Source organism: Gemmatimonadota bacterium (assembly GCA_016720805.1).
Lineage (GTDB): Bacteria > Gemmatimonadota > Gemmatimonadetes > Gemmatimonadales > GWC2-71-9 > Palsa-1233.
In genome coordinates, this window is sequence record JADKJZ010000002.1 from 1 (window position 1) to 115,343 (window position 115,343).

Consider the following 115,343-nt stretch of genomic DNA (forward strand, 5'->3'; position numbering starts at 1 on the left):
TTTTGTGTTACGCCGTCGTTTTCTTTCCAGTTGATGCCGATCAACGTACCATTTCCATTCTCAAGGCGATCGCTGTTGAACGTATCTGCATTATCAACGGTAAGCCACGTAACGTTGCCTGGTGTTACTTGTCCTTTGAAGACGCCGTTTACTGCAGGTAGACTTTGTACTGCTCCGCTTCCGACGCGGTAGTTGAGTGTTGCAGGCGTTTTAATCGTGCTGTCGCTTCGCATTTCCGCAAGGCGGAATTCGAAGTCGCTCATTGGCGTCGCAGTTGCTTGCGCGTTTGCCGTAGCGTTTCCGATTGCGCACGTCACGTTGACTGGTACGCTTCCAACGCCGTTTGCGTCCGGTGCGAATTTGTGCGTCAGGGTGTTCCCGGCCAGCGTGGGCTGGTAACTCGGGTTGGTGATGGCGCCGAGTGTATACACCGGACTGGTGCAGTTCTGCACTGAGAGCGTGCTCGCCGCCTGGCCATCTTCGGGGAACGTCACCGGCGCGATCGTGAGGGACGGGGCAGCCGGCGTCGTGACGGTGAAGCTCGTGGAATTGCTCCCCGTCCCCCCGCTGCTGGTCGCCTCGCCGCGCACGGTGTAGCTGCCGGGCGCCAAGGTCGTGTCGCTCACCGCGAGCGTCGCGCCACTGGATCCGCTCCGGACCAGGGTGCCATTCAGATAGAGTCGGTGGGTGGTGATGCTGCTCTGGCCGTCGCTTGCCGAGGCGCTGGAAGCTGCCGCGCAGCTCGCCGCCCGTCCCGGTCACGCTCACCACAGGGGGCGACGTGTCACCCGTGGGGCCGGGGGTGGTCGGCGTGCTCCCGCAGGCGGCGGCAAACACCACAATGCTTGCCACTCCTGTACGAACCAGTCGCTGCATGGCCATGGGTCTCCGGGGGCTGCTCGAGCGGGGGCTCTCCTTCCAATCTGTGGCGAGTCTGCCAACACCGCCACCGTTGGCTGGTCGCCTGGCGCGAGGCGGGTCAGCTGGCCCACCTCCCCACCACCTGATCGAACTCGCTCCGGGTCCACAGCACCACGATCAACCGCTTCAGCGACCCGACCGGGTGGTCACGCAGGTACCCGGTCACGCCGTCTCGCAGCGCATCGGCAAAGGCTTCGATCGGCAGCCCAACGCTGCCGGTGCCGACCGCAGGGAACGCCACGGAGGCGAGGCCCTTGTTCGTCGCAGTGGCGCAGGATGGCAGCAGCACTGGAGGTGACGACTCCGGGCGTCCCGCGCGCAATCACCAGGTGGAAGATCGCGCGCGTCTTGGGGAGCCCGAAGCCATCGGTCTGGATCACCGTGCCGTCCTCGAGCGGCCCACCCCGCGCCGAGCCATCCAGATGCGCCTGCAGCCCCGGGTGGGCGGCTGCCCGGATGGCGCCCGAGACGCCGCCGCCGAGCTTGAGCCCGGGGTTCGACGGGTTCACGATCGCGTCGGCGGCGACCGCGACGATGTCGCCGGTGCGGAACTCGATCTCGAGCCGACCCTGCGTGACCACCGCCCTCGGCGCCGCCTCCTCCGGCAGGTACCGGGTGAAGTGGTCCAGCATCTCGGCGCTGTCGACCCAGACCATCATCTCCCGCTCACCCGTCCCGACGGCCCTCGCCGTGGCCATGAGGGAGCGGAATGCCAAGGGAATCGAGACGCCCGGGGCCACGGGGAGTCCCAATACAATAGAGAGCGAGCGCTCCCTCGGCTCACTCCGCAGGAGCCGCTCAAGCGTGCTCGCGGCGTCGAGCAGGGATGGGCAGCGGGAGAGGTCGAAGTCGGGGTCGGCGCTGGGTCTGCCGACCAAGAGCGAGAGGTTCACGGGGCCCGGGTGCAGCGGGGAGGGTGGAGGATGCCTCCGGAGTGGGGCGCGTGGCCGCAACGGCCGTCTATATGCATGGCGAACGGGGAACGGCGAACGGCGATGATCGATGGTCGATCGCTCGGCGGGGCGGGCCCGGCGCTGGGGGGCGCGCGGAGGCGGGGTCGCTGACGCGAGGACCGTCCAGTCGCGTCGCGGGGGACGACCGTTCCGTGACGTCGGGCCCACCGCCCCGCCGGCCTGCGACGTCGGACCGCAGCGTCAGCGAGCCCCGACCCGCGCGCCCTCTGCACGGGTACGGAGGTCAGGCCCGCAGCGGCTTGAGCGACTTCGGGGCCCCGCCGCCCTGCGGGGCAGGGGAACAGCACGGCCCAGTCACGAGCAAGGTCCCTCGCTGCGCTCAGGATGGCAATACCAGGGCATCCTCAGGAGCCACCTCGGGGTGACATGCGCGGCTGTAAAACCGCTTACGTTTCGAGCAGCCCCCGAACGGATCGCTTCCCGTCTGCAGTCGAGGTTGTCATGCGCCGGTCCCTGCTCCTCCCGTTGATCCTCCTCGCCGCATGCGGCGGCGACAAGGCCTCCGGCACCGACGGCGGCATCGTCGAAGCGAAGGTCCGCGATTCGTCCGGCGTCGCCATCAAGGAGTATCCCAAGTCGTCGTGGGATGCCGCGAAGCAGTTCACCCTCTCCGCCAAGCCGTTGATGTCCGTTGGCGGTGAAGAGGGTGACACCACGATCGATCTCTCGGCCGGGATCATGGGGGCGTCGTCGGCGTCCGTCGGCCGTCTGCTGCCGGATGGACGGCTTGTGGTGGTGGCCGGCCAGCCGCCGCAGATGATGGTCATCGACACCAACGGCAAGAAGAGCGGCATCATCGGGCGCGCCGGCGAAGGGCCGGGCGAATACCGCCTGGTCACGGCGTTGCTGCAGCTCGGGAGCGACACGCTGCTCGCGTTCGACATGATGCGACGCAAGGGGATCCTCTTCGGACTCGATGGATCGTCGCGCGGTGAACGCGACTTCCCGACCGTCGGGGCGCTACCGATTGCGCCGACGATCCTCGGCGTGCTGAACGACGGGACGACGATCCATCGGAGCGACGGGCTGGATCCGAGGCCGCCCGCCGGTGGCGACCCGAACAGCTATCAGCTCCCGTTGCCAATCGTTGCGTTGATCGCCGGAGGCGCTCGATACGATACCCTCTTCATGGTCCAGGGCATCGAGATGTATTCCTCGACCTTCAGCGCCGGCGGGCAGACGACGGCGATTCCGCGCCAGATCGGCTTCGGCAAGGTGCCGCTGATCGTGGTCGGCCCCGAGGCGATCTGGTTCACGCCGTCGGACAAGTTCGAGCTCCATCGTCGCAGCACCGGTGGCGCCCTTCTCGACATCATTCGCCTTGACTTGCCGACGCGAGCGGTCACCGAGGCCGACAAGACCGAGTTCAAGCGGGTCCTGAGCGAGGCGCTCACGCGGCTCAAGTCGCTGGCGCCGCCGGCGATCATCGACGCCGAGATCAAGAAGCTGGACGAGACAAAGTTCGCGACGCGCTTTCCGGCGGTGGGTCAGATGCAGGTCGATCCGACCGGCGCCGTCTGGGCCAACCTCGGCGGGTCACCGCTCGACAGCACCACCACCTGGGCGATCTTCGACCCGACGGGTGCACTGCAGGGGCGGGTCACCCTGCCGAAGGGAGGGCTCTTTGCGGTGGGGACGGATCGACTGGTGGTCCGCCGGGAGGATCCGGCGACCGGCCTGGTCCGTCTCGAGGTCTGGGGCTTCACGCGGTAAGAGGGGCGAGTCCGACAACCCGCACGACAGGAGCAATCCGCGATGGCCAGCAACAGCGAAGGAATTTCGTGGGGCGGCATTGGTGTTCGCTTCGTCATGGCATTGGTGCTGGTCTATGCGACATGGAATCCGACGGGAACCTCGTTCACCCACTGGGTCTTCCTGCCGATCTTCGGTGATGGCGCGGCCGGCGCCGCGAGTGCCCAGGCTCCACTGAAGTTCCTCGTCGGGATGGTGCTCGTCGCCGGCTGGGTCCTCTACCTGCAGGCGACGCGGCGCTCCCTCGGCGCCGCCGGCGCCCTCCTCGTCGCGGCGATCGGCGGCGGGGTGGTGTGGCTCCTGGCGTCGTGGAAGGTCCTGTCGATGCAGGGGCAGGCCGTTGCCCACGTCGTGCTGGTCGTGCTGTCGATGATCCTCGCCATGGGGATGAGCTGGTCGCACCTCTCGCGCCGGATGACCGGCCAACTGGACACCGACGCGGTCGAATAGCGTTTCGCCGGAGCAACATTGTCCCGGGTGAATCGGTTCAGGCTGAAACCGCCCCACCCCGCTTTCCGTCTGGAACCGCGTTCCCCTCAATCCGCCGGCTCGTTCGGCAAGGAGTTTCCCCATGCTGTACACCATCATCATCGGCTTCCTCGCAGGCCTCGTCGCCAAGATGCTCTACCCTGGCAAGCAGGGCGGCGGGATCATCGTCACCATCCTGCTCGGTATCGCCGGTTCGTGGGTCGGCTCCTTCCTCTCCGGCATGCTCGGGATGGGTCGCAGCGTCGGCTTCGTCGGCTCGGTGATCGGCGCGATGATCGTCCTCTGGTTGTACAACAAGCTCAACAAGTCCGCCTGACCTGAACCTTCGGAGTCTGTCGACGATGCTTGTCACCACGACTGATGCAGTTGCTGGCCACCCGACCGTGCGCGTGCTGGGGCTCGTCTCGGGTGAGGCGATCATGGGCGCCAATATCTTCAAGGACCTCTTCGCCGGCTTTCGCGACATCGTCGGCGGCCGGGCCGCCGGCTACGAAGAGGAGCTGCGCAAGGCGAAGGAGATCGCCATCCACGAGATGTGCGAGTTCGCCGCGGAACTCGGCGGCAACGCCGTGGTCGGCGCCGACCTCGACTTCGAGAGCATCCAGATGGGTACCGGTGGCGGGATGCTGATGGTCTCGGCGTCGGGGACGGCGGTGGTGATCGAAGAGTGAGTCGTTAGTCATTAGTCGTTAGTCATTAGTCGTTAGAGGTGTGGGGTATCGTGAAGTGATGTCATCCCGAGCGCAGCGAGGGACCTGCGTGGTCGTGAATGAGCAGAACGTTTGTGCATTCGCCACTACGCAGGTCCCTCGCTGCGCTCGGGATGACAGGTCTGCACCCTAACGACTAACGACTAACGACTAATGACTCAGTCCCTCCTCCCCATCCTCCTCGGCCTCGCGCTCGCCGCCGCCTGCGGCTTTCGCGTCTTTGCCCCGCTGTTGATTGCCGGCGCCGCCGCCCACACCGGTCACCTCACCCTCGCCTCCGACTTTGCCTGGCTCGGCACCACGCCGGCGTTGATCGCGCTGGGCACTGCCGCTGTCCTCGAGATCGGCGCCTACTTCGTCCCCTGGCTCGACCATGCACTCGACCTGCTGGCGACACCGACCGCCGTCGTCGCCGGGATCCTGGCCGCCGTGGCGGTGATGGTCGACCTCCCGCCCCCGCTGCGCTGGGGGATCGGCGTCATCGGTGGCGGCACCGTCGCCGGCGTGGTGCAGGGGTCCACGGTGCTGCTCCGGGCCAAGTCGACCGCGCTCACCGGTGGGCTCGGCAACCCGGTTGTCGCGGCAGGCGAAACCGCGGGGGCGATCGGGATCGCGCTGCTGGCGATTCTGGTGCCAGTGGTGGTGGTGGCCGCCGTGGTCGTGGTGGTGGGGTGGAGGATGTTCAGGCGCGGCTGACGGTCCGGGCGTCGCCTGCGTGCTCCTGGCGCGCAGGGGCATGATGGGTGCGGGATCGGGGCGACGCATGCGTCGCCCTTACGCACGGGGAGATCGGCCCAAGGGTAGATTTTGGGCATCCCCTTTTCCGGAGTGCGTCGGTGGCCCGTTTCGGCATGATTGGCGGTACCGTGATGGTGGTGCTCGTGGCACTGCTGGTCTTCTTCACTGGCTGCACCAAGGTCGACCAGACGGACTACTGCATCGAGACGCGCTTCGGCAAGGTGGTGACCGACCACATGAACACCGGGATGGCGATGACCGTCTTCAGCGAGGCGACCTGCTTCCCGCTGACCGACGTCAACTTCCCCTCGCAGGGCAACACCGAGCAGATCGAGGCGCAGACCGCCGACCCCGTCACGGTGACCGGCGATGTGGGCGTCGTGTATGCCTACGACCCGGCCTCCGTGAATGGCGTCTTCATCGCGAAGCGGACGCCGGCTGCCGCCGAAATCGAGATCCTCAACGCGATCCGCGAAGGGTATCGGACGGCGCTGGCCGGCTGGACCGTCGCCGACATCTTCTCGAATCGCCGCTCCGAACTCTCCGATTCCGTGCGCGCGCACATCCAGCGCAAGCTCGGCACCCTGGCGATGATCAAGCGCGCCTACGTGCGTGACATCAAGATTCCGAAGACGATCGAGGACGCACGGATCGGTGCCGTCGCGCAGGCCCAGGTACTCGACTCCACCCTCAAGCGCTTCGCGATCGACTCGGTCGCCGCGCGTGCCACCGTCATTCGCGCGCAGGCGCAGGCCGAGGCCACGCGACTGCAGGCACAGGCGTACGCGAGCAATCCGGCGTTGCTGGAGCTCGAGCGATCGAAGGCGCTGGCCGACGGGATTGCCCGCGCCTGCTCGGGTCCGCAGATCACCACCTGTGTGATCGGCGGCACAGTACTCGACGCCGCGCCGACCCGGCGGCCGTGAGCGACCTGCCGGCACGCGCACCCCATCCTGATCCCTGGGCGGTGGTGGAACACCACGCCCGGGTCGCCGCGGCGCGAGGCACGGAGGCAGTGCTCTCGCCTGGCCAGCGGCTCGCGCTCTATGCGACGACCGCGCCCGAGGTGATCGGCGCGCGTCGCATGGAGCGCGGCGAGTTCGGCGTGCTCGGACGATTCGCGCGGAGCGGCGACTGGTGGACGGCGGCGATTCCCGGCAGCGGTGATCGCCTCGCCTGGAACGAGCAGGGAGACGTCGTCGTCTCGAATCGCACGCACGCCGTCATTCGGCAGGCGGTGATCGGCGGCTTCGCCACGCTGATGGCGTTTACGGTGCTCGGCCGCATCGGTGGTCCGCGGGCGATAATCCCCGCACTGATGGTCGGTGCTGGCGCCGCCATGATTGCCGCCCGCCTCGCCACGCGCTGGACCCTGCTCGGCGATGGCCACAATCACCCGCTGGCCGAGCAGACGCTGCAGCAGTTCCTGCAGCGATACGAGGAGGCGGTGGCCCGGTAGTCATGCTCCGCCACCTCTGGCCCTCCCCGCTCTCGCTGTTCGGCATCCTGGTCGCGGTGGCGTGTCGGGCCCCGCTGCGTCGCCGCGACCACACCCTCGAGGCCTGCGGGGGGCTCCTCCCGCGCTTCCTCCCCCGGATCGGCTTCGGCATGCGCCCCGCCGCCATCACCCTCGGCCACGTCATCCTGGCCGTCGACCACGCCACCCTCGACCAATGGCGCGCCCATGAGCGCGTCCATGTGGCCCAGACCGAACGGTGGGGGCCGCTCTTTCCGCTGGCCTATGCGATGGCGTCGACGGTGGCGTGGGGGAGGGGGAAGGATCCGTATCTCAACAATCGATTCGAGATCGAGGCGTTTTCGGTGAGGGTGAGGGGGGGGCGTTGCCCGATCTTTGTCGAAGCGACAAGAGCAACACCTAAACTGTTTACCGGTATAGCTTTGTGTTAGAGTTGACAATTGGCGGTCCGCTCAATAAGCTTGTCCGCCCTATGCCACCCGTCCTTCCGTTGGCTGCCCCGCGTTGGCAGCGCCGTCCCGCCGACCGCCGCCAGGAGATCCTGGCGGCGGCGTTGGTCGTGTTCGGCGAGGAGGGGTACGCCAAGGCGACGCTGGCCCAGGTGGCCCGGAAGGCCGGGATCTCGGCGGCGACGGTTTCCCACTACTTCGGCTCCAAGGCGGCGCTCTTTGAGGCGATGGTCTCCGAGGAGGCGATGGTCATCAGCGATGATGACCCGCTTCTCCTGGTCGGGCCGACCGGCTTCCGCGGGCTCCTCCACCAGTTGGTCGACGAAAAGCTCGAGCGGCTCAACCGTCCCGAGATGGCACGGCTGACCCTCACGGTCATCCGTGAGATGCACACCTTCCCGGTGTCGGCGCAGCAGCTCTTCCGGCAGCTCTCGCAGCGTCACCGCCGGCGGGTTGAGGCGGTGCTGAACGCCGGCGTGATGGCGGGCGAGTTCGATGTCGCGGATGTGCGCGTGACTGCGCAACTCTTAGGATCGCTCCTCCTCGGGGCGATGATGGACCTGCACTTCGTCGCGGAGTGCACCAATGAATCCGCCTGTCGTGTGGGGGCGGCGAACGCCATCCACGCGGCGGTGGACCGGCTCGTGGGACCGGCAGCTCCTACTTCCGTAGCGTAAACCTCAGAGCAACTCGGGGCACCGATGCAGCAGATGGGATCGGGGCGGCAGCGCCGCATGCAGGCAGGAATCTTGAGTCTTTTGGTCGCACTTGGCGCATGCAGCAAGCCGCCGGTGCAACAAGCGCCGCCACCGCAGGATGTCGGCATCGAGGTCGCCGGGGTCGGCACCGTCGCGGAGCCGTACGAGTTCGTCGGCACGGTGCAGCCGTATCGTCGCGTCGAGGTGCGTTCGTCGGCGTCGGGGATCATCACCGCGCGTCCGTTCACCGAGGGCGCCGAGGTGAGGCCGGGCCAGGTGCTCTACGAGATCGACCGCACGGTCTACGTCGCCGCCGAGCGCGGTGCCGACGCGCGGCTCAAGAATGCGGAGAAGCAGGTCGCGCGGTTGACGCCGCTGGTCGCCGAACGCGCCGTCGCGCGCCGCGATCTCGACAACGCCGAGACCGAGTTGCTCCAGGCCAAGGCCGAGTACGATCGGGCGCGCAAGAACCTCGACGACGCCACCGTGCGCGCCGAGATCGGCGGCCGGGTCGGCAAGGCACTGATCGAGCTGGGTGGTCGGGTGGCCGGTGCCGGCGACCTGCTGACGACGATCGACCAGGTGGTGCCGGTCTACGTCTCGTTCCGTCCGTCGGCACAGCAGGTGATGGCGTGGCGCGGGACGGCGCAGGGCGCGGCATTGCTGAAGCCGGGCTCGAAGCTGAAGATCTCGGTCACGCTGCCCGATGGCTCGGTCCTCGGCCGCACCGGCGTGCTCGACTACATCGATCCGGTGCTGGAACAGAGCACGGGAACGCAGGAATACCGTGCCAAGTTCACCAACGACGATCGGTCGCTGTTGCCGGGGCAGTTCGTCCGGGTACGGCTCGATGGCTTCACGGTGGATAGCGCGCTCACCGTGCCGCAGCGGGCGGTGCAGCAGCAGATGGGTCGGCGGGTGGTCTACGTGGTGGGCGCTGGCGATACCGTCCAGGTGCGCGAAGTGGAAGTCGGTCCTTGGGCCGGCGCTCGCTGGGTGATCACGAAGGGACTGAACGCCGGTGACCGCGTCATTGTCGACGGGCTCCAGAAGACCGGGCCGGGTGCGGTCGTGAAGCCGACGATCATCGGCGCGGCGGACACGACGAAGGCCCCGGCGGGCGCGCCCAAGTGAGTCACGCCACCCCCACGAGCGACGGGGCCGAACCCGAGCTGAAGTACTACTTCGTGCGGCGGCCCGTCATGGCGGCCGTCATCTCGATCGTGATCACGCTGCTCGGGCTCTTTGCCCTGCAGCGGCTGCCGATCAACCGCTATCCGCAGATCACGCCGCCGGCGGTGAGCGTGACGGCCGTCTACCCCGGCGCGACCGCCGAGGACGTGGCCCTGGCCGTCGCAGCGCCGATCGAGCAACAGCTCTCGGGCCTCGACGGGCTGCTCTACTACCAGTCGGCCAATTCGTCCGACGGCGTGATGAACCTGACGGTCTACTTCGACATCTCGCGGCAGCAGGACCTGGCGGCCGTCGACGTGCAGAACGCCGTCAAGCTGGCCGAGCCGCAGTTGCCGGAAGAGGTGCGCCGCAACGGCGTCGTGGTGTCGAAGGCACAGAGCGATCTGCTCTTCGCGACCGCGCTCTATTCGGAGGATGGCAAGTTCGATGCGGCGTATCTGACGAACTACGCCAAGCTCAACATCGAGGACGAGGTCAAGCGGATCCCCGGCGTCGGCAATGCCCGCGTCTTCGGGCAGCTCGAGTTCTCGATGACGATCTCGGTCGATCCGGATCGTCTGGCACAGCTCGGCCTCACCATCGGCGATGTCTCGCGCGCGGTGCGCGAGCAGAGCACCACGAATCCGGCCGGCCGCCTCGGCCGCGAGCCGGCGCCGACCGGCACCCAGTTCACCATCCCCGTGACGGCGCAGGGCCGGCTCACGACGCCGGAGGAATTCGGCGACGTGATCCTCCGGGCCGACCACAACGGCTCCCTGGTCCGCGTCAAGGACGTCGCCACGGTGGCGCTCTCCTCGCGCAACTATGACCAGGTCGCCCGACTCGACGGCAAGCCGACGACGTTCATCCTCGTCAACCTGCGCAACGGCGCCAACGCGCTCGATGTCCGCGAGCTCTTCGAGACGCGGATGAACGAGCTGCAGAAGTCGTTCCCGCCGGGCGTGAAGTGGACGATGCCGTACGACACCACGCCGTTCATCCAGGAGTCGATCGTCGAGGTCGTGAAGACCCTCGCCGAGGCGATGCTGCTGGTGACGCTGGTGGTCTTCCTCTTCCTGCAGAGCTGGCGCGCGACGCTGATCCCGGTGCTGGCGGTGCCAGTCTCCGTGATCGGCACCTTCGTCGGCCTGCTGATGCTGGGCTTCTCGGTCAACGTGCTCACGCTCTTCGGCCTGGTGCTGGCGATCGGCATCGTCGTCGACGACGCGATCGTCGTCATCGAGAACGTCGAACGGATCATGGCCGAGGAGAAGGTCTCGGCCAGGGTGGCGGCCGACAAGGCGATGGGTCAGGTCGGCGGCGCCCTGGTGGCGATCGTCCTGGTGCTCTGCGCCGTCTTCATCCCCGTGGCCTTCCTCGGCGGCATCACCGGCGAGATGTACAAGCAGTTCGCCGTGACGATCGTCCTGTCGGTGGTGCTCTCGGGCATCGTCGCGCTGACGCTGACGCCGGCGCTCTGCGCCATGCTGCTCAAGGAAGCGGTCGGCAGCCATGACGACGAGGGCCCGCGCTTCTTCGCCTGGTTCAATCGCACCTTCTCGAAGGCGACGTCGCGGTACACCAGTGCCGTGAGCGGCATCATCACCCGGCCGCGGACCACGCTGGCGGTCTTCGCGGTCCTGATCGTCCTGATCGGCGTGCTGTATCAGCATGTCCCCAAGGCGTTCATCCCGCCCGAAGACAAGGGCTTCTTCGCGATCGGCGTGCAGCTGCCCGACGGTGCCTCGAAGCAGCGGACCGAGGAAGTGGTGGCCAAGGTCGAGGCGTTCCTGCTCAAGGACCCGGGGGTGCGGCATGCTGCCGCGCTGGTCGGGCTCGACGCACTGTCCTTCGCGGCGCAGACCAACTCGGCGATCATCTTCGTCAACCTGAAGCCGTGGGAAGAGCGACAGACGCCCGACTTGAGCATCGACGCCATCGTCGGCCGCACCAACGGTCAGCTCTGGGCCATTCGCGAGGCGTTGGCATTCGCCTTCAACTTCCCGGAAATCCCGGGCCTTGGCACCACCTCAGGGCTCGAGCTGAACCTGCAGGCGCGGGCGGGGCAGTCGTTCCCGCAGTTCGCCGCGTCGGTCCAGGAGTTCATCGGCGACGCCAACAAGCTGCCGGTCCTCGGCGGCGTGCAGAGTTCGTTCCGCGCCGACGTGCCGCAGTTGCGGGTGACGGTCGACCGCGAGGCGGCGAAGGCGCGCGGCATCGCGCTGACCGACATCTTCCAGACGATGCAGGCGTCCTTGTCGACGCTCTATATCAATGACTTCAACCTCTACGGCCGCACCTACCGCGTGCAGGCCGAGGCACAGGCGCCGTTCCGGCAGCGGCCGGAGGACATCGGCCGCCTGCAGGTGCGCGCCGACGACGGCGACATGGTGCCGCTCTCGTCGCTCATCCGCACCTCGTTCGAGGGCGGGCCAAGCATCCTGCGGCGCTTCAACGGCCTCACGGCTGCGCTGATCACCGCGGTGCCGGCGCCCGGGCGCAGCTCGGGCGAGATGCTCGACGGCGTCGACAAGCTGATCGCCGACAAGTACGCCGCCCAGGGGATCAGTGGCGCCTATGGCGGCCAGTCGTTCCAGGAGCGGTCGTCCAAGGGCGACAGCGGGATGGTCTTCATCCTGGGCCTGGTGCTGGTCTTCCTCGTGCTCGCGGCGCAGTACGAAAGCTGGGCGATTCCGTTCGCCGTCATCCTCGGCATTCCCTTCGGCATCTTCGGCGCCTTCCTCGGCGTCTGGCTGCGTGGCATGCCCAGTGACGTCTACTTCCAGGTCGGGCTTGTGACGGTGGTCGGGTTGGCCGCCAAGAACGCCATCCTGATCGTCGAGTTCGCGACGGCGCTCCGCAACCGCGGGATGTCGATCCGCGAGGCGGCGACCGAAGCGGCGCGCGAGCGGTTCCGCCCGATCCTGATGACCTCGTTCGCCTTCATCCTCGGCGTGCTGCCGCTGGCGATTGCCCATGGTGCCGGTGCGGCATCGCGGCGGTCGCTCGGCACCGGCGTCTTCTTCGGGATGCTCACGGCGACGACGGTCGGTGTCTTCTTCATTCCGCTCTTCTTCGGCCTGATTCGCCGGGTGAGCGAACGCGGCACCAAGTCCGCGCAGGAGGTTGCGTGACCAGGACCATGCTTCGGGTGGCGGCGCTCCTGGCCGTCACCACCGGGGCCGCGTCGGCCCAGCAGCCGGCGACGATGCTGCAGGCCGGCGGTGCCTCGACATCGTCGCGCGCCTTCTTCGATTCGCTCGCCGCCAAGCGTGGCTCGGCCACCGACACGCCGATGTTGCTGCCGACACAGAGCGGTGGCGCCCTGGCGTGGCTCGACCTGCTGCAGGATTCCGCGCTGGTGGCGCTGGTCCGCGAAGCGGTGCGCAACAACCCCGACGTCCAGCTGGCGCAGGCACGCATTCGGGAATTCCGCGCCGAGGCCGGCGTGACGGGTGCGGCGCGCTATCCGCAGCTCTCGGCCAACGGCGTCGCCGCCACCCAGCAGACGGTGTTCGGCAGTTTCGGCACGCAGTCGTTCGACGCCTTCCGTGCCACGGCCGACCTGACCTGGGAGCTCGATTTCTGGGGCCGGCTCCGCAACAACGCGCGCGGCGCCTCGTTCGATGCCGCCGCGAAGGTGGAAGAGGAGCGGGCGACGTTGCTCACCTTGGTGAGTGACGTGGCCACGGCGTACCTCGAATTGCGCGAGATCGATCAGGAGCTTGGCCATCGCCGAGCGGACGCTGACCTCGCGCCGCGCGACGATGGCACTGGCCGAGCGGCGGCTGACCGAGGGCGTCATCTCGGAGTTGGACGTGCGGCAGTTCGAGGCGGAAGTTGCCGCCCCAGCGGCGCGCGTGGCGCAGTTCACCCGCGATCGGGCGCGGAAGGAGCATCTGCTCTCGCTGTTGATCGGCCAGGTGCCTGGGCCGATCGCCCGCGGCCGTCCGCTGAGCGAGGTGGCGCGCGCGGTGACGGTGCCCGACGCGATCTCGTCGGAGTTGATTGCGCAGCGGCCGGACATTCTGCGGGCGCAGCTCGAGGTCAACGCTGCCGAGGCGAAGGCGGGCGCGGCGCGGGCAGCACGGCTGCCACGATTCCTGCTCACGGGCCAGTACGGCACCCAGGGCGCGGAGCCGAACCAGATGTTCAAGAGCTCGAGCGAGATCTACACCGTTCAGGGCGGCATCTCGATTCCCCTCTTCACCGGCGGGCGGGTCACCAACGAGCGTGCCGCGGCCTTGGCGCGGAGTGAGCAGGCGACGATCCGCTTCCAGAAGACGGTGCTCACCGCCCAACGCGAAGTGAGCGATGCCCTGGTCGGCGTACGGACGTCACGGGATCAGGTCCTCGCGCAGGAAGTGCAGGCGCGGGCGCTGCGTCGGGCGCAGGAACTGGCCGAGAAGCGGTACGACGCCGGGATCGCCTCGTACCTCGAGGTGCTCGATGCGCAGCGCGGATTGTTCAATGCGGAACTGGCCCTGAGCGCCGCGGAGCGGGAATACCTGGTGAGTGCGGTGACGTTGTACAAGGCGCTGGGGGGGAGCTGGAAGTAGTTCAGCCGCGGCCGTCAGGCCGCGGAGTCGTAGGTCGTAAGTCATAAGTCATCCCGAGCGCAGCGAGGGATCCGCGTCTTCCGAATGAGCGGGCACTGGCCCGGTCGGCACTACGCAGGTCCCTCGCTGCGCTCGGGATGACAGCCTTGGAGGACCTACGACCTACGACTTACGACCTGCGACTATCATTCAGCATGCTCTCCCTCCTCTTCTCCCTGTTCCTCGCCGCCCCCACCGACACTCTCCGTCCGACGACCATCATCGTCGTGCGTCATGCGGAGAAGTCGGCGGAGCCGGCCAATGATCCTGCCCTCAGCCCCGCCGGCGTGGCGCGTGCGGCCGCGCTCGACAGCGCGCTGGCCGACGCCAAGGTGACGGCGATCATCGTGACGCCCTACCGGCGAAACGCCGAGACGGCCGCGCCGGTGGCGAAGCGCTTCGGCTTGACCCCCTTCGTCATGCCGATCGCCCCGCAGCTCGGCATCAAGGGCCACGCCCTCGCGGTGGCCGCCAAGGCGCGCGAGCTCGGCGGCACCGTCCTGGTGATCGGCCACAGCAATACGGTCGGCGCCGTGGTCGAAGCGCTCGGCGGCCCCAAGGTGGGCGACCTGCCGGAGAGCGAGTACACGCAGATCTGGACGGTGGTGGTTGGGGAGGATGGGGTGAGGGTGGTGAGGAGTCGGTTTGGGGGTAAGGGGATCGAGGGATGATCGATGATCGTCCCCGATCATCCTCCCGCCAACGTAGATTCAATCCATGCGCCACCTCCCCGGCCCCGCCGGCACCCTGGTCATCGAGGAACATGGCCAAGGTCCACTCCCGGTTCTCCTCGTCCATGGCATGGCGGGGGAGGCCGGGTTTTGGTCATCCACCATCCGGGCGCTTGGGCCCACGCATCGGCTGATCGTGCCGGAGCTGCGCGGGCATGGTCGGTCGGCCCAACCGGTCGACGGCGACTACTCGATCGAGGGATGCGCCGGCGATCTGGCGGCGGTGATCGACGGGCTGGAACTGGAGCGGGTGGTCCTGGTCGGGCACTCCTATGGGGCGAGTGTAGCGATGGCCACAGCGGCGCAGATGCCGGGGCGGGTCGCCGGAATGGTCTTGCTCGATCCGGCGGGCGACTTCTCCTACGTGCCACCCGAGGCGCTGGCCGGCTTTCTGGCCGGACTCGACCACGAGGCCCACTACACCGATACGGTGGAGGGGGCCTTCGACGTGGCGCTCGAGGGGGCGTCAGCGGAAACGGAGCGGCGGGTGCGTGCGGCGATCCTGGCCGCGCCACGACCGATGATCCGGACGATGTACCATTCACTACTACGCTTCAAACCACTGGCCGCGCTCGATGGGTATTCTGGGTCACTACTACTAGTCACCGCCCCCGCCAACGCGGCGTCGTTCGCGCTGCACGAGCTGCGACCCCAGGCGCCAAGGAAGGCGATCGCGGCGGTGTCGCATTGGATGATGCTGGACCACCCGAAGGCGGTGGCACAGGTGCTCCACGAATTCCTGCGGGACAGCTATGGTGTTTCACAGTGACACCAAACCCGGCCCATCGCCGTACGGCGCGACACCCCCCCCGCGGAGCAGATCCCATGAGGCCCGAAGCAATCTTCATCCTGTTGATGTTGACCACTGCTGGCTCCTCGTTCATGTGGTACCGTGCCGTGCAGGCGCGGAAGCGGATCGAGGCCAGGCTCTGGGGGTTTGCAGCCGGCCAGGGTTTGCCGATCGCTGCAATGTTTGAGGGAGAGCCAACCGGCTCGATGCCGAGGAGCAGCGGTGCAGAGGCATCGCGGGTCGAACGTCTTGAGCATCAGGTCGACCAGATGGCCCAGCAGATGGAGCGGATCAGTGAGTCGCAGGATTTCATCTCGCGGGTGCTGACCGACCGCATTGAGCAGTTGCCGGACCCCCGGATGCGGACGCCGCATTGAGGGAACCAGGGTCGGCCGGGCGGCGTTGAGGCCGCACGACCCTTTCGTTTGAGCGTACCGATGCGTCACCAGATCGCACTTCTCGCGGCCCTCCTGGCCGCCACCCCGCTCGCGGCCCAGACGCCCGAGCGGACCCCGGCGACCGTCCTCCCCACCATCACGCTCGGCAGCAGGCTGCGCATCGAGGCCGGCAACGCCCTGATGACGGGCAAGCTCGACTCGCTCACCGCCGACAGGTTGGTCCTGAACGGTGCCGACGGCCGCAGCTCGATCCCGATCCACACCATCAACACCGTCTGGGTCCGCCAGGGACGCGGCGCCAAGGGGGCGCTAATCGGCGGGGTCCTCGGCGCCGCCCTCACCACCGCCTTCTTCCATATCATCGTCTCGGGCCTGTGCGACTCGACCGATGGCTGCCACCGCGACCATGTCCGCGCCTGGGGCTACGGCATCGCGATCGGTGGCGCCGGCGGGGCGCTGATCGGGGCGGGGGTGGGGTCGTTGGTGCAGGGGTGGGAGAAGAGAGCTCCTTGAGCCGGGGAGCGACAGGGTATCGATCATCGATGATCGATCATCGATGATCGATCGCTCCTAGCGATTCCCCGAGAATGCACCCAAATTGCTTCATCCCCTAGCACCGGATCCCATCCCATGCTCCGTCGCGACCTTCTCCGCCTCCTCGGCGGAGTCTCTGCGCTCGCCGCGATCCCGGCCGAGGACCTCTTTGCGCTCGGTGAATCGGCCCACGCCGGCCTCCGGGCCGATGGTGCCGGTCTTGGCTTCTTCGACGCCCATCAGATGCAGACGGTGGCCTCGGCGGCGGACCGGATCATCCCGACCACCGAGACGCCGGGTGCGCGCGAGGCCGACTGTCATCGCTTCGCCGAGAAGATCATCGCCGATCATTACGACACGACACGGCAGAAGCGCTTCCTGACCGGGCTGGTCGACCTCGACACCCGAAGCAGCACCCTCGCGCAGAAGCTCTTCGTCGATCTGACGCCCGAGCAACAGGACACGGTGCTGGCCGCGGTGGAGAAGGACACCCTCGCCTCGGCGGCGCCGGCCGCCTCCTTCTGGCGCGACCTCAAGTACCTCACCATCTACGGCTACTACACCTCGCGCATCGGGATCCAGGACGAGCTCGAGGTGAATTTCTATCCGGGCCGCTTCGACGGCTGCGCGCCGCTCGAGGCGAAGTGATGCGCCGCGAGACCTACGACGCCATCGTGATCGGCAGCGGCATCTCCGGTGGCTGGGCGGCGAAGGAGCTGAGCGAGAAGGGTCTCTCGGTGCTGGTGCTCGAGGCCGGCCGCACCCTCGACCCCGCGCGCGACTACCTGATGAACGCCCCCGCGTTCGAGATGGACTACCGCTACCTCGGCGACATCAAGCGGCTCAACGCCCGGCAGTCGATCCAGAAGAAGTGCTACGCCTGCGACGAGGGCGCCGCGCAGTTCTTCGTCGACGACGTCGACAATCCCTACACCACGCCGGAAGGGAAGCCGTTCGACTGGATCCGCGGCCGGCAGCTCGGCGGCAAGTCGATCATGTGGGGCCGCCAGTGCTATCGCTGGAGCGACCTCGATTTCGAGGCGAATCTCAAGGACGGACACGGCACCGACTGGCCGATCCGCTATCGCGATATTGCCTCGTGGTACGACTACGTCGAGGGTTATGCCGGCATCTCCGGCGAGAAGCTCGGCCTGGCGCACCTCCCCGATGGGCCGTTCCTCCCGCCGATGGAGATGACCTGTTCCGAGATGTTCGTGCGGGACGGCATCGCCAAGAAGTACGGCAAGTCGCGCGTGCTCACGGTCGGCCGGGTCGCCAACCTGAGCGCGGCACACAACGGTCGCGCCGCCTGCCACTACTGCGGCGACTGTCACCGCGGCTGCACCACGGCGGCGTACTTCAACTCGGTGCAGACGACGCTGGTCGATGCGCTCGCCACCGGCCGCTGCCGCATCCGGCCGTTCTCGGTGGTGCGGTCGCTGGCCTGGGATGACGCCAAGGGGAAGGTCACCGGCGTCCAGGTGATCGACGGCCAGACGATGCAGGCGCTCGACTTCCAGGCGCGGATCATCTTCGTCTGCGCCTCGGCGCTCGAGTCGACGCGCATCCTGCTCAACTCGAAGAGCCGCGCCCATCCGAACGGCCTCGGCGGCAACAGCGACGTCCTCGGCCGCAACCTGATGGATCACACGATGCAGACCGGTGCGAGCGGCAACGTTGCCGGCTTCGAAGACAAGAAGACCTTCGGCAACCGCCCCAACGGCATCTACCTCCCGCGCTTCCGCAACGTCACCGACCAACATCCCGACTTCCTCCGTGGCTACGCCTACCAGGGCGGCGGCTACCGCGCCTCCGAGGGTTGGGGCCGCGGCGTGACGACCGAAGGCTTCGGCGCAGACTTCAAGCGCGCACTCAAGGTGCCGCAGTACGGCGGCTGGCGGATGAGTCTTGGTGGCTTCGGCGAGTGTCTGCCGAATCCGGACAACCGCGTCACCATCGACCCGCAGGTGGTCGACAAGTGGGGCATTCCGGTGCTCCGGATCGACATGCAGTGGCGCGACAACGAGCGCGCCATCATGAAGGACGCGCAGGTGGCGGCGGCCGAGATGCTCGAGGCGGCCGGCTGCACGAACGTCAAGACGTACGACAACATGACGGCGCCGGGGCTGACCATCCACGAGATGGGGACGGCGCGGATGGGGAAGGACATCAAGAATTCGGTGCTCAACAAGTGGAACCAGGTGTGGGAGGCGAAGAACGTCTTCGTCACCGATGGTGCGTCCATGGCCTCCTCGGCCTGCCAGAATCCCTCGATCACGTACATGGCACTGACGGCCCGCGCGGCCGACTACGCCGTTCGCGCGCTGCAGCGCAAGGAGTTGTGATGGATCGTCGCACGTTTGTCGGTGCCCTGGGTGCTGCGGGTGTCGCCTCGATGTTGCCGTCGCGTGAGCCACTCATGGCCGCCGAGAAGATCGACAAGATCGGTCTGCAGCTCTACACCGTCCGCGGCGAGATGAAGGCATCGGTCGAGCGGACGCTCAAGGCCGTCGCTGACATCGGCTACAAGGAAGTCGAGTTCCACGACTACTTCGGCCGCCCGCCGCGGGCCATCCGGCAGCTGCTCGACCGGAACGGCCTCAAGTCGCCGGCGTGCCACGTCTCGCTCGACTCGATCAAGACCGGCTTCCATCGGACGCTGGCCGACGCGGTCGAGATCGGCCACAAGTGGCTGATCGTCGCCTATCTCGGGACCAACGACCGCAACTCGGTCGATGCGATCAAGCGCACCGCCGAGGCGTTCAACAAGGCGGGCCGCGACGCGAAGGAGTACAAGATGCGCTTCGCCTACCACAACCACGATTTCGAGTTCCAGGAAATCGAGGGGAAGCGGATCTACGATATCCTGCTCGCCGAGTGCGACCCGAAGTACGTCGACTTCGAGATGGACCTCTACTGGGCCACCAAGGCCGGGGCGTCGCCGCTCGACTACTTCGCCAAGCATCCGGGCCGCTTTCCGCTGGTCCACGTGAAGGATGCCGGGCCGCCGCCGGAGCGGAAGATGCTCGAGGTCGGCAAGGGGACGATCGACTGGAAGGCGATCTTCGCGCAGGAGAAGCTCGGCGGGATCAAGCACTTCCTGGTGGAGCACGACAACCCCGCCGATCCGATGCAGAGCATCGCGACGTCGTTTCGCTACCTGAAGGAGCTCCGCTTCTGACCTGGGACGCGATCGTCGTCGGCTCCGGGATGTCCGGCGGCTGGGCGGCGAAGGAGCTCGCCGAGCGCGGCCTCCGCACCCTGGTGCTGGAGGCCGGCCGGATGATCACGCCTGAGCGCGATTACCTGATGGACACGCCGGCATATGAGTTCCCGTACCGTGGTCTCGGCGATCCAAAGGGGACCGCCGAGAAGTTCAAGATCCAGCGGAGGTCGGTCGGCTTCTCCGAGGCGACGAAGCAGTTCTTCGTCGACGATCGCGAGCTGCCGTACAACACCGCGCCCGGCACCGACTTCTCGTGGCTCCGCTCGCGCATGCTCGGTGGTCGGTCGATCCTCTGGGGCCGGATGACGTTTCGGATGAGCGACCTCGACTTCACCGCGAATCTGCGCGACGGCGTCGGCATCGACTGGCCGCTCCGTCACGCCGACCTCGCGCCGTGGTACGAGTACGTGGAACGGTTCGTCGGCGTGTCGGGTGAGGCACTCGGGTTGGACTACCTCCCCGATTCGCATTTCCTCCCGCCGATGCAGCTGACGTGCGCCGAGGAACAGGTCAAGGCAGGACTGACGAAGGCGTATGGCGGCCGCCGCATCATGACGATCGGCCGCACCGCGGTGCTCACGCAACCGATCCATGGACGCGCGGCCTGCCACTACTGCAACAGCTGCGAACGCGGCTGCTCGACCTTCTCGTACTTCAACTCGGTGCACGCCACGCTGCCCGCGGCGATGAAGACGGGGCGCTGCACCATTCGCCCCTTCTCTATTGTGCACTCGCTGGCGTACGACGACCGGACCGGGAAGGCGACCGGTGTCCGGATCATCGACGCCAACACGCACGAGGCGATCGAGTTGAAGGCGAAGGTGATCTTCCTCTGCGCCTCGACGCTGGAGTCGGCGCGGATCCTCCTCAACAGTGCCACCGCAGGGCAGCCGACCGGCCTCGGCAACGCGTCGGACCAGCTCGGCCGCAACCTGATGGACCACATCAAGGGCGCTGGTGCGTCGGGGCGCGTCGAGGGGCTCGACGACAAGACCTCCTTCGGTCGGCGCCCGACCGGTGTCTACATCCCGCGCTTCCGGAATCTCGACGCGCGCAGCCACCAGACCGATTTCATTCGCGGCTACGGCTATCAGGGCGGAGCGGGTGGGCGCGGTCCGCTCTGGTCATCGGCGGCCGGGACGCCGGGCTTCGGCGCCGACTTCAAGCGCGGCCTCAAGCACGCCATCGGTGGCTGGGGCTTCTCCATGAGCGGCTTCGCGGAGTGCCTCCCGAACCCCGAGAATCGGATGCAGATCGATCCGACACTCAAGGACGCCTGGGGCATCCCGACGCTGAAGATCTCGGCGAAGTGGGGCGAGAACGAGCTCCGGCTGCACAAGGACATGGCGGAGCAGGCAGGCGAGATGCTCGAGGCCGCCGGCGTGAAGAACGTCAGCATCAACCGCGGCACGCCGCCGCCGATGGGGCAGACCAACCACGAGATGGGTGCCGCGCGGATGGGCCGGTCGCCGAAGACGTCGGTGCTCAACGCCTGGAACCAGGTGTGGGACGCCAAGAATGTCTTCGTGACCGACGGCGCCGCGATGGTCTCCTCCAGCTGCGTGAACCCGTCGCTCACCTACATGGCGCTGACGGCGCGTGCGGCGGCGTACGCCGTGAGCCGCCTGAAGCGGAACGAGTTGTAGATGGAACGGCGCGACTTCCTCGCGGCCGCCGCGGCGATTCCGGCGTTCCGCCTCCTGCCCGCGACGAACAAGCTCGGCGACATCGGCCTCGCGACGATCACCGTCGCCAAGGGGATGACGGAGCAGCCGGCGAAGACGCTCGATGCCGTCGCCGAAATTGGCTATACCGAGATCGGGCTGAGCCAGCTGTATGGCAGCACGGCGCCGCAGATCGAGGAGATGCTCAAGCAGTCGGGGCTCCACTGTCCGGTGCTGCACCTGCCGTGGGCCGACCTGAGTGACGCCAATTTCCCGGCGGCGCTCGAACGCTGCCACGTTCTTGGCGCGCGCTATCTCTTCTGCCCGTCACTGCCTGCGCCCAAGTGGACGACGCGGGCCGGGATCACGGAGCTGGCCGAGGTCTTCAATCGGCAGGGTGCCAAGGCGCGGGATGAAGGCGTCATCCTCGGCTTCCACAATCATGCCGCCGAGTTCGCGCTGGTCGATGGCGTGCCGGGCCTTGCGCGCTTCCTCGACGAGACCGACCGCGAGCTGATGCAGCTCGAGCTCGATTGTTATTGGGTCACCAAGGCGGGGCAGGATCCGGTGGCGTGGCTGCTCCGCAACCCGGGGCGCGTGCCGGCGCTTCACATCAAGGACATGGCGATGGGTGGCGGCTTTGCGGATGTTGGCGCGGGCACGATCGATTACCGCCGGATCTTCCGCGAGCGGAAGCGTGCCGGGGTGAAGCACTTTCTGGTCGAGCATGATCAGCCCGCGGATGAATTGGCGACGGCGCGGGCGTCGTATGGATATTTGCGCGCGTTGCGATGGTCGTAGGGGCGCGGCCTGCCGCGCCCATTATGGCGATGATCGGCGCGGGCATGCCGGCATCGCGATGATGTTGGCACGGGCGCAGCATGCTGCGCCCCTACAGCGATGATGCTGGCCTGCATCCCCCGATATCCCGGGATGCCGGCCGATGCGATGCGATGCCCCTCCTGTACGGGCGCAGCATGCTGCGCCCCCGATATCCCGAATGCATGGAGCCCCGCCCGATGGCCACTTCCCGCCGCACCTTCCTTGCCGCTTCGGCGGCCACGATCGCCGGCATCTCGCACGCCAATGCCATCCACGCCGCACCGTCGGCGCCGCGGGTGGGCCGCCTGAAACAGTCGGTCACCCGGTGGACGTATGGCGGGATGCCCTACGATGAGTTCTGCCAGATGCTGGTGAAGCTCGGCTTCGGCGGGGTCGATCTCGTGAACCCGGCGGATTGGGCGACGGTCAAGAAGCATGGGCTCAAGATCTCGACCTCGAACTCCACCACCCGCGGCGACTTCATCAGTCGTGGGTTGAATGACCGGGCCAATCATGCGCTGATCCTCGGCGAGCTGGAGACGGTGCTGCCGGCCGCGGCGAAGGAGGGGATCCCGAACGTGATCGCGATGTTCGGCAACGCCGGCAGCATCAGCCGCGAGGACGGGATCGCGGCGTGCGCGGAGGGGCTGGCGAAGATCGCGCCGCTGGCGGAGAAGGTCGGGGTGACGGTGATCCTCGAGATGCTCAATTCGCGGGTCGATCACCGCGGCTTCCAGGGCGACACCTCGGCGTACGGGATTGCCGTCGCCGAGAAGGTCAACTCGCCACGCGTGCGACTGCTGTACGACATTTACCACATGCAGATCAGCGAGGGCGACATCATCCGCTCGATCCGCACCAACGGGAAGTACTTCGCGCACTACCACACGGCGGGGAACCCGGGGCGGAACGAGATCGGCGACACGCAGGAGCTCAACTACCGCACCATTGCACAGGCGATCGCGGACACGGGCTTCCAGGGGTGGCTGGCGCACGAGTTCTCGCCGCGCGGCGACAAGGAAGTGGCGCTAACGGAGGCGCGGGACCGGTGTACGGTGTAGTACAGCCGCGCATGCCTGCCCTGAGCGTAGCGAAGGGTCAGGCCGCTTGAGTGATCGCTCCGGTCAGCAGACTGCAATGGTCTACAGGTTTCCTATGGAAAACCACACCGCCAGCTTCCGATTCCGGGGGGGGGGTCTATTCTCTAATTCCTGACCCTCTCATCGCCTCTCTGGAGCGCCACGACCATGACGAATGACCGTCACACCATTTCCGTTCTGGACGCTGCCGCATTGACTGCCCGCTGGCGGAAGTCGCACCCCGACGCAATGCGGGCCGCGCGCTTTGATCGTATCGCGTTCGACCGGTTGCTGAGCAGGCCGGGTGTCGCAGGGATCCGCATCTACCTCGCGATGCAGTCTGGTGGTGAATGGACGTACGTGATGGTGGCGACAGACGGGAATGGCAAGGACATCCTCGGGGACGTTGGCGACGTGACAGGGACCGCGGGGACCGGGGTCGAGGAGCAGGCCTACCCATGCCCACCCTACTGTGACTGCTCAAGCCCCCTGAACGGGGACTGCCCGCCCGACGAATGACTGTACCAATGTGGTTCACGATGCTGGCGCTCTGCTATCTGGCGATGCAGGTAGCCGGGCTCGTCGTGGGCCTTGTGCGATGGCATCATCTCGGCTTGCCGGAACGCTTTGCGGCACTCTGGTTCGGGGTCGCCGCGATTGCGGGGATTGTCGAACATGTTCTCCGAACGACGCAGCACAACAGTCAACTTGCCGCCCATTTGTGGTTTGCTCCGAGTGGCGTGCTCGCGCTCTGGATTGCGGCCGGGGTCGTCACCGGACGGCGCGCCAGGGCGCTATGGCGAGCGGCCGCGCTCGCCTACCTCGGGGTTATCGCTATGGTCCTGGCAATCACTGAGACCCCGGCGGAGTATTCTCCGTACGCTGGTGCGATTCATGGGATGGTGCTGGTCGGGGTCGGTGCACACTCAATCGTCTATCGCGCTGGGCACGCAGGCGTGTCTCTATGGCGTGACGCCTCCTTCCTGATTGGTGCCGGGCTGCTCCTCATCGGGGGGCCGACAACGTTCCTTGCACTGGTTTCACGGACTCTGGGCAGCACAGACGGGGCGACAGTGCGCGTTCTATACGCAATGCGGTTGTGCCTCGCTGTAGGGGGCCAGGGTTTCATCCTCCGTGGGCTCTTGCCAATGCCTCGACGAGGACGGGAGCACACCCAATGATCTTGGTTGTCACACTCACCCTCGTTGGCACAATTCTGCTTGCGACGATTATTGGAACGGCCGTGGTGCAGCAGTCACGACTGTTGAGGCTTCGGCAGTCCCTATCCGGACGGCTGATTGAGGCACAAGACAGGGAGCGCGCAGCCCTCGCTCGCGAACTGCACGATGACATGGTTGGTCGGCTGGATGCCGTCAGCCGAGGATTACGCGCACTTTCGAACGGAGATGCGAACGACTACGGAGATGAGCTTGCCGAGCTCGCGGATGAACTTCGCGATGTCGCACGGCAGCTTCACCCTTCCCTGGTTGATCTCCGCGGACTTGAGGTTGCGCTGCAGGTGCTGGGTGACGAGATGGCGTCACGTGCCGGCATCGCGATCACCGTGCACGTGCGCGGCGAGTCCCATCTAGTGCCGAAGCAGGCGCAGCTGGGACTGTTCCGTATCGCGCAGGAAGCACTCCGGAATGCGATCAAGCATTCGAAGGCCGGCGAAGTCGAGATCTGCCTCACTTGCACGACTGACCTGGTGGAGCTGGTGATCACCGATGAGGGGGTCGGCTTCGTGGCCGAGGAGGGACGAAAGGGCGCCGGCCTTGGTCTCTTGTCGATGGCGGAGCGGGCTCGTTTGCTTGGGGGGCGGTTCCAGGTTGACTCAACGCCAGATTCAGGCACCAGGGTGGGGGTGCTCATTTCTTTGGCCGGGAAGCCATAATGCTCGATGTGGAGAAGCCACTCCCGGGGAAACCAAAGGTCATCATCGTCGATGATCACGTGGGCGTGGCGGAATCTCTCGCTACCGCGTTGCGGGACCAGACGCGCGAAATCAGTACCGTCTCCAGTCTGCCGGTGCTGCGCGCCGCCCTGCGGCGAGCTGGCGCGAAGGGAGGTCCTGTGGACATCGTCTTTCTCGATCTGGCAGTCGGGTCGGACAATGCGCTCGAGTGGTTGCCGGACCTCGTGGAGGACTATCCGGAGGTCCGTTTCATCGTCCTGACGGGATACTCCGAGTTCGCTTTGATGGAGGCGAGCCTGAGCGCGGGTGCGCGTGGCTTCCTCGTGAAGTCAGCCTCAATTGCCGAGATTCAGACTGCCATGGCAACCGTCGCGTCCGGAAAGACCTACCGCAGTCCAGGTGTGCATCGGATCGCGCCCTCAAGAGCCCCAGCATCTCCCACGCGACTCCCCGGTGCCGACCGGTTGGTCCGTCCCACCAACCGACAGCGAGAGATCCTGCTGCTCCTCCGAGATGGCGCGACCATGGCGGCTGCTGCTGAAGCACTGGACCTGCATGAACGAACTATCGAGTACCACCTCCGGACCCTCCGGCAAAAGCTCGGCGGTGTGACACTGCTCGCCTTGATGCGCTGGTTTGAGGACTATCTGAATGCGGAGGCAGGGTAATTCTCGCCTAGGGAATTCCGTAGTGCGGTTGGCTGGGGAGCGGTCCGAGACTGCATACATCCCGCCAACTCGGAGCATCGCGTGATTCCAAAGTGCCTGATCACCTTGCGCGGACCCCACCTGCTGGCCCTCATCACCGCCCTGCTCCCAGCGACCGCCGCGGCCCAGCAGCGCACCCAGCTTCGCACGCCCGCCTGGGTTGAAGTCACCCCCAAAGGCACCGACACCCTGACCCTGTCGTCTGGCGGTGGCCGCTTGGCCAACTTCACAGTCTCCAGTACCTACCCTGGGACCACGACCTACAGCCTCGAGTGCACCACGTCGGGGATGCTCGATGCGTGCAGCATCGACGAGCCGTCGATCACGTTGAGCCAGTATGAGTCGGGCGTGGTCTCCGTGTCCATCACCGCCTCGGTGGGGAGCGGTATTGGCACGGTGACGCTCACGGCGTCTGGCGTTGCAACCGATTACGGCTGGATTCCAGTGCACGTCCTCCAAGTCACGGCCCCAACGGTCTCCCAACCTCGCCAGGCAGACTCTCTCGCCGACTATGGGCGCTGCCTGACGGCCACGTCAGGAATCGGTGCCTGGTCGTGTGGGCATCAGGTGCTCTCCCTTGGCACGCCAGGTCTGACGACCCTGGAGCGCAGTCGCTCCATGACCTTGGTGTACAACAGCGCGACGGCGAGTCCCAGACCAATCGTCTCGGCCAACGTCGTGGTCGGCGGCGGGAGTCCCAGTTTGGACCGCGTCCGCGCCGTCCTCAAGGTGATGGACACCGTTCGGACCACGGTGACCTATGCCGGATGGACGGGGGCGAGCAAACAAATCAGCCTCGGTTGGTCGAGTGGAAGTCGCCCGACGGGTATCTACCCCTACGAGCTCGCCGTCTGGGCAGTGGCAGGGAGTGACTCCGCGGCGACCACGGTGTCCGGCAACCTCTTCGTCGTCAACCGGGCCAATGGGCCGATGGGGACCGGGTGGGAGTGGCTCGGCGTCGAGCGCCTGGTCTTCAGTCAGCCGGCGGGCACCAATCACCTGATGTGGGTGGGTGGCGACGGGTCGGCGGCCCTCTACCGGCAAGTCACCTCGACCCGGTGGGTGGCCCCGCCGGCGGAGTATCGAGACACGATCGTCTACGCGAGCGGGGAATACACGCGTACGCTCCGTCATGGGATCCAGGTCGTCTATGACGCGACCGGCCGGCACGTGCGCACGATCAACCGCGCCAATCAGGTGACGACCTTCTATTGGGCGAGCGCGACCCGGCTCGACAGCGTCAGAGTCCCGCCGGCCGGGAGCGGCGGCCGCACCATCCGCCTCGCGTGGTCCGGCAGCATCCTCGACAGTGTCATCGTGTCCGCCGGCAAGGGGGTCAATGCCACCATCGACGGGTCGGGAAATCTGATCCACTGGGGATGGCCCGACGGGACCTACCAGCAGTTTGTCTGGGACGGGAGCAACCGCCCCTCAACGACTGAGGACGATCGGGGTGGGATCTCCCGGTACGTGTATGGGTCGCATGGTCTCGTCGAGGAGGCGCGCCTCTACTACACCAAGCAGGGGGGTGGGGCGGACAGTGCGGTGACGAAGTTCACGCCCTGGCAGGCGGCGGGCTACTCCGGTAACGGGGGCAGCGGGATTAGCGCCGGCGACACAGCGCAAGCGGTGACGACGGTCTTCGGGCCGCGGGTCGGGATCGCGGACGACGCCGTCTTTCATGTGACCAAGTGGGGGAGCCCGAGCGAGAGCCGGGATGCCCTCGGCATGGCGACGCGGTACGGCCGAGATGACGGCGTGGTACCAGCTCTCGTCACGAGCATCCAGTATCCGAACAGTCGGCGCGCCATCATGACCTACAATGCGCGCGGGAACCTCCTCACGCTGACCGACAGCACGTGGGGGAGCCGTGCCTTCCCGACGCTCCGGAGTAGCTGGGCGTATGCTGATGGCAACGCGCCCGACTCCCCGTCGAAGATGAAGGGGCCTGCCGGCGATTCGACAATGTACAGCTATACCTCCCTCGGGCTCACCAGCACGATCACTGATCCGCGTGGGCACGTCACGTCCTTTGCTTACGCGGCCACCGATGACTCGGTTCGGGGGCAGGTCCGGACGATCGCCGAGCGCGCGGTCGGGATCTGGAAGGAGTCGATCGCGGGCGAAATCGTCGACTCGCTGACGACAATCCTCGGCTACGACGCCAGCGGCAACATCCGACGGATCGAGTCGCCCAGCGGGGCGATCTCCCGTCAGGCGCGCGACAGCGACGGGCGGATTACGAGCGATACGTCCGCCTTGGGGCAGGTCAGGAGCTTTCTCTGGGATGCCATGGATCGGCAGACGCACCTGATTCGGCCCCATGCCGCCGGGGCGACGGCCTGGACGTGCCATACCGGGGAGTTCATCTGCGCCGACCTCACCGTCGATGCCTTGAATCCGCCGAACAGTGTGGACACCACGATCGCCACCTACACCAATGGGTTGTTGACCAAACTGCGGGACCCTCGGGGTGTCGAGAAGAACTACCGATACGACCTGCGTCGACTGATGGTGGCCGATCTGGACGAAGCGGGTGCGAAGGATTCCGCTCGATACGACCCGGCAGGTCTCGTGGTCGGGCACCGGAACCGGATCGATAGTCTCGTGACGATGGCCTATGACATCCTTGACCGAGATTCCGTCGTGCTGGTCCCGAAGCGGGTCCAGACGCTGAACTCCCTGATCGGAACGGCGCTTGCCGACACCATCCGGACGACCTACGACTCGATCAGCAACATGCTGACCAGCGTCAGTCGGATTGGAACGGTCCAACGCACGTATTTTGAGAATGGGGCCCTCAAGTCCGAGCGCATGATCCCTGGATCGCCGCCTGGGATGTTGGCGGACTCCATGCGCTTTACCTATGACTCGGTCGGCAGGCTCCAGCGCATTGCGTGGCAGAACGGCGACTCGTTGATGTACTGGATGCGACGCACGGGCGACCTCGATTCGATGCGCGTCTGGTGGGTCACCGATGGATCGCAGCGGAGCGAGATCTGGAAGTTCACCTGGGACTCGCTCGGTCGGCGTCGGAGCATCATCTACCCGTACGCCAGCATGACGGCAACGTGGCACTACGACCGGGCCGGGACGGTGCGGCGCGTGCTCTCCGACAACGCGTCGGGGGTCGTCACCAATCGGTTCAAGGCCACCTTTGCGCAGGACAGTGTCGACGTGACCGGGCGGGTCATTGGCCAGTACACCTATTGTGACACCAACTACGATCCTGGTGTCACCGCAGGGATGACCTGTCAGGGGTGGCTCCCGGATCGGAGCTCGAACCGATTCAATCGGCTCGGCGCCATGGTCATCCAGCGCCAGGACGTCACGACAGACACCCTCTGGTACGACCAGTCGGGCAACCGGACCGCGGCAAAGAACAACACCCTGATCCAGCAATACACAATCGGCAGCGCGAGCAACCGGTTGGTGAGCCAGAAGGACTCCCTGCGCGGGGCAATCTACGCCACCAGCCGCGATTACGTCTACGCTGCCGACGGAGGCATGTGGGAACGGCACTCGGTTACGCCCTCCGGGCCCGACGTCCGCCAGCAGTGGCAGTATGACAACCTCGGGCGCCTGGTGGGTCGTGGAGAGATTTCGAATCTCGGGGCGAGGGATACGTCGTGGAACACCTGCCGGTGGGATGGGACCGGGCGCAGCGCGCAGCCGTGCAATGGATTCCAGTCCACCTTCGTGGGACCCAATGTGGTGCGGACGAGCAACGGCTGGTTCTTCGTGCAGGCGCCGGGCATCGACGAACCGCTGTTGCTGATCTTCCGGAACCCGAACACCTGGCAGCTGCAGAAGCGGCTGCAGGCGGTGACCGATGGGGCGGGGCAGCTGATTGCCATCGCCGATTCGGCGGGCGAGATTGACGCAAGCTACGCGGGGTCGGGGTACGGACAGTCCAGTTGGCGCGGGGCTGGTGTGATGACACGGGGACAGACCTTTTCGCCCCGGCGGTGGGAGACGGATGCACAGTGGGGACAGCTGCAGCAATTCCGCAACCGGGCGTATGATCCGGGGACGGGGCGCTGGCTGCAGGAAGATCCGATCGGCGTGGCGGGTGGGATCAACCTGTACGAGTACAATGGCAACAACCCGGCGACGTGGCGGGATCCGTTTGGGCTAGACCCGTGCCTCATGGCTCGTGCTCGAAAGCTCGGATACCTCGCTTGCGCGCTCGTGGAGTTCGCTGGCCAGGCGCTGGAGAACCGAGGTGTACAAGTCCCCTCCGGAATCGCACCTGAGGTCCTCGGGACGAGTAAGGATGCGCTTTCTCCAGTGCTGCGCGGTGCAAAGTGGGTCTCGGGAATTCAGAACACCGGTGGTCCGGCGCCGAAGAGCATTGAGAAGATTGCGGAAATGATTGGCCCATCCGCTGCTGGCACCGGAATAGGTGGGAAAGCGCTTCGATTCGTGGGGCCGGCGGCGATTATCGTGGGAGCCATCGAGTTCCTTGTGCCTCCGACGCAACGAGCCTACAGAGGAATAACCTGCATTGTCGAGTCGTGCGTCAATAGTCCGCTAGCACCGAGAATTCCTGGGCCTACAATAGGGCCTAGACCATAGGCCCTGTACGCCTGCAGATCCTTGACCATATGGAAAAGTATTCGATGCAGAGTGATCCGTGGATCCAGGAGATCAACGTCGAGGCCTTGCCCGGTGACGAGGACGGCGACGTTGTCCTCGACGTCACCTTCACCATCGCAAGTGATGCTGAGGTCGATGCGCCAGAATTAGTGTTCGGAGCGGGGCATTGCCCGCTGCTGCTGGATGCGATTCAATCCTCTGCTGCGAGTATCGGCCGATGGAAGGGGCCGCTCATCGTCTTCTCGCTCCGAGATGGTTCCCGGTGGGATGGCTCGATTGTCCGCCTTGAAATGCGGCTGGGGGCCGCGCGCTTGCCGATCTATGTCCCGGACGATCTTCCGACCCTGGTTGGGAGCGGCCCAAGTCCCCAACGACCGCTCCCGACGATTCGTTGGATCACCGATGAGTTGGTAACGGGCGTCCGGTTTCTGGGGCTCCCTGCGCCCGCCGCACCATCGGCCAGGGTGTGGGGCGCCGTCACCGCCGTCCCTGCACAGACATTGGAGATTGATGGTGTCAACGTTGGCTTTTCCGCCATGGCTGCGGCGTTGTCTCACGATCGGTCCGCGGTGGCTCAGCAGATCGTCACCGTTTTCAGTGCTTTGGAGCGAGAGTATGGCTCACCAGGGGTGACCGAGGTCATGGTCATCTCCGAAGCGGAACGACGTCGGGAGAATCCGTGGACCGGCATGCTCTTGCCGCTGACCGAATCCGGGTTGTTTGGCGCTATGCCGCGCGATCATGGACTATTTCAAGCCGAGGTAGCTCGGATTGTGGCGAGTTGCTGGGTCGGGGGGCTTTGGCGAACCTACGATATTGGGCCCGAATGGTTGTTCTGGGGAATCCATTCAGGAATGAGAGCTGACTTCGTCAAGCGGACCGACCCCGGGTTGTACAGTCGGTTGCTCCCGTTGATGACGAAGCGACTTTCGCCGTCGCCATTGAAGCGGTTCCAGCGGGATGTGCGGTACGACATGCGTGCGGCTGCTGTGGGGCTTCACGTGTTGGCGCTCCTTGAAGTGGAGTTCGATCGGGCCACGTTCAGGCGCATGCTGAAGGAATTCTCCGGCACTTCCGTGGCAGCGGAGGACGTGATGACGTTCCTTGCGCTGCCGCCTGAGTTGCGCGGCGAGGTCCGATAGCAGTGGAAGGTGAACGGTACTAGCCATGGTCGGTGGTGCGATTCTTTGCCGCAATCACCGACACCAGAAGGCCATTTCTCGCCGTCCGGAATCCGAGTATCTCACAGCCGCAGTAGCGGCTGCAGGCGGTGACCGATGGGGCGGGGCAGCTGATTGCCATCGCCGATTCTGCGGGCGAGATTGACGCGAGCTACGCGGGGTCGGGCTACGGCCAGACAAGTTGGCGCGGCGGGGTGAGGGGCCTGCGGTAACGCGCCTACCGGTGGGAGCACTCGATGGGAAATCGGCATGGGGAAGGGAGTCTTGGCACTAACCCAGGTGTCGACGGGAATTGCGAATAGTGACTCGCCGTCGCGCCGTCCCTGTCTCGAAGAAAGCGATCAGAACAGGATTCCTGTGGAAATTCACAGTCCTGTTCCTCTTCCATTGGCTTGACGCACCAGCTTTTTAAGGGCATCACCAGCGGAGCGGCCCAACAGCGGCGCGATGTCGATTCTTTGAGGCGCTTCCCCTAGGGTTTGCCCCAGTGTACGTGCGAGCTGCCGAGCCATATCCTCTTGGTGGGCAGACTGTGGTTGCGCCGTCTCTAGACCTTATGAGCGGCCGGTGCCCGCGGCACTCCCTCCCTGAGGCCACTTCGTGAAAGCATCCGAACGAGCTTCGACCGTACTGATGTGGGCCGCCGTACTCTCGGCCGTGACGAGTACTGCGCTACTGGTCGAACGGAGGTTCAGTACGTCGCGCGGCAGCCAAGCAGATCCGTGGGCGCAACCACTCAAATTGGTGGACGGGTGGGAGACACTCGTGGACTCTGGCCTCAGGATTGGACCAGCCAACGCGCGCATCCAGGTGGTTGAGTTTGGTGATTTTGAGTGTCCGGCCTGCAAGAGCTTCGGAGAGAAGGTCCTCGATCCACTCTTGAGGCGGTATCCAGCGCAGATCGCGTTGACGTTCAAGCACTGGCCACTGGAGTACCATCGCTTCGCGCGCAGAGCCGCAATTGCAGCGGAGTGCTCGGGTAAAGAGGGGCGGTTCCCATCCTTCTATGAGGCAGCGTATGCCCATCAGGATTCGATCGGGTTGATTTCATTCGCCGACATTGCTCGCCGGGCCGGGCTCATCGATACCGTTGCCTTCAATGAATGCCTCGCGAGCGACCGTTTTGACAAGACCCTTCAACGTGACCTGGCGCTGGTCGACCGACTGGACGCCCGGGGGACGCCTGTCATCATTGTGAATGGCTTGCTCTTGCCGACGACTCCGACGAGCGAGCGGTTCGAGCGATTGCTGGATAGCCTCGGACTGCGGCGACAGTAGCACGTCTCGTTGCATGGAGGTGAGCCATGCCATCACGCTTTCTCACCGTGGACACCATTCGCCCCCTTTTCCGGAGTCTACAATAATGTCGCGTACCAATCTCACGTCAGTCCTTGCACTCGTTGCCTCTCTCGTCGCTGGCGGACAGCTGATGGCGGAGGAGGAACCCGAAGGATTGTTCTGCGCTACATTCGACGTGAACCCCGACTGCAGCGACTATGTCTGCACCAACGCCAACTGCCCGGGGTATACGGTCTACGGGACTCAGTGCTCGGGCAATCATGTGACCTGTGAGGGGACCAAGAACTAGGGTCGTGTTTCCGCTGGTCAGTAGGTGCAGATGACGGCTTCCCGCCGGACAACGGTCCGGTGGGAAGTCTGTGCAAACGACGTGGTTTGAAGCCGGACAGTCCGGCGAATTGTTCCGGGCCGGCAATTCGGCTGGACCGCGAGGTCTACGTCCGCAACGTAGCATATTTCCTAGTAGCACACCGGGCGACTCGCGGTGCCGGATTCTGACACCCAAACGCTTGCAGAGGAGCGCCGACGCCGGACATGATTGGTTGCCGGCGTGCTGCTCCAATACCCACGTCCTAGCAGCAGGGTTTTCCATGCCGCGCAACAGTAGTTACACCGTGTTCCTTCGGAGCGCCATCCCGCTGCTCATGCTCGTGTCTTCCGTTGGAAGACTCGACGGGCAACAAATGACGACGAAACGAACCCTCCGAATCGATGCCGCGGCCGAGGGGCTCACGGAAATCGGGAGTCTCGTGGTGGGACGCGATGGCGTGATCATGATCACCCAGCCTCAGGACTTCCGGGTTCTGGTCTTCGACCGGGCAGGGCGTCGGGTCGCTTCGATCGGACGCAAGGGCGGTGGACCGGGGGAGTTCCAAGCCATCCGCGGGGTGGGCCGATTCGGAGATGGTTTCTGGGTGGAGGATCCGGTACTCAGGAGATTCACGATCATCGGGGCGAATTTGGGAGTCTCACGAATCGTCCCCTATCCGATTCTTGCCGTGCCGCAGGACGGGACTCGTGGGTGGGCGCAGACGATGCCAATGGCGCTTCGGCCCGATGGGTCCGTGATCTTCACGGGGAGACTCCAAGGGGAAGGCACCCTCCCATCGTGGCACCCGCAGTTGCCTGTCGAGGGGGCGTACATCTTCCGAGTCTCTGCAACGGGGGCGTTCCTTGAGCTTCTCGCACGGCATGCCACGCCGGTGTGCCATACGCAGATAACAGAGACGCGGAAGGCGACCATTCCCTTCTGTTCCGAACCGCTCACCGCATACTCCCCGGATGGCAGCCTGAGCCTGGTGGTTGACTTCGGAATGCAGGCAGGGCGAGACAAGCGGTACTCGATGCGAATCGTCGGTGCGGGTCGACGGGCGCCGGCGGAGGCATTCATCTCATTTGAGCCGCTGGCAATCCCGCCATCGATCGCGGATAGTGCCTTGCGAGCGCGGGCAGCACTTCTCCGAATCGACCCGGGTGAATTTCTCAGGCGGATGAAGGCGCCCTCCTACTACGCTCCCGTCGTCGCAGCGATCGTGGCCAATGACGGCTCCGCCTGGCTTGAAGAGACCAGGGTCGGACGGGAGCACCGCTGGGTGGCAAGAGATCCACTTGGCAAGGTCACCCGTCGTGTCACCCTTCCCGGCAATGCTCGTTTGGTAGCTGTTGAATCGGGGGTGCTTTGGGCAGTGGAGATGGACGGTGACGGCCTGGAGCATGTGGTCACGTTTCGAGTGGACCGCTAAGAGGCGCCACCAGCGCTCGCACCCGCAGGGTATGGCTATTTCTAGTCTTAGCGTGGGTCTATGAACAACGCCGCGAATACGAAGTCCCGATTCGTGAGGTCGAATCAGTCTATGCCGATTGTGGACATCCGGGTGTGATGACCGGCTTTGTCACCTTTATGCCATCGGGCCCGCCAATTAGCAATGCGGAGGCAGGGGAGACCAGGATGTATTCGGAATGGCGACGATTTCTCCTGGAGGAGGTCGAATGGTTCAACGATGAGGCATGAGACTCGTCTCACGATTTGGACGATCGCCCAACGCGGGTAAGGAATCGTGGCCACCACGAGTCATGCTGAAGTTGCATCATTGCGTCCGTCGCCGGGATTGGGGTGTTTGCAGTCCTGACCGCGAGCTATGCTGGCAGGGAGATTGCCGTTGGAAGGTGGGCAGTTCGCAGTCTAGCCTTGTGCGCCGCTCGGTGTGGTGTCGTCGCGTGCGGCACGCGCGATTTGCTCTATTGCGATCTGGCGCGGTGCGCCGAGGCTTCAAGTTCATTGTGGAAATCCACAGGATTGAGTCGGAGGCTATCTGCTGCCCCGGGATTTCTCTCGCGCATCGGCGCCGCCATTTCGCCGAACAGGCAATCCAGCTTCGGATTGGTTTCCACCTCGGGAGGAATGCATCGCCCCGCCAATCAGCACGGCGCGTTGTGGAATGACCTAGTTGTTACGCCTCGATTCGCGGACGACCTTGGGGTGACGAGCGTGGGTACGCAGGTTGCCGCCTACCTGCTCGGTCAGGATTTCTCGAACACTGGGAGGTGAGTATGACGATTTTGAGGAAACTCGCTACCGCGGGCGCCGCGACGGTCCTGCTTGCACTGAACCTCGTCGCAGCAGGGACCCTGACGGCGGATGAGGGGGAAGAACCATGGCCGCCGAATGGTTCATGTTACCTCAGCATGGTCGGTGGTCAGGCACATTGCTGGTGCGGGTTTCCGGACCCCACTCCAACCTGCCACACGATCTTTGGCGGTTGCATCTCGAATGAGACGACTCCCTGCGCAAATCCCTAGCTGGCCCCCTGAGCTGCCGGGAGACCGACGACTTTGCCGTATCTCCCGGACAGCCCATCGGAGGATTACGTGAACCAACGGATCGCGCGGAAAATCGTGATCGGACTTACCGTGATTCTCCTGTTCCAAGCGAGTTGGATTCTCTTCGACCGGCGCGCGATTGCCGCGCCCACAACAGGTGACCAGCTCATCGATGCCCGAATCATCTCTACGGAAGGCAACCTGACTGCAACGACGCTACGTAACATCGCTACTGCCTCCTGCCAAGTTGTTGTGTTCTATCACTCTACGTGTCCGGTGTGCGACCGCATCGCACCATTCTGGCAACGCACACAGCGAGTGACCACGAACACAGGAAACATCCCGGTGATCTGGGTCAGCGTATCCGCGTCAGACACGGGCGCCCGCGCGTTCCTGTCTCGCCACGAGCTTTCCTCGAACGATGCGCTTGGAGTGGCTTCAATTCGGGAATTGAAACGACTCGGAATCACGGCCTGGCCAAGATTTCTACTCGTGGATAGCGCAGGGCATTACACAGCAGAGGGGCCTCGGAAGCCAGCTGACTATAAGCGAATCTCCGGCTGCCGCCTTCTCGACTCAGTGCCGCAATGACCGTTCAGTCACAACGGACGACGCGGGCGCTAGACAAGAGTCTTTCAGCACTGCTCATTTTAATGCTGGTGGGGTGCAAGGCGGCCGCGGCACCAGATCCCGATATCGAGGAATCGGTGCAATTGTCCCGCCGCTTTCAGATGGAACCTACCGTTGCCGCGGCAGTGATCCCCGCGAACGAGATGTTTCCGGAGTGGCGCCCCGAGTTGCTACGTTATCTAGTCGGCGGCGGCTTTCGGGACGACTCCACGCTCGGCTTTCAGCTCGCACATTCTGCAGTCATCATGAGTGATGGATCAATTTTCCTCGCGTCCTACCGCCCACCCTTTGTACGGTACTCAGCTGCGCGAGGGAACGTCGCTCACCTCGGTGTGACGGGTGAGGGGCCGGGTGAGTACCGCCAGATTCAATGGATCGCCCGCTTCCGCGGCGACTCGCTCCGGATATGGGACGGAATCCTGCGGCGGTTGGCAACGCTCGATCCCGAAGGGCGTGTCGTCGCCGAAGCCAGGCCGTCGCCGAAGCTTCGAGATGCGCTCGAGTTCTGGCCGAGCAGGCTCTTTGACGACGGGCGCCTATTGGCGATCGGTCGACGGGGCGTTCCAGAAGCTGCTGGGAACTTAATAATTCGCGGTGACCTGCTGCTTGTCGACTCATCGAATAGTGTGGTCGAATCGCTCGCCAAAGACGTGCCACTTGGCGAGATGCATTTGAAGGAGGCGCCGAATCAACCCGGCATGGATCGAAGCTACTCGGTCGTCACACCGCCGTTCACTCGCTACGGGTTGACGGCGGCCGGTGGTCAACGGTGGTGCTACACCTGGACTGGTGGCGCGGACCTGTACTGCGGGGGTACCAAAGGGGAACAAGTTGTTTCGGTGCGTGACACACTCGCGCAGAGGGTCGTTGATGATTCGACGATGGTTCGGCACCTTGATGAGCTTGGGGTGCTCGAAGGCGCGGGCGATCAGCGAAAGGCAAGAATCATCGGCTGGAAGCAACACTGGACCCATGACTTCCTGCCGCGATGGTCTCGGATGGTGATGGACGATCAAGAACGGATCTGGTTGCAGCGATATCGCAATCCACTTGATTCACAGGAACAGGTGATCGTGCTTGATCGACATTTTGCACCGGTGGCACGATTCGTATTCGAAGGTGGCTGGCAGCTTCTTGCTGCACGGGGGCAGATCGCCGTGGTTGCGAAGCGCACGGGGAGCGGTGGAGTTGCGAAGGTGCTGTCGCTCTCGAGCGGTGAGCTGTAGCGCGAGCAACTTGCTCATGAATCCTAGGGTCACATTGGGCCTGGTTGGAACCCGCGTGGAGGATTTGCCTGCAGTGATGCTGTACCCCGCTGGGCCAGCATTTCATGTGTGGTCAGGCGGGAGAACATGATTCGACGAGAGGTCGGAGCACCTCTGCGAACCGCCACTCCGGAGACAAGAATGCGGTGGGGTGTTGTCCTTGTGTTAGTGGCGACATGCAGTAAAGAGCATAGAGCGAACCCAGTCCTGCCACGCCAACTCGTTGGCGTGTGGGAGCTCAGTTGACTAACGCTGGACATTCTCCGGCAATCGGGCACGTCGCGCTGTTGCGATTTGAATAGTTTGCAGTGCCCGGGTGACGGCTGTCCCGGATGCGTCGAATCGTGCGGCACCACCGAGCAAAGGGCGTGCATCAACCAGTGCTACGGCACAACCCAGTCAACTGGTTGCGCAATCTCCGTCGTTCCTTGCCGCAACTACCCCAGGCACTTCCGCGCGCCCTTCGTCGCGTAGGTTGTCGGTCGCACGGGAGAGTACTCCTCCATCGCTGCTATCGGCGCGAGGGGAGAGACCTTCTGGGTCTCCGATCCGCTTGCATTTCGCATTTCGTGGATGAAGCCGGATGGCACCCTCCTCGGAACGATGCGCGCTCCAGCCGCGACCACCCTGCGACATGCGAAGCTCCCCTACATTCGACCCACGCCCTTCGGTATTGGCGTCGGAGACACCTTGATTGTTGTGGCGGACCGGGAACCCTCGGCAGGTGTGTCCCCGTCCCTTGGATCCATGGGATTTGGTGGCAAGGCGGCAATCCGACTTGCCTCCGATTCATCGCCCCAACTCCTCGCGCGTACGGGGGCGTCCCCAGCGTGCGCCGTGGTCGCGCAAAACGCAGTTGCGGCAGTGCCCTTCTGTGCCGCGCCACTACTCGCAGTTCGAGGAGATGGTCGTGGTGTCGTTGTGGTACAGTTCGAGGGAGAAACGCTCTCGCCGGTGCGGGTGCACTTCATCAGCAATTCGGGCGACACAGTTTTCACGCACGTCATCAAGTCACGCGGCGTATCGATCCCGCGGGACACAGTGGAGGCCTCCTTACGGCCGCTCCGCAATGACGCGCGCTATCGTTCGCAGGTGATTGCCCCTCGATACTACCCGCCAGTGCGACGTGTGATCGCCGGTGGAGATGGTAGTGTCTGGCTCGAGGAGCATCAACCGACGACCGCACATCAATGGTTGGTGCTCGGTCCAAACGGCCGTCCCCAGGGCAGAGTAACCGTCCCCGCCAATGTCCGCATCATGAGTGCGGTTGCTGACACCTTCTGGGGGGTCGAACTAGATGAGGATGATGTGCCCACGATCGTCCGACATCGGGTCAAGTGAGACCTCCCCGAACGCAGCAAAGAGTTCGAGGGATGTCCTCTGGCGCTGGCAGTATGCCCGGCTAAGGGTCACGGAGCGCTATCTCGAAGGTCGTAGGTCGTAAGTCGAAAGTCGGAGAGGTTCCATCATCCACAGCCGCCTTGCGCCCTCCCTCCCCGTAAGGCAACTTCTGAGAATGCCCAACACCACCCGTTTTCCGATGCTCCTCCTCGCCCTGACCCTCGGCGTGTCCGCTCCCGCCGCTGCGCAGGACCATTCGATGCACGCCATGGGTCACCAGGGGATGCCCGAGCTCAAGCCGATTCCGCCCGGCTCGCTGCACACCGCCGCCGATGTGCAGTTCATGCAGGGGATGATCGCGCACCATGGCCAGGCGATCCACATGTCGAAGCTGGCCGAGACGCGGAGCCGCAACAGCACCCTCATCCGCTTTGCCAAGAAGATCGACCAGTCGCAGGAGTCGGAGATCCGCCTGATGCAGGGGTGGCTCGTCGACCACAAGCAGACCGCCCCCGACACCGCGGCGTATCACACGATCATGATGCCGGGGATGCTGACGGTCGAGGAGTTGAAGGAGTTGGCGACGATCAAGGGGACGATGTTCGATCGTCGCTTCCTTGAGCTGATGATCCAGCACCACGAGGGTGCGCTCTCGATGGTGGACGACCTCTTCAAGACGAAGGGGGCGGCGCAGGATATTGACGTGAACGTCTTCGCGAATGATGTCCACCAGGTCCAGACCGCGGAAATTGCCTTGATGCGCCAGATGCTGACCACCCTGAAGGGAGAGACTCGATGACCGGTTCGTTCCGCCTCTTTGCCGCCGCCGCCGTGCTGTTCGCCACGGCGTCGACCTTGTCGGCCCAGTCGTACCCGAAGGGCGGCGATCCGCGCGACGGGCTCAAGCCCGGCATGCGCGATGCCGCCATCGCGGCGCAGGGGATGCGCCTGGTGAGCACGGTCCCGAAGCCGGCGGTCCTCGACACGGCGCGCGGACTGACCTTCATCAACTCAGATCTCGCCTTCCGCGGCAAGCTGGTCTACCAGGGCAACTTCGCCGGTTTCTCGATCTGGGACGTGAGCAATCCGAGCGCGCCGACGATGGTCTCGGTGGTGCCGTGCATCACCTCGCAGGGCGATCCTTCGATCATCGGCCACCTCCTCTTCATCTCGGCGGAAGGCGGCGGCAACCGGAACGACTGCGCCAAGGGCGGCGTGCAGAAGCCGGAAGATCACATGGCCGGCGTCCGGATCTACGACGTCTCCGATCCGAAGTCGCCGCGTCTCGTGAAGAACGTGCAGACCTGCAAGGGGTCGCATACCCACACGGTGATCCCGGACCCGAAGAACAAGGGAATCATCTACATCTACGTGTCGGGCAGCGGCGGCGTCCGGAAGGAAATGACGGGCTGCGCCGAAGGGACCGACCCGGCGGACGTGAACAACTCGCTCTACCGCCTCGACGTGATCAAGGTGCCGCTCAAGAATCCGGAGGCCGCCGAGGTGGTGACCGGCGCGCGGATCTTCACGGGACTCGACGCCGCGCCGCGCCGTGGCGGCGGTCAGGCCGGTGGTGGACGGCCGGCGACCGGTCCCCGGAATTGCCATGACGTCTCCGCCTACCCGGCGTTCGGCCTGCTGGCCGGCGCGTGCGGCAGCCATGGCCTCCTGGTCGACGTCTCCGATCCGGAGCATCCGGTGCGGCTCGACGCGGTGTCCGACACGAACTTCTCGCTCTGGCACACGGCGGTCTTCTCGAACGACGGCAGCAAGCTGGTCTTCACCGATGAGTGGGGCGGCGGCACCGGGCCGATGTGCCAGGCGACGTCGATGCTCGAGATGGGCGGCAACACGGTGCTCTCGATCGGCAAGGATCGGAAGCTGACGCAGCATGCCTACTTCAAGATCCCGACCGGGCAGACGGCGCAGGAGAACTGCGTCTCGCACAACGGCGCGCTGGTGCCGGTGCCGGGCCGCGACATCATGGTGCAGGGGTGGTATCAGGGTGGCGTGAGCGTGATGGACTTCACCGATTCGGATCATCCGGTCGAGCTGGCGTTCTTCGATCGCGGCGCGATCGATGCCCCGCCGGTGGTGACGGACAGCGTGCCGGCCCGTCGTGGCGGCGGGATCATCGGCGGCTCGTGGGGCGCCTACTACTACAACGGCCTGGTCTACTCGTCCGAACTGGCGCGCGGCCTCGACATCCTCGAACTGCTGCCGAGCGCGCAGTTGAGCGCCAACGAGCTCGCCGCTGCGAAGCTGATCGTGATGGATGAGTTCAATCCGCAGAGCCAGCCGAAGCTGGTCTGGCCGGCGGCCTTCCCGGTGGTGCGCAGCTACCTCGACCAGCTGGTGCGCGGCAACGGCCTCGCGGCAGCCCGCACGACGGCGATCGCCACGGCGCTCGACGCGGCCGAGGCGAAGAGTGGCGCGGCGCGGCGGACGGCGCTGACGACGTTGGCGGCCCAGGTCGACAAGGATGTGGCCGGCGCGACGGACAAGGCGCGGGTGAAGACGATGGCGGCGGAGATGCGGCGGTTGGCGGGGGTGAGCCGTTAGTCGTTGGTCGTTGGTCGTTAGGTGCCTTCGCCGCGGCCGTCAGGCCGCGGTGCGCCGTGCAGATAACCCCCAGCCGCGGCCGTCAGGCCGCGGTTTGGTGTGCGCGCTGATCACGGTGCTGTTCGCCGCGCCGTTGCGGGCACAGTGGTCCGAGCCGGGAATGCGCACCTGTCCGGCCGCCGACAGCGCCATCGGCAAGATGCGCAAGATGAACAAGCCGCGGGTGCGCTTTCTCTACATTCCCGAACGCGATGCCTCGTTGATCGTGACCCACCTGCGCGCGACGTCGTGGCAGGTGGGGCGGAGCCGTGTGGTCGGCATGGAGGGGCGGATCCCGGTGGCGGGCCGAGGGCCGGACTCGAATCCGTCATTCGAGTTCGCGCTGATGGTGCTCGACAGTGTGGAACGGGTCCCGTCCGAGATGCCGCTCGTCATGGTCCTCGACAAGCGGGACACCCTGCGCGCCTACGACCCGCAGGTGCGGCCGGTGCTCAACCAGCCCAAGGTGAAGGGCGTCCCGTTGACGATCCGCTACGGGCTCACCGTCGAGGAGACGCGCCGTCTGGCCAAGGCGAAGGAGGCGACCGGGATGCTGGGGCCGCATCGATTCATGCTGTACGACTGGGAGTTGCACGACCTGGAGGCGGTGTATCGGGTCGCGCGGTGTGGGGGGGCTGATTGGTAGGTCGTAGGTCATAAGTCGTAAGTCGTAGGTCGTAGGTCATCCCGAGCAGCCCGAGGAGCCTGCCCTGAACGCAGTCAAGGGAGCTGCGTGATCGCGAAGGGGCCAGCACCGGCCCACCCTGATTCACGACGACCCCTCGCTTCGCGATCTCCCCCTCTCAACATCGGATCGTCCATGAACCGATTCGCTCTCACGTCCAGGCTGCTCGTCGGACTCTTACCGCTGTTGACCGTCCTGCCGCTGGCGGCTCAGGCGCCGACGCTAACGGCCACCCTCACGCGCACCGTCACCGGCGACTTCACCTACGTCGGCTCGATGGTGATCGGCGCCGACGGCTCGGTGCTGGTGTCGCAGCCGTCCGATGTGCGGCTGCTGCTGGTGACGGCGGCTCCCGAGCCGAAGGTCCTCGGCCGACGCGGGGCGGGACCGAACGAGTTCCAGTTCATCCAGGGGCTCGGTCTCGCCGGGGGAAAGTTCTGGGCCTACGATGCGCAATTGCAACGGATCACGTTCATCGAGCCGACGGGTGCCTTCGGCCCCAGCCAGCCTCTCGAGGGGTTGGCCGGGAAGCCGGCGCTTCGGGGTTTCATGTCACCGTCGCTCGTGGCCGTCGTCACTCCGGACTCGCTGCTCGTTGCGGCGTCGGCCGAGGGGACGGGGATGCTGGGGATGATCGAGCTGGCCGAGCGCCACTTCATGATCACCGGGGCGGGGCAGCTCGCGATGCGCGAGGTGGCGCGTCGCCAGGCCGCGCCGAACTGCGCCGTGATCCAAGGGAATGGCGTCTCGCGGATCGGGCTCTGCACCGTGTCGTCCACGGCCCTCCGCCCTGATGGACGGCAGCTCGTCATCGCAGACGTCGCGTTCGGCGGCAAGCCGGCGATCACCGTCACCAGCACGCCTCGCTCAGGGGTGAAGGCGTACACCGTCACACTTCCGTTCACGCCGCGGCCGATCCCGAGTGCCGCCAGGGACAGGAGTCGTGCCTTGATGCAGAAGTCGGCGCCCGGGGCCGAGCTACCGCCATTCCCGGAGTTCTACGACCCGATTGCCGGGGTGATCGTGAGTGCAAACGGGGAGGCGTGGCTCACGATGTCCGCGCCCCGTGGCCAGCCGCGGACGACCTGGCGCATCGGAACCAATGGCAAGATCCTCGGCAAGCTCGTGATGGCGAACTTCACGCTCGAAGCGGCATCGGGGAGTGTGCTGTGGGGAACCACGAAGGATGCGGATGAGCTGATCTCGTTGGTACAGTACCGGGTAAAATGACGGAGTAGTAATCGATACAACTTCATCATCTCTGCGGTCGGTCCGGTTGGCGGGACACCTAGGTGCTTACCACGCATCCGGCAAAGCGTCCCGGACCTCACACTCCAAGATGACATGCACCCTCGATCGGCGTAATTTCCTCCGTTGCCTCCCGGCAGCGCCTCTGCTTCCCCAACACGCGGTCCTCCATGACTTTCCTTACGCGACGCGTCGTCTACGATGCGGTGATCGTCGGCTCTGGCGCCGGTGGCGGCATGGCCGCCCACGAGCTGACCAAGGCCGGTGCCAAGGTGCTCCTGCTCGAGGCCGGCGGGATGTGGGACAACACCAAGGACTCGAGCATGCTCACCCAGCCGTGGGAGACCCCGCGGCGTGGTGCCAGCACGCCGGATCGTCCCTTCGGTGAACACGACGCCTGCATCGGCGGCTGGAACATCCCGGGCGAGCCGTTCACGACGGCACCGGGGACGCGCTTCAACTGGTGGCGCGGCCGGATGCTCGGCGGCCGGACCAATCACTGGGGCCGCATCTCGCTTCGGTTCGGTCCCGACGACTTCAAGGGGAAGGACAAGGACGGCCTCGGCGACAACTGGCCAATCTCCTACAACGACATCAAGCCGTACTACGATGAAGTCGACGACCTGGTCGGCATCTTCGGCTCGAAGGAAGGGCTGCGAAACCATCCCGACGGCAACTTCCTGCCGGCACCGAAGCCGCGCTGCTGGGAGACGGTCGTCAAGCGCGCGGCCGACAAGCACAAGGTCACCTGCATTCCGTCGCGGCTCTCGATCCTGACCAAGCCGAAGAATGGTCGCCCGGCCTGCCACTACTGCGGCCAGTGCAATCGCGGCTGCGCCACCAACTCGAACTTCACTTCGCCGAACGTGCTCCTCTTCCCGGCGATGCAGAGCGGCCTGCTCACCATCCGCACCGACGCGATGGTGCGCGAGGTGTCGGTCAATCGTGACGGGCTCGCCGATGGCGTGATCTTCATCGACAAGCTCTCGGGGATGGAGGAGAAGGTCGAGGCGAAGGTGGTGGTGCTCGCGGCGTCGGCGTGCGAGACCGCGCGCATCATGCTGAACTCGAAGTCGGCGAAGTTCCCGCAGGGGATCGGCAATTCGAGTGGCATGGTCGGCAAGTATCTCACCGACACCACCGGGACGGACGTCGGCGGCTTCGTGCCGTCGCTGATGGACATGCCGCGCCACAACTGCGACGGCGTCGGCGGCGCGCACCTTTACATGCCATGGTGGCTCGACAACAAGAAGCTCGACTTCCCGCGCGGCTACCACATCGAGATCTGGGGTGGCATGGGGATGCCGGGCTACGGCTTCATGGGCGGCATCCAGAACTACGCCAATGGTGGCGGGTACGGCACGGCACTCAAGGATGAGTATCGCAAGCACTGGGGCGCCTCGATCGGCTTCTCGGGCCGCGGCGAGATGATTCCGAACGAGAAGTCCTTCTGCGAGCTCGACCCGAAGACGGTCGACCAGTGGGGCATTCCCGTGTTGCGCTTCCATTGGGAATGGAGCGACCACGAGCTGCTGCAGGTCAAGCACATGCAGGAGACCTTCCGCACGCTGCTCAAGGAGATGGGCGCCGAGGTGCGCAGCACGATGCCGACGAAGGAGCAGGGGTACGGCATCGCCACGGGCGGCGCGATCATTCACGAGCTCGGCTGCGTGCGGATGGGCGACAACCCGTCGACCTCGGTGGTCAACGCCAACTGTCAGGCGTGGGATTGCAAGAATCTCTTCGTTGCCGACGGCGGGCCGTTCGTCTCGCAGGCCGACAAGAATCCGACGTGGACCATCCTCGCGCTCTCGATGCGCACCTCGCGCTACATCGCGCAGCAGCGGAAGGAGGGGAAGCTGTGAGCCAGGAACTCTCGCGTCGCGACCTGCTCGCGGCCTTCGCGGCGACCGGCGGCGTCTTCCTGCTGCCGACGCCGGCGCAGGCCAGCGACATCACCCGCACCGTCGCCGCGGCCCGCATGGCCCCCGACGGCTTCGCGCCGAAGATCTACACGGTGCATGAGTACGAGACGGTGAAGGTGCTGGTGGACTATCTCTTCCCGAAGGATGCGCGCGGCGGCTCGGCCACCGAGGCCGGCGTGCCCGAGTTCATGGACACCTTCCTCGAGATTGAGGCGGGGATGCGCGTCGCGCATCGCGGCGGCCTGGCGTGGCTCGACCACGAGATGCGTCGCCGCACCGGCAAGGATTTCATCACCGCCAGCGACGCCGAGCGGCGCGCGATGCTCGACGAAATCGCCTATCCGGCGCGCGCCAAGGCGGAGTACAGCCACGGCGTGAACTGGTTCAACTCCTTCCGCGACTTCTCCGCCTCCGGCTACTGGACGTCGGAAATCGGCGTCACGGACCTCGGCTACATGGGGAACACCCCGGTGGCGGAGTGGACGGGGTGCACGGCGGAGGCGTACCGCAGGACAGCGGGATGATGGATGATAGATGATGGATGATGGAGGTGTGCGAATCCATCATCCGTCATCCATGGTCCATCATCCATCATCCATCATCCATTCATTGCAGAGAGCATATGCGTATCCCCAAGCGCCTCGGCGTCGGCTTCATCGGCTCGGGCTTCAACACTCGCTTCCACATCCAGGCCTGGCAGGGCGTCCGTGACGCCGACGTGCGCGGCATCTGGAGCCCGAATCAGAAGAACGCGGCATCGGCGGCGAAGCTGGCGAACGATCTGCATGTCGGGCCGGCGAAGGCCTACAAGAGCATCACCGAGATGGTCGCCGACCCGGAGATCCACGCGATCTGGCTCTGCGGCCCGAATCAGGCGCGGATCGAGAACGTGCAGGAGATCTGCGACGCGGTGATGAGCGGCAAGGGTGAGCTGATCGGCATCGCGTGCGAGAAGCCGCTGGCGCGCGGCGTCGCCGAAGCCAAGCAGGTGCTGGCGATGGTGAAGAAGGCGAAGCTGCAGCATGGCTACCTCGAGAATCAGCTCTTCTCGCCGGGAATCGTCCGCGGCCGCGACCTGATCTGGGCGCGCGGCGCGAGCACGACGGGCCGTCCCTATCTGGCGCGCGCGGCCGAGGAGCATTCGGGGCCGCACAACGCCTGGTTCTGGCAGGGCGAGAAGCAGGGCGGCGGCGTCCTCAACGACATGATGTGCCACTCGGTCGAGGTCGTGCGCTTCCTGCTGACGCAACCGGGGAAGCCGCGTGACACGCTGCGCCCGGTGAGTGTGAACGGGCGGATCGCGTCGCTCAAGTGGAGCCGGCCGACCTATGCCAAGCAACTCAAGGCACGCTTTGGGAAGGACGTCGACTACCTCAAGCGGCCGAGCGAGGACTTCGCGAGCGTCACCATCACGTACGAGACGCCCGAGGGGCTGACCGTGATTGGCGAGGCGAGCACCTCGTGGAGCTTCGTCGGTGCTGGGCTCCGACTCAGCGGCGAACTGCTCGGCCCCGAATACTCGATGAGCTGGAACACGCTCAACAGCGAGCTCAACTGCTTCTTCTCGCGCGAGGTGGTCGGGAAGGCGGGCGAGGACCTGGTCGAGAAGCAGAACGCCGAGATGGGGTTGATGCCGGTGGTGCCGGACGAGGCGGCGGCCTATGGCTACGTCAACGAGAACCGGCACTTCGTCGACGTTTTCCTCGGGCGGGTGGCACCACTGCTGACCTGGGACGACGGTCTCGAGGTGATGCAGATCCTGATGACGGCCTATATGAGTGCGCAGACGGAGAAGACGGTCGCCTTCCCGCCGCGCGGGCTGGATGCGTTCCTGCCGGACGTGGCGAAGGGGACCTGGAAGCCGTAACGGCACCCTCCTTGCTCAATGACATCCCCAACACTGGTAAATGGATGTCAAAGAACAACTTGCGGCTGGATTTCGTGGCATCGCCACAACGGTATGTGGTGTTGGTCCCACAGTTCACGGCAAGGGTGTGGTTCTCCTCAATCACCCCTGGGGTGAGGCGACGATGAAGTTCAATCAATTGGTGATGCGGGTGGCTGCGGTCGCGGTGGTCGGGATGTCCCTGCCGACGTCGGCTCAGGCCCAGCTCTGGTACAACGGCGACTTCAACGGCGTAAACGCCTTGTCGAGCGAGCGGAACACCACGGTCTCGCAGTCGATGGTCTACGACAACTTTGTCGTCACCGGCGCCGGATGGACGATCAACAGCGTCTTCGGGAACTTCCTCGCCAATTTTGCCTGGAGCACCGCCGACTACGAGATTCGCACCGGTGTGAGCGTCGGCAACGGCGGGACGGTTATCTCGTCCGGCACCGGTCTGGCGGCGACGCAGGTGGCAACCGGCAATTCTGGCTTCGGCCTCACCGAATACACGGCGACGATCTCGGGGCTGTCGATCTTCCTGAATCCCGGGACGTATTGGTTCGGCATGTCGGTGGTCGGCACGGGCAACAACGGCAGCGACCGGGCGTTCGTGGCCACCACATCGGGTACGGCCGGAAGCAACGTCACCATCGATGGCATATCGTTCTTCAATTCGACGTTCTTCGGATCCAACTTCGAGGGGACGTTGGCCCAGATGCAGTACGTGCCGAGTGATTTCTCCTACGGCGTCGACGGTGCGGGATCCGGCCAGAGCACGGGCGGTGACGACGTCGTCCCCGAGCCGGCCACCATGACGCTGCTGGCGACCGGCCTCGCCGGGATGGCGGCCGCTCGCCGTCGCAAGGCTGCTCAGGGGTAAGCTCGTTCGTAGGTCGAACACGATGCGCCGGGGTCCCATTCAGGGACCCCGGCGTGTTTCTTTCAGGCTCGTTCTCCCTCAGCCCGAGCCGCCCCATGGATGACCTGACCCAGGCCAGCAGTGTCCCGCACGAAATGACCACCACCGGCTTCGACCTGCCGGGGTATCAGGTCGTCCACTCGCTCGGCGTGGTCCGCGGGGTCGTGGTCCGGAGCCGCTCGGTCATCGGCACGCTGGGTGGCAAGCTTCAGACGATCTTCGGGGGGAACATCTCCGCTTTCACGTCACTCGCCGAGCGGGCCCGGCAGCAGGCGTTCGACACGATGCTGCTGCAGGCACACCTCTCCGGGGGTAATGCGGTGATCGGCATCCGCTACGACGCCAATGAAATTCTCCCGGGCGTGACGGAAGTGCTGTGCTATGGCACTGCCGTCGTGGTGGAAGTGTTCGAGTAGCGTTCACTGTCCGCCGGGGCGCGCGATCACGACGCCGCGCGTCCCCGGCGCTTCGCCAGCCAGAGCATCATCCCACCAAACAGCAGCAACACCACTCCCCACCAGAGATTGACGTTGATCCCCAGCGACTTGGCGTAGATGGCCTGGTCGGAGATCAGGCCGTACGCCACCAGCATGGCGCCGATGGCAGTAAACATCCAGCCGATCGGGAGGCGGAGGTCGAGGTTCATCGGGGCGCTCACCAGAAGAGGATGTTGAGGACGAGCGTGAGCCCGAGGACCACGACGCCGAGCGTCGCCGGGCGCTGGTACCAGGGGAGGTTGCCGTCGGCCTGCTTCGGCGTCAGGGCATAGACGAGGCCGGCGAGTTCCTCGTCGCTCTTGTTGGCGCGCGTCGCGAGCGAGATCACGATGGTGGCCACGAAGCAGGCACTCCAGGCGACAATGGCCGTCCAGAAGTTCTGCGCCATCTCGCTCGGGTAGGTCTGCAACACGGGGCCAAGGAAGCCGCCCTTGAGCCCGGGGGTTCCACCCATCGGCAGCGTGAGCCCGTGGTGGACCGCCGCGGCGAATGTCCCGAGCAACAGGCCGAAGAAGGCACCGTGTCCGGTGGCGCGCCGCCAGAACATCCCGAGGAGGAAGGTCGCGAAGAGCGGGGCGTTCACAAAGGCGAACACCAGTTGCAGCATGTCCATGATGTTGTTGAAGCGCGTCGTCGCGTAGGCCGCGCCCACGCTGAGCAGGATCCCGACGACCGTGGCGGTGTGGCCGACCCGCAGGTAGTGCTTGTCGGACTGCCCCGGGCGGATGTAGGCCTGATAGATGTCGTAGGTCCACACCGCGTTGAACGCGGTGACGTTGCCCGCCATCCCCGACATGAACGACGCCATCAGCGCCGTGAGCCCGAGGCCGAGCAGCCCCGATGGCAGGTAGTGCGCCAGCATCACCGGGATCGCGAGGTTGTAGTTGGGGAGGCCGTCGGCGCCGATCGGGAGGAAGCCGCCGCTGCTGTCGTGCAGCGCAATGGCGATCATCCCCGGCACGATCACCAGCATCGGGAAGATCATCTTGGGCAGTGCGGCGATCAGCGGCGTGCGGCGCGCCGCCGTCATCGACTCGGCGGCCATCGCCCGTTGCACCACGAGGAAGTCGGTGCACCAGTAGCCGAAGGAGAGGACGAAGCCGAGGCCCATCATCATCCCGAACCACTCGACGCCCATCGGATTGTCGCCGGGGGAGCCGAGGTGGCGCCAGGCACTGCTCCATGCACCCGCCTCGTAGCCAGCCTTTGTCGCGACCGGAGCCAGCTTGGCGGTGAGGCCGCTCCAGCCGCCGACATCCTTCAAGCCGAGGAGCACCAGCGGGAGGAAGCCGAGGACGATCAGGAAGAACTGCAGCACCTCGTTGTAGATCGCCGAGGTGAGGCCACCGAGGAAGATGTAGGCGAGGACGATCGCGGCGGAGAGAATCACGCTGGTGTTGAAGTCCCAGCCGAGCACCAGCTCGAGCAGCTTGGCAAGGGCGTACATCGAGATGCCGGAGGAGAAGATCGTCATCGCGGCAAAGGTGAAGGCGTTGAGGCCGCGGGTCTTCTCGTCGAAGCGGAGGCGCAGGTACTCCGGGACGGAGCGCGCCTTCGAGCCGTAGTAGAACGGCATCATGAAGATGCCGACGAAGACCATCGCGGGAATGGCGCCGACCCAGTAGAAGTGCGAGGTCATCATCCCGTACTTGGCGCCCGACGCCGCCATGCCGATCACTTCCTGCGCGCCGAGGTTGGCGCTCAGGAAGGCGAGTCCGGCGATCCAGGTGGGGATCGACCGGCCCGAGATGAAGAAGTCCTCGCTGCTCTTGATCTGTCGCCGGAGCACCCAGCCGATGCCGAGCACGAAGGCGAAGTAGACGAGCAGGATGGCGTAGTCGATGCCGCCAAGCTGGAGCTGGGTCACGAGGCAATTGTCCGTCGAGGGATGCGAACAAGCTCCGTTCCAAATCGCGCAAGCGCAAGGTCGGCTGGCGGAACGGTCTCGATCCTCCTAAGCTCTGCGCATGGATTTCCTCGAGTCGTTGCACGCCCTCGCCCGCCACTTCGGCGTGCAAACCGCCTATCACGACGGACTGGGCCGGCGCGTGGATGTCGGTCCCGAGACGCTGGTGCGGATCTGTGCCGCCCTGGGCGCCGAGCTCACGCGGGCGGAGGACGCCGCGCACGCGTTGCGCATGGCCGAGGCGCGCGCGGCCAGCGCCTTGCTGCCGCCAGTGCTGGTGGCGTGGAATGGCGAGTGGCCCGCGCATCCGGTGCCAGGCGACGCCGTCGTGACACTTGAATCGGGCGTGCCGCACACGCGCCGCGTGATCGATCGGCTCCCGTTCGGCTACCATCGCCTGCAGGTCGAGCGGAATGGCCGGGTCGAGGAATGCACCGTGATCGCCGCACCGGTGGAGGCATATCGGCGCCCGGGCAGCCATCAGAGCTGGGGCGTGGGGATCCAGCTCGCCGCGCTCCGGTCGTCGCGGAGTCGATCGGTGGGCGACCTCCGCGACCTCGAGGCGCTCTGCCGCTGGATTGGCGCGCAGGGTGGCGATGTGGTCACGGTGCTGCCGCTCCTGCCGACCTTCAATCGCGACGACCCCGAGCCGAGTCCCTATTCGGCCGTGAGTCGGCTCTACTGGTCGGAGCTGATGCTCGATCTCGGCGTACGCAATCAGCCCACACCACGTTCGGCGCAGCTCGACGTGACGCGTGCCGACGCCGAGGTGCGTGCGGCACTTGCCGATGAGAAGGTGCCCGAGGCGCTACTCGCGAATGATCCGGAGTTGCTGCGTTACGCCGCCTTCCGCGGCGCCCAGCAGCAGCATGGCCGCAATTGGCGCGACTGGCCCGACGCGGCGCGCTCGGGACAGCTCACGGCGGCCGACATTGACGTCGAGGAGATGCGCTTCCACCTGGTGGCGCAGGCGATGCTTCGTGCGCAACTCGGTGGCCTGCGCGAGCGGCTCGACGCCGCCGATTTCCGACTCGGCCTCGACCTCGCGGTCGGCGTGCACCCCGATGGGTACGATGCGTGGTCGCGCCAGGCGCTGTTCGCCGCCGGCGTGTCGGTGGGCGCTCCCCCCGATCCAGGCTTCCCGAGCGGCCAGGACTGGGGCTTCGCGCCGCTGCATCCCGAGGCGTCGCGGCGCGAGGGGCATGGGTATCTGGCCGCCTCGATCCGGCACCAGATGGAGTTGGCCGGCGTGCTGCGCGTGGACCATGTGATGGCGTGGACGCGGCTCTACTGGATCCCGCAGGGCATGCGCCTCGATCAGGGCACGTACGTCGCCTATCCGGCCGAGGAGCTCTTCGCGGTGCTGACCTTGGAATCCCATCGTCATCGCTGCGAGGTCGTCGGCGAGAATCTCGGCACGGTGCCGCCTGACATCGCCGAGGCGTTGCCGCGGCACCGGATCTGGGGGATGTATCTGGCGCAGTTCGCGGCGATGTCGCCGAATCCGATCGAGGGACCAACGGCCGACGACGTCGCGCTGGTCGGGACGCATGACACCCCGACGATCGCCGGCTGGCTGGCCGGGGTCGATATCGACGATCGACTGCGTGCCGGGCTGCTTGCCCCCGAGGCCGAGGCGGTGGTGCGAGCCGAGCGGGCGTTGGCGACGGCGCGCGTCGCCGAGCTGCTCGGGGTATCGGTCGACGATCCCGCGGCGATGCTCGGCGCGCTGCTGGAGTGGCTCGGCCGGTCGCAGAGTCCACTGGTGGTGGCGTGGTTGGAAGACTGCTGGCTCGAGCGCGAGGGAATCAACCTCCCCGGCACGCGGTCGTCAGAGCACCCCAACTGGCAGCGGCCGATGGCGCGACTGCTCGACGAGTTCATGAACGACGCCGGCGTGCGCGGCTTGCTGGCGCGGTTGGAGGGGGCGCGGCGAGGGCGATAAGGCTCGCCGTGCCCAGCGTGGTGCCGCCTACCGCCCGCCCCGCCAGTTCACCCCAACGTAGAGCGCTCGCCCCGCGACGATCTTCCCCGACGCATCGATCCATTCCGCCCCTGCAAGGTTGGTCGCGTCGAGCGTGATGCCGAACTGCGACCGCCGCCATTCGAGTCGTGCGTTGCCCGTGATGTAGCCATCCTCGGTGGCCCGGCGCGCACCGACCAGCGCGGCGGTGGCGCGGATCGACGCCGTCGGCGCGTAGCTGAGTTGTGCCGTGGCGCGCCGGGTGATTGGCCGCAGCGCGTATTTCCCGATCAATCCCGCGCCGGACGATCCATCGAAGGAGAGCGTGGCGCCGCTGAGCGACCCCGACCACCGGCTGGTCAACGGCAGCGTGAGCGTCGCCTCGACACCGCGATACTCGGCGTCGCCGACATTGGTCGCCACCCACTTGGTGCCCGCCGGCGCGTTGGCCGCCTTGACCCAGTCGATCGTGTTGCTCGCATTCCGCGCAAAGCCCGTCACGTCGAGCGCCAGCGTCCCCTCGCCGTGCAGCCGGACGCCGGCCTCACCACTCCAGAAACGTTCGGGGACGAGGTCGGCGGTGCCCTGGTTGGCCGGATCGACGTAGTAGCGGTCGGTCCAGGACGGCGCGCGGAAGCCGCGGCCCGCGCTGCCGTGCAGCGTGGCGCGTCCGTTCAACGGGAGTGCCAGTGCGACTGATGGCGAGACGAAGTCGCCGAAGGTCGAGGAGTGATCGCCACGCACGCCGAGCGTGATGGTCGCGGCGCGACCGGCATCGATGCCCATCTCGCCGAACGCCGCGGTGCGCGTCTCGGCGCGGTCGCCGAGTCGGGCACTCCGGAGCGAGGCGCGCATCCCTTCGATGCCGATGGCCAGTGCTGCGTTGCCGACGGAGGTGCGCCCGACCACTTCCGCCGAGGACTGCCAGTTGGTGTGGCGGTTCTCGTAGACTGAGGGGTTCTCCTTGATCAGCGTGAAGCGGTCGGTGTGGCGACGGGTGCCGATGGTCGTGGCCAGTGCCCAGCGGCCGACGGCGGCGGCCCAGCGCAGGTCGCCGGTGATCGTGCTGGTGGCCTCGGTGGAGTTGTACGGCGCGTAGAAGGTGTTGGCGCCGAAGTCGCGGATGCCGATGCCGAGGTTGGCGTCGAGGCGGCCGTTTGCCGACGGCGCGCTGAGCGCGATGCGCCCCTGACCGATCCGGTAGTCGGTGCCGAGGCGATAGCCGTCGCTCTGGTCGTAGTCGGCGCTGGTGGTGAGGGTCGCCGAGCCGAGACGGGCGCCGTTGATGGCGCCGCCGCCGAAGGTGCCGAAGGTGCCGGCGCTGGCGCGTGCCGAGCTCGCCCCGGCGCCGCGGCGGGTGATGATGTTGATCACGCCGCCGACGGCGTCGGCGCCGTAGAGCGTGGAGGCGCTGCCGTGGAGGATCTCGATCCGCTCGATGCTGCCAAGCGGGACGGCGAGGTCGAGTGCGTAGTGCGAGGTCTGCACGTCGCTCATCCGGATGCCGTCGACGAGGACGAGCGTCTGATCCGCGGTGCTGCCGCGGAGCGAGATGTCGGCCTGTGCGGCCGAGCGGCCGTAGACGTCGACGCCCATCTGCACGCTGAGCAACTCGGCGACGTTGCGGGCCGGCGAGCGCGCGATGTCGTCGCGGCTGATGACGGAGACGACGCGCGCCGGATCGGCCGTGCGGACGCGCGACGACACGACGATGGTGTCGAGGACGGCGGGGCGGGATTGGGCGGTGAGTGGAGTGCACGGCACGAGGGCCGCGAGGGCGGTCAGCAGGGGGAGTTTGTTCATGCCCGAAGCATAAACGGGGGCCAGTTGCCCCCCGTGAAACAGCACTGCGTACCTCGGCGTACCTTCAAGGGCCGGCCGATCACCCGATGCATCGCACGGCGCCCCCTCCCGGAGACATCGTCATGCCCGCTGTTCGGATCATCGTCATCGCGACGCTGCTCGCCGTGCCCAGCGCCTCACGCGCCACGCTGCACGGTCAGGCGCTCCCCGACACGACCGAGCAGGGGGAGTTCACGATCTACAACATCCAGCAGCGCGTGGGGACGGAGCGCTACAGCATCGTCCGCGAGGGCGACGTGGTGGTGCATCGGGCCACCTGGTCGTTCAAGTACCTCGGCGGCTCAGGCGAACTGGCGACGGAGCTTCGGACGACGCGCGCCGGGCAACCGATCGCCTTCCGAATGAAGGGTCCCACGTCGACGTGGACCCAGGCCGACATCGAAGTCGCCTTCGATGGCCCACGCTTCACGGCACGATCGGAGTCGACGCCCACGAGTGGCGTGACGCCCGCCGGCGCCTTCCCGACCGGGCACTATCCGCCGACGGCCGTCGCCCAAGCGCTCTTCCGGCATTGGCAGCGCCTCGGCCGGCCCGCGCGCATTCCACTGCTCCCCGCCGGCGAGGCCACGTTCGCGAAGACCGGCGTCGACACCGTGACGTCGGAGGGCCGGCGGGTCGTGCTCGATCGCTACCGGCTGACCGGGCTCATCTGGGGGCGGCAGTCCGTCTGGGTGGATGCCGCCCAGCGCGTGATTGCGGCAATCGGCGGGAACGCGGAGCTCGATCGGTCGGAGTACATCCGCACCGGCTACGAGGCCGCGATGCCGCGCTTCGTGGCGGGCGCTGTGGCCGACGGGATGGGAGCGATCGAGGCGCTCACGCCGAAGGTCGCGCCGACTCACACCGGCACCTTCGCGATCCGGGGTGCGCGGATCGTCGACGCGACGGGGGCGGCGCCGATCGCGAACGGCACCGTGTTGGTCGTGAACGGGCGGATCGCGGCGGTCGGGCCGGCGGCGCAGGTCACGATTCCGCGTGGCGCGGCGATCATCGACGGCACTGGCAAGACCGTGCTGCCCGGGCTCTGGGACATGCACGTGCACTACGAACAGGTCGAGTGGCCGCTCGCGAGCCTGGCCGCGGGCGTGACCACGGTGCGGGACGCGGCCAACGAATGGGAGCTGATCACCGAACTGCGCGCGGCGCAGCGCGCGGGCCGGATCCTCTCGCCGACGATTCTCGCCGCCGGGGTCGTTGATGGCGGACCGGAGCCGCTCGGCGTCATCGTCGCGAACACCGAGGCCGAGGCGCGCGCGGTGGTGCAGAAGTACCATGCGGCCGGCTTCGAGCAGATCAAGATCTACGGCTCGCTCCCGCCGGCGCTCGTGCCGGTCGTGACGGCGGAGGCGCACCGGCTCGGCATCACGGTGACGGGGCACGTGCCGCGCGGGATGACGGCGCGGCAGTTCGTCGAGGCCGGGGCCGACCAGATCAACCACATGTCGTTCCAGTCGCTGCTGCGCGTGGGACGCGAGCCGGTGAACCTCGCCTCGGACTCGGCCAAGGCCGGGATCCAGTTCCTCCTCGCGCACCGCACCGTCCTCGATCCGAGCCTCTCGCGCGGCGAGGAGAGTGGGCACTGGCGGGGCCATTACGAGCTGGTCGAGCCGGGGGTGCTCCGGGTGCCGCTGGAGTTGCGGGTACCGCTGCAGAGCACCGGCATCGATAGCGCGCGCGCCGTGGCCGCGACGGCCTCGCAGATCCGGTCGGCGAACATCGTGAAGGGGCTGCGCGATGCCGGCGTGCCGATCGTCCTCGGCACCGATCTCACGGTGCCGGGCTTCAGCATCTACCGCGACATGGAGCTCGCGGTGCGCGGCGGCTTCACGCCAATGGAGGCGATCCAGGCCGCGACGATCGTGTCGGCGCGCGCGATGGGGAAGGAACGCGAGAGCGGCACGGTGGAGGTGGGGAAGCGCGCGGACCTGATCATTGTCGACGGCAATCCCGCGGAGCGGATCGAGGAGATCCGGAAGGTGGAGCGGGTCGTCATCGGAGGGCGGGTGTACCGGTCGGCGGAGCTGTGGGCGTTGGCTGGGTTTGTGGCGAAGTGATGGAGCGGCGCGTGTGGCCGCTGCTTACACGTACTTCCCCACGAACCACGCCAGCGGCGGCAGCACCACGCCCAGCACGATGAACACCACCGGCCCGTTCCCACGCTCTCGAATCAGGAACGCCTGCTCGGGATGCGACGGGTCGACGTAGGCGCGGACGTTGGCGTGCAGCGGGAATGGCGCGAGCACTTCTGCGGCACTCTCCACCGACGCATAGCCGCGCCCGATAACGTTGGGATACAATCGGTCGCTCTCGTACTCGGTGCCGAGCACCTGGTAGCGAAAGCGCACTTCAGGGGAATGCGACGTGGTGCTGTTGCTGAAGCCCACTCGGCCGTCAGTGTCCGCGGTGGTACTGCTCACCACCTGCGAATGGATCACGGTGGCCTCGATCGGTCGGGCATCGGCCAGGTTTCGTCGCTGCTGGATGAATTGCGTGATCCCGACGTACAGGAGCATCACGCCGAAGCCGCCAAAGATCAGGAAGGTGATCCACTGTGCCATCACTCGGGCTCCGGTCTGCCGGGTGAAACCAGCGTGCCCGCGCGCCACTGCCGCTGCACCTCGGGGAGTGCGTTCCGGAACCACGCCGACGAGGAGAGTCGCTCGCTGCTCTCTTCTTCGGCGACGCGGACCGTCGCCGAGTAGTAGAAGGAGGTCATGCCGCGGTCGGGCGTGCGCCTTCTACTCGGCAATCAATCCCAGCAGCCACTCGCCCGGCGTGAGTGCGAGCGCCATGAGGCGCGTGCTGCGGCGGCCCTCGTCCTCAAGTGAGGCGACCGCCTGCGCCAGGCGGTGGCGCGGCGTGACCGCGGGCCATGGCGCCATGGTGCCGTCGGGGCGCTGCTGCGCCTCGAGCGCCGCGTAGATCGGCTCCCAGAGCGGCGCGTTCTCGCCCACGAGTCGCGTCGCTTCGGCGCGCAGTGCCGCGCGTTCCGGTTGATCGCGATTGCGAACCCGGCGCAGCATGTAGACGACGAAGCCCGCCGTCCCCGGGACGCGCTGCTCCACGGCACGCAGTCGCTCGACGGCCGGCGCCACCCGCCATCTCGGCGTGCTGCGCTGCAGCACCAGCTCATACGCCTGCGCCGCCATCTCGGCGAAGTGTTCGTCGCGATTGGTCGCGGCGTACTCGTCGTGCAGCGGCAGTGGCGTGGCGCGCAGCAGCCGTCCGACGGCATCGGCGTGATAGGCGCGGAGCAGGTGCGCGCGCTCGTGGATCTCGACTGACTCTCCGGCGAGCGCACCGCGCGGCGCCATCGGTCGCGAGAGCGATCCCGCGAGGATGCCGATCGTCGAGGTCTGCGTCCATGCGACACCGGCGGGTCCGCCGAGGTCGTGGAGGATCAGCGTGCCGTGATGGCCATCGGGAAGGAGGCGATCGACGAGTGGGCGGCGCACTGCCTGGTAACGACGCAGGTCGGCTGCGGCGCTGTCGGAAGCGGTCCGGACGACGGCCGAGGTGCGGTAGAGGGCGAGGACCTCGCGCTCCTGGCGGCCGGCCAGGTACCAGAGGTAGCCGGCGATGCCGACGTTGTAGCAGAGCAGCATCAGCACGAAGCGCGACACCAGCGCACGCAACAGCCCCCGACGCGGCGCGTCGGCGGTTCGGGCCGCGGCTGGAGATGTTGCGCTCTGTGACACTCGGGGTATCCTCCGTCTGTCGAAGGGTGCCTCAGGATCGAGACCGGGTCAAGGAGTATCGCACCAGATGAAGCGATTCGTACACTACATGATGCCCATCGTGCTGCTGACGGCGCTCCCGCCGCTGGCCGCACAGGACCCCCGGTCGACGCTGCGGCTTGCCGCGCCAATCACCCGCTGGGACGAGGCGGTCCCGATCGGGAATGGCCTCCTCGGCGGCCTGCTCTGGGGCGAGGCAAGCACCCTCAAGCTCTCGCTCGACCGGGGCGACCTCTGGGACGAGCGGCTCCCCGAGATCTTCAAGGACCCCGAATGGACCTGGCCCGCCATGCAGAAGCTGGTGCAGGCCGGGAACATGAAGCGCTTCCACGAACTCTTCGACGAGCCATACGATCGGATCCCGTATCCGACGAAGCTCCCCGGCGGCCGGCTGGTGATCGAGCGCGCCTCGAGGGAACCGGTTCGCGAGTTCGCGCTCAACATGGCGGCCGGTGAGGCGATTGCTCGCTACGGCACCGATTCGGTCGAGGCGGTGGCGCTCGCGCACCGGAAGGTGTTGTTGCTTCGGATTCCCGGCCGCGTCACCGTCCGCTTCGAGCCGTCGGCCGGTGTCGCCAAGCTCGGCTACGCCCCGGCCACCGTCACCGCCGATTCGTACCTGCAACAGGGCGCGCTCGGCTTTTCGTATGCGGGGGTCGTTCGCCAGAAGGAGTTGGGCGATGTGACACTGCTCGCGGTGACGATCGCCACGAGCACCGAAGGGGCCGACCCGGTGGCGATCGGGGCGGCGCGCGCCGAACTCGCGCTGCGCGAGGGTTGGCACACGGCGGTGACGATCCACCGCGCGTGGTGGAAGCGGCACTGGGGGATCAGCGGCGTGACCATCCCGGACGCCGCACTGCAGCAGCACTATGACCTGGTGCAGTACTTCTACGGCGCGGCCGGGCGCCGTGGTGCGCCGCCGATTCCGCTGCAAGGGGTCTGGACCGCCGACGAGGGTGGCCTGCCGCCGTGGAAGGGCGACCTCCACAACGACCTCAACACGCAGATGACGTATCTGGCCGCGCACACCGCCGGGATGGACGACGCGATGCTCGGCTGGCTCGACTATCTCGACTCGCGGCTGCCGGAGTTTCGGAAGTTCGCGCACGACTTCTACGGCGTGCACGGCGCCGTGATCCCCGGCGTGATGACGCTCGCAGGCAAGCCGATGGGCGGTTGGGGGATGTATTCGCTCTCGCCGACCAACGGCGCGTGGGTGGCGCAGTCCTACTATCTGCAGTGGCGCAGCACCCGCGACCGGCTCTTCCTGCGGCGGCGCGCGTATCCGTTCGTCAAGGAGATCGGCACCGCACTCAGCGAGCTGCTGGTGCCGGGCAAGGACGGGCTGCTGCGGCTGCCGCTCTCGTCGAGCCCGGAGATCCACGACAACTCGATCCGCGCCTTCCTCAAGCCGAACTCGAGCTACGACCAGGCGCTGCTGCGCTGGACCTTTGGTGCGCTCGCCGAGATGGCCGCGGCGCAGAGCCTCACGGCCGACGCGGCGAAGTGGAATGCAGTGCTCGCGCGACTCGGACCGATGGTGCCGAAGGGGACGACCGGGTCGCTGCCGTTCTCGGCCGGCGAGGAGTACACCGCCTCGCACCGTCACTTCTCGCACGCGATGTCGATCCATCCGCTCGGCCTGCTCGACGCACGCGGCCCCGATTCGATGATCGTGCGCCACACGGTGGACACGATCGCGAAGTACGGCACGTCGCAGTGGACCGGCTACTCGTTCAGCTGGTTCGCGGCGATCCTCGCGCGGACCAATCGTGGTGACGAGGCGCTGCACTACCTGAGCGACTACCTGGCGTTCACGCTGCGGAACGGCTTCCATGCCAACGGCGACCAGTCGGGGCGCGGCCTCTCGTCGATGGCCTACCGGCCGTTCACGCTGGAAGGAAACTTCCTGATGATGCAGGCGGTGCACGAGATGCTGCTTCGGAGCGACGGTACCACGGTGACGCTCTTCCCGGCGACACCTACAGCCTGGCAGGACGCGTCATTCCGTCAGCTGCGTGCCGATGGCGGGTGGCGGGTGAGCGCGTGGCGCAGCAACGGCGCCGTCGATTCGGTGCGGATCATCGCACCCGCCGGTGGTGGATTGTTGACGCTCGCGAATCCGTTCGGCGATGCGCCCGTCACGTGGAATCGGCAGGGCATGGTGCGGCAGGGAGAGAATTGGGTGGTGCGGGTGGGGCCGGGGGGCGTCATCTCAGCACGGCGGTGATCGCGCTCGGGCGCCTCCCGGGCTGTCATCCTGAGCGGAGCCCGCGCAGCCGGCGGAGTCGAAGGACCTTTCACGCGTTGTCATCCCGAGCGGAGCGAGGGACCTGCGTGATTGCGGATGGGCCGGGCCTCCGTGCCATGCCAGGGCGCCCGTCGCGGGGCTCGCGGGCGCGTCGGTCCTCAGCCGCGCGCCGGGCGGCGGCTCCGCTGGTGTGGTGCCATCATGGGGTCGCCGCCGCCAAACGGATGGGACGCAGCCCACGGGCTGCGCCCCGCATTTGGCTTGCGCGCTCCGGGAGGCCCTCGCGCCCGCGACCCCGCCCCCGGGCGCCCATGACGTGCACTCCCATCGTGATGCGGGCCCGGCGCTGGGGGTCCGGGTGAGCGGGTTCCGTGTCGTCGAGCCGCGGCGCCCCCGGCATGCGGTATAGGGGGCGCCGCGGCGAAGACGCTTGGAACACGCGAGACCGGAGCCCCCAGGCAGGGCACGTCCGGGCATGGGCACGGAGGCATGGCTCATTCGGAATCACGCAGGTCCCTCGCTGCGCTCGGGATGACAGGCAGGGGTACCGAATGCAGTGAGTTCGGAGGCTCCTCCGCCCTGCGGGGGCGGGGAAGAACGCCACGTACAGGTTGCCCCATCACTCGCCGCGCCCGATATTCCAGCGTCCCCACCAACACGCCCGTGCTCCACTCCCCACTGGAGTCTCGTCATGCCAGCTCGCTCCGAGCCGCATCCGTCACGTCGTGACTTTCTCGCGTCGGCGGCCAGCGCCGCCGCCTTCGCCGCTCTGCCGCTCCCGCTCCGTGCGCGCGATCCCGAGGAGCTGCCAATTCTGGGTGTTGGCGACTATCGCTACACGATGGATCATGCCTGGGCCAAGCTCCCGAAGGGGAAGGGCTTCGGCTACACGCACGGGATCGTCGAGGACAAACAGGGGCGCTTCTACATCGCCAACCAGAGCCGCGACGCGATTGTCGTGGTCGACGCGCAGGGGAACTACCTCTCCTCGTGGGGTCAGGCCTACGCCAAGGGGGCGCACGGGCTCAGGATCTCGGAGGAAGCCGGCACCGAGTACCTCTACCTCGCCAACACCGGGCTCGCCCAGGTCGTGAAGACGACGCTCGATGGCGACGTCGTCTGGCAGGCCGGGCGGCCGTACCTCGCCGGCGTCTATTCGCAGGATCGCGGCTACTCGCCAACCGAGTCGGTGGTCGGGCCGAACGGGATGCTCTACGTGGCGGACGGCTACGGCCAGTCGTGGATCCACATCTACGACGCCAAGGACGGGAAGTACCTCGATTCGTTCGGCGGCCGTGGTACTGCACCCGAGAATCTCCGTCAGCCGCACGGCATCTCGATCGACACGCGTTCCGGCACGCCGCGGCTGCAGGTCTCCGACAGGGGCAACATCCGCATCGTCAACTTCACGCTCGAAGGGAAGTACCTCGGCGAAGTGATCACCAAGACCGACCTCCGCTTCCCCTGCACCTCGTTCCATCGTGGCGACCTGCTCTACGTCCCCGACCTCTACGCGCGCGTCTCGATCTTCGACAAGGAGAACAAGAAGGTCGCCGACCTCGGTGACTTTCTCGATGGCCAGCCGTTCGGCGGCGAGGGCGACTTCGGGACGAAATATCCTGATCTCAAGGGCTACCCCAACGTGCCGCACGAGAAGCGGCGGCAGGGGCGCTTCATCTCGCCGCATTCGCTCTGGGTCGACAAAGTCGGCAACATCTACGTCGTCGAGTGGATCAACGATGGTCGAGTGACCAAGCTGACGAAGATCTGACGCCACGCTGGTGACCAAGACCCTCCGCGCCCTGCTGATCGGCCTCCTCCTCCTCGGCATCATCGCCGTGGTCGGGGGCGATCACGATTCCTCGCTCTGGCCGCTGGCCGGCCGCTTCCACCCGCTGCTGGTGCACCTCCCGATCGGGATGTTGCTGCTGGCCGTGGCAGCGGAACTGCTCGGCCGCAACCCGGAGCGGAGTGCATGGCGGCCACTGGTGCCGCTCGCGCTGCTGCTTGGGGCATGGAGCGCCATCCTCGCCGACATCGTCGGGCTGCTGCTCTCCGATTGGGGGAGCTACGACCCCGATGTACTGCAATGGCACCGCTGGCTCGGGCTGGGGATTCCCGTCCTCGCCAGCGCCACGTGGTGGCTGCGTGAAAAGGCGGAAGCAGGCGAAGCGCGCGCCCACCGCAGCTATCCGATTGCCGTGGGGGTGTTGCTGCTGGCGATCACCATCGGCGGCCACCTCGGCGGCACGCTCACTCGCGGCGAGGGCTACCTCACGCGCTACCTCCCCGAAGGGGTGCGGGCCGTGCTCGGCCTTCCGGCCGAAGAGGCGCTGACGACGATCACGATCGGCAACCCCGACACGACGCGCGTCTATGCCACCCTGATCCAGCCGATTCTCACCTCGCGTTGCGGGTCGTGTCACAACCCGATGCGCCACAAGGGCGGCCTGGTGCTGACGACGTCGAAGGGGCTCTTCGCGGGGGGACGGCAGGGGAAGGTGGTGGTGGCGGGCCGCGCCGAGGAGAGCGAACTGATGGTGCGGGTGTCGCTGCCACCCGGGCACACGGACGCGATGCCGCCGGACCGGCCGTTGTCGATCGCGGAAGCGGAGCTGTTGCGGTGGTGGATCGCGCAGGGGGCGTCGACGGACATCAAGCTCTCGATGATCGAGCGGCCGAGCGGCGTGCGCCGGACGTTGGCGGCGTATGGGCTCGAAGACCTGCCGACCGGGATCTTCGCGTTGACGGTGCCGCCAGCGGACACAGCGGCGATCGCCGCGGCACGTGCGGCCGGGATGTCCGTGGTGCCGCTGGCACGGAAGGGGAGCTACCTGAGCGTGGCGGCGACCAGCGCCTCGGCGGCGCAACTGGCGCGGTTGCGGCCGCTGTTGCAGCAAGTGGCGTCGGTCGACCTCTCGCGCGCTCCAGTGAATGACTCGGTCACCATGCTGATCGCGGCGATGCCGCACCTGACGCGACTCAAGCTGACGGGCACGCGGGTGAGCGACGCCGGCGTGGTGCGCCTCGCGTCGTTGCAATACCTCGAGTCCCTCAACCTCGTGGACACCGACGTCGGTGATGCGGGACTGCGCGCACTGGAGCGGTTGCCGCGGCTTCGGGCGGTTCACCTCTGGGGAACGCGGGTCACCGCTGGCGGCGTGGCCCGGTTGCAGCAGATCCTGCCACGGGTTGTGGTCACGCTCGCCGCGCCGGTGATGCCGCCCGATTCGTTCGCCACCGACACCACGAAGAAGCAGTAGGGGATGCCAATGCGACGATCACGGGCGTGGGTGGCGGGGGTGACGCTGGTGATCGTGGCGCTGGTGACCACGCGCAGCCGGCTGGCAGGGGTTGGTGCCAAGGTCGACTTCAATCGCGACGTCCGCCCGATCCTCAGCAAGAATTGCGTCGGCTGCCACGGCGGCGTGCGCCAGCAGGGGGAGCTGTCGCTGCTCTTCCGCGATGACGCGATGAAGCCGGCCAAGTCGGGGAAGCGTGCGTTGGTACCGGGCAAGCCCGGAGCGAGCGAGATGATCGCGCGGATCACCGCGGCCGATCCGCACGACCGGATGCCGAAGGGACGTGACGCGCTCACCGCCCAGGAGATCAGCACCTTGCGCCGCTGGGTGGCGCAGGGCGCCGAGTGGGCGCCGCACTGGGCGTATGTGGCGCCCGAGGCGAAGCCGTTGCCGACGGTGTCGGATTCGAGTTGGGCACGGAATGGGATTGATCGCTGGGTGCTGGCGCGGCTCGACCAGGAACAGCTGCGGCCCTCGCCGCCGGCTGATTGCGCCACGCTCGCTCGGCGCGTCTCCCTCGACCTGATCGGGTTGCCGCCGACGCTGCAGCAAGTGGCCGCGTCGTGTGCGGGCGGGGCGCGTGGCTACGCGCAACTCGTCGACACGTTGCTGGCCTCTCCGCGCTTCGGCGAGCGGTGGGCGGCGATGTGGCTCGACCTGGCGCGCTACGCCGATTCACGAGGCTTCGAGGCCGATCGTGCCCGGCCGATGTGGCCGTACCGCGACTGGGTGATCGACGCCTTCAACCGCGACCTGCCGTTCGACCAGTTCACGATCGATCAGTTGGCAGGTGACCTGCTGCCGGCGCCGACCGAGGCGCAGCGGATCGCGACGGCCTTCCATCGCAACACGATGACCAACGACGAGGGCGGCACCGACGACGAGGAGTACCGGCTTGCCTCGGTGATCGACCGCGTCAACACCACCTGGACGGTGTGGCAGGGGACGTCGATCGGTTGCACGCAATGCCATGGCCATCCGTACGATCCGATCCGCCATGACGAGTATTACCGTGCACTCGCGATCCTCAACAACAGCGCCGACTGGGACCAGCCGGACGAGTATCCGCAGTGGCCGATCTTCGCGCCCGAGAAGGCGGCGCGCGGTCGCGAACTGGCCAGCGGCATCGAGCGGCTGCGCAATGAGATCGACAGCGTTGCGATGCTCCCGGCGCAGGAAGCGGCGCGGCGCGCCTGGGAAAAGGAACTGACGATTCCCGCGGTGGCCGGCAAGGTCAATGGCACCTGGCTCAACGAGGTGCGCCGCATCGTCAAGATCCCCGAGGCGAGCCGAGACACGGGCCAGCGGGCGCTGCTGCGCTACGCCTACACGCAGGTTGCCGAAGACAGCGCGTATGCGTCGCGCCGCGCGAAGCGGGACACGCTGCGCCGGGCAATCGATTCGCTCGCACCCACCTACATCCCGGTGATGCAGGAGCTGCCGTCGACGCGCCACCGGACCACGCGGGTCTTCGACCGTGGCAACTTCCTGGTGCAGACCAAGGTGGTCTCACCGGGCCTTCCTGCGGCGATTGCACCCGTCCTTCCGGCCGATGCCGCCAACCGCCTTGGTTTGGCGCGCGCGCTGGTCGCGCCGGAGAATCCGCTGACGGCGCGCGTCACCGTCAACCGTTTCTGGGAGCAGCTCTTTGGGACCGGGATCGTCGAGACGGTCGAGGACTTCGGCACGCAGGGGATGCCGCCGTCGCATCCAGAGCTGCTCGACTGGCTCGCGGTCCGCTTCCGTACCGACCTGCATTGGAGCGTGAAGGCGCTGCTGAAGGAGATGGTGCTCTCGGCCACGTATCGGCAGGCATCCGTCACCACGCCGCTATTGCAGGAGCGCGACCCGGCCAACCGGTTGCTGGCGCGCGGCCCACGCTTCCGGTTGACGGCCGAGCAACTGCGCGACCAGGCGCTGGCGAGCGCGGGACTCCTCAGTGCGAGGATGCACGGGCCGAGCGTGATGCCGCCGCAACCGGAAGGGGTGTGGCACCGGCCGTACAGCGGCGAGAAGTGGGTCGCCGACACCGGCGAGAACGGCCATCGGCGCGGCGTCTACACGCTCTGGAAGCGGACCGCGCCGTACCCGTCGATGGTGACCTTCGGGACGCCGAGCCACGAGGTGTCGGTGGCGCGCCGCACCCGCACCAACACGCCGCTGCAGGCATTGGTGCTGCTGAACGACCCGGTCTATACCGAGGCGGCGCAGGCGCTCGCGCGGCGGATGCTGCCGCTTGCCGATACGCTGCCGAATCCGGATCGGCTCGATGCCGCGCTGCGGTATGGCTACCAGTTGGCATTGCAACGGGCACCGAACCAGAAGGTCATGGCGTCGCTGCGCACACTGTACGCCACGGCGGCCAAGCACTACGAGGCGCATCCCGAAGACCGCGCCCTGGCCACCGGGGTACCGACCGCCGGCACCGCGCTCGCGGCGTTGACGGTGGTGGCCAACGGGATCATGAACCTCGATGCCTTCGTGACGAAGGAATGAGGAGCGCGCGATGACGACACCGAACGAAGCGCACCAGCGCGCCTTGCTGGAGATCACCCGTCGCCACTTCCTCGAGGCGGGGGCGACCGGCCTCGGTGCGGCAGCGCTGGCCTCGTTGCTCGGCTGCACGCCGCCGCGCACGAATCGCGACCCGCTGGCCGGCTTGACCATTGACGATCCGGTCGCCGCGCGCGCGCCGCATTTTCCGCCCACCGCCAAGCGCGTGATCTTCCTGCACATGGCCGGCGCGCCGTCGCAGCTCGAGCTGTTCGACTACAAACCGGTGCTGGCGCGGCTCGACGGCGAGCTCTGCCCCGAGTCGCTGCTGGAAGGCCAGCGCTTCGCCTTCATCAAGGGGATCCCGCGGATGCTCGGTCCGCAGGCCGCCTTCACGCAGCACGGGCAATCGGGGGCATGGATCTCCGACCGCCTGCCACACCTCGCCGGCGTGGCCGACGAGATCGCCTTCCTCAAGGCGATGCACACCGATCAGTTCAATCACGCGCCGGCGCAGTTGCTGGTGCACACCGGCGGTCCGCGGCTCGGCCGGCCGAGCATCGGGTCATGGGTGACCTACGGCCTCGGCACCGAGAACGAGAACCTGCCGTCGTTCGTGGTGCTGCTCTCGGGTGGTGCGGCGCCCGATGCCGGCGCGTCGGTCTATGGCAGCGGCTTCCTCCCGTCGGTCTATCAGGGGGTGCAGTGCCGATCGGCCGGCGATCCGGTGCTCTATCTCTCCGATCCGCACGGGATGCCGCGCGACCTGCGCCATGCCGAGCTCGAGGCGATCCAGGACATCAACAAGCAGCATCATGCCGAGGCAGGCGATCCGGAGATCCTCACCCGGATTTCGCAGTACGAGATGGCGTTCCGGATGCAGCTCTCGGTGCCCGACGCGATGGATATCAGCAAGGAGCCGGAGTCGATCCACCAGATGTACGGCAGCGTGCCCGGCGAGACGTCGTTCGCCAACAATTGCCTGCTGGCTCGGCGGCTCAGCGAGCGCGGCGTGCGTTTCATCCAGCTCTTTCACTGGGGCTGGGATTCGCACGGCGCGGGCGAGTCGGAGGCGCTCAACGCCGGCTTCATCAAGCGCTGCCAGGAAACGGACCGCGCGATCGCGGCGTTGATCAACGACCTCAAGCAGCGCGGGCTGCTCGAGGAGACGCTGATTGTGTGGGGCGGCGAGTTCGGCCGCACCCCGATGCGCGAGAACCGCACCGGCACCGACAATCCGTTCGTGGGCCGCGACCACAACCCCGGCGCCTTCACGATGTGGATGGCGGGCGGCGGGGTGAAGGGCGGCGTGAGCCACGGCGAGACGGACGAAATCGGCTACCAGGGGGTGAGTGGCCGAACCGACGTGCACGACCTGCAGGCCACCATCCTCCACGCGCTCGGCTTCGACCACGAACGGCTGATCTTCCCGTTCCAGGGGAGGAATCAGCGGTTGACGGATGTGTCGGGGCGAGTGATAAGAGAAGTGTTGGGGTAGCAGCGAACGGCGAGCAGCGAACAGCGATGATGGATGATGGATGATGGATGGTGGACTGTGAACGGTGAGGAGAGTGATGTCGCTGGCCAGGTTGAGAACGCTGGCGTTGAAGCTCCCCGAGGCGCACGAGGTCGAGGCGTGGGGAGAGCCGACGTTTCGTGTGAAGAACAAGCTCTTCGCGATGTACGCGGCGCCGAACAACCATCATGGCGCGGGGCGCGCCGCCGTCTGGCTCAAGGCGGCACCTGGCAATCAGCAGATGATGGTGAGCGCGGAACCGGAGCGCTTCTTTGTGCCGCCGTACGTCGGCAAGGCGGGGTGGGTCGGGGTCTGGCTGGATCGGAAGCCGGACTGGAAGGAGGTCGCGGAGTTGCTGCGCGATTCGTGGCGGCTGGTGGCGCCGAAGACGCTGGTCAAGCGAGTCGACGCGCTATAGCGTCACCCGGTGTGCCGTGCGGGGGGCCTTCCGGGCAACGAGCCAGGCCGGAATCCCAACCCCCACGATGTGAATCATGATTCCGTTGATCACCACGGGTGCCGTTCGCGCGGCGGTGTTCGCCGCCGACAGCGGGACGACGAGATAGCTCATCACCAGCCAGACGCCGATGCCGTAGCAGGCACCGACGAGGATCGGTCGCGTCGTGAGGGCGGGGATGCGACGCGCCAGCAGGTAGGCGATGGCGACGACCGTGGTGGCGATGGTGTAGTGGAGCACGACGCCGAGGGCTGCCGTGGGGAGACCGCCCTGGAAGGCCTCGCGACCGAGGAGGCCGGCGGCGATCGCCTGGAAGATCCGGATGGTGCTGACACCACGCAGTCCGAAAAAGATGACGGCGTCGAGGCCGTCGAGTGCGCCGACGATGAGACCGCCGAGGAGGATGGCGCGGAGCGGGGAGCGGAGGGGCATGCCACAATGCTAACGCGCGCCGATGAGGGCGCGCGTCAGCGATGGTCAGGCATTGGTAAGGGGCCGAACCGGCTGCCTACCGTCCGCGGCGCGACCAGCCCCAGCCACCACCGAAGATCAAGAAGAGCAGGATGATCAGGAGAATCGTGTTGGTGGACATGGCCCAGCCCCCTCTGATTGGACGCCGCCATGTGACGCCGCAGGGCGCGGCATCGCGATGCGGCAGCGTCCTCGGAAGCTACGGCGCAGCGTGAAGGGGGCAATCGCTCGAACGGATGCTCGGGGATCTAGTTCGCGCGATCAGGCTCGGTGCGTTCGACGAATTCGCTGATCGACTGCAACCGGAGTCCGGGGACGCGCGCGTACTCACGCTGATTCAGCGTGACCAGCGCGTCGCCGCCAGCGATCGCCGTGGCGGCGATGAGGAGGTCGTGCGCGCCGATCGTCGTGCCGCCCCTGGCGAGCTCGGCCCAGAGTTCGGCGTGCATCCGCGCTTCGCCAAGGCCGAAGGGGAGCACTGGCAACTCCACGAGCAGTGCCTCGACGAAGGCAGCGCGTCGCATCCGAATGCCGCGTGAGCCTGCGCGATGGACGCCATGAAGCAATTCGCTCGCGGTGATGGCGGCGATCGCGACGGGCGTGTCGCCCATGGACTCGAGCAGTGCCTCCAATCGGAAGTGGCCCCGCTCCGCCGCGATCAGCACCGACGAGTCGAGGATCACGCCCACGGTGACTCCGGGAGCGGCATCGCGTCGCCGGTGCGCGCGATGTCGTCGGCAAAGGCCGCCGCATCCTCGGGCGTGAGGTGGGGAAGCGTCTGCCATCGCGCGGCCAGTTCGCGCGCGGTGACCTGCCGCGGCTCGGCGCGGCCCACGCGCTCCGGCGCGAGGTAGCGGACCACGGCCTCGCGGACGACCTGCGACTTGGGGACGCGGTCCTCCGCGGCCCGGGCTTCGAGCGCGTCGCCCAGCGCCTCTGGAAGGCGGAGCGTGAGGTGGGAGTCTTTCATGTGACGCAATGTAATACGTTCGTAACACACGACAAGCGTTCAGGCCAGCGGTGTCGCCACCAGGCAGCGGCAGCCGATCGGCCCGTCCGTCCCGCCCGCTACGGCGATGGCGGACCGCCGACGATTCCCATCCGCTCCATGGTGAGTCCGGGTACTGGCACGCCGAAGTACCGCCCCGGCACGAACTTGCAGTTGAGCAACAGATTCACCAGCGATCGCGTGGCTGACGAGTTGTCGGAGCTGATCACCCGCACCCGTCGATCGGGCTTACCGTCCGCATTGACCCGGACTTCCGCCATGATGGTGCCCATATTGTCACGGAACCATTGCTCCATTTCAGCGCGCGGCAATGGGCGCGCGGGAAGCGGGTTTGGGCAAGAGATGCGCCGGGGCCGCTCCTCGAGCCGCGCATCATCAGGCTGCAGCGGAAAGGAGTCCGGGGGCAGCGGTGGGGCTGCGGGATCGAGCACGGTGGGGAGCTGGCTCATTCCTGTCGCCGATCCGAAGGAGATCGTCGAACCCTTCGTGGTGAAAGACTGCACGACGCCGACAGGCAACTCGGGTCGCGATTTGGACACCTCGAACCGACAACTGTGCAACTGCCGCACGACCACGCTGCGGAAGCCGGCAACGGACAGCCCCGTCACCTGAGTGACCCCGACAGACGCCGTATCCGGCTTGCCATCTGGACCGAGCCGGTAGTAGACCGTGCCACCCGCCGCGGGGAGCGTCCCAATTGAAACTTTCGGTTCATCACACTTCTTGACCATGAACACTGGTTCCTGACCGACGACCGGAGCCGTCGCCATCAGGAGTAGGGCGATGGCCATTTGGCACGAGGTGCACGTCATGAGGCTGCCCCCTTCATCGTTGCCACATCCCGCTCGAACGGCCCCCGCAACATCAGCCAACCGTAGGCCACCGCGAGTGCGGTGACCGGGATGACCAGCAACCATCCCGCCGGTCGGAACGCGCCGGCCAGCATCGGTTTGAGGAGCGTGATCGCTGCGATCAAATAGCCGGTGGCATTGGCCACCACGACCGGGCGACCATAGATGCCGCCAAGCAGGGCGCCCCGGCTGAACCAGTTGAGCGTCGCCATGGCGAGGCACGCGGCGGCGAGCAGCTGCCCGAACCAGAACTCGCCGGGGGGATACCCCGGGGAGGTGTCGCGGCAGGATGTCGTCGGCCGCGAAGAGAAGCGCGAGTCCGCAGAAGGCGAGGAAGGCGGCGCTGAGTCGTGAAATGGTGCCGGCGATCATGGTGGCGCGTCCTTCGGTCGTGTGTCAGCGGGGAGATGGGGATCGTCAGGGAGGTGTCGGCGGTGCCGACCGACCTCTACACGTACCCGGAGCACGTCATGGGACTCTTCAGCAACATCCTCGAGAAGCTCGGCATCGGCAAGGATCATACGCCACCGCCCCCGCCGGTCACGACCGCCGGGACGGGTCCGATCGGCGGATCGATGCCGCCCGCGCCGCCGGCGCCAGTGGCGCCAACGCCGATCCCCGTCGTCGATGTGGTGGCCGAGCTCGCTCGACGCGCGGCGGCCAATCCCCAGAAGTTGAATTGGGAGACGTCGATCGTCGATCTCCTCAAGCTCCTCGACATGGACAGCAGTCTGGCTGCGCGGAAGGAACTCGCCAACGAGATGGGGTGTCCGCTGCAGCTCCGCGAGGACTCGGCGCAGATGAACATGTGGCTGCACAAGACGGTGCTGGAACGGATCGCGTACAATGGCGGCAACGTGCCGAAGCACCTGTTGGACTGAACGCGCTGTCGCGTCCAGACACACGCAAGGAGCCCATCATGGCCACACGGAAGCGCACCACCCCGATCGGCCGCGCCTCAGTCGCGACACCCACCCGAAAGAATCTCATCGACGGATTGAACACGGACCTGGCGCGCGAGTACCAGGCGATCATCGCCTACATCACCTACTCTCAGGTGATCAAGGGGGCCGCCAACATGCACATCGCCCGGGAACTGGAAGTGCACGCGGCGGAAGAGTTGGCCCACGCAATCACCATCGCCAAGCAGATCGACTACCTCGGTGGTACGCCCACCGTGACGCCGCTGCCGGTCAAGACCTCGAAAGAGGCCAAGGCGTTGCTCCGCTTCGACCTGGAGAACGAGCGCGTGACCATTGCGCACTACCGGCGCCGCGTGCTGCAGTGCGAGGCGCTGGGGGAGTTTGCCGTGGCGGAAGAGATTCGCGAGATCCTGCGTCAGGAGCAGGAACACCTGACCGACCTGGCGGCCGCACTGGATATTGACCCACCCGACGCCGGGATCGCGTAGGCGTATCGGTCCTGCGGGAGCGCTCGGTCAGCCGAGCGCCTGTCGCAGGACCGCGAGCTGCCCGTTGTGGTAGGCGTCGTGCTGCGCCAACCCGATCAGCATGCCGCCGATGGTGGTCCCGGTGCCGAGGGCGGGGTCACGGAGCCCACCGACCGGCGCGTCCCACTGCGCGGCGGGGAGTCGGGCGACTGCCTCGAGGAGTGCGGCGTTTGCTTCGGCGAGCGCATCACACGCCTCCCGCCAGCGTGCAGCGGTGGGTCGGCCGACCGCAGGCCAGTCGCCGTCCTCCGGTTCGGCTGGGGCGTGGCCCCCGAGGCGGCGCTCCACCTCGCGCGTCCATGATGTCATGTGCAGCACCACTTCCCAGATCGAATGACTCCCCGGAATCGGGTGCGCGTGGGCGTCCTTCGCGGTCAGGCCGTCGAGCAGCGCGGTACGCGAGCTGCCGTACCACGGATCGCCCGCACTCGTTGCGGCGATCTGCGCGAGGAGCGACTGCGGGAGGGACTTCATGCGGCTCCTGCCTGACGTTCCAGTGCGTCGAGATCACCTGCACAGAGTTGCGCCACGCAGCGCGTCACGCGGGCCGCATCCCATTCCCACCAGCGCAACGCCAGCAGCCGCGCGATCGTCGCGTCGTCGAAGCGATAGCGGAGCAGTGCCGCGGGGTTGCCGCCGACGATGGCGTACGGTGCCACGTCCTTGGTGACCACGGCGCCAGTGGCGATGATCGCACCGTCTCCGATCGTCACGCCCGGCATGATGGTCGCACCGTTGCCGATCCAGACGTCGTTGCCGACCGTCGTGTCCCCCTTGTAGGGCCACTGCGGCGGCTCCGTCAGTTCCCAGCCATTGCCGAAGATCGGGAACGGGTACGACGTGAGCCAGGTGGTTGCATGGTTGCCGCCGTTCATGATGAAACGGACGCCGGCGGCGATGCAGCAATAGCGGCCAATGATCAGCTTGTCGCCGATGAAGTCGAAGTGGTAGAGCACGTTCTGCTCAAACTGCTCCGGACCTTCGGGGTCGTCGTAATACGTGTAGTCGCCGACGATGATGGTCGGCCGGGTGATGAACGTCTTGAGGAAGCCGGTGCGGGTCACGCCCGCGAGCGGATAGGGCGTGTCGGGAGAGGGGCCAAATGCCATAGGTGGTCGGGTGGGGTTACAGGTTCGAGGAGCGAACAGCGAAGGGCGAGCTAGCGGCGCTGATCGTCTCGCTGAACGGAGATGAAGTACGCGACGCCGATGGTGACGGCCGCGAAGAACGCGATGGTCGCGATCAGCAGCAGGGGTTCGGCTTCTTGCACCCTTCCGTCGGCGTCAAAGGACGTGCCGATGGTGCGGAAGGCGACGATGCCCCCGAAGGCGATCGCGAACAGCGTCAGGGTCAGGGCGCCGAGGGGGCGTCGCCACGACGGCCGCGGGGCGACGACGTCGGGGGTGACCTCGTCCGGCTCCGGCGTGGCCGCGGCCATCTCGGCGAGCACCTCGCGCGCGCGGTCGGCCTCTTCCGCGGCCACCTGGATGCGCATCGGTCCGACGACGGGGTTGAAGGCGCCGACCGAGCGCCCCATGCCGAAGAGGTCCTGCAATCCCTCGCCCGAGGCGATGATCGGGATCCCTTCGATTTCGAGCATCAGCTTTGCCATGATCATCGCGTTGGTGTCCACCGTGGTGAAGACGGTGGTGACGCCTTGCGGAGACGCTGAGCCTGTCATTGAATCATCCAGGTGAGGTTGTCCCGAAATCTACTTGCTGACCCACTGGCGCCTGCAGCTCCCCTGCCAGGTACGCCGCGCGCACCATGCTCGCCGTCTTGTGCGCTCCGGTGTGACTCCACCCGGGTGGCATGATCAGATAGGCCAGCTTGTGCTTGAAACTCGGAGCCGCGGCGACGTCGCGGCCGAGCGCCACGAGTTCGCCGAAATAGAAGTCCCAGAAGCTCCCCGCCTTCATCGGGCGGGTGATGCCGTATTCCGGCGCGACGGTGGTCTCCTCCGGCTGAAGCGTGCCGAAGGCGCGGTCCCAGACGTTCAGGAGGTTGCAGTAGTTGGTGTCGATGTAGAGCGGATTGCGCGCGTGGTGCACTCGGTGGTGCGAGGGGGTGAGGATCCACCGATTGAGCACGCCCATGCGACCATCCTTGAGGACGTGCTCGCCGGCATGGATCCAGGTGCCCCAGGTGCCGTCGATGAACATGATCAGGAAGAGCAGCGGCGGGCTCACGCCGAGCAGGATGCAGATCGAGGTGCGGATGGTGTCGGCGTAGGGCGCTTCGAGGAAGAAGTGCGCGTGCGAGACGAAGAGGTTCATCGTCTCGGGGGCGTGGTGCGTCGAATGCAGGCACCAGAAGAGCCGGACCTTGTGCGCCAGGAAGTGGTAGACAAAGTGCGCCAGCTCCCAGACGATATAGCCGTAGATGAGCCAGTACCAGGTCACCGAGCTCTGGAACGGCGCGAGCGGTTGGAAGAGGCCGATGAAGAAGGTGACGGCGGCAATCGAGAGGAACGAGCCAAGCACCCGGTTCAGCAGGTAGGTGAAGAAGATCAGCTTGTATTCGCGGACCTTGAAGCTCTTCTCCATCAGCGCCCGCACAATCTCGATCACCAGCAGGAACGGGATGATCGGGCCGATCGCGCTGCGGAAGCCGGGCCAGGTCAGGAGGCGGCTGTAGTCGTGCGCCGCCGCCATGTCGAGCCAGGTCTGCAGGCCGAAAAAGCCGATCAATTCCTTCGCGAGGAACTCGAGAGACGCCATGAGGGGCTCAAGGTCGGGGTATGGAGGAGGAAGCATCGATAATCGGTGGTTTTGGCGGATTGCGCCAGAGGGGGGAAGCGAGAAGCGAGAGGGGATGCTGGATGATGGATGATGGATGATGGATGATGGATAGTGGGGGTTGGGTGAATGCTGTCGGAATTGGAGACTATCTTCCCAATCCGTCATCCATCATCCATCATCCATCATCCCTTTCGTGCCCGTCCGGGAGTCTTCGCATGTCGCAGTCCTTCTCCAATCATGCCCGCTATTTCCCGCCGTTTCACTTCTTCGCCGTGCCGGTGTTGCTGGTGTACTTCATCTACACGATCCGGGTGGCGAGTGAGGTCCGCACGTGGCCAACCGTCCTGGCGGCGGTGGTCGCGTTCGCGCTGATCGTGTTGGCGGTCGCCGCCCGCACGATGGCGCTGACGGTGCAGAACCGGGTGATCCGGCTCGAGGAGCAGTTGCGCATGCAGCGACTGCTGCCCGCCGACCTGCAGGGGCGGATCGGCGAGCTGTCGGTGGCGCAGCTGGTGGCCCTGCGGTTCGCCTCCGACGCCGAGCTCCCGGAGCTGACGCGTACCGTGCTGACCCAGGGGATCACCGACAAGAAGGCGATCAAGCGGATGGTGACCACGTGGCGGCCGGACCACCTGCGGGCGTGATGGGAGCGCGGTGGATCGGCCTGCTGCTTGGCCTGGGCGGCTGTGCCGTCTCCGGCGGGCCGATCCCACTGGCGGGGGCGTTGCCGAGCCTCCCGCCGTTTGGCGATCGCCAGATTGTCGACACGCTGGCCCGCGGGGTCGTCCTCCATCGCATCGCGGTGGATTCCGCGCCGTGGTCGATCCAGATTCTCGACATTGATCAGCGGGCCTGCTGGTCGCTTGCCGCAGTGAAGGCGGGCGGTGCGGCGGTCGGCCGCGCGCGAACCTCGGAACTGCTCGTGCAGCGCGGACCCGATGCGATCGCCGCGGTCAACGCCGATTTCTTTCTCTTCACCCCACCGGGTGTCCCGCAGGCCGCGGCGATCCAGGGTGGTCGGGTGATCGCCGGCCCCTCGGCGAGGCCGGTCGTTGCCCTGACGTCGACCGGGATGCCGTGGTTCGGGCTGCTCACCACCACCGGGCAGGTAGTGGCAGGGTCCGATACCATGTCCATCACCACTTGGAACCGCCCGTCGCCGAATGGCCTCGCCTGGTACGATGCGAACTGGGGAAGTCCGGTCGACACTGCGAGCGGAACGCTGCGCGTCCTGGTCGGTCCGGGGCCGCTGCATCGTGCCCAGCGGGTCGACAGCAGCGGGCGCGCCACGGCGATTCCCGCGGATGGAGGCGTGCTCGTGCTCGGGCGGTTGGCACCGCCGGCGACGCGGCAGTTGTTGGAGCGAGTGGCCACCCGAGCCATGACGGTGCAGGTATCGCTGATACCTTTTGCGCCTCGGGAAGCGGTTGGCGGCTTTCCGGTTCTCGTGCGCGACAGCGTTGCAGTGGCTGGACTCGAGACAGCCGGCGGCGCGAACTTCGGACCGGTACGCCATCCGCGGACCCTGGTCGGGCTCGCCGCCGGAGGGCGACGCCTCCTGCTGGTGACTGTCGATGGGCGGCAGCCGGGGTATAGCATGGGAATGACGTTGCGGGAGCTTGCGGGGTTGATGCGAGCGCTCGGCGCCACCGACGCGATCAACCTCGATGGCGGCGGGTCCACGGCGATGGCGCTGCGGAACGGGATGGGTGGCGCCGTCCTCGGCAACCACCCGTCGGACAAGGAAGGCGAGCGCGCCGTGGCCAATGCGCTGGTCGTGGTACGGAGCTGCCACTAGGTGCCTGAGTTCGGCATGCCACAAAGCCCGCCGATCGGGAATCGATCGGCGGGCTTCGTGGCGTGTGTGACGAAAGAACGAACTTCACTGCATGTGACTGCCCTGCAATCCTACTTCTTGCGACGGCGCGCCGTGGCGCCCAGGCCAACCATACCGGTTGCCATGAGCGTCATCGAAACCGGCTCCGGCACCGTGTCGGTATCGCCCGGGATGCCGACGCCGGTGATGTCGAACTGCATCCACGAATCGTTGAAGTCCGAGTCGCCGTTGCCGCCCGGCAGGAAGACGTCACAATTGCCGAGGGCGCTGTCGAGCATGGTGCCGTCGCCCAGGTCTTCCATGCGGTACCGGTTGCCGTTCGGCGTCAGGCGGTGGGTACAGCCCGAATTCATGTCTTCCCAGCCGAAGAGGAACTGCCCGGACTGGTCGATCCCGGCGAGCGTCAGCTGCAACAGGACCTGTTGATACCCGGTGGGCAGCGGATTGCCGTTGCGTGTATTGCTGCCCGAGTAGATCCAGTTGTACCCGGCGCCGTTGGTGTTGTCCGGTACGCGGAGCCCGAGCACCAATTCGCCGAGGGCGCTCGCCATCGGGACGATCGGCTTGGCATAGGCACCGTTGCAGAACGCGAACGCGCCGTTGCCGGCGCTGCCGCAGTCATTGTTGAACATGAACGTGCCGGCGGTCGTGGGGTCGTTGTTCACGCCACTGGTCCCGGTGAAGTTCCCAGCCCAGAAGTACTGATCGCTCACGAAGCCGGCATCCTCACCGAGCTCCGAGATCGTGGCTGCCCAACACCCGCTGATCGAGCCACCGAGGCCGAGCGAGAAGGTATAGGTGCAGCCGGGAGATTGCGCCGACGCGCGTGCGGGCAGCGACGCCGCGCCGGCAAGCACGAGGCCGCCGAGAAGGAGCGAACGCAGTGTCATGGAGCACATCCTGTATATAAGACCCAGAGACGGACTACGTGCGCGGAGGCCTTGAACGCGACACACGACGATTGAGGCGTCGTGCGAGTGGCACGCTCAATCGGTCTCAAGAGTATTGGAAGCGACCAGTCGGCCCCATTCGTCAGAGGGATGAATTCGTGACTAGATCGTCGGAGCGTAAGATGGAGTACCTCCCAGCGGGTGTGGGTCGTCGTCGATGATCGATATTCGATGATCGATAGATGGCTGAGGAATGAGCGGTGGCGCGGGTCCCCCCTGTCGTTACACCGGGTCCAGGTGCATCCTTCCTCGGTGGTCCTTCCCGCCCGTTGCAGGAGCCAGTGATGCTCTCTCGCCGAGAATTTGCCCAGCGCGGCGCCATGACGCTTGCCGGACTGCTACTTCCCGCGACCGCGTACGCCGCGGGGCACCGGTCGGGGCCGCACCCGACGCCGCGCCCGAAGATCACCGGGGCCAAGGTGCTGACCGCCGAGCAGCTCACGGACACCCCGCACCTGATCCCGCTCTTCGACTCGGTGCGCGAGCGGCCGGAGATCATGGACGGGATCCGCTGCAACTGCGGCTGCGCCGGACAACCCGGTTTCTACTCGCTCCTCTCCTGCTACGAAGGCGATGCGATGGCCCGGCTCTGCCCGATCTGCCAGGGTGAGGGGCGGCTCGCTGCCAGACTCCACAAGGAAGGAAAGACCCTCGCCGAGATTCGCGTTGCCGTGGATGCGCAGTTCGGCGGCTAGCCACTCTTCCAGGTCGTTCGCCCACCCCCCTACCCAGGACTGCCTGTGATGCGTGCCACCAGACGCTCCTTCCTCTTCCTCGCGCTCGCCGCGCTGGCCGCCAGCCCTGCCGCCGCCCAGATCCGCGCCAGCGAGCTGGGCAGCATGTCGCAGGTGATCGACGGCACCACGCTGACCGTGACCTATTCCCGGCCGCGCGCACGCGAGCGCAGCCCGATCTTCGGCTCCATGCTCGCGCACTGGGGCGAGGTGTGGACGCCTGGGGCGAACTGGGCGACGACGCTCGAGACGACCCGGGACATCACCATCAACCAGCGCGCGGTCCCGAAGGGGAAGTACTCGGTGTGGATGGTGCTCAAGGAACAGGGCGACTGGACGCTGGTGCTCGATCCCGACTTCAAGCGCTTCCACACGGAGCCGCCCGATTCGACGCCGAAGCAGGTGCGGCTGCCGATCCATGTCGACCAAGCGCCGTTCATGGACGTGCTGACCTGGTCAATGCCCGAGCTCAGCATCAGCGGCGGCACGCTCGCGATGCAGTGGGGGACGACGCGCGCAAGCATGACGGTCGGGGTGAAGCCGACGATGACGTTCACGATGCCGCAGGCGGAGGCCGCGCCGTACCTCGGGCGCTGGGAGTTCGCGTCGAAGAACGGCGGCAGGCGGCCGCCGACGTCGGTCACCTTCACGTACGAGAACGGCACCCTCAAGGGGCGCTATGAGCCGAACGTCGAGTGGATGGGGACCTTCGCGATGATCCGCGTGGCGCCGGACGTCTTCGTACCGGGGCTGTATGACGGGAAGGGACAGATCTACGACGTGCTGCGACCCGACATGGTCTACACCTTCAAGCGAGTCAACGGGAAGCCGGTGTCGTTCGAGGAACGCTACGAGGACGACTCGCTCGGCGGGACGGGAACGAGAAAGCCCTAGCTCGCGTTCCCGGACTCAGAGCGTCTTGGCATAGAAGCTTCCGCATCGCGTATGGCCGGTGTTGCCCATCGGCCCTGCCAGCGGCGTGTACTGCATCCGCTGGTACAATTTTGCCGCCTCGACCATGCTCCCGAGCGTTTCGAGGTAGACCACGCGGTAGCCGCGATTCCGCGCTGCCTCCTCGAGTGTCGTCATCAGTTCCCGCCCGAGGCCGAGCCCGCGCGCCTCGGGGAGGAAATACATCTTCTTGAGCTCACAGGTGTCGGCCTCGGCCTCGGCGAGCGGCGCGATGCCGCCGCAGCCGATGACGCGCCCCGCCCCATCGTCCACCACCAGCAACAGCGACTGCGGAGTGTCGTACGTCTGGTGCATCTCGTCGACCTCGGCATCTTCGATCGAGAAGCCGGGGCCGACCGCGCCGTACGACGTCATCACGGTGCGAATGATCGCCGCGATGGCAGGGTTGTCATCGGAGTGACTGGGGCGGAGGTACGGCTTGGGGGGCATGACGGCTCCACGAGGCAGCTGGTCGCATGACGCAATGAAACTATATCACGTCATGGACCCAGGGGCGACCCCCTCGTCCCACGACTCGTCAGCGGAGCAATGCGACCAGCAATTGGGCCAGCACAATCTTCGTGATCATCGCGACCGGATAGACAGTTGCGTAGCCGATGTGCGGAATGTCATTTCCGGTCTGTTCAGTCGCAAAACTGAGCACTGCCGGCGAGGTCTGCAGTCCACCGAGTGTTCCGATGAGCAGCGACATCGGCATCTTGAGCAGTCGATGCCCCACCCACAGCGTCAACAACGCCGTCGTGCACGTGACGACTGCGCCGGAGGCAAGCAGCAGCACGCCGCCGCGACTGAGCAACGTGGACAGGAACGCATCGCCGGCGCGGGTTCCGACCCCGGCCAGAAAGAGCACGAGCCCGAGCTGGCGCAGGGTCAGGTTGGCACTGTACGGAAGATTCCAGAGCAAGGGACCGCTGCGATCGACCTTGCTCAGCACCAGCGCCACCAAGAGCGGCCCGCCGGCGAGCCCGAGCCGGAAGTGGCCGCCACCCGGGAGAGGCACCGGCAGCATCCCGAGCAGGAGTCCGAGGACGATGCCGAGCGAGAAGGTGAGGATGTCGATCTCGCTCAGGTGGCGATACGAATCGCCGAAGAAGGCGCTCACGTCGGCAACCCGCTCCCGTGGCGCGACAAAACGGACGCGATCGCCAGGCTGGAGCAGGATGTCGTCGCTGGCGAGAAAGTCGAGGTCGCCGCGCCGAACCCGAGTCACCACCGCGCCGAAGCGCTGCTCCAGGTCGAGATCTCCCAACCGGCGGGCGAGGACTAGCGGGTTGGAGACAAAGACGCGACGGTTGTCGAGCAGCCGACGATCGAACTCGAGTGGCGCTTCCACGGCGAACCCGAGATGTGCCGTCACACGGTCGACATCCCCGAGCGAACCAATCACACTCACCATGTCGCCGTCGCCGAGGGTGGTGGCCACACCCACCAGGGTGACCTCGTGGCCGCACAGTACCCGCACGAAGCGGAGGTGCCAGTCCCGACGAGTCATCAACTCGGCGATGGCCACCCGCGTCCCCTCGGGCCGGACGACACGGATGGTGCGATTGAGGAGCGGCACCGTGGTGGCCCCCAGGTCGCGCAGCTCCACCGCTTCGCGCGGGTAGTCGACGTTCCAGAGCCGCTGAGCCACGGAGATCGCGGTCATCACGCCGAGGACACCGACGGGATAGGCGATCGAATAGCCGACGACGGGGTCGTCGAGCACTCCGGAATCAAGGGTGACGGGCGCCGAGTGACTGAGCAACTCGAGGACGCCGGCCAGGGCGGGGGTGTTGGTCAGCGCCCCGGTGAAGAGGCCGGCGGTCTGCGCCGCGCCGAGGCCGAGCAGACGATGGAGGAGAACGGCAAGGGCGGCCCCGACGAGGAGCATCGACACGACGAAGACGTTGTCGCGGAGCCCGCGGCGACGCAGTGCGTCGAAGAAGGCGGGGCCGCTGCCGAGCCCGACCGTGTAGACGAAGAGCACCAGCCCGAGCTGATAGACGATCTCGGGCAGCTTCAGTGCCGGGTCGACGGCGCCGAACGCCAGCCCGACGAAGAGGACTGCCGCGATACCCAGGCGGCTCTGGCCGACGCGCAGTCGCCCCAGCGGAAAACCGATCGCGGCGACCGCAAATAGGAGGAGCAACGGACTCGCCTGCAGCAGCGTGATCACAGTGTCGCAAGATACCTGTGTCGTGCGCTGCAGGTCGCCGACGAGCTCAGGGCTTCAGCACCGTCCACTCGATCTCGTTGAGCAGCGTGCCGATCCGCTCCGCCGAGGGCGTCACGATCGTGAAGCAGCCGGGGCCACCATCGGCCACCATGCCATCGAACTTGCCCACGGTGGTGCGGACCCACTCGTCATTGGCGTACTGCCGGCGAAGGCAGAGGTGGACACGGTAGGGCTTCTCGAACACGAGAGGCTTCAACTGGCCCGCACGGGTGCGTCGCACGGCACGCTCGGCCGCGACCCGCAACATCTGGTGGACACGCGCGGGCGACTGGTTGATCGCCGCCGAGCCCGAGACCGCGGTCTTGACGATCACCGTCTCGATCGGCCCGAGCATCGCCTTCGTCTCCTCGGCGAGGACGTCGTCGCCGGCGGTGAGGACGAACGGCACCCCCATCTCGCCGCCGATGAACGCGGCGATCCCCGACTCATTCAGCACCTTGCCGTTCACCAGGAAGGAGTCGAGCGCGAACGAATGGGAGATCACCCCCGGCGATCCGGCGTTCGCATGCGCGCCGACCATCATCACGGCATCGACCATCGGGTTGATCCCGGTCGACATCACGATCGGCTTGGGATAGCCGCGGATCAGGATCGCCTCGGGGTCGAGCTTGTCGACCAGGACATTGCGGAACAGCGTCCCGCCGTGGCCGTCGTTGACGATGAACTGCGTGGCGCCGCCGGCGCGGGCTCCGGCGATCACCGCGTTGATCTCGTCCGTCAATTCCTCGCGGAAGCGCTCGTGCTGCGCGGTGCCGCCGCGGTACTCGGGGCGCATCTCGGTGGCGTTGCGCACCACGGCGGCGAGCCCTTCCATGTCGCCGATGATGTAGACCGTGAAGCCGCCGCGCTGCATGTCGAGCTCGAGCTTGCGGCGGGCTTCCTGGTACTCGAGCACGCCGTGGTGCGCCGACGGCGGCGAAGTGTCGCGTGGGGCGGCGACGGGGCGCGCGGCCTGAGCCCCGGCGGCGATCGGCGCGAGCAGGACGGCCGCGAGGAGGCGTCGGCGGCTCACCGGAGCACCACCCCTTCGATGGCGTCGAGGAGATAGCCCATCTCCCGCGCGCTGTTGGTCACCAGTCGGAAGCTGCGCGGCCCCAGCTGCTCCAGCTTGAATTCGCGCAGCGCCTTCACCCCGGCCACCACGCTGTCGGGGTACGAGGTGCGGAGCGTGAAGTCGACCGTATACGGCTTCGACATCGTGAACGGCTTGATCCCTCCCGCCCGCTCTTTGCGCACCGCCTCGGCGGCACCGGCCTTGAGCATCGCCCGGACCTTGGTCGGCGAATAGGTGATGGCTGCCGAATGGCCGATCGCCCGCTTGGTGACGATCCCGACGAACTCCTTGCCGAGGATCTGGCGCGTCTCGTCGATCAGGGCGTCGTCGCCGCTCACCAGCGACACCGAGACGCCCATCTCGCCGGCGATCAAGGCGTTGATGCCCACTTCGTTGAGCCTGGTGCCGTTGATGGTGAACGCGTCGAACGCGAAGTTGTGCGCCATCACGCCACCGCTCCCCGGGGCGCCGTGCGCGCCGGTGAACATGATCGTGCCGAACGTCGAATCGAGGCCGGTGATCATCACCAGCGGCTTCGGGAAGCCGCGCACCAGCATCGCGCCGCTGTCGAGGTCGAAGGGGATGATGTTGGCGAAGAGGTTGCCGCCATGGCCCTCGTTGACCACGAAGGAGCGACCGCCCGCGGCCCGTGCCCCGGCGATGGTGGCGTTCACTTCCTTGGTCAGCAGCGAGCGGAAGCGATCCCAGTAGTCCGGGCTCGAGCGGCCGGCGTAGGCGGGCGTCTCGTTGCCGGCCAGCACTTCGCGGGAATCCACCGTGCTCCCCATCCCCTCCATGTCGGGGACGATGAAGACCCGGAATCCCGCCTCATGCGGCGCACGCTTGGCCCGGAAGAGGTTGAGGCGCGCAATCTGCGCGTCGGTCTGCGCAACGAGCGGCGCGGCAGCGCCGGCCGAAAACAGTGAAACGAGGAAGAGGGCTCGGAGTCGCATCGGGGGCTCGGGAGGTGAAAGGCGAACGGCGATCAGCGAACGGCGAACAGCATGTGACAGTCCATCATCCATCATCCATCATCCATCATCCATCATCCATCATCCATCATCCATCATCCATCATCCATCATCCATCATCCATCATCCCAGAATCAGCAGTCGCTTCTCCGTCATCTCCTCGATCGCGTAGCGCACGCCTTCGCGACCGGTGCCCGATTGCTTGACGCCACCGTAGGGGAGGTGGTCGACGCGAAAGCCGGAGATGTCGTTGACCACCACGCCGCCGACCTCGAGTCGTTCAAAGGCGCGCAGGATCCGGTGGATGTCGTTGGTGAAGAGGCCGGCCTGCAGGCCATAGGGCGAATCGTTGGCGATGTCGAGCGCCGCATCAAAGTCCTCGAAGCGGCGGACGGTGGTGACCGGCGCGAAGATTTCGGCGCAGTTGACCTGCATCGCACTGGTCGTGTCGAGCAGGACGGTCGGGCGCATCAACGCGCCGGTCCGGGTGCCACCCACGGCCAAGCGTGCCCCCGCTGCGACCGCGTCCGCCACCCATGCTTCGGCACGGACCGCACTGGCCTCGTCGATCATCGGGCCGACATCCGTCGCCTCGTCGAGGGGATCGCCGCACCGCAATGCAGCCACCGCGTCGGTGAAGGCCGAGACAAAGGCGTCGTACACATCGCCATGCACCAGGATCCGCTGCGTCGAGATGCACGACTGGCCGGCGTAGCTGTAGCCGCCCACCACGCATCGACGCACGGCGTGGGCAATGTCGGCGTCGCGTTCGACGATCACCGCCGCGTTGCCTCCCAGTTCCAGCACCACCCGGGTCATCGGCGCGCGGGCGCGAATCATCCAGCCGACTCGCGCCGAGCCGGTAAAGGAGATCAGCCGGATGCGCGGGTCGTCGAGGAGCGGGGCGGCATCCTCGTTGGTGGAGGGGAGGACCGAGAGCGCCCCCGCCGGGTAGCCGGCGCCGGCGATGATCTCGGCGAGCAGCAGCGTCGAGAGCGGGTCCTGCGGCGGCGGCTTGAGCACCATGGTCGCGCCGCAGGCGATCATCGGCGCCAGCTTGTGGGCCGCGAGCAGCACCGGAAAGTTGAACGGGGTGATCGCACTGATGGGCGCGAGGGGAAAGCGCCGGGTGATGGCGAGGCGATGTTCACCGTGCGGCATCAGGTCGGTCGGGATCACCTCACCACCGATGCGGGTCGCCTCCTCGGCACCCTGTCGGAAGACGAAGATGGCGCGGTCCAGCTCCAGCCGGGCAGCGGTGACCGGCTTCCCCGCCTCGGACGCGAGCAGTCGGGCGACCTCCTCCCGCCGCAGTTGCAGCGCGTCGGCGATCCGTTCCAGCACCGCCGCCCTGGCGTGCGACGGCATCGCCGCTGCCTCGGGCGCGGTGCGGACTGCTGCGTCGAGCGCCGCTTCGACATCGGCGCGTGTTGCCACCGCCGCGCGCCCGACGACCGCCCCGTCGTGGGGGCTCCGGATCGTCCAGGTCGCGTCGCCATGTCGCAGCTCGCCGGCGAGCAGAAAGGGAAAGGGGCTACCTACGGTCACGGGAGGCCGTCGCGGGGTTCGGGAATCGACATCGAGGGAGTCACCCGGCGCCTGGCGGGTTGCAGGACGATACGACCGCAGGCGCCACCGCGCCAGTTGTCGTCTGGCCGTATCACGGATTCGATCGCCCTTGCGGTGCGGCCCACGCGGCATGCACTCTTTCCCGATGCACCCCATCGCGAGCGGTTCCCGTACTGTGGCTCTCGCCGCGGCCTTGCTCGGCTGCGCCGCCCTCCCTGCCGCCGCGCAGACGCCGCCGCCGCGTGCGCCCGGTACGCCGGCCGCCGTGACCGCCAAGGTCTTCGAGGATGCCGCGCGCGCGATCCCTGGCTTCACCTTGGGCAGCTCACCGTTGGCGCTGACCGGTCCCGCGCGACCCGGCGCGTACCTCTCGGCGGTCGGGCGGCGCGCCATCGCGATGGGCACGGAAGACGGGCGCCTCGAGCTCTGGTCGTGGCCCATCAAGTGGCTCCATGATTTCGAGCTCTCGTTCCGGGTGCCCAAGTACACCGAGCCGATCGCCGGACGGAGCGTCGCGCGCTCGGTGATCGAGCGCCCCGAAGGGGTGACGATCGAGTACAGCCACGAACAGTTCACCGTGCGCGAGCACATCTTCGTGCCGCTCGACCAGCCGGCGGTGGTGATCCTGCTCGAGGTCGATGCCATCCGGCCGCTCGAGATCATCGCGCGGTTTGCCCCCGACATCCACTACGCCTGGCCGGCCGGACTCGGCGGCCAGTACCTGATCTGGGAGCAGCAGGCCCGCGCCTTTCTCTTCTCCGAGGGGAAGCAGTCGATCAACGCCTTCCTCGGCTCCCCGGCCGTCACCGAGGCGTCGGACGTGCCGGCGCACATGCTCTCGGCCGCGCCGCCCCAGCTGGTGATCGGCGTCGGTGGCGCCGGCGAGCGCTACACCGCGCCCCGCCTCGGCGAGCCGCCGGGGAAGAGTGTCAACCTGCGCGTGGCCTACATCCCGATCGTGCTGGCCGGTGGGGCCATGCCCCGCGATTCGGCGCTCGCGCTCTATCGGGCCCTGGTGCAGCCGGGTGCCGCCGAACGTGCGTGGCGACAGCGCGTGGCCCATGCCGACTCGCTGCGCACGACGCAGCTGGCACTGCATTCGCCGAGTCCCGAGCTCGATCGCGCCGTCGAGTATGCCAAGATCAACCTCGACGAATCGTACGTCTGCAATCCCGACCTCGGCTGCGGTCTCGTGGCGGGCTATGGACTCTCGGGCGGTGCGACCGATCGTCCCGGCTTTGGCTGGTTCTTCGGCGGTGACGCGGCGATCAACTCGCTGGCGATGACCGGGTCGGGGCAGGGAGCGCTGGTGCGCGACGGCGCGCTCCGCTTCTTCGCGAAGTATCAACGCGCCGACGGGAAGATCACCCACGAAATCTCCCAGGGTGCCGGACGCGTCGACTGGTTCGCCTATCCCTACGCCTTCTATCATGGCGATACCACGCCGTTCTGGATCCTCGCGACCGGCGAGTACTGGCGCCAGACCAATGACATGGCGCTCGTGAAGGAGCTGTGGCCCAACCTCAAGCGCGCGTATCAGTGGTCGCTGGCCACCGACAAGAATGGCGACGGGCTGATGGAGAATCCCTCCGCCGGTGCCGGGGCGCTCGAGGTGGGCGACCTGCAGATCGGCATCCTTTCCGACGTCTACCTCAGCGGCGTGTGGGTCTCCGCGCTCGACCGCTTCGCCAGAATGGCCGAGGCGAATGGTGAACCGGCCCTCGCGACCGAGGCGCGGGCGGTGCGGGCCAGGGCAATCGCGACGATGGAGGCCAAGCTCTGGCTGCCAGCACAGCGACAGTACGCCTTTGCGCTGCTGCAGGACGGCACGGTGAATCCGAGCCTGACGGCGTGGGCCGCGACGGCGATGGCGTTCGACGTCTTCGCTCCGGAACGCGGCGCCGAGATGGCCGCGCGTCTCGCGTCGTCGACGATCCTGACCGATTGGGGTGCCCGGCCGCTCAACTCGGCCAGCCCGCTCTTCGACCCGCTCCACTACAACAACGGCGCCGTCTGGCCGTTCGTCACCGGCTTCGTCGCGCTGGCCGAGTATCGCTACCACAACGCGACGGCAGGTTACTTCGCGCTGCAGTCGGTCGTGCGGACCGGCTTCGACGAGGCCCTGGGTCGGAACCCCGAGGTGTTTTCCGGTCGATTCTACAAGCCGCTCGATACGGCGGTTCCGCAGCAGTTCTTCGCCACGTCGATGGTGCTGACGCCACTGATTCGTGGGTTGCTCGGGCTCGACGTCGATGCCCCGGCGAGGCGACTGGTCGTGGCCCCGCATCTCCCGCCCGACTGGGACAGCGTGACCGTCGAACATGTGCCGGTGGGGAGCGGGCGAGTGCGCCTCACCATCCGGAGGAGTGCGACGGAGTTCACGCTCATCGCCACCCGCGAGACCGCTGACGCGACGCCGCTCGAGATCGAGTTCGCGCCGGCATTGCCGCTGGGTGCTCGTGTCACCACGGCGGCGGCGGTGCAGTCGACGGCGGGCGACCTGCATGCGTCGGTGCGCGGCGCGCTCGACCGTCAACTCACGCTCACGGTTGGCTACAGCGGGGGCTGGGCGATCGTCCCGCCGGTGATGCCGCCGACCATTGGTGCCCGGTCGGCCGCGCCGCGGGTGCTGAGCGAGCGGATCGTGAACGGCGACTATCAGGTCGCCTTCGAGGGGCTCGCGGGACAGAGTTACACCTTTCGGCTGCTGACCCCGGTGCCCGATGCCAACGCACCCCTGCGGGTGATGAGCGCCGAGGCGAGCGCCGTCGGGGTGCGTCTGGTGCCGGATGCGCCAAGGGCGCGCCTGGTCACGGTCACCTTCCCGTCGACTGGCACGCCCAACAGCGACAACTACGTCCCGGCCACGGTGCGCTTCAGCGTGGCACCGCAGTAACTACCGGCGCGCCTTCGGCTTCAGCAGCAGGTCGTGGAAGTCGAAGGAGAAGTCGGTCTCCGGATCGGCGGCCACCATCTTGACCTGATCGATGGTGCCATCAGGATTTAATTGGAAGGTGACATAGGCGTCGGCGCGCATCTCGCGATCATCCCATCGCGCCAGAAAGGTGTCGTGCTGCCAGTGCACCAGCTCGCCCTGGAGCTGGGGCGTGTGGCTCATCGCAATCCGCAGCTTGCCATTGGTATAGCTCACCACCACGTCACCATACCACGCATCCTCATAGGTGCGCGCATAGTTCGCGAGGCCGAGCGAGGGTCCCTTGGTCGAATCGCGCGCGGCGCCGGTCGTCTTTCGCTGCTGCGCCATCATCGTCTGTTGCCGAGTGGCGAGCGTGGAGTAGCCGCCGATGAAGTCCCACGGCGGGGTGGTGCCGAGGGCGTAGTCGAGCAGCGACCAGCCGGCGGCGAGGAAGGTCAATGACTCGCTGTTCGTGAGCACGGCCACGCCGACCCGCGCCTCGGGGATGAACGCCACGAACGAGACGTAGCCGGGGAGTCCGCCGGTGTGCCACACCACCTTCCGGCCACGGAAGTCGTTCGTCTGGAAGCCCAGCGCGTAGAGGTTGAACTGTTTGGCGAGTGGTGCCAGTTCGGGAGCCGCCGGACCGGTGCCCATCGGCGTCACACCGGTCCAGATCTCGCGCGCGGTGCGGGCGCTGATCAGCCGCTCGCCGTTGGCGAGCTTGCCGCTGTCGAGTTGCACCAGCAGCCACTTGGCGATGTCGCGCGCGCCGGCGTTGATCCCGCCGGCGGGATTGGTGTTGTCGCTGATCATCGGCGCGATCACGCGGAGGGTGCCGTTGATTTCGGCATGCGTGGTGGCGACGTCATCCGTGCCGGCGGCATCCGAGTGCCGCACCGTGCTGGCGGCCATCCCGACGCGGGCAAGGATCCGCTGCTGCACGAACTGCTCCCAGGTCATGCCGCTCACCCTGGCGATCACTTCGCCTGCCACGAGGTAGAGCACGTTGTCGTAAGCGTAGGCGGTGCGGAACGAGGTGGCCGGCTTGATGTATCGGAGGCGCTGCATCACCTCGGTGCGCGTGTAGGTCGAGGCCGGCCACCAGAGCAGGTCGCCTGCACCGAGGCCGAGGCCGGAGCGGTGCACGAGGAGGTCGCGAATGGTGAGCTCGCGCGTCACGAAGGGATCATACATCGCGAACTCGGGGAGATAGCGAATGACCGGCGCATCCCACGCCAGCTTCCCCTCCTCGACGAGGATGCCGAGGGCGGTGGCGGTGAATGCCTTGGTGTTGGAGGCGATGCCGAAGCGGGTGTCGGGGCCGACCGGTTCCGGCGATCCGAGCTTCTTGACGCCGTAGCCGCGCGCGACGATCACCTTGCCGTCCTTCACGACCGCCACGGCCACGCCCGGGGTGTGGAAGGTGGCGAGTGCCCGATTCACGATGCTGTCGATGGCGGCGGGCGACTGTGCCGTCGCGACAGCCGGGAGGAGGAGCAGGGCGAGCAGCAGGCGGCGCATTGGCGGGTCCGGTGGAGGGAAGGAGAACGACTAGCGGCTGAAGCCCGCAGCGGGCGGGAAATAGACGGCGCCGACCGACGCGAGGCCGTCGCGGATGGCGGCGTTGGGCCGACCGTAGAGGATCACGCGCGTCGGCGTGAGGAGCTCCATGAAGCGGGCGGCGTACTTCTCGCCAAAGGTCGCCATGTGGATCTCGGCGGCGGCGCAATCGACATAGCGCTCGAAGAGGTGGCAGGTGGTGCCGTCCTCGCTGAGGCTCCATTCATAATCGAGCGTACCGGGCTCATTCGCCTCGGTCGCGGCGGCCATCTCGTGCATGAGGGCGCGCAGGTCAGCCTGGCGGCCCGCGGCGACCTGCATGTCGAGCGTCCAGACTACGTGGGTGTTCACTGCCGCTCCGTGCGTGTGAGTCGGAAAGGGGAGGTGACCATCAATGCGGGAGGCGGTCCCAGGCCGCGGCATCGATCGGCCCGATCTGGTGTTCCATCAGGATGCGCCACGCGCCGTTGTGCCGGGTGAGGAGCGCCTCGAAGGCGATCGTGCTCGAGGTCCGCACCCCCGCCTTGTCGATCACGGTGTACTTGAAGGCGCCGGATTCGAACGCCGTGGTGGCATTGTCCTGTCGCTTGCCGAAGCGCAGCTCGACCGTCGCGGTGCTACCGGCCTGCTTCATGGTGACCATGTCCTTGCCCCAGATCGCGAGGACCTCGGCGATCGGCTGGGAGCCGCGGCCGTCGACGTACACCGCATTGGGGTGATACACCTTTCCCATGGCCACGATGTCGCTGCTGACGACGGTGGCCGCGACGACCTTCCAGACCTCGGCGTCGATCGCCCGACTCGTCGCGGCGCTCGTCGCGGTCGGCGCCTGCGCGACCGCCACGGCCGGGGCCGCCGCCGTCAGCGCGAGGAGCAGCATGAGGCGCCGCATCAGCCGGCCGCCTTCGGTTGTGGCACGATCCGGAGGTAGGGCTTCGGTTCCTCCCAGCCATCGGGGTAGATCGTCTTCGCCTCGTCGTTGGTGACAGAACCGGAGATGATCACCTTGTCGCCCTGCACCCAATTGGCCGGTGTCGCGACGCGATGGGCGGCGGTCAACTGCAGCGAGTCGACCACGCGCAGGATCTCGTGGAAGTTGCGGCCGGTGGTCATCGGATAGGCGAGCAACAGCTTGATCTTCTTGTCGGGGCCGATGACATAGACCGTGCGCACCGTCTGGTTGTCGGCGGCGGTGCGCCCATCGGACTGGTCGCCCGCTGCGGCGGGGAGCATATCATAGAGTTTCGAGACCGCCAGCGTCGTGTCGCCGATCATCGGAAAGTTGGGCGCCGTGCCCTGGGTCTCCTCGATGTCCTTGGCCCAGAGGCCGTGCCGCTCGACCGGATCGACCGAGAGGCCGACCACCTTCACATTGCGCTTGTCGAATTCGGGCTTCAGCGCGGCCATCGAGCCGAGCTCGGTGGTGCAGACTGGCGTGAAGTCCTTCGGGTGGGAGAAGAGGATCCCCCATGAGCTGCCGAGCCATTCGTGGAACGAGATCGGGCCCTGGGTAGTCTCGGCCTGGAAATCCGGGGCGGTCTCACCGATGCGCATACGGTGCCTCACGAGAAGGGTGGAACAGGGGTGGTCGCCACTAGTGTAACGTTGCGGAGCGCCGACTGGTGTCAGCTACCGGAGCGGCTTGTAGAAGACCACGGCATCGTGCGGGGTGACGCCGTCCGGGTCGACGGCGAAGCCCGGGATCGTGCCCGCCGCGATCCAGCCGAGCTCGCGATAGAGCTGCTCGGCCGGGTCGCCGCCCTTGGTGTCGAGGGTCAGGAGGTCAAGGCCGGCAGTCCGGGCCGCGGCCTCGATTGCCACCATGAGTGCGCGTCCGAGCCCCTGCCGGCGCGCCCGGCGGTGGACGAGCAGCTTCACCACCTCGGCGCGGTGGGGTTGGTTGCGCGCCCAGGCGGGCTGGAACTGGACCGTTCCGACGATTCCCTCGGCGTCCCGCGCGACCAGCACCACCGCGCGCGGAGCCAGCCCGGCGAGGGTCTCCTGCCACCAGGCAAGTGCATCGGCCCGCGAGAGCGGGGGGAGAAAGCTCACCGCGGCCCCCGCCTCCACCGCGTCCACGAGGAGCGCGGCGAGGTCCCGGAGGTCGGCGTCCGACGGGGGACGGCTGAGCGGGGCGATCCCGCTAAGGCTTGGCGACCTTGGCATCTTCGACAATCACGGCGTAGCTGTAGCCGGCGCCGAAGTCCTTGTTGATGTGCACCGTACCGGTGATGGTGACGGTGGCGCCCATCGCCACGCCGTCCATCGAGGTGACGGTGATGTCGTTGGTCCCCTTGGCCGCGTCGCCGCTGCCGTCCTGCAGGTGGATCCAGTTCCGTCCCATCACGCCTTCGTTGTACTTCACGACGACACCACGGATGGTCACCGTCTTGCCGCTCAGCTGCTCCCGCTGCGTCCAGGCCTCGGCGACGGTCCGGGCATCGGCCCCGCGCGCCTTCTCGACCTTGTCGACGACGACGGTGGGCGTCGACGCGGCACCCATCGCACTGCCAGCCGGTGTCGTGCCACCGCTCAGCGTACCGAAGTAGATCGCGTCGAAGGTGCGCTTGAGCGTCTTCGACTCGAAGCCGGCCATCAGCATCGGATTGAGGATCGTGACCGTTGCCCCTTTCTCGATGTTCGCCTCCGGCACCGCCGCCCAGGTTTCGCCGATCGGCGTCTTGATGCGCAGGTAGGTGTAGGGCGACGCCGGCATCAGTTCGAGGACCGAGCCGGTCAGCGTGGCGAGCTGGGGGGCATCCGTCTGGGGCTGTTGCGCCTGCGGCATCGCCGGCGCGTCGGGGGCCTTCGCCTGACATCCGGCGATTGTCGCGACAAGGAAGAACAAGGGAACGGCGCGACGCATCACGGGCACTCCGGGTGTGGACGGTCAGACTCGGGGGAGGACCCGGAAAGATAGGGGCGCGACCCCGGCGTCGCAGGGCGCGCCCGGCCGCCCGGATCAGGGGCCGATCAGGCCCATGACCGTACCCGAGATATCGCTGAAGTAGCCGAATGTCCCCATCCCCGGGACCGGCATCGGATCGCCCATGCGGCTGCCGCCGGCGGCTTCGATTGCGGCAATCGATGCGGGGACGTCGGCGGAGTAGATGTACGCCATCGACTTCGCGGCCGGCGAGTGCGACTGGAAGACGCCACCGATCCCCGCGCCGGCGTCGAAGCCGACGAAGTGCGGCATCGTCGGGGTCGCGCCCCAGCCGAAGAGCTCGCCCACGAAGCGTGTGATGGCGTCGCCGTCGACGGCATACATCTCGAGGCTGCAGAGCGCGCCTGCCGGCGGCTTCGGATTGGTGCCGAACGGCATCTCCATGCGCGGTGGCTTCGCCGCGAGCATTCCCGACGTGAGGCCGTAGATGGTGCCGGAAGGATCGGTGAATCGTGCCAACTGGGTGCCCATCGGACCAGCCCACGGCGCGCGCTCGGCGCTGCCGCCGGCCGCGACGACTTGAGCAAGCGTTGCCGCGACATCGGCACAGTCGATGAAGGGCACCACCGCCTGGAAGCCCTCGGGGAGATTGGTGCGAAGCACGACGGACGGTCCGGCCGGCGGTGCGGCGGCGATGAGTTCCGCGCTGAGCGCCTGCATCGGCCAGCCGAAGACGCCCGCGTAGAAGGCATGCGAGGCGGCGAGATCCTTCGCGGCGATCGAGACCATCGCGATCGGGTGGGCGCCGGTGCCGTGCGGAATGGGAGGCAGGGAACTCATCGAGCGTGCTCCGGTCGAGGGTCAGGGCCGCTTGGCAGGCGGCAGAGGGAGTTGCGCCACCATCTCGATCTCGATCGATGCGCCACCGGGGAGCTTGGCGACCTGCACCGTGCTGCGGGCGGGCCGCGCCGCGCCGAGGCGCTGGACATACACCGCGTTCATCTTCTCGAAGTCGGCGAGGTCTGTCATGAAGACCGTCACCTTGACCACGTCGGTCATTCGCGCGCCCGCGGCGGTGAGGACCGCCTCCAGGTTGTCGAAGACGCGCTGTGCTTCCGCGACGAGTCCGCCCTCTACCAGCTTTCCCGTCGCCGGATCGCGCCCGGTCTGGCCGGCGGTGAAGAGCATCCCGTTGCTGATGACGCCCTGCGAATAGGGGCCGATCTGCTTCGGCGCGCCCTCGGTGAAGACGACCCGCGGCGCGCCCTGCGCCGGGAGTGCCATCGGGGCGAGGGCCAGGGCGAGTACGAGGAAGCGGGCGGGCGCGCGCGACATCACTTCGCCGGGGTGATGATGATCCGGCGATACTCGATCACGCCGTGGTCGCCTTGCAGGTAGAGCGGGCCGGGCTTCGCCTCGTCCGCATCAAGCGCGCCGCCCGTGAAGCCGGGAATTTCCCGCTCGCAGATGATCGTCTTGCCGTTGAGGACGACGGTCACGGTGCGGCCGACGAGCGTGATGTCGAAGCTCTGCCACTCACCCGGCTGCTTCGCCGCGTTCTGGTTCGGCGTGATCATGCCGTAGATGGCGCCGAGGCCGTCGATCTGCGGCTCCGCCGACGGCGTATCCTCGATCTGCACCTCGTACCGGCCGCGCAGGTAGACGCCGCTGTTGCTGCCCGGCGGGTAGCGGAACTCGACGTGCAGCTTGAAGTCGCCGAAGGTCCGTGTGGTCACCAGGTCGGCGCCGGCCTTGGCATTGCGGAGAATGCCCTGCGCGAGCGTCCACTGGCTCGGGCTCTCGCCGAGCGGCTTCCACTCGGTGAGCGTCGTGCCGCCAAGCAGGGCGATCGGTGCCCCCCAGACGACGGGCGTGGTGCGGCGCAGCGTCGGCGCCCGCCCGCCGCGAAAGGTCATCGGCGTGCCGTTGCCGAAGGAGACTGTGCCGCTGATCGAATCACCCACCACCCGGCCGACGAAGGTGTTGTCCCCCTCGGCGTCATTCCACTGTGGCGGAATCACGAAACGGAATTCCCCGGTGGCGGGCGTGAACTCGACCTTGGCAATCGGACGGGCGCTGCCGGCCAGCAACATCACCTCGCCCACCAGCATGCTGCGGCCACTGTGCCGGACCTCGAGCCACGCCGAGGTGTGCCGACCGGGGACGGCGACGGTCATGTCCCAGCGGCCGATCAGCGGCGCGCGGGACTGGGCGGTGAGCGGGGAGACCACCAGCGTGGCGGTGAGAGCGAGCAGGGTCGGACGGGTCATCGAGTGCCTCGGGGAGAGCGGTCAGTGCTTGGGGCGCGGGGTCGGTCGGAGCGAGGGAATTCGTTCCTGGCGGTCGCAGCAGGCAATCAACTCGGCAAGCCGCTTGGCACGTGTCTGGGCACGCTTGGCCGTGACCACCCAGTGGGTGCTGGTGCGCCGATACGATGGTGCCGCCGCTTGAAAGTACGCCCAGGCGCGCCGCTCGCGCCGAAAAGTGGCCAGGTCGTCGGCCGACAACTCGCTCGCGGCGCGCTCGAACGAGTAGATCCCCGTCCGCTCGGGAGTGCGAGCCTCGAAGGCCGCCAGGCCCGCCGGCTGCATCCGCCCGGCCGCCTGCAGCCGCTCGACATGGGCCACATTCACCAGACTCCAGATCGATCGTGCGCGACGCGGCGTGAAGCGGATGGCATAGGCGTCCGCGTCGAGTGAGCGACGCACCCCATCGATCCACCCCACACAGAGCGCCTCGTCGAGCGCCTCGGCGTACCCGATCCCGCTCGACAACGCGTGGGCCTTCGCAATCCGGACCACGAGGTGGTCGGTGGTCGCGTGGTGCGTGCGCAACCAGCGACGAAACGCCGCCGCACTCGCGAAGTGGGTCGGTGCGGCCGTCATTCCGAGGACCGCGACTTCGGCTCCAGTCCGGGCGGCGCCAAGCATCGCCACGCCTCGGTCAGGATCGTGCGCAGTTCGCGGGCCGTCACCGCCTCGAGACGGAGCAGCACCGCAGGGTACCCGTTGTAGTGCGGCTCGGTGAAGAACTTTTCGGGCTCGGTGGCGATCAGGAAATCCTTGTCCATCAGGTTGGCAACGCGGACAGCGACCACCCTGGGCTGCGGCACTCGCGGCTTCTTCGGCTGGACGCGTTCCATCCAGACCCAGACAAAGCCTCTTGCCTTCCCCTTCTTCTGCCGGACCGCGAAGGCGAAGCCGGTCTGTGCCTCCTCCGTCTCCGGCAGCGCGCGTGCGATCCGCCGGACGTCAGCCTGCGTGGCCATCTGCCGTGCTCGGCTGAAGTCGCAGGGAGATCAGCATCATCAGCAGCATCACCGCCGTCGCGGCGCGGTACGCCACGCTCAGCCCGGCGAGTCCCCCACCGGCACGGTCGGCGAGGAAGGAGAGAACGGCCACCACCATCAGGTTGCCGATCGCGATCCCGATGTTCACCAGCGCCTGGGCGGCACTGCGTTCGCGCACCGTGACTTCATTGAGCACCAGGGTGCGCAGTGTTCCGCCGACCACGATGCCGACACCGGTGCCGATGAAGAGCGTCGCGAGCATGTACATCCAGAAGTGCGCGGCGAAGACGCCGATCAGTCCCGAGCCGATGCCGAGCGTGCCGAAACCCCAGAGCATCACGGCGCGAGCGCCGAGCTTGTGCTGGATCCGCCCGAAGCCGGCCGAGGCGACGGCGGAGCAGAGCACCAGCGGTAGCAGCAGCAAGCCGGCCTTCTTCGAGGGCGTATTGAAGGCGGCCACCGCGATCGACGTGATGAAGATGACGCTCCCCATCCCGAAGCCGGCGCCGACACAGAGAGCCCAGGTGGTGCGCAGCTGGCGGGTGACGAAGAGCGTGAGCGGGACGATCGGCTGCGCGGCGCGTCGTTCGATGAGCAGGAGCAGCGGCAGGGCGACCGCGGAGGTGGCCAGCAGCATAGGCCAGAGCGTCTGGCCGAGGGCGGTGTCCAGTGCGCGATTGATGCCGAGGGTCAGCGTCGTCAGCATCAACGCCAGCGTCGTGATCCCGGCGTAGTCGAAGGGGGGATGGTCGACCTGCTCGACGCGCGAGGGCAGAGCGCGGGCACTCATCACGAAGACCACCGCCGCGATGGGCAGGTTGATCAGGAAGATCCACTGCCAGCTGGCGACCACCAGCAGCAGCGAGGCGACCACCGGCCCGACCAGGAAGGCCATCCCGAACGTGGCACCGATCAGGCCGAGGATCTTGCCACGCTCCGCCGGCGGAAAGGTGTCGCCCACGACGGCACTCGCGGTCGGCGTGATCCCGCCGGCGCCCATCCCCTGCACGGCCCGGCCGACGAGGAGCATCCCGAAAGTCGTCGAGCGCGCCACCAGGAGAGAGCCGATCGCGAACGCGGCGATGTCGAGCAGGTAGATCGCGCGTCGGCCAAAGCGGTCGCTGAGGTTGGCCATCAACGCGGTGCTGCTGAGCGAGCAGAGCGAGAAAACGATGGTAACCAGGCCGATCTGCCGATTGTCGACCCCGAACGCCGCGCGGAGGGCGGGGATCGCCGGCGCCACCACGGCGGCGTCGAGTGCCGCCATGAAGACGCCGACGAACAGCACCGTGAGAATCCGGCGACGGGCGGCGTCTTCGTCGGTGGGCAGGACAATGTCAGGCATCCGGCAAAGGTAGCGTCCACCGCTCCGTCCCGCCCTACGCCGCGGCGACCGAGTCGTCGCGGCGCTTCCGGGAGAGTCGCCACGCCGTGCCGAGGGTAAAGAGGAGCCCGACCGGCAGCGGCTCGAGGAAGGTGTACGCGATGTTCACCAGCGGCTTCTGGTACTGGACCCGGAACTCGGCCATTTCCTTCGTCCGCTTGGCGATCTCCGCCTCGCTGGCCCCACTCGCCCGCGCCTGCTCGACGCTGTGGGCCGCAAACTTGTCGCCGAAGTCCGGCGCCAGCTTGTAGTAGATGAGCTCCCAGGTCGCGACGTAGCAGACGGTCGCGACGAGGGTGATCAGGAGCCCGACCCGGAAGGCATGTCCGAATGTGATCCGGCCGTCCGGGCTGCCGTCGCGATACGACCGGACGCCGAAGTAGACCATCAGGAAGGCGGCCACCATCGTGGTGTAGCCGACCAGCATGCCGTAGTCGAAGCCGATCGCATCCATGAACGGCAGGGTCAGGAGCATCATCGCCGACAGCATGGCGCCGGCGATCAGGCCGTAGGTCAACACGAACTTCCGCATTCCGACACTCGGGGGTTGGAGGACGGCGGATTCTATTGGTTTGCGGCGCCGGGCGCGTCACCCGAAAGGATGATTTCCGGCGATTTTGGCCGAAATCACCCGGAAAGGTGACGGAATCGGGGGGTCACGGGATCAGGCGGAGTTCCTGCCCGAGTTGGACGGCCTGGGTCCGGCGCTGCGCGCCGAGCTTCGCGAAGACCCGGCTCGAGTGAGTCTTGACGGTGTTCTCGCTGACGTGGACCCGCTCGCCGATCTCCTTGTTGCTCAGGCCCGCGGCGATCAGCTCGAGGATCTCGAGTTCGCGGGGGGTCAGGCCGAGGGAGGCGACCTTGCGGTCGTCGCGGACGAAATCCCTGGGTGCCGGGACCAGAACCTCCTGCACGACCACCGTGGGCTTCGGCCCCGTCACCCGCCGGCCGAGCCAGATCCCGAACGCGGCAAAGAGCGCGGCGACGAGGCCGCCGTAGATCTGCACGGAGTGGTCGAGCACCAGCCAGCGGTACTCGACCGCTTGGAGGGCGGCGATGAGGAGGCCGCCGAGGAGGCCGTAGCGGAGGATGGTCATGGTGATGCTACAATCTACCGTGGATTTGAGCGGCGTCGACCGGGAATCGGCGGTCCCGCTTGGTAGCTTCCCTTCCTCCCCAACCCCTGGTGATTCCGATGTCTTCCACCCGTTCTCGCCTGCTCCCGCTCATCGCTTTCGTGGCCACCGCCTCGCTCGCCGCGGCCTGCTCCTATGGCACCACCGCGCCGTCCACTGCGCCGCAGGCGTCGGCCGCACCGGCGGTGCCGGCCCGCCCCGCCGAGGTGACGGCAGCGGCCATCGCCGAAGGCGACTCGCTCTATGCCGGCGGATCCTGCACGCGGTGCCACGGCGCCAAGGGCATCGGCACGCCGCGTGGTCCGAGCCTCGTGACTGGGCCGTGGTTGCAGCACAGTGGCAGCTACGCGGAGATCGTCGGTACCATCACCAACGGCGTGCCGCGCGCGTCGATCAAGGACACGACCCACCGCTTCCCGATGAATGCCCGCGGTGGCCCGATGAACCTCACCGACCCGCAGGTGAAGTCGATGGCCGCCTATGTCTGGTCGATTTCGCGAGCGAAGCGCTAGCGCAGGATCAGTGTCGGCGCTGGCGGAGCGCCTCGTACACCGCCACGGCCACGCTGGTGGAGAGATTGAGCGAGCGCACCAGTGGCGAGTGAATCGGCAGGGCGAGGAAGCGCTCGGGATGGCGGGCGTGCAGGTCGTCGGGGAGTCCGCCGGTTTCGCGTCCGAAGATGAGGACGGTGCCTCGCCCGTCCGCAGTGGCGAGTGGGGCATCCCAGAACAGTCGCGTCGATTTGGTCGAGAAGAACCACGGCTCCCCAGCGAGGGGAGCTCCCGCGCGAACGTCTCCCAGTCCGGCCAGACGCGGAGGTCGACATGCTCCCAGTAGTCGAGCCCCGCCCGCTTCACCTCCCGTTCGTCCAGCGAGAAGCCGAGCGGCTCGATCAGGTGCAGCGTGGCGCCGGCGGCGAGACAGGTCCGTCCGGCGTTGCCGGTGTTCCAGTGAATCTCGGGGTGCACCAGCACGACATGCAGTGCGGCCGGCGGCGTCTCGCTCACCGAGGCCGGCTGGTGAAGATCTTGTTCACGATGCGCCACTCACCCCGCACGCGCAGCAGGTTGAGATAGTCGACGTACACCGACTTCGGATACGTCTCGGTCACCTTCACCGAGGCAGCGTTGTCGGTGATGTCGACCGCCGTGATCCGGAGGGTCCCCTCCTCTTCCTTTCCCGCGTTGGCCACGAAGCCCTTCTGCCACTCCGCCTGCGTGAGCTGGCCGATGGTGCCATCGCGTTTGATGAAGAGGAGTTTCGCCTCGGGCCAGAAGGCGGCCTGCAAGGATGGCACGTCGTTGAACTTGAGCCCGTGGAGGTAGCGCTCGACCACGGCGCGGACGGCCGCCTGATCGGACGGCGCGCTCGCGGTCTGTTGTGCGGCGAGCGCCACGGGCGCGGTGATGACGGCCGCGAACAGGAGGAGCCCAGGTGTCAGTCGCATGACCGGCCTCGTGGTGCAGGGTGTGGGGAAATCACTTGGCGACGACGGCACGCGCGAGCCGTCCCTGGATGGCACGGAACGGCAGCTGCTTGCCGCCGGCGATGTTCCAGCCATTGAAGACGACGACCATGTCGAGGTCGGGGAAGGCCACGGGAAGTTGGCCGCCGAATCCCGACCCGGCCCAGACGAACTTGGCCGGGTCGAGCGGGTCGGGGTGAAGCCACCACTTCAGGCCGTACCGTGAAGCGTTCGGCCCGGAACCGGTCGCGACGGCCGGCGTCACGGACTGGCGCACCCAATCGGCCGACACCACGCGCTGATCGCGCCACGTCCCCTGCTGCAGGAAGAGCTGCCACACGCGCGCGAGGTCGCTGGCCTCGAGGTAGAGGCCGCCCTCGGTGTCGGCGGTGCCCGACGGCGTGCGCTTCCAGAACCAGCGCGAGATGCCGAGCGGCCGGAAGAGGTGGGCCGCGCCGTATTCCTCGATGTCCTTTCCGGTCGCCTGACGGAAGATGTGCGCGAGCAGCGCGCTCTCGCCGCTGCTGTAGTTGAACTGCGTCCCGGGTTCGCGCATCATCGGTCGGTCGATCGTAAAGCGGATCCAGTCTGCGCTCTCCTCGAGCGCCGTCGCGGTGTTGCGCGGATCGGTGTACGGCAGCGACTCGTTCCAGTCGAAGCCGCCAGTCATCGTCAGCAGGTGGCGCACCGTCATGTGCCGCTTGCGGTCGTCGATGTTGGCGACCTTCGTCGTGTCGAAGAATGAGAGCACTGGCGCATCGATGCTGGGAAAGTCACCGCGCGTGACCGCGGTCCCGATGATCACCGAGGCGACGGTCTTGGTCACCGACTGCAGCGTGTGCAAGTCGCCGCGGCGGTAGAACGGATGCCACCACGTGTTGTAGTAGTTGTACGGCCCGGTGAGGTCGTGCGCGTTGAGCCCGCCGGGAATCTTGGCCAGCGAGCCGTACGCGGCTTCGTAGTCGACCGGGTAGCTCTTGTCGTAGGCGACCCGCCCGTGGCGGATCACCAGCATCCGGTCGATGTTGCCGTAGCGCCCCGAGCGGATCTCGGCGTCGATCGAGTCGAGCACCGCCGCGTTGAGGCCGACCTTGGCCGGCGTGGTGCGCGGCCACTCGGTGCGCACGGGTGCCGCCTGGGCGGACACCTCCTGGATTCCAGCACTGGCGAGCAGGACCGCGAGGAACATCCGGCGGATTGAAGGCAGGCGCACGCGGACTCCAGGAAGAGGATGGGGGTGAATCATTTCGCGGCGTCGGTCGGATTGCCAAGCGTCTGGTTGAGGGCGACCGCCTCGCGCACCAGGTTGCGCACCGTCGGCGCCGTGATGGTCATTCCTTGGCGGAGTTCCAGCGTCGCCATCTCGTACTTGCCGCCAGGCTTCAGGCGTGGCTCGATCTCGGTGAGTCGCTGCCCGCGCCAGAAGCCGAAGAGCACCCGCTCCTCCTCGGCACGGATGAGCAGCACCGGGCCGTTGGCGAGATAGACGATGTGACCCCACTTGATGACTTCCTCGAGTGGCGCCGCGCGCTGGACGGCAGCGCGCAGCGACTCGACCACCGTGCGGCGCCAACCGCGGAGCGCCGCAACGTAGGCGTCAGGGTTCGCGGCGGGGACCACCTTCTTCATCGCCATGGAGATACTCCCGAGGGGGCCTGCGGAAGCTACCAGCGCATGACGGCCTGGGGGCGGGGAGGTTTCGGCAACCAGGAAAGGTCATCCTCTCGCAGGGGATGCCGGACACCGTCCCGGGGCGCGGCGTGGAGCGGCCCCCTCGATGCCGGGAACCGCCCCCTAGAGTGGCGCTCAGGCGGCCGCGGCGCCAGCCCGACGGATCACGCGCACACCGAGGGTGCGCTGAATCCGGGCCAGGTGGTGCCACGGATGCCGCATCGGATGGTCCTCGATGATGTACTGCACCGTGACCGGGGCATCGTAGCTGAGCGAGAACGGCACCGCGCGGTCGAGGTCGGCATCGGAGAGGCCCCGGACCTCGCGGGCCGCCGCCGCGCTGTTCTGTGCGAGCAGCGAGAGCGCGGCCTCCTTGGTCACGCCGGCGTGTTCCGCCGCATGCGCGGCGTTGATGCCGGCGACCACCTCCCATGTGACGTCGCTGATCACGTCGTGGGCGAGTGCCGCCCGGACCACGTCGAGTTCGATCGGGTACATGTTGGCGACATGGTGCACGATCACCCCGACGGTCCGGCCGTCGGGACGAACCGGCGTGGACCACTGTTCGGGTGTGAGATCCTGGGCGACGGCGGCGAGCAGGGCGGCGCCCTCCTCGATCCGGTCGGCGAGTTGGTTGGCGCGAGTCGACATCTGGTCCTCGGCGTGCATGGTGAAGCGATCCGGCAGAGTGCCGGGTCGACGTCAGGGTATGCGCAGCCACCGAGCGGGGAGCGACATGGTGCGTGGGGTGTCGACCATGCGTTGGTGTCGAAGGCGCGCCACGCCTCGTTCCGCCGTTGCTTGCCTGCGATTACCGGCCGTTCCATACTTCCCCGCTCCACGGCGCAATGCACCCTTCCTGACGAGCGAGTACCCACCATGGCGACCGAGACCACGATCGGCATCGACGAGGATCGGCGCCGCGCCCGCGCGGAGCATCAGGCACTCCTCCGACGCATCATCGCCGTCTACGACTCGCCGATCATCCGGGCCTATTGCACCATCCGCTTCCTCATCATCAACATCGACATTCTGCAGATCATCGGCCTCGGGATGCGCGACAAGCGACGGGTGCTGGAAATCGGCTGCGGCTTCGGGCTGTTCGGGCTCTACTTCGCTTCTCGCAACCCGGCGTTGCTCTACCACGGCTTCGATATCGATGCCGGACGGATCGCGATGGCCCGTGAGGCGGCCAAACGGCTGGGGCTCACCAATCTCCGCTTCGAGGTTGGGGATGCCTGCACCGACTTGCCGCTGGACGCGAGCTATGATTGCGTGGTGATGATGGACTTGTTGCACCACTTGCCGGACAGCGGCAAGGCACGGCTGCTGCAGGCGACCGTTCCGCGGCTGGAGCCGGGTGGACGCCTCGTGATCAAGGAGATCGCGCGGCGTCCCGCCTACAAGCGCTGGTTCACCTGGCTGCTCGACGTCGCGATGACGCAGAGCTTCGACATGTGGTACCGACCGGCGGAGACCTATCGTGCCCTCGTGGCGCCAGAGCTCACGATGGAGACCTATCCGATCGCGGACTGGCTACCGTATCCCCATGTCGTGTACCTCTTCACCCGCCCGGAGGGCGCTCAGGACCCGGCGGCCTGACTGGCGTCCCGCGCCTCGTCGGCGCTCGAGGCCCCACCCTTGGCCTTGGGACCATCCTGCTCGAGGTTGATCGGCACCCGTTCCGAGGGATGAAGCGGGAGCGCCCGACTCCACACCTTCCCGCGCACCAGCGCCTGCACCAGCGGAATCGGCTGATAGGCGATGCTCGACCACATGAAGACCTCGGTCGTGCAGTGGCATTCCTTGTTCGCGATCGAGGCGCGGAGCCGCTTCGCCTCCTCCGAATGCCAGATCTCGGGGAAGGTGTTGTTGCGCAGGTTGCCGATCGGCGCGTGAATCTCGCAGACACCGACATCCCCGTTCGCGTACACGACCCCGGAGATCCGACCCGCCTTGCACGGGATCACCTGTCGGTTCTGCTTGACGGTTTCCACCTTGCCCCACTGCAGCATCGGCTCCATCAGGAGCCGCGCCGCCCGACCTCCCGCGGCGCCCAGAGCCGCCGGATGTACTCGTAGAGCTCCTCGTACAGCGCCAGGCTCGGTCCCACCAGCGTCGGATTCTTCCGGTCGCCGCGGATGATCGCGAGGTTGTGGTGGTCCATCTGCGGACACCGTTCATACAAGTAGGTCGTCAGCTTCCGGATCTCGTCCATGTTGACGTCGGTGGCCGTCGAGATGGAGTGGATGCGCAGCCGCGGGTCGGACTTCTGCAGCTCGACCAGCGCGTCGTACGTCTCCATGGCATGCTGGAAGGCGTGGCGCGCGACGCGGAAGTTGTCGTGAAATTCCGGCATGCCGTCCAGCGAGATCTCGGCGACGAACAGCTTGAGGCTCGGCTCCTTGAGGACCTCGGTGATCGCCGCGATCGTCCGGGCCGTGAAGTAGCCGTTCGTCGGGACGTAAATCTCCTTCACCCCGTTGTGCTGGATGAACTGCCGGCAGATCTCGCCGAATTCCGGGCGAAGGAACGGTTCCCCGCCGGAGAGATTCAGGTTCTCGATCTTCCCCAGCGAGCGCGAGAGGGCAAAGAGCTCGTCCTTCGTCAGGTCGTTCTTCTGGTTCAGGGCGGTCCAGTAGAAGCAGTGCTCGCACTTCATGTTGCAGATCGAGTTGATGAACAGCACCAGAAATGGCGGGCTATCCATGTCGCGATAGGAGTAACTCGTCAGCCGGGCATGACGCGCCAGGCGCTGGATCGGGTTCATCGACACCCTCGGGGGGATGGTTGAGCTGCTTGAGGGGAGCAAGGGCCGGGCCAGACGCTCACCCGCATCGGTGAATATGCACCGAGGGACCCCGGGACGCGCCCTCTGGCGGGCCGGGGTCCCTCGGTTGCGACATCGGGGCGGTCAGGGAGTGCGATACAGCGTCAGGACGCCACTCTGGGTCGGCGAAATGCTGACCGTCCCGTTGGCAGTCGCCGTGACACTGGGGAGCGTGCTCCGCGTGCCGGACGAATTGGTCATTTCGACCCCGTAGGTGCCGACGCGCATGCCCCCGACGGTGTAGGTGCCCGGGGCATCGATGTGCAACACCACGGCCATCCCCGCTCCAGGATTGGTGAACGCCACCGGACGGACCGAGCCGCTCAGGCTGGTGGCCGCCACCCGGGTCGCGCCGGCCCGCACGTAGCGGAAGTACTGGCGCAGCGACTTCGTCAGCGCCCCCATCACCGGCCGGCCGCCGCTGATGTAGTAGTACTGGGCGCCGTTGTCGTTGGTCGGGTAGGCGAGCGTGTACTGCTGCCACGCCGACACGTTGCCGAGCGTCAGGTCTGCGTAGAGATCCTCGACACCGCTCCCGATATGCTCGAGCATTGCGGTGCCGAGGCCGAGCTGCGCCGCGCGCGTCTTGATGCCGACCACGTTGGCGTCGGAGACGCCGGCATAGCGGTGGTAGGCGACGTCCGTGAGGTAGGTGAGCGCACCCGGGACGGCCACAATCTGATTGAGATAGGCCACGGCGTTGCCCATGTTCATCACCGACGGCGCAATGAAGTCGGGATGGAAGCCTGCCGCGGCGAGGCGCGCACCGGTCGTGGCGATCAGGCCGCCAATGCCGGTCCCGGTCCGGATGGTGTTGTTGTCCGGCTCGAGAATCACTTCGACCGCGTTCGGCACGAAGCCGTACTGGCTCTGCATGTGCTGGAAGGTGGCCAGGATCAATTCGGCGTATTCGGCCGCCGATTGCTGTGCCGTCGAGTTGCCGAAGGAGACGTAGTTCAAGTTGACGTACAGCGCCTCACCGCGCGCCGCGAGCCGCGTCCGCATCGGCAACACCGTCGATTCGATCGACTCATCCAGCTTCGACCACTTGAAGCCCGAACCATTGGCGCTGTTCGGATCGGCGTTGTCGTTGACCCAGGCATAGCGCTGCGCGTTGTACTGCGCGGAGGTGATCGTGCCGGCACGGTACTGCGCGTAGTAGTCGACGGTATTTTCCGCGCCGCTGGCAATCTCCAGGCGGAGACGGTTGATGCCGAGGTCGTTGGCGGCGAGATCCATCAGTTCCGTCTGATATCCCGCGAACCCCGGCTCCGCCTGCCCGACCTGCGTGGTGGCTTCCCATCCCGTCATCAGCTGGAAGCGGATGGTCGTGTCCACGGTGATGGTCGCCGGCGCGGCGACGGCGGTGTAGGCCACCGATCGGGTCGCCGTGGCGCCGGCCGTGACCGTCGCGGTCTGCGAACTCGGTGCCGGGGTGTAGCTGGTCCCGCCCGACGTCACGGTGCTCGAGGTGATGGTGTACGTGCCGGGCGTCAATGCGGTGATGGTCTCGGTCGCAGTCACCGAGTGGCTGTAGCTGTTCGGTCCGGTCACCGTGATGACGGAATTGGCGCCACCCGGGAGCCCGCTCACCGTCACCGTCAATTGCCCGGTGGTGGGTGCCGGCACGGCGTAGGCGATGCTGCTGCTGCTGCTGCCACCCGCCGTGATCGTGGCGGCCTGCGAAGTCGGGGTGGCGAGGTAGGTGACACCACTCGCGACCACCGACGTCGCGGCGACGGTGTAGCTGCCCGGCAACAACCCGGTGATCGTCTCATTGGCCGTGACGGCATGGCTGTAGCCGTTCGGTCCGGTCACCGTGATGGCCGCATTCGCGCCACCCGGGAGCCCGCTGATCGTTACCGACAACTGTCCGGTGGTCGGCGCGGCCACGGCATAGGCGACGGCACCGGTACCGGTGGCGCCTGCCGTCACGGTCACGACCTGCGAAGTCGGTGCGGGCAGATAGCTCACACCGCTGAGTACGACCGGTGTGGCGGTGACGGTGTAGCTCCCCGGTGCCAATCCCTCGAGGGTCGTCGTCGCGGGGACCGCGCGGCTGAAGCCGTCCGGTCCGGTGACGGTGATTGCCGCCGCGGCGGGGGCGGGGACGCCGCTGACCGTCAGCGTCAGGCTGCCGGTGGTCGGGCTCGGCGCTGCGTAGCTGAAGGCGGTGACCGTGCGAACGCCGGCGGTGATCGCCGCCGCCTGGGCGGTAGGCGTCGGGAGATAGCTGACGCCACCGACCGTCACGGCGCTCGCGGTGACGGTGTATCCACCGATCGGAAGCGCGTTGATCGTTTCGGAGGTCGTGACCTGACGGCTGTATCCGTTCGGGCCGGTCACCGTGATCGCGGCCGCCGCACCACCCGGGAGGCCGTTGATGTCGACCGCCAGCTGCCCCATGCTGGGGGTGGGCGCGACATAGAGGACCGAGACGGCGACCGTGGTGCCCCCGACGACGGTGGCAACCTGCGACGCCGGGCCAGCCAGATAGTTGACGCCGGTGACCGTGACGGGACTGGCGGCAACAGTGTAGCTGCCGGGCGTCAGGCCGTCGATCGTGGTCGAGGCGGTGACCTGGAACGGGGTGCCATCGGGGCCGGTCACCGTGATGGCGGCGGCCGCGGGAATCGGGAGGCCGGCGATGGTCATCTGAAGCTGTCCCAACGTCGGCGAGGGCACGCTGTAGGCGACGTTGGCGGTGGCGCTCGCACCGGCGACGATGGTGACGGTCTGGGACGACGGAGACGGCGTGTGGCTGAGGCCGTTGACGAGCACGGCGACGGAATTGACGGTGTAGGAGCCCGGCGCCAATCCATCGATGACGGATGTCGCGTTCACGAGGCGTGCGTAGCCATTCGGTCCGCTCACGGCGATCGCCGCCGGCGCACCGCCGCCGAGACCGGTGACCTGGAGGTTGAGTCCTCCAGTCACCTGGGTGGACGGTGGTGCATAGGTCACGGCAACCGCGGCGACGTTGCCGCCGGTGACCGTGATCACCTGCGAGGCCGGGGTCGGGATATGTCGCGCGCCCTCGACCGCCACCTCGCTGGCCGCCACGGTGTAGCTGCCGGGGGTCAGCTGCTCGAGCTGCGACGAGGCCGTCAGAGTCGCTGCGAAGTTGTTGGGGCCGCTGATCGTGATCGCGGCCATCGCGCCAGTCGGGAGCCCGCTGGTGGTGACCGAGAGCGCACCGCTCGCCGCCACGACCCGGCGATACTGCACGACGCCGGTCCGCATTTCGGCGGTCACCACGACGACCGATTGACTCGCCGGTTCCGCCGCGTAGGTCTCGCCATCGATCGTGACGGGATTGGCCGCGATCAGATAGGTGCCGGCAATGAGGCCAGCCGCGGAGGTGGTCGTCGTCAGGTTCTGGTAGAAGCCGCTGGGGCCGGAGACGGCGACCGCGCCATTCACGCCGGCCGGCAGCCCTTCGACGGCCACCGTCAGGCTGCCGGAACGCGGTGCCCCCGGATGGTAGTCGACGTGGGCGCTTGCCGTGCCGCCGCCGTTGACGGTGATGGTCTGAAACGCCGGGCTGGCCAACAGGGTGACGTCGGCGGCGTCGACGTCCTGCGCCGCGAGCTGGTACTCGCCCGGCGTGAGGCCGGAGAGCATGCGGCTCGAGGTGAGGGTATCAATCCGGTTTGGTCCGATGACGATCAGGCGACCTGCCACACCCGCCGGCAACCCGGAGAGCGACAACTCGAGGGCACCGGTCGGCGCGGGACCCGTCAGGCCGCCACTGTCGGTCTCGCCACACGAGGCGGTCAGCAACAACGCCAGAAGAACGCGCCACCCGAGGGTGGTACGGGAAGATTTGGAGGAAATCGGCGTCATGTTCGTCATCGTCAGTCCAGTTCCATTGGGATGCAGCCCAACGACGAGCCTCGTCGTCGGACGTCCCCCGCGTCTCGCGAAGGGGGAATCCCGCTGGCGGCTGGGCGGGCTGCCACACCGTCGATACGGCGCTGGCGGACAGCTCCCTGGCTCTGCGACTCCGGGTCGCCCCGGGTGTGCTCTGTGCAGCGGTATGTCACCTGCGCCGGGCTGTTCTCCCGGTCCTGGTGTTTAGAAACTGCAAGGGAGAGGCCACAGTCGCCTCCCGCGCGTACATATCCAATAAGCCGTTGTTTTATAACGACTTATACGACTGCATATCGGCGACTGCCATTCAGAGTATCGGCAGGCTATCTCACAAATAGACAGTGCACCACCGGCCGGCGCCTGCCTGGAGGCATCCGGCCCCTCACGCGGCAAGGTGCCGAGTGGGGGCGGTAAGGTACTGCATGGTGCAGAGTTGGCTGGAAGCGGGTCGCGGCAGGACGGGGCGGGATACTGCGGGGGTGGTTACTGGGTCGCGGGTCGCCGTTTGAGGATGCGCACCTCACCGCCGCCAATGCTGGCCGGAACCTGGTGCGCGATGGTATAGGCGGAGTCGAGGTAGCTGGCGAGTGCCGGGGCCGTGGACTCCAGCCGGATGGGAAAGGTGGTGACCACCCACGTGGTCGCTGTTCCGGCCTCCAGCGCCTGCAGCTCGCCGACCGTGCGCACGATCGGCCACTGCTGCCCGAGCCACTGGTTCATCGGGAGTTCCATCATCTCCGTGCCGATGATCGGCTCGGTCGGCGTCCGCGCCTCGGCGAGCCAGGTCAGGGCGGCGGGGTAGTCCTGTTTCGGCGCCCAGGCGCGAGGCAGCAACAGCAATGACGCCAGCGTGACGGCTGACAGTCCCGCGTCCCCGATCCTGGTCGCGGCGCGAGGCAGCAGGCGCGCCAGCACCACGAAGCCACCGTGCACAGCCCACTGCACAACGAACGCGGCACCAAAGAAGAAGAACCGCGGCCACATGTTGTGACCGGTCGAGAGCAGCAGCGCCGCCATCATCAGCAGCGGCAGGACCATCATGATGGCCGCGAGTCGGTGGTGTCGCCACGCATCGTGCAGTCCGGCAAGCACCACCACGGCCGTGACCGGCAGCACCAGCGCACCGGCTGGCACGCCACGGATCAAGCCGGCAATCGCCTCGGCCAGAAACCACCCCGGGCGCTGCCACTCGGCGCCCGTGACCCCCGTCCCGGACGATCCCAGCGCCCCGACGAGTTGGGGGAGGACCGGCGCGTAGAGCATCATCGCCACCGTGCCACCGAGGACCAGCGCCACGCCGGGCGCCCAGCGTGCGGTGCCCCGTGGCTGCGCACGCAGCCACAGGAGCCAGCACACCCCGTGACCGGCCACGACGACCAGGGCGGTGACGTGCGTCAGCAGCGTCAGCGCCACGACCAGCGCGTAGCTCCAGACCCGACGCCTCGTCGCAGGCGTGTCGCGGAGCATGTCGAGCATCAGGCTGCTGGAGACCAGGGTGCCGAGCAACAAGCCGGTGTAGCCGCGCGCGTTCTGGGAGAACCAGACGTGGTGGTAGGACACGGCGAGCAGGGCGCCGGACCACCACGCCTCGCGCGCGGGGATCCAGCGACGGCCGAAGGCCACGGTGGCCCAGAGACTCAACACGCCGAAGATCACGGCGGGAAGTCTGAGCATTGCCGCCGATTCTCCGCCAATCGCCCGCACGCCGCGGGCGGCGATCGAGAAGAGAAAGTGCTGATTGGTGCTGTCGAAGGTCGTGAGCAGGACACTCCACGGCTGGCGCACGTACTCGACCAGCGTCTGGATTTCATCAAACCAGAGGCCGTCGTTGAGGCCGGGGAGGCGGGCGGCAAGGCCGACGATCAGCAGCACGAGGACGGGGATGAGGGGGAGCGGAGGCGCGGCTGTGGCCGCGGCGTCATGCGACGGCACGATGCGGCGCAGCCAGCGCGCGACCACGACATGCGCGGCCAGCAAGGCGAGGAAAAGCCAGAGTCCGACTGTGACGTCGGATGCGCCGGGAGCGACCGTTGCATCGCGGAGGACCGTCGCCAGTGTGCCCGGAAGGTTCGGCAGCCGAGACCCCTGAAGTGTGGGTTATCCTTTTGGCACGCCCAGTATACGCATTCCACGTTGGACCCGACAGGGAAGCCCGGGAGGGTGCATGGTGATGCCGACGCGCGGAATGCTCATGCTGCTCCTCGTCCTGCCGAGCTCCGGTGCGCACGCCCTCCAGCAGGCACCACTCGCGTCCCCGGCCGCACGCCAGAGCACGGCCGTGGTCACGGTCGACACTGCCACGCGCTTTCAGCGGATGAGCGGTTGGGAGGCGAACGCGCAAGCGGGGGAGGCGGAACCGGGGTTTGTCGGCTGGCAGGCGGAACTCATGGACCTCGCGGCGAACGATCTCGGCATCAATCGCATCCGGGTGGAGCTCCGCAGCGGTGCCGAGCACCGCGTGGATCACTACGCGCAATTCCGGGCGGGCACGATGCCGGAACCCGCCTGGGAGGCCGTCCGGTATGCGTGGGTCAATGACAATGACGATCCCGCGACGATCAACCCGGACGGCTTCCACTGGACGGCACTCGACGAGCACCTCGATGCAACGGTCGTCCCGCTGCGGGCGCGCCTCGCGGCGCGCGGCGAGACACTCTACCTCAACCTGAACTACGTCTCCTTCGGAACCTCCACGGCGCAGCAGGACCCGGCCGAGTATGCGGAGTTGATGCTGGCGGCGTTCCAGCACATGCAGAGCCGGTACGGCTTTGTCCCCGATGCGATCGAGGTGCTCCTCGAGCCCGAGAACACCGCGTGGCGCGCACCACGCATCGGGCAGGCGATCGCGGCGGCCGGGGCGCGGCTGGCCGCGGCAGGCTTCCACCCCGACTTCATCGCGCCGTCGGTGATGGACATGGCGAACGCCGTCCCGTTTCTCGATGAGATCGTCCAGGTGCCCGGGGCGCTGACCTACCTCAAGGAGATCGCCTACCATCGCTATGGTGGCGTCTCCGATTCCAACCTCGCGGCGATCCATGCACGTGCGGTGCAGTACGGGCTGCGGACGTCGATGCTGGAACACATCGGCAGTGATGCCGAGGATCTGTACAAGGACCTCACCATCGCCCAGGTCTCGGCCTGGCAGCAGTACACCCTCGCCTACCCGACCACCGACAACGGGGCGCAGTACTACTACATCAAGAACGGACGCCCGGTCGCGGGCCAACGCACCGAGGCCCTGCGCCAATATTTTCGCCACGTGCGGGCCGGGGCGTTTCGAGTGGGGGCCGCCAGCGACACCCCGCGTGTCCGACCCGTGGCGTTCACGAATCCGGACGGTCGGGTCGTCGTCGTGCTGCACCTGGAGCGCAGCGAAGTGCTCACCCTGAAGGGGCTGCCGGCGGGTCGCTACTACGTCGTTGCCGTGCCGGCCACCGCCGGCCTGGTCTACGCGACGGATATTCCGACCGGGGGGGACTTCGTCTTCGCGATGGGACTCCCCAGCATCGTCACGGTCTACCAAGTGCCATGACGCCCTCCCCGGAGCCCACCGGGGGGAGTACCTTGGGCGTTGTGGCACCCCACGTGCATCATCAACACCCAGAACTCAGCCTGCCCCGCCGTTGCCGGAGGATTGCGTGATCGAAGAGATCGTCGGGGATGCGTCTGCCGCTCTCCCCCGAGCCGTGAGTGTGGTGATCCCTGCCTTCAACGAGGGCGCCCATGTTGCCGACCAGGTGCGGGCCGTCCAGGCCACGATGGCGACGAGCGGGTGGGAGTACGAGATCATCGTGGTCGACGACGGTTCGCGCGATCATACCGCCACCGAGGCCGACGCCACCGGCGCGCGGGTGCTTCGACGGGCCATGAACCGCGGCTACGGCGCGGCGCTCAAGGTGGGGATTCGGCGGGCACGCTTCGACTGGATTCTGATCACCGATGCCGACGGGACCTACCCGGTGGAGTCCATTCCGGAACTGCTGGCCCGCGCCGAGCACAACGCAATGGTGGTCGGCGCGCGGCTCGGCAAGTCGGTCCAGATTCCGCTGATTCGCCGGCCGCCGAAGTGGTTCCTGAACCGCCTGGCGAGTTACCTCGCCGGCCAACGGCTCCCCGACATCAACTCCGGCCTCCGCCTGATGCGGAAGTCGCTGGTCGAGCGCTACGAGTACCTCCTCCCCGACGGCTTCTCCTTCACCACGACGATCACGCTCGCCGCCGCCTGCAACGGGCACCCCTTCGAGTACATCCCGATCAACTATCACGCACGACTCGGCGAGTCGAAGATCCGCGCGCGTCATGCCTACGACTTCACCCTGCTGATTCTGCGGATCATCGTCGTCTTCAATCCGCTCAAGGTGTTCATCCCGGTGGGCGCGATCCTCGCGGCCCTGGGGCTGGCGAAGTTCGGCTACGACATCACCAAGGACAACCTCTCCGAAAGCGCGGTGCTCGGACTGATCGGGGCGCTGGTCGTCTGGGCGGTCGGGCTCCTCGCCGACCAGAACACGCGATTCGCCAGCCGCCGTTGAAGCCCTGGCTCAAGGCGACCATCAGCGTCGCGCTGCTTGCCCTGCTCCTCGTGCTGTTGCCGTGGGGACAAGTGCGCGATGCGATCGGTCGACTGCCACCGCGCGTCTGGGCCGGCGTCGCGGCCGGATTCATCCTCGGCCACGCGCTCGGGATCTTCAAGTGGCGGCTCTTCGTCAATGCGGCCGGTGCGGGACTCACCCGGATCGACGCGACGCTCTGCTATGCCGCTGGTCTCTTCGCCAACCTCTGCCTGCCCAGCATCGTCGGCGGTGACGTGTTGCGGATCGCCCTCGCGGGGCGACTGACCAAGCGGCCCGAGGCCGCGTTGTGGGGCGGCATCATGGATCGCCTCACCGACATGCTGGCGTTGGCGCTGCTGGTGACCGGTGGGGCGTTGATGGCCCGCACGCAGCTCGACGGCTGGACCGGCGAGGTGCTCGGCATCACGCTCATGGTCGGGGTCGGGCTGGTGGTGCTCGCCCTGCCGCTCACCCTGCGGCGGCCGCTCGCGCGCTGGCCGCGCCGATTGCGGCGCCCGGTCGGTCGCGGGCTGGTCGGGCTTCGCCAGCTCCGGCGGCGGCCAGGGACCGCGCTCCTCGGGCTCTCCCTCTCGCTGCTGATCCAGGGCAGCTTCGTGCTCCTCAACGCCTGGCTCGGGCGGAATGTCGGGATCCACGTCGGCCTGGCCGTCTGGTTCCTCGTCTGGCCGCTGGCGAAGATCGCGTCGCTCATGCCGATCTCGCTGGGTGGTCTCGCCGTGCGCGAGGCCAGTCTGGCCGCCCTGCTGGTGCCCTTCGGGGTACCGGTCGCGTACAGTGTCGTCTGCTCACTGCTGTGGCAATCCGTCCTGATCGTCGGGGGTCTCTTCGGCGGGCTGGTATGGCTTGTGCTCCATCGTTCGCGTCGCATCAGCTTCGGCGTGAGCCATGGGAACATCAGCGTGACGGAGACGAAGGGGGAGTAGTGAGCGCAGGGGCACATCGGGTGGTCATTCTCGGGGCCGGGCCGGCAGGGGTCGGCGCGGCCTATCGTCTGCGGCAGGATGCCCGAGCCGAGGTGACGGTGCTCGAGCAGCACGACGTGCCAGGTGGAAACGCCGGCAGCTTCGAGTTTGGCGGCATGCGCGTCGACTTCGGCAGCCACCGCTTGCACCCGGCCTGCGATCCCGAGATTCTGGCCGACATTCGCGGCTTTTTGGGCGATGACCTCCGTGACCGTCCGCGCCATGGTCGGATCGGCCTGCGCGGCCGGTGGATCCATTTCCCGTTGAAGCCGATCGACCTGCTGGTCCGCCTCGACCCGGGCTTCGCGCTCGGGACGCTGCGCGACATGATCAGCAAGCCGTTCCGCGCGGCGCCCGCGGGCGACAGCTTCGGCGACGTGCTGATGGCCAATCTCGGTCCGACCATCTGCGAGTCGTTCTACTTCCCCTATGCGCGCAAGATCTGGGGTCGCGAGCCGACGGCGCTCTCCGGGATCCAGGCGCGTCGGCGAGTCTCCGCGGGTTCGTTCCTGAAGCTCGCGCGCAAGGTGCTCTCCGCCGTGCCGGGGCTCAAGCCACCGGGGGCGGGGCGTTTCTTCTATCCCGCGAAGGGCTTCGGACAGATCACCGAGGCGTATGCCTCCGCCGCGACGACGCTCGGGGCGGATCTGCGATACGGCCGCCGGGTGACTCGACTGGTCCCCCCTGCCACGGACACGGATCCGTGGGTGATCGAGATGACCTCCGATCAGGGCGCGGAGCGCATCGAGGCAGATCAGTTGTGGTCGACGATTCCGGTTGCGCTGCTGGCGCGCCTGATCGGCACCGGTGTGCCCGAGACGGTCCACGAGGCCGCCGCGAAGCTCGAATCCCGGGCGATGTTGCTCATCTACCTCTCGCTGCCGGTGCCGTCGTTCACTGAATACGACGCGCACTACTTTCCGGGCGCGAATATCCGGATCACGCGGCTGTCCGAGCCGAAGAACTATCCCGGCCTCGGACAACCCCCGGAGCGCACTGTGCTCTGCGCCGAGCTCCCGTGCGGTCCCGGCGATCCGTGGTGGACCATGGATGACGCCGCGCTGGGTGCCCTGGTCGCCGAGGACCTCGCGACGGCAGGTGTTCCGCTGCCCGTTGCGCCGACCGCCGTGCTCGTCCGCCGTCTCCCGCAGGCCTACCCGGTCTACACCACCGGCTACGAGCGGTGGTTCGGCATCCTCGATCAGTGGGTGGAGAGTCTCCCGCGGCTGTTGAGCTACGGTCGGCAGGGGCTGTTCGCGCACGACAACACTCACCACGCGCTGGCGATGGCGTACGCTGCCTCGGACTGTCTGGATCCGGATGGCTTCGATCAAGTCCGCTGGCGTGCGCATCGGGCGATCTTCGACACGCACGTCGTCGAGGATTGATGCCCGGCCGTGCACGCATGGCCCGTCGGGCACTCGTACGGGTGGCCAGTCCCGCCGCTGTCCTCTTCGGGATCGGCATGCTCGCCGCGTTCGGTCACAGCCCCGGAATCGCGTCGCAACGCATCATACCGTCGGAGGAGCGGACGGTCCTGGTCGGCGCAACGCTGATCGACGGCAATGGCGGCGCCCCGATGGCTGGTGCCCGAATCGTCATTCAGCACGGGCTGTTCGCCTGCGTCTCCGGCCCGGCGGGGTGCCCGAGCCGTCCCGGCGACCATGAACTCGATCTGGCCGGGCAGTGGATCACGCCGGGGCTGATCGACACCCATGTCCACCTCCCCTT

Annotated in this window: 109 protein-coding genes and 2 pseudogenes (1 of these 111 running past the window's edge); 63 read left to right on the forward strand and 48 right to left on the reverse strand. The window is 66.9% G+C overall.

What is annotated here, in order from left to right:
• On the reverse strand, positions 1-263 hold a 263-nt coding region (locus tag IPP98_03165; protein ID MBL0178110.1), incomplete at its 3' end, for a hypothetical protein.
• Positions 264-411: 148 nt separating this feature from the next.
• Between IPP98_03165 and IPP98_03170 the strand changes: the two genes are divergently transcribed.
• The gene (locus IPP98_03170; protein ID MBL0178111.1) at positions 412-597 is read left to right on the forward strand and encodes a hypothetical protein; all 186 of its coding nucleotides are present in this window, start codon (positions 412-414) and stop codon (positions 595-597) included.
• Positions 598-1,067: 470 nt separating this feature from the next.
• On the opposite strand, the gene IPP98_03175 is transcribed toward IPP98_03170, so the two are convergent.
• Positions 1,068-1,814 (reverse strand): macro domain-containing protein, encoded by a 747-nt coding sequence (locus IPP98_03175; GenBank protein MBL0178112.1) that lies wholly within the window; start codon positions 1,812-1,814, stop codon positions 1,068-1,070.
• A gap of 522 nt (positions 1,815-2,336) precedes the next feature.
• Here IPP98_03175 and IPP98_03180 point away from each other — a divergent pair.
• From IPP98_03180 to IPP98_03230, 11 genes are all read left to right on the forward strand, one after another.
• On the forward strand, positions 2,337-3,608 hold the full coding sequence (locus IPP98_03180; protein ID MBL0178113.1) for a hypothetical protein: 1,272 nt from the start codon (positions 2,337-2,339) through the stop codon (positions 3,606-3,608).
• A 42-nt stretch (positions 3,609-3,650) separates the two neighbouring features.
• Positions 3,651-4,097: a hypothetical protein gene (locus IPP98_03185; protein ID MBL0178114.1), complete on the forward strand. Its 447-nt coding sequence runs from the start codon at positions 3,651-3,653 to the stop codon at positions 4,095-4,097.
• Between the two features lie 121 nt (positions 4,098-4,218).
• Positions 4,219-4,452, forward strand: coding sequence for a GlsB/YeaQ/YmgE family stress response membrane protein (locus IPP98_03190; GenBank protein ID MBL0178115.1), 234 nt, complete (start codon positions 4,219-4,221; stop codon positions 4,450-4,452).
• Between the two features lie 25 nt (positions 4,453-4,477).
• Positions 4,478-4,807 (forward strand): heavy metal-binding domain-containing protein, encoded by a 330-nt coding sequence (locus tag IPP98_03195; GenBank protein ID MBL0178116.1) that lies wholly within the window; start codon positions 4,478-4,480, stop codon positions 4,805-4,807.
• A 192-nt stretch (positions 4,808-4,999) separates the two neighbouring features.
• Complete coding sequence (locus IPP98_03200; protein ID MBL0178117.1) at positions 5,000-5,542, forward strand: DUF4126 domain-containing protein; 543 nt, start codon at positions 5,000-5,002, stop codon at positions 5,540-5,542.
• A 140-nt stretch (positions 5,543-5,682) separates the two neighbouring features.
• Entirely contained in the window at positions 5,683-6,510 is an 828-nt protein-coding gene (locus IPP98_03205) for a hypothetical protein (GenBank protein ID MBL0178118.1), read from the forward strand.
• Positions 6,507-7,043, forward strand: coding sequence for a hypothetical protein (locus tag IPP98_03210; GenBank protein ID MBL0178119.1), 537 nt, complete (start codon positions 6,507-6,509; stop codon positions 7,041-7,043). Before IPP98_03205 ends, IPP98_03210 begins: the two co-directional genes overlap by 4 nt.
• A 2-nt stretch (positions 7,044-7,045) precedes the next feature.
• A complete protein-coding gene (locus IPP98_03215) occupies positions 7,046-7,492 on the forward strand; it encodes a signal peptide prediction (protein ID MBL0178120.1) in 447 nt (148 codons plus the stop codon).
• Positions 7,493-7,533: 41 nt separating this feature from the next.
• The gene (locus IPP98_03220; GenBank protein ID MBL0178121.1) at positions 7,534-8,187 is read left to right on the forward strand and encodes a TetR/AcrR family transcriptional regulator; all 654 of its coding nucleotides are present in this window, start codon (positions 7,534-7,536) and stop codon (positions 8,185-8,187) included.
• 72 nt (positions 8,188-8,259) lie between these two features.
• Positions 8,260-9,342, forward strand: coding sequence for an efflux RND transporter periplasmic adaptor subunit (locus IPP98_03225; protein MBL0178122.1), 1,083 nt, complete (start codon positions 8,260-8,262; stop codon positions 9,340-9,342).
• Positions 9,343-9,410: 68 nt separating this feature from the next.
• Positions 9,411-12,515, forward strand: a complete 3,105-nt coding sequence (locus tag IPP98_03230) for a multidrug efflux RND transporter permease subunit (GenBank protein ID MBL0178123.1) — start codon at positions 9,411-9,413, stop codon at positions 12,513-12,515.
• 331 nt (positions 12,516-12,846) lie between these two features.
• Here the strand turns inward: IPP98_03230 and IPP98_03235 are convergent, their stop codons facing one another.
• Positions 12,847-13,071: a hypothetical protein gene (locus IPP98_03235; protein ID MBL0178124.1), complete on the reverse strand. Its 225-nt coding sequence runs from the start codon at positions 13,069-13,071 to the stop codon at positions 12,847-12,849.
• Positions 13,072-13,385: 314 nt separating this feature from the next.
• On the opposite strand from IPP98_03235, the gene IPP98_03240 reads away from it, so the two are divergent.
• The 11 genes from IPP98_03240 to IPP98_03290 all read left to right on the forward strand — a co-directional run bounded on the left by IPP98_03240 (position 13,386) and on the right by IPP98_03290 (position 23,205).
• Positions 13,386-13,940: a TolC family protein gene (locus IPP98_03240; protein ID MBL0178125.1), complete on the forward strand. Its 555-nt coding sequence runs from the start codon at positions 13,386-13,388 to the stop codon at positions 13,938-13,940.
• A gap of 194 nt (positions 13,941-14,134) precedes the next feature.
• On the forward strand, positions 14,135-14,650 hold the full coding sequence (locus IPP98_03245) for a histidine phosphatase family protein (GenBank protein MBL0178126.1): 516 nt from the start codon (positions 14,135-14,137) through the stop codon (positions 14,648-14,650).
• A gap of 46 nt (positions 14,651-14,696) precedes the next feature.
• A complete protein-coding gene (locus IPP98_03250) occupies positions 14,697-15,479 on the forward strand; it encodes an alpha/beta hydrolase (GenBank protein MBL0178127.1) in 783 nt (260 codons plus the stop codon).
• A 56-nt stretch (positions 15,480-15,535) separates the two neighbouring features.
• Positions 15,536-15,877 carry a hypothetical protein gene (locus IPP98_03255; protein MBL0178128.1) on the forward strand — a complete coding sequence of 114 codons (342 nt, stop codon included), beginning with the start codon at positions 15,536-15,538 and terminating at the stop codon, positions 15,875-15,877.
• A gap of 60 nt (positions 15,878-15,937) precedes the next feature.
• Complete coding sequence (locus tag IPP98_03260) at positions 15,938-16,411, forward strand: hypothetical protein (GenBank protein ID MBL0178129.1); 474 nt, start codon at positions 15,938-15,940, stop codon at positions 16,409-16,411.
• Between the two features lie 117 nt (positions 16,412-16,528).
• Positions 16,529-17,080 carry a gluconate 2-dehydrogenase subunit 3 family protein gene (locus IPP98_03265; GenBank protein MBL0178130.1) on the forward strand — a complete coding sequence of 184 codons (552 nt, stop codon included), beginning with the start codon at positions 16,529-16,531 and terminating at the stop codon, positions 17,078-17,080.
• A complete protein-coding gene (locus IPP98_03270; GenBank protein ID MBL0178131.1) occupies positions 17,080-18,777 on the forward strand; it encodes a GMC family oxidoreductase in 1,698 nt (565 codons plus the stop codon). Before IPP98_03265 ends, IPP98_03270 begins: the two co-directional genes overlap by 1 nt.
• Positions 18,777-19,613 (forward strand): sugar phosphate isomerase/epimerase, encoded by an 837-nt coding sequence (locus IPP98_03275; GenBank protein ID MBL0178132.1) that lies wholly within the window; start codon positions 18,777-18,779, stop codon positions 19,611-19,613. Before IPP98_03270 ends, IPP98_03275 begins: the two co-directional genes overlap by 1 nt.
• 29 nt (positions 19,614-19,642) lie before the next feature.
• Entirely contained in the window at positions 19,643-21,304 is a 1,662-nt protein-coding gene (locus tag IPP98_03280) for a GMC family oxidoreductase (protein MBL0178133.1), read from the forward strand.
• Positions 21,305-22,123, forward strand: a complete 819-nt coding sequence (locus IPP98_03285; GenBank protein ID MBL0178134.1) for a sugar phosphate isomerase/epimerase — start codon at positions 21,305-21,307, stop codon at positions 22,121-22,123.
• Positions 22,124-22,326: 203 nt separating this feature from the next.
• The gene (locus IPP98_03290; protein MBL0178135.1) at positions 22,327-23,205 is read left to right on the forward strand and encodes a TIM barrel protein; all 879 of its coding nucleotides are present in this window, start codon (positions 22,327-22,329) and stop codon (positions 23,203-23,205) included.
• A 485-nt stretch (positions 23,206-23,690) separates the two neighbouring features.
• Here IPP98_03290 and IPP98_03295 read toward each other — a convergent pair whose 3' ends face one another.
• Positions 23,691-23,942, reverse strand: coding sequence for a hypothetical protein (locus IPP98_03295; GenBank protein ID MBL0178136.1), 252 nt, complete (start codon positions 23,940-23,942; stop codon positions 23,691-23,693).
• A 458-nt stretch (positions 23,943-24,400) separates the two neighbouring features.
• Between IPP98_03295 and IPP98_03300 the strand changes: the two genes are divergently transcribed.
• From IPP98_03300 to IPP98_03385, 18 genes and pseudogenes are all read left to right on the forward strand, one after another.
• Positions 24,401-25,117, forward strand: a complete 717-nt coding sequence (locus IPP98_03300; GenBank protein ID MBL0178137.1) for a hypothetical protein — start codon at positions 24,401-24,403, stop codon at positions 25,115-25,117.
• Positions 25,117-25,806, forward strand: coding sequence for a response regulator transcription factor (locus IPP98_03305; protein MBL0178138.1), 690 nt, complete (start codon positions 25,117-25,119; stop codon positions 25,804-25,806). Before IPP98_03300 ends, IPP98_03305 begins: the two co-directional genes overlap by 1 nt.
• A gap of 81 nt (positions 25,807-25,887) precedes the next feature.
• Positions 25,888-30,423 carry an RHS repeat-associated core domain-containing protein gene (locus IPP98_03310; GenBank protein ID MBL0178139.1) on the forward strand — a complete coding sequence of 1,512 codons (4,536 nt, stop codon included), beginning with the start codon at positions 25,888-25,890 and terminating at the stop codon, positions 30,421-30,423.
• Between the two features lie 29 nt (positions 30,424-30,452).
• Positions 30,453-31,586 (forward strand): hypothetical protein, encoded by a 1,134-nt coding sequence (locus IPP98_03315; protein MBL0178140.1) that lies wholly within the window; start codon positions 30,453-30,455, stop codon positions 31,584-31,586.
• Between the two features lie 804 nt (positions 31,587-32,390).
• A complete protein-coding gene (locus tag IPP98_03320; GenBank protein MBL0178141.1) occupies positions 32,391-32,903 on the forward strand; it encodes a thioredoxin domain-containing protein in 513 nt (170 codons plus the stop codon).
• 611 nt (positions 32,904-33,514) lie between these two features.
• Positions 33,515-34,666, forward strand: coding sequence for a hypothetical protein (locus IPP98_03325; GenBank protein ID MBL0178142.1), 1,152 nt, complete (start codon positions 33,515-33,517; stop codon positions 34,664-34,666).
• Between the two features lie 20 nt (positions 34,667-34,686).
• Positions 34,687-34,935: pseudogene (locus IPP98_03330) on the forward strand (DUF2247 family protein).
• Between the two features lie 857 nt (positions 34,936-35,792).
• On the forward strand, positions 35,793-36,335 hold the full coding sequence (locus IPP98_03335; protein ID MBL0178143.1) for a hypothetical protein: 543 nt from the start codon (positions 35,793-35,795) through the stop codon (positions 36,333-36,335).
• Positions 36,332-37,600: a hypothetical protein gene (locus tag IPP98_03340; protein MBL0178144.1), complete on the forward strand. Its 1,269-nt coding sequence runs from the start codon at positions 36,332-36,334 to the stop codon at positions 37,598-37,600. Before IPP98_03335 ends, IPP98_03340 begins: the two co-directional genes overlap by 4 nt.
• Positions 37,601-39,155: 1,555 nt before the next feature.
• The gene (locus tag IPP98_03345) at positions 39,156-39,779 is read left to right on the forward strand and encodes a DUF305 domain-containing protein (protein ID MBL0178145.1); all 624 of its coding nucleotides are present in this window, start codon (positions 39,156-39,158) and stop codon (positions 39,777-39,779) included.
• Positions 39,776-41,542 (forward strand): hypothetical protein, encoded by a 1,767-nt coding sequence (locus tag IPP98_03350; GenBank protein ID MBL0178146.1) that lies wholly within the window; start codon positions 39,776-39,778, stop codon positions 41,540-41,542. Before IPP98_03345 ends, IPP98_03350 begins: the two co-directional genes overlap by 4 nt.
• A 97-nt stretch (positions 41,543-41,639) precedes the next feature.
• Positions 41,640-42,227, forward strand: coding sequence for a hypothetical protein (locus tag IPP98_03355; GenBank protein MBL0178147.1), 588 nt, complete (start codon positions 41,640-41,642; stop codon positions 42,225-42,227).
• A gap of 174 nt (positions 42,228-42,401) precedes the next feature.
• The gene (locus tag IPP98_03360; GenBank protein MBL0178148.1) at positions 42,402-43,496 is read left to right on the forward strand and encodes a hypothetical protein; all 1,095 of its coding nucleotides are present in this window, start codon (positions 42,402-42,404) and stop codon (positions 43,494-43,496) included.
• Positions 43,497-43,684: 188 nt separating this feature from the next.
• Entirely contained in the window at positions 43,685-45,379 is a 1,695-nt protein-coding gene (locus IPP98_03365; GenBank protein MBL0178149.1) for a GMC family oxidoreductase, read from the forward strand.
• On the forward strand, positions 45,376-45,963 hold the full coding sequence (locus tag IPP98_03370; protein MBL0178150.1) for a gluconate 2-dehydrogenase subunit 3 family protein: 588 nt from the start codon (positions 45,376-45,378) through the stop codon (positions 45,961-45,963). Before IPP98_03365 ends, IPP98_03370 begins: the two co-directional genes overlap by 4 nt.
• A 98-nt stretch (positions 45,964-46,061) precedes the next feature.
• Positions 46,062-47,306: a Gfo/Idh/MocA family oxidoreductase gene (locus IPP98_03375; GenBank protein ID MBL0178151.1), complete on the forward strand. Its 1,245-nt coding sequence runs from the start codon at positions 46,062-46,064 to the stop codon at positions 47,304-47,306.
• 163 nt (positions 47,307-47,469) lie between these two features.
• Positions 47,470-48,207: a PEP-CTERM sorting domain-containing protein gene (locus IPP98_03380; GenBank protein MBL0178152.1), complete on the forward strand. Its 738-nt coding sequence runs from the start codon at positions 47,470-47,472 to the stop codon at positions 48,205-48,207.
• Positions 48,208-48,341: 134 nt separating this feature from the next.
• On the forward strand, positions 48,342-48,662 hold the full coding sequence (locus IPP98_03385; protein MBL0178153.1) for a heavy metal-binding domain-containing protein: 321 nt from the start codon (positions 48,342-48,344) through the stop codon (positions 48,660-48,662).
• 26 nt (positions 48,663-48,688) lie between these two features.
• Here IPP98_03385 and IPP98_03390 read toward each other — a convergent pair whose 3' ends face one another.
• The gene (locus IPP98_03390) at positions 48,689-48,892 is read right to left on the reverse strand and encodes a hypothetical protein (GenBank protein MBL0178154.1); all 204 of its coding nucleotides are present in this window, start codon (positions 48,890-48,892) and stop codon (positions 48,689-48,691) included.
• An 8-nt stretch (positions 48,893-48,900) separates the two neighbouring features.
• Positions 48,901-50,610, reverse strand: a complete 1,710-nt coding sequence (locus tag IPP98_03395; GenBank protein MBL0178155.1) for a sodium:solute symporter family protein — start codon at positions 50,608-50,610, stop codon at positions 48,901-48,903.
• A 100-nt stretch (positions 50,611-50,710) separates the two neighbouring features.
• Between IPP98_03395 and IPP98_03400 the strand changes: the two genes are divergently transcribed.
• The gene (locus IPP98_03400; GenBank protein ID MBL0178156.1) at positions 50,711-52,594 is read left to right on the forward strand and encodes a 4-alpha-glucanotransferase; all 1,884 of its coding nucleotides are present in this window, start codon (positions 50,711-50,713) and stop codon (positions 52,592-52,594) included.
• Between the two features lie 27 nt (positions 52,595-52,621).
• Here IPP98_03400 and IPP98_03405 read toward each other — a convergent pair whose 3' ends face one another.
• A complete protein-coding gene (locus tag IPP98_03405) occupies positions 52,622-54,415 on the reverse strand; it encodes a TonB-dependent receptor (GenBank protein ID MBL0178157.1) in 1,794 nt (597 codons plus the stop codon).
• A 122-nt stretch (positions 54,416-54,537) separates the two neighbouring features.
• On the opposite strand from IPP98_03405, the gene IPP98_03410 reads away from it, so the two are divergent.
• A complete protein-coding gene (locus IPP98_03410; protein ID MBL0178158.1) occupies positions 54,538-56,529 on the forward strand; it encodes an amidohydrolase family protein in 1,992 nt (663 codons plus the stop codon).
• A 24-nt stretch (positions 56,530-56,553) separates the two neighbouring features.
• On the opposite strand, the gene IPP98_03415 is transcribed toward IPP98_03410, so the two are convergent.
• From IPP98_03415 to IPP98_03425, 3 genes are read right to left on the reverse strand one after another with little or no spacing between them, the layout of a single operon-like run.
• Positions 56,554-57,033 (reverse strand): DUF3592 domain-containing protein, encoded by a 480-nt coding sequence (locus tag IPP98_03415; protein ID MBL0178159.1) that lies wholly within the window; start codon positions 57,031-57,033, stop codon positions 56,554-56,556.
• On the reverse strand, positions 57,033-57,191 hold the full coding sequence (locus IPP98_03420) for a hypothetical protein (protein ID MBL0178160.1): 159 nt from the start codon (positions 57,189-57,191) through the stop codon (positions 57,033-57,035). Before IPP98_03420 ends, IPP98_03415 begins: the two co-directional genes overlap by 1 nt.
• A 22-nt stretch (positions 57,192-57,213) precedes the next feature.
• Positions 57,214-58,173 (reverse strand): hypothetical protein, encoded by a 960-nt coding sequence (locus IPP98_03425; GenBank protein MBL0178161.1) that lies wholly within the window; start codon positions 58,171-58,173, stop codon positions 57,214-57,216.
• Between the two features lie 67 nt (positions 58,174-58,240).
• Between IPP98_03425 and IPP98_03430 the strand changes: the two genes are divergently transcribed.
• The 6 genes from IPP98_03430 to IPP98_03455 all read left to right on the forward strand — a co-directional run bounded on the left by IPP98_03430 (position 58,241) and on the right by IPP98_03455 (position 68,195).
• The gene (locus IPP98_03430; GenBank protein ID MBL0178162.1) at positions 58,241-60,445 is read left to right on the forward strand and encodes a glycoside hydrolase N-terminal domain-containing protein; all 2,205 of its coding nucleotides are present in this window, start codon (positions 58,241-58,243) and stop codon (positions 60,443-60,445) included.
• Positions 60,446-61,157: 712 nt separating this feature from the next.
• Positions 61,158-62,237 carry a hypothetical protein gene (locus tag IPP98_03435; protein ID MBL0178163.1) on the forward strand — a complete coding sequence of 360 codons (1,080 nt, stop codon included), beginning with the start codon at positions 61,158-61,160 and terminating at the stop codon, positions 62,235-62,237.
• A 10-nt stretch (positions 62,238-62,247) separates the two neighbouring features.
• Complete coding sequence (locus IPP98_03440; protein ID MBL0178164.1) at positions 62,248-63,729, forward strand: hypothetical protein; 1,482 nt, start codon at positions 62,248-62,250, stop codon at positions 63,727-63,729.
• A 9-nt stretch (positions 63,730-63,738) separates the two neighbouring features.
• Positions 63,739-66,264, forward strand: a complete 2,526-nt coding sequence (locus tag IPP98_03445; protein MBL0178165.1) for a PSD1 domain-containing protein — start codon at positions 63,739-63,741, stop codon at positions 66,262-66,264.
• A gap of 10 nt (positions 66,265-66,274) precedes the next feature.
• Complete coding sequence (locus IPP98_03450; GenBank protein ID MBL0178166.1) at positions 66,275-67,759, forward strand: DUF1501 domain-containing protein; 1,485 nt, start codon at positions 66,275-66,277, stop codon at positions 67,757-67,759.
• A 76-nt stretch (positions 67,760-67,835) separates the two neighbouring features.
• Entirely contained in the window at positions 67,836-68,195 is a 360-nt protein-coding gene (locus IPP98_03455) for an MmcQ/YjbR family DNA-binding protein (protein ID MBL0178167.1), read from the forward strand.
• Here IPP98_03455 and IPP98_03460 read toward each other — a convergent pair.
• From IPP98_03460 to IPP98_03480, 5 genes are all read right to left on the reverse strand, one after another.
• The gene (locus tag IPP98_03460; protein MBL0178168.1) at positions 68,190-68,666 is read right to left on the reverse strand and encodes a hypothetical protein; all 477 of its coding nucleotides are present in this window, start codon (positions 68,664-68,666) and stop codon (positions 68,190-68,192) included. The two genes, IPP98_03455 and IPP98_03460, sit on opposite strands and share 6 nt — an antisense overlap.
• A gap of 287 nt (positions 68,667-68,953) precedes the next feature.
• Entirely contained in the window at positions 68,954-69,490 is a 537-nt protein-coding gene (locus IPP98_03465) for a type II toxin-antitoxin system VapC family toxin (protein ID MBL0178169.1), read from the reverse strand.
• A complete protein-coding gene (locus IPP98_03470) occupies positions 69,385-69,675 on the reverse strand; it encodes a ribbon-helix-helix protein, CopG family (GenBank protein MBL0178170.1) in 291 nt (96 codons plus the stop codon). The genes IPP98_03465 and IPP98_03470 overlap by 106 nt, the downstream gene beginning before the upstream one ends.
• A gap of 98 nt (positions 69,676-69,773) precedes the next feature.
• The gene (locus tag IPP98_03475) at positions 69,774-70,484 is read right to left on the reverse strand and encodes a hypothetical protein (GenBank protein MBL0178171.1); all 711 of its coding nucleotides are present in this window, start codon (positions 70,482-70,484) and stop codon (positions 69,774-69,776) included.
• Between the two features lie 38 nt (positions 70,485-70,522).
• On the reverse strand, positions 70,523-70,777 hold the full coding sequence (locus tag IPP98_03480; protein MBL0178172.1) for a hypothetical protein: 255 nt from the start codon (positions 70,775-70,777) through the stop codon (positions 70,523-70,525).
• Positions 70,778-71,035: 258 nt separating this feature from the next.
• Between IPP98_03480 and IPP98_03485 the strand changes: the two genes are divergently transcribed.
• Positions 71,036-71,446, forward strand: a complete 411-nt coding sequence (locus IPP98_03485; protein ID MBL0178173.1) for a DUF3597 domain-containing protein — start codon at positions 71,036-71,038, stop codon at positions 71,444-71,446.
• A gap of 38 nt (positions 71,447-71,484) precedes the next feature.
• Positions 71,485-71,976, forward strand: a complete 492-nt coding sequence (locus IPP98_03490) for a ferritin-like domain-containing protein (protein MBL0178174.1) — start codon at positions 71,485-71,487, stop codon at positions 71,974-71,976.
• Positions 71,977-72,003: 27 nt separating this feature from the next.
• Here the strand turns inward: IPP98_03490 and IPP98_03495 are convergent, their stop codons facing one another.
• The 4 genes from IPP98_03495 to IPP98_03510 are packed head-to-tail and all read right to left on the reverse strand — an operon-like array spanning position 72,004 to position 74,735.
• On the reverse strand, positions 72,004-72,489 hold the full coding sequence (locus IPP98_03495; GenBank protein MBL0178175.1) for a DinB family protein: 486 nt from the start codon (positions 72,487-72,489) through the stop codon (positions 72,004-72,006).
• A complete protein-coding gene (locus tag IPP98_03500; GenBank protein ID MBL0178176.1) occupies positions 72,486-73,124 on the reverse strand; it encodes a CatB-related O-acetyltransferase in 639 nt (212 codons plus the stop codon). Before IPP98_03500 ends, IPP98_03495 begins: the two co-directional genes overlap by 4 nt.
• 50 nt (positions 73,125-73,174) lie before the next feature.
• Positions 73,175-73,696 carry a DUF2007 domain-containing protein gene (locus tag IPP98_03505; GenBank protein MBL0178177.1) on the reverse strand — a complete coding sequence of 174 codons (522 nt, stop codon included), beginning with the start codon at positions 73,694-73,696 and terminating at the stop codon, positions 73,175-73,177.
• Between the two features lie 4 nt (positions 73,697-73,700).
• Positions 73,701-74,735 carry a sterol desaturase family protein gene (locus tag IPP98_03510; GenBank protein ID MBL0178178.1) on the reverse strand — a complete coding sequence of 345 codons (1,035 nt, stop codon included), beginning with the start codon at positions 74,733-74,735 and terminating at the stop codon, positions 73,701-73,703.
• Between the two features lie 236 nt (positions 74,736-74,971).
• On the opposite strand from IPP98_03510, the gene IPP98_03515 reads away from it, so the two are divergent.
• Positions 74,972-75,400, forward strand: coding sequence for a hypothetical protein (locus IPP98_03515; protein ID MBL0178179.1), 429 nt, complete (start codon positions 74,972-74,974; stop codon positions 75,398-75,400).
• Positions 75,373-76,554 (forward strand): phosphodiester glycosidase family protein, encoded by a 1,182-nt coding sequence (locus tag IPP98_03520; protein MBL0178180.1) that lies wholly within the window; start codon positions 75,373-75,375, stop codon positions 76,552-76,554. Before IPP98_03515 ends, IPP98_03520 begins: the two co-directional genes overlap by 28 nt.
• A gap of 110 nt (positions 76,555-76,664) precedes the next feature.
• Here IPP98_03520 and IPP98_03525 read toward each other — a convergent pair whose 3' ends face one another.
• On the reverse strand, positions 76,665-77,483 hold the full coding sequence (locus tag IPP98_03525; protein ID MBL0178181.1) for a PEP-CTERM sorting domain-containing protein: 819 nt from the start codon (positions 77,481-77,483) through the stop codon (positions 76,665-76,667).
• Positions 77,484-77,827: 344 nt separating this feature from the next.
• On the opposite strand from IPP98_03525, the gene IPP98_03530 reads away from it, so the two are divergent.
• Positions 77,828-78,238: a hypothetical protein gene (locus tag IPP98_03530; GenBank protein MBL0178182.1), complete on the forward strand. Its 411-nt coding sequence runs from the start codon at positions 77,828-77,830 to the stop codon at positions 78,236-78,238.
• A gap of 48 nt (positions 78,239-78,286) precedes the next feature.
• Positions 78,287-79,171 carry a DUF2911 domain-containing protein gene (locus IPP98_03535; GenBank protein ID MBL0178183.1) on the forward strand — a complete coding sequence of 295 codons (885 nt, stop codon included), beginning with the start codon at positions 78,287-78,289 and terminating at the stop codon, positions 79,169-79,171.
• A 15-nt stretch (positions 79,172-79,186) separates the two neighbouring features.
• Here IPP98_03535 and IPP98_03540 read toward each other — a convergent pair whose 3' ends face one another.
• The 5 genes from IPP98_03540 to IPP98_03560 all read right to left on the reverse strand — a co-directional run bounded on the left by IPP98_03540 (position 79,187) and on the right by IPP98_03560 (position 85,193).
• Complete coding sequence (locus IPP98_03540; protein MBL0178184.1) at positions 79,187-79,678, reverse strand: GNAT family N-acetyltransferase; 492 nt, start codon at positions 79,676-79,678, stop codon at positions 79,187-79,189.
• Positions 79,679-79,766: 88 nt separating this feature from the next.
• Positions 79,767-81,407, reverse strand: coding sequence for a transporter (locus IPP98_03545; GenBank protein ID MBL0178185.1), 1,641 nt, complete (start codon positions 81,405-81,407; stop codon positions 79,767-79,769).
• 46 nt (positions 81,408-81,453) lie between these two features.
• A complete protein-coding gene (locus IPP98_03550) occupies positions 81,454-82,479 on the reverse strand; it encodes a M55 family metallopeptidase (GenBank protein ID MBL0178186.1) in 1,026 nt (341 codons plus the stop codon).
• On the reverse strand, positions 82,476-83,474 hold the full coding sequence (locus IPP98_03555) for a M55 family metallopeptidase (GenBank protein MBL0178187.1): 999 nt from the start codon (positions 83,472-83,474) through the stop codon (positions 82,476-82,478). Before IPP98_03555 ends, IPP98_03550 begins: the two co-directional genes overlap by 4 nt.
• A gap of 141 nt (positions 83,475-83,615) precedes the next feature.
• Positions 83,616-85,193: an aldehyde dehydrogenase family protein gene (locus IPP98_03560; protein ID MBL0178188.1), complete on the reverse strand. Its 1,578-nt coding sequence runs from the start codon at positions 85,191-85,193 to the stop codon at positions 83,616-83,618.
• Positions 85,194-85,236: 43 nt separating this feature from the next.
• Here IPP98_03560 and IPP98_03565 point away from each other — a divergent pair, with 43 nt between their 5' ends.
• On the forward strand, positions 85,237-87,957 hold the full coding sequence (locus IPP98_03565; protein ID MBL0178189.1) for a hypothetical protein: 2,721 nt from the start codon (positions 85,237-85,239) through the stop codon (positions 87,955-87,957).
• On the opposite strand, the gene IPP98_03570 is transcribed toward IPP98_03565, so the two are convergent.
• The 14 genes from IPP98_03570 to IPP98_03635 all read right to left on the reverse strand — a co-directional run bounded on the left by IPP98_03570 (position 87,958) and on the right by IPP98_03635 (position 98,198).
• Positions 87,958-89,502, reverse strand: a complete 1,545-nt coding sequence (locus IPP98_03570) for a serine hydrolase (GenBank protein ID MBL0178190.1) — start codon at positions 89,500-89,502, stop codon at positions 87,958-87,960. It abuts the gene before it with no gap.
• Positions 89,503-89,532: 30 nt separating this feature from the next.
• Complete coding sequence (locus tag IPP98_03575; protein ID MBL0178191.1) at positions 89,533-89,892, reverse strand: antibiotic biosynthesis monooxygenase; 360 nt, start codon at positions 89,890-89,892, stop codon at positions 89,533-89,535.
• A 40-nt stretch (positions 89,893-89,932) separates the two neighbouring features.
• Positions 89,933-90,433, reverse strand: a complete 501-nt coding sequence (locus tag IPP98_03580; GenBank protein MBL0178192.1) for a hypothetical protein — start codon at positions 90,431-90,433, stop codon at positions 89,933-89,935.
• Positions 90,433-91,095, reverse strand: a complete 663-nt coding sequence (locus IPP98_03585; protein ID MBL0178193.1) for a peroxiredoxin — start codon at positions 91,093-91,095, stop codon at positions 90,433-90,435. Before IPP98_03585 ends, IPP98_03580 begins: the two co-directional genes overlap by 1 nt.
• A 75-nt stretch (positions 91,096-91,170) precedes the next feature.
• On the reverse strand, positions 91,171-91,707 hold the full coding sequence (locus IPP98_03590) for a GNAT family N-acetyltransferase (GenBank protein MBL0178194.1): 537 nt from the start codon (positions 91,705-91,707) through the stop codon (positions 91,171-91,173).
• Positions 91,685-92,407, reverse strand: coding sequence for a nucleotide-binding protein (locus tag IPP98_03595; GenBank protein ID MBL0178195.1), 723 nt, complete (start codon positions 92,405-92,407; stop codon positions 91,685-91,687). Before IPP98_03595 ends, IPP98_03590 begins: the two co-directional genes overlap by 23 nt.
• A gap of 96 nt (positions 92,408-92,503) precedes the next feature.
• Entirely contained in the window at positions 92,504-93,268 is a 765-nt protein-coding gene (locus IPP98_03600; protein ID MBL0178196.1) for a hypothetical protein, read from the reverse strand.
• A 21-nt stretch (positions 93,269-93,289) separates the two neighbouring features.
• Entirely contained in the window at positions 93,290-93,712 is a 423-nt protein-coding gene (locus tag IPP98_03605) for a hypothetical protein (protein MBL0178197.1), read from the reverse strand.
• A gap of 50 nt (positions 93,713-93,762) precedes the next feature.
• Positions 93,763-94,698, reverse strand: coding sequence for a DUF1080 domain-containing protein (locus IPP98_03610; protein MBL0178198.1), 936 nt, complete (start codon positions 94,696-94,698; stop codon positions 93,763-93,765).
• A 21-nt stretch (positions 94,699-94,719) separates the two neighbouring features.
• Entirely contained in the window at positions 94,720-95,313 is a 594-nt protein-coding gene (locus tag IPP98_03615) for a YdeI/OmpD-associated family protein (protein ID MBL0178199.1), read from the reverse strand.
• Positions 95,310-95,696 (reverse strand): hypothetical protein, encoded by a 387-nt coding sequence (locus IPP98_03620; GenBank protein MBL0178200.1) that lies wholly within the window; start codon positions 95,694-95,696, stop codon positions 95,310-95,312. Before IPP98_03620 ends, IPP98_03615 begins: the two co-directional genes overlap by 4 nt.
• The gene (locus tag IPP98_03625) at positions 95,680-97,062 is read right to left on the reverse strand and encodes an MFS transporter (GenBank protein MBL0178201.1); all 1,383 of its coding nucleotides are present in this window, start codon (positions 97,060-97,062) and stop codon (positions 95,680-95,682) included. The genes IPP98_03620 and IPP98_03625 overlap by 17 nt, the downstream gene beginning before the upstream one ends.
• Positions 97,063-97,096: 34 nt before the next feature.
• Positions 97,097-97,633, reverse strand: coding sequence for a DUF4199 domain-containing protein (locus tag IPP98_03630; GenBank protein MBL0178202.1), 537 nt, complete (start codon positions 97,631-97,633; stop codon positions 97,097-97,099).
• Between the two features lie 124 nt (positions 97,634-97,757).
• Entirely contained in the window at positions 97,758-98,198 is a 441-nt protein-coding gene (locus IPP98_03635) for a DNA-binding response regulator (protein MBL0178203.1), read from the reverse strand.
• A gap of 98 nt (positions 98,199-98,296) precedes the next feature.
• Here IPP98_03635 and IPP98_03640 point away from each other — a divergent pair, with 98 nt between their 5' ends.
• Positions 98,297-98,749, forward strand: a complete 453-nt coding sequence (locus tag IPP98_03640) for a c-type cytochrome (GenBank protein ID MBL0178204.1) — start codon at positions 98,297-98,299, stop codon at positions 98,747-98,749.
• Between the two features lie 7 nt (positions 98,750-98,756).
• Here the strand turns inward: IPP98_03640 and IPP98_03645 are convergent.
• From IPP98_03645 to IPP98_03665, 5 genes and pseudogenes are all read right to left on the reverse strand, one after another.
• Positions 98,757-99,220 (reverse strand): annotated as a pseudogene (locus IPP98_03645) (tRNA (cytidine(34)-2'-O)-methyltransferase).
• Positions 99,221-99,240: 20 nt separating this feature from the next.
• Positions 99,241-99,684 (reverse strand): nuclear transport factor 2 family protein, encoded by a 444-nt coding sequence (locus IPP98_03650; GenBank protein ID MBL0178205.1) that lies wholly within the window; start codon positions 99,682-99,684, stop codon positions 99,241-99,243.
• A gap of 31 nt (positions 99,685-99,715) precedes the next feature.
• Positions 99,716-100,915: a serine hydrolase gene (locus tag IPP98_03655; GenBank protein ID MBL0178206.1), complete on the reverse strand. Its 1,200-nt coding sequence runs from the start codon at positions 100,913-100,915 to the stop codon at positions 99,716-99,718.
• Between the two features lie 29 nt (positions 100,916-100,944).
• The gene (locus IPP98_03660; GenBank protein MBL0178207.1) at positions 100,945-101,331 is read right to left on the reverse strand and encodes a DUF1801 domain-containing protein; all 387 of its coding nucleotides are present in this window, start codon (positions 101,329-101,331) and stop codon (positions 100,945-100,947) included.
• 177 nt (positions 101,332-101,508) lie between these two features.
• Positions 101,509-102,042 (reverse strand): DinB family protein, encoded by a 534-nt coding sequence (locus IPP98_03665; protein MBL0178208.1) that lies wholly within the window; start codon positions 102,040-102,042, stop codon positions 101,509-101,511.
• A 210-nt stretch (positions 102,043-102,252) separates the two neighbouring features.
• Between IPP98_03665 and IPP98_03670 the strand changes: the two genes are divergently transcribed.
• Positions 102,253-102,975, forward strand: coding sequence for a class I SAM-dependent methyltransferase (locus IPP98_03670; protein ID MBL0178209.1), 723 nt, complete (start codon positions 102,253-102,255; stop codon positions 102,973-102,975).
• On the opposite strand, the gene IPP98_03675 is transcribed toward IPP98_03670, so the two are convergent.
• From IPP98_03675 to IPP98_03690, 4 genes are all read right to left on the reverse strand, one after another.
• Positions 102,957-103,388 carry an SPASM domain-containing protein gene (locus tag IPP98_03675; protein MBL0178210.1) on the reverse strand — a complete coding sequence of 144 codons (432 nt, stop codon included), beginning with the start codon at positions 103,386-103,388 and terminating at the stop codon, positions 102,957-102,959. The genes IPP98_03670 and IPP98_03675 overlap by 19 nt on opposite strands.
• An 8-nt stretch (positions 103,389-103,396) precedes the next feature.
• The gene (locus IPP98_03680) at positions 103,397-104,143 is read right to left on the reverse strand and encodes a radical SAM protein (protein ID MBL0178211.1); all 747 of its coding nucleotides are present in this window, start codon (positions 104,141-104,143) and stop codon (positions 103,397-103,399) included.
• 144 nt (positions 104,144-104,287) lie between these two features.
• Positions 104,288-108,058, reverse strand: coding sequence for a hypothetical protein (locus IPP98_03685; GenBank protein ID MBL0178212.1), 3,771 nt, complete (start codon positions 108,056-108,058; stop codon positions 104,288-104,290).
• Between the two features lie 501 nt (positions 108,059-108,559).
• Positions 108,560-110,053 (reverse strand): glycosyltransferase family 39 protein, encoded by a 1,494-nt coding sequence (locus IPP98_03690; protein MBL0178213.1) that lies wholly within the window; start codon positions 110,051-110,053, stop codon positions 108,560-108,562.
• A gap of 193 nt (positions 110,054-110,246) precedes the next feature.
• On the opposite strand from IPP98_03690, the gene IPP98_03695 reads away from it, so the two are divergent.
• The 5 genes from IPP98_03695 to IPP98_03715 all read left to right on the forward strand — a co-directional run.
• Complete coding sequence (locus IPP98_03695) at positions 110,247-111,608, forward strand: hypothetical protein (protein ID MBL0178214.1); 1,362 nt, start codon at positions 110,247-110,249, stop codon at positions 111,606-111,608.
• Between the two features lie 106 nt (positions 111,609-111,714).
• Entirely contained in the window at positions 111,715-112,608 is an 894-nt protein-coding gene (locus tag IPP98_03700) for a glycosyltransferase family 2 protein (GenBank protein ID MBL0178215.1), read from the forward strand.
• Positions 112,605-113,573, forward strand: coding sequence for a flippase-like domain-containing protein (locus tag IPP98_03705; protein ID MBL0178216.1), 969 nt, complete (start codon positions 112,605-112,607; stop codon positions 113,571-113,573). Before IPP98_03700 ends, IPP98_03705 begins: the two co-directional genes overlap by 4 nt.
• Entirely contained in the window at positions 113,573-115,000 is a 1,428-nt protein-coding gene (locus tag IPP98_03710) for an FAD-dependent oxidoreductase (GenBank protein ID MBL0178217.1), read from the forward strand. Before IPP98_03705 ends, IPP98_03710 begins: the two co-directional genes overlap by 1 nt.
• A protein-coding gene (locus tag IPP98_03715; GenBank protein ID MBL0178218.1) for an amidohydrolase family protein crosses the window boundary here: on the forward strand, positions 115,000-115,343 show its 5' end (the start). 1,186 nt of this gene lie beyond the right edge of the window; only the first 344 of its 1,530 coding nucleotides appear in the window; the start codon lies at positions 115,000-115,002; the stop codon falls past the right edge of the window. The genes IPP98_03710 and IPP98_03715 overlap by 1 nt, the downstream gene beginning before the upstream one ends.

Bases quoted from the DNA above. Each gene is read 5' to 3' on its own strand.
- IPP98_03405 (MBL0178157.1), bottom strand. From the start codon at position 54,415: ATGAACAAACTCCCCCTGCTGACCGCCCTCGCGGCCCTCGTGCCGTGC.
- IPP98_03365 (MBL0178149.1), top strand. From the start codon at position 43,685: ATGACTTTCCTTACGCGACGCGTCGTCTACGATGCGGTGATCGTCGGC.
- IPP98_03360 (MBL0178148.1), top strand. From the start codon at position 42,402: ATGAACCGATTCGCTCTCACGTCCAGGCTGCTCGTCGGACTCTTACCG.
- IPP98_03400 (MBL0178156.1), top strand. From the start codon at position 50,711: ATGGATTTCCTCGAGTCGTTGCACGCCCTCGCCCGCCACTTCGGCGTG.
- IPP98_03275 (MBL0178132.1), top strand. From the start codon at position 18,777: ATGGATCGTCGCACGTTTGTCGGTGCCCTGGGTGCTGCGGGTGTCGCC.
- IPP98_03430 (MBL0178162.1), top strand. From the start codon at position 58,241: ATGAAGCGATTCGTACACTACATGATGCCCATCGTGCTGCTGACGGCG.
- IPP98_03695 (MBL0178214.1), top strand. From the start codon at position 110,247: ATGCCGACGCGCGGAATGCTCATGCTGCTCCTCGTCCTGCCGAGCTCC.
- IPP98_03270 (MBL0178131.1), top strand. From the start codon at position 17,080: ATGCGCCGCGAGACCTACGACGCCATCGTGATCGGCAGCGGCATCTCC.
- IPP98_03515 (MBL0178179.1), top strand. From the start codon at position 74,972: ATGTCGCAGTCCTTCTCCAATCATGCCCGCTATTTCCCGCCGTTTCAC.
- IPP98_03675 (MBL0178210.1), bottom strand. From the start codon at position 103,388: ATGCTGCAGTGGGGCAAGGTGGAAACCGTCAAGCAGAACCGACAGGTG.
- IPP98_03170 (MBL0178111.1), top strand. From the start codon at position 412: ATGGCGCCGAGTGTATACACCGGACTGGTGCAGTTCTGCACTGAGAGC.
- IPP98_03625 (MBL0178201.1), bottom strand. From the start codon at position 97,062: ATGCCTGACATTGTCCTGCCCACCGACGAAGACGCCGCCCGTCGCCGG.
- IPP98_03570 (MBL0178190.1), bottom strand. From the start codon at position 89,502: ATGCGCCGCCTGCTGCTCGCCCTGCTCCTCCTCCCGGCTGTCGCGACG.
- IPP98_03250 (MBL0178127.1), top strand. From the start codon at position 14,697: ATGCGCCACCTCCCCGGCCCCGCCGGCACCCTGGTCATCGAGGAACAT.
- IPP98_03500 (MBL0178176.1), bottom strand. From the start codon at position 73,124: ATGGCATTTGGCCCCTCTCCCGACACGCCCTATCCGCTCGCGGGCGTG.
- IPP98_03420 (MBL0178160.1), bottom strand. From the start codon at position 57,191: ATGACCTCCTTCTACTACTCGGCGACGGTCCGCGTCGCCGAAGAAGAG.
- IPP98_03510 (MBL0178178.1), bottom strand. From the start codon at position 74,735: ATGGCGTCTCTCGAGTTCCTCGCGAAGGAATTGATCGGCTTTTTCGGC.
- IPP98_03460 (MBL0178168.1), bottom strand. From the start codon at position 68,666: ATGCCCCTCCGCTCCCCGCTCCGCGCCATCCTCCTCGGCGGTCTCATC.
- IPP98_03445 (MBL0178165.1), top strand. From the start codon at position 63,739: ATGCGACGATCACGGGCGTGGGTGGCGGGGGTGACGCTGGTGATCGTG.
- IPP98_03345 (MBL0178145.1), top strand. From the start codon at position 39,156: ATGCCCAACACCACCCGTTTTCCGATGCTCCTCCTCGCCCTGACCCTC.
- IPP98_03680 (MBL0178211.1), bottom strand. From the start codon at position 104,143: ATGAACCCGATCCAGCGCCTGGCGCGTCATGCCCGGCTGACGAGTTAC.
- IPP98_03630 (MBL0178202.1), bottom strand. From the start codon at position 97,633: ATGCGGAAGTTCGTGTTGACCTACGGCCTGATCGCCGGCGCCATGCTG.
- IPP98_03670 (MBL0178209.1), top strand. From the start codon at position 102,253: ATGGCGACCGAGACCACGATCGGCATCGACGAGGATCGGCGCCGCGCC.
- IPP98_03495 (MBL0178175.1), bottom strand. From the start codon at position 72,489: ATGAAGTCCCTCCCGCAGTCGCTCCTCGCGCAGATCGCCGCAACGAGT.
- IPP98_03385 (MBL0178153.1), top strand. From the start codon at position 48,342: ATGACCACCACCGGCTTCGACCTGCCGGGGTATCAGGTCGTCCACTCG.
- IPP98_03610 (MBL0178198.1), bottom strand. From the start codon at position 94,698: ATGACCCGTCCGACCCTGCTCGCTCTCACCGCCACGCTGGTGGTCTCC.
- IPP98_03660 (MBL0178207.1), bottom strand. From the start codon at position 101,331: ATGAAGAAGGTGGTCCCCGCCGCGAACCCTGACGCCTACGTTGCGGCG.
- IPP98_03260 (MBL0178129.1), top strand. From the start codon at position 15,938: ATGCGTCACCAGATCGCACTTCTCGCGGCCCTCCTGGCCGCCACCCCG.
- IPP98_03255 (MBL0178128.1), top strand. From the start codon at position 15,536: ATGAGGCCCGAAGCAATCTTCATCCTGTTGATGTTGACCACTGCTGGC.
- IPP98_03455 (MBL0178167.1), top strand. From the start codon at position 67,836: ATGTCGCTGGCCAGGTTGAGAACGCTGGCGTTGAAGCTCCCCGAGGCG.
- IPP98_03190 (MBL0178115.1), top strand. From the start codon at position 4,219: ATGCTGTACACCATCATCATCGGCTTCCTCGCAGGCCTCGTCGCCAAG.
- IPP98_03585 (MBL0178193.1), bottom strand. From the start codon at position 91,095: ATGCGCATCGGTGAGACCGCCCCGGATTTCCAGGCCGAGACTACCCAG.
- IPP98_03435 (MBL0178163.1), top strand. From the start codon at position 61,158: ATGCCAGCTCGCTCCGAGCCGCATCCGTCACGTCGTGACTTTCTCGCG.
- IPP98_03200 (MBL0178117.1), top strand. From the start codon at position 5,000: ATGACTCAGTCCCTCCTCCCCATCCTCCTCGGCCTCGCGCTCGCCGCC.
- IPP98_03220 (MBL0178121.1), top strand. From the start codon at position 7,534: ATGCCACCCGTCCTTCCGTTGGCTGCCCCGCGTTGGCAGCGCCGTCCC.
- IPP98_03215 (MBL0178120.1), top strand. From the start codon at position 7,046: ATGCTCCGCCACCTCTGGCCCTCCCCGCTCTCGCTGTTCGGCATCCTG.
- IPP98_03375 (MBL0178151.1), top strand. From the start codon at position 46,062: ATGCGTATCCCCAAGCGCCTCGGCGTCGGCTTCATCGGCTCGGGCTTC.
- IPP98_03685 (MBL0178212.1), bottom strand. From the start codon at position 108,058: ATGACGAACATGACGCCGATTTCCTCCAAATCTTCCCGTACCACCCTC.
- IPP98_03640 (MBL0178204.1), top strand. From the start codon at position 98,297: ATGTCTTCCACCCGTTCTCGCCTGCTCCCGCTCATCGCTTTCGTGGCC.
- IPP98_03415 (MBL0178159.1), bottom strand. From the start codon at position 57,033: ATGGCACAGTGGATCACCTTCCTGATCTTTGGCGGCTTCGGCGTGATG.
- IPP98_03300 (MBL0178137.1), top strand. From the start codon at position 24,401: ATGATCTTGGTTGTCACACTCACCCTCGTTGGCACAATTCTGCTTGCG.
- IPP98_03410 (MBL0178158.1), top strand. From the start codon at position 54,538: ATGCCCGCTGTTCGGATCATCGTCATCGCGACGCTGCTCGCCGTGCCC.
- IPP98_03315 (MBL0178140.1), top strand. From the start codon at position 30,453: ATGGAAAAGTATTCGATGCAGAGTGATCCGTGGATCCAGGAGATCAAC.
- IPP98_03470 (MBL0178170.1), bottom strand. From the start codon at position 69,675: ATGAAAGACTCCCACCTCACGCTCCGCCTTCCAGAGGCGCTGGGCGAC.
- IPP98_03505 (MBL0178177.1), bottom strand. From the start codon at position 73,696: ATGACAGGCTCAGCGTCTCCGCAAGGCGTCACCACCGTCTTCACCACG.
- IPP98_03180 (MBL0178113.1), top strand. From the start codon at position 2,337: ATGCGCCGGTCCCTGCTCCTCCCGTTGATCCTCCTCGCCGCATGCGGC.
- IPP98_03485 (MBL0178173.1), top strand. From the start codon at position 71,036: ATGGGACTCTTCAGCAACATCCTCGAGAAGCTCGGCATCGGCAAGGAT.
- IPP98_03195 (MBL0178116.1), top strand. From the start codon at position 4,478: ATGCTTGTCACCACGACTGATGCAGTTGCTGGCCACCCGACCGTGCGC.
- IPP98_03605 (MBL0178197.1), bottom strand. From the start codon at position 93,712: ATGGCACTCCCGGCGCAGGGCGCGCCGCGGGTCGTCTTCACCGAGGGC.
- IPP98_03525 (MBL0178181.1), bottom strand. From the start codon at position 77,483: ATGACACTGCGTTCGCTCCTTCTCGGCGGCCTCGTGCTTGCCGGCGCG.
- IPP98_03475 (MBL0178171.1), bottom strand. From the start codon at position 70,484: ATGGCGACGGCTCCGGTCGTCGGTCAGGAACCAGTGTTCATGGTCAAG.
- IPP98_03295 (MBL0178136.1), bottom strand. From the start codon at position 23,942: ATGGGCGGCAAGTTGACTGTTGTGCTGCGTCGTTCGGAGAACATGTTC.
- IPP98_03305 (MBL0178138.1), top strand. From the start codon at position 25,117: ATGCTCGATGTGGAGAAGCCACTCCCGGGGAAACCAAAGGTCATCATC.
- IPP98_03600 (MBL0178196.1), bottom strand. From the start codon at position 93,268: ATGAGTTCCCTGCCTCCCATTCCGCACGGCACCGGCGCCCACCCGATC.
- IPP98_03380 (MBL0178152.1), top strand. From the start codon at position 47,470: ATGAAGTTCAATCAATTGGTGATGCGGGTGGCTGCGGTCGCGGTGGTC.
- IPP98_03635 (MBL0178203.1), bottom strand. From the start codon at position 98,198: ATGACCATCCTCCGCTACGGCCTCCTCGGCGGCCTCCTCATCGCCGCC.
- IPP98_03555 (MBL0178187.1), bottom strand. From the start codon at position 83,474: ATGCGACTCCGAGCCCTCTTCCTCGTTTCACTGTTTTCGGCCGGCGCT.
- IPP98_03245 (MBL0178126.1), top strand. From the start codon at position 14,135: ATGCTCTCCCTCCTCTTCTCCCTGTTCCTCGCCGCCCCCACCGACACT.
- IPP98_03185 (MBL0178114.1), top strand. From the start codon at position 3,651: ATGGCCAGCAACAGCGAAGGAATTTCGTGGGGCGGCATTGGTGTTCGC.
- IPP98_03595 (MBL0178195.1), bottom strand. From the start codon at position 92,407: ATGCGTCGCGCCGTTCCCTTGTTCTTCCTTGTCGCGACAATCGCCGGA.
- IPP98_03560 (MBL0178188.1), bottom strand. From the start codon at position 85,193: ATGCCGCGTGGGCCGCACCGCAAGGGCGATCGAATCCGTGATACGGCC.
- IPP98_03580 (MBL0178192.1), bottom strand. From the start codon at position 90,433: ATGCGGCGCCTCATGCTGCTCCTCGCGCTGACGGCGGCGGCCCCGGCC.
- IPP98_03480 (MBL0178172.1), bottom strand. From the start codon at position 70,777: ATGGCGACGCTCAACTGGTTCAGCCGGGGCGCCCTGCTTGGCGGCATC.
- IPP98_03350 (MBL0178146.1), top strand. From the start codon at position 39,776: ATGACCGGTTCGTTCCGCCTCTTTGCCGCCGCCGCCGTGCTGTTCGCC.
- IPP98_03665 (MBL0178208.1), bottom strand. From the start codon at position 102,042: ATGCACGCCGAGGACCAGATGTCGACTCGCGCCAACCAACTCGCCGAC.
- IPP98_03450 (MBL0178166.1), top strand. From the start codon at position 66,275: ATGACGACACCGAACGAAGCGCACCAGCGCGCCTTGCTGGAGATCACC.
- IPP98_03535 (MBL0178183.1), top strand. From the start codon at position 78,287: ATGCGTGCCACCAGACGCTCCTTCCTCTTCCTCGCGCTCGCCGCGCTG.
- IPP98_03265 (MBL0178130.1), top strand. From the start codon at position 16,529: ATGCTCCGTCGCGACCTTCTCCGCCTCCTCGGCGGAGTCTCTGCGCTC.
- IPP98_03590 (MBL0178194.1), bottom strand. From the start codon at position 91,707: ATGCCAAGGTCGCCAAGCCTTAGCGGGATCGCCCCGCTCAGCCGTCCC.
- IPP98_03230 (MBL0178123.1), top strand. From the start codon at position 9,411: ATGGCGGCCGTCATCTCGATCGTGATCACGCTGCTCGGGCTCTTTGCC.
- IPP98_03650 (MBL0178205.1), bottom strand. From the start codon at position 99,684: ATGCGACTGACACCTGGGCTCCTCCTGTTCGCGGCCGTCATCACCGCG.
- IPP98_03325 (MBL0178142.1), top strand. From the start codon at position 33,515: ATGCCGCGCAACAGTAGTTACACCGTGTTCCTTCGGAGCGCCATCCCG.
- IPP98_03490 (MBL0178174.1), top strand. From the start codon at position 71,485: ATGGCCACACGGAAGCGCACCACCCCGATCGGCCGCGCCTCAGTCGCG.
- IPP98_03290 (MBL0178135.1), top strand. From the start codon at position 22,327: ATGGAGCCCCGCCCGATGGCCACTTCCCGCCGCACCTTCCTTGCCGCT.
- IPP98_03615 (MBL0178199.1), bottom strand. From the start codon at position 95,313: ATGACGGCCGCACCGACCCACTTCGCGAGTGCGGCGGCGTTTCGTCGC.
- IPP98_03530 (MBL0178182.1), top strand. From the start codon at position 77,828: ATGCTCTCTCGCCGAGAATTTGCCCAGCGCGGCGCCATGACGCTTGCC.
- IPP98_03390 (MBL0178154.1), bottom strand. From the start codon at position 48,892: ATGAACCTCGACCTCCGCCTCCCGATCGGCTGGATGTTTACTGCCATC.
- IPP98_03540 (MBL0178184.1), bottom strand. From the start codon at position 79,678: ATGCCCCCCAAGCCGTACCTCCGCCCCAGTCACTCCGATGACAACCCT.
- IPP98_03340 (MBL0178144.1), top strand. From the start codon at position 36,332: ATGACCGTTCAGTCACAACGGACGACGCGGGCGCTAGACAAGAGTCTT.
- IPP98_03465 (MBL0178169.1), bottom strand. From the start codon at position 69,490: ATGGCAGACGCTTCCCCACCTCACGCCCGAGGATGCGGCGGCCTTTGC.
- IPP98_03280 (MBL0178133.1), top strand. From the start codon at position 19,643: ATGTCCGGCGGCTGGGCGGCGAAGGAGCTCGCCGAGCGCGGCCTCCGC.
- IPP98_03285 (MBL0178134.1), top strand. From the start codon at position 21,305: ATGGAACGGCGCGACTTCCTCGCGGCCGCCGCGGCGATTCCGGCGTTC.
- IPP98_03620 (MBL0178200.1), bottom strand. From the start codon at position 95,696: ATGGCCACGCAGGCTGACGTCCGGCGGATCGCACGCGCGCTGCCGGAG.